The sequence below is a fragment of the Arthrobacter sp. 05T47 genome (assembly GCF_056395825.1).
The window spans coordinates 1-81,621 of sequence record NZ_JBFTKG010000020.1 but is presented as its reverse complement, the minus strand read 5'-3'; the positions used below and the strand labels follow the sequence as shown (position 1 = coordinate 81,621).

Annotated in this window: 73 protein-coding genes and 1 riboswitch; of the genes, 39 read left to right on the top strand and 34 right to left on the bottom strand. The window is 67.3% G+C overall.

Annotated features, from left to right (window positions below; translation table 11 throughout):
* The 15 genes from AC1DEY_RS14740 to AC1DEY_RS14670 all read right to left on the bottom strand — a co-directional run.
* On the bottom strand, nt 1-395 hold a 395-nt coding region (locus AC1DEY_RS14740), incomplete at its 3' end, for a MazG nucleotide pyrophosphohydrolase domain-containing protein (RefSeq protein WP_476868588.1).
* A gap of 67 nt (nt 396-462) precedes the next feature.
* Nucleotides 463-1,623, bottom strand: a complete 1,161-nt coding sequence (locus AC1DEY_RS14735) for an adenosine deaminase (RefSeq protein WP_476868584.1) — start codon at nt 1,621-1,623, stop codon at nt 463-465.
* A 32-nt stretch (nt 1,624-1,655) separates the two neighbouring features.
* The gene (locus AC1DEY_RS14730) at nt 1,656-2,411 is read right to left on the bottom strand and encodes a DedA family protein (protein ID WP_476868583.1); all 756 of its coding nucleotides are present in this window, start codon (nt 2,409-2,411) and stop codon (nt 1,656-1,658) included.
* 144 nt (nt 2,412-2,555) lie between these two features.
* Entirely contained in the window at nt 2,556-3,191 is a 636-nt protein-coding gene (locus AC1DEY_RS14725) for a DedA family protein (RefSeq protein ID WP_441410265.1), read from the bottom strand.
* Nucleotides 3,192-3,420: 229 nt separating this feature from the next.
* Nucleotides 3,421-4,752, bottom strand: coding sequence for a thymidine phosphorylase (locus AC1DEY_RS14720; protein ID WP_476868582.1), 1,332 nt, complete (start codon nt 4,750-4,752; stop codon nt 3,421-3,423).
* A complete protein-coding gene (locus AC1DEY_RS14715; protein ID WP_476868581.1) occupies nt 4,749-5,153 on the bottom strand; it encodes a cytidine deaminase in 405 nt (134 codons plus the stop codon). The genes AC1DEY_RS14720 and AC1DEY_RS14715 overlap by 4 nt, the downstream gene beginning before the upstream one ends.
* Nucleotides 5,154-5,155: 2 nt before the next feature.
* Entirely contained in the window at nt 5,156-6,472 is a 1,317-nt protein-coding gene (locus AC1DEY_RS14710; protein WP_476868580.1) for an ABC transporter permease, read from the bottom strand.
* Nucleotides 6,469-7,869, bottom strand: coding sequence for an ABC transporter permease (locus tag AC1DEY_RS14705; protein WP_476868579.1), 1,401 nt, complete (start codon nt 7,867-7,869; stop codon nt 6,469-6,471). The genes AC1DEY_RS14710 and AC1DEY_RS14705 overlap by 4 nt, the downstream gene beginning before the upstream one ends.
* Nucleotides 7,862-9,526 carry an ABC transporter ATP-binding protein gene (locus tag AC1DEY_RS14700; protein WP_476868578.1) on the bottom strand — a complete coding sequence of 555 codons (1,665 nt, stop codon included), beginning with the start codon at nt 9,524-9,526 and terminating at the stop codon, nt 7,862-7,864. The genes AC1DEY_RS14705 and AC1DEY_RS14700 overlap by 8 nt, the downstream gene beginning before the upstream one ends.
* A 164-nt stretch (nt 9,527-9,690) precedes the next feature.
* Nucleotides 9,691-10,797 carry a BMP family lipoprotein gene (locus AC1DEY_RS14695; RefSeq protein ID WP_441410259.1) on the bottom strand — a complete coding sequence of 369 codons (1,107 nt, stop codon included), beginning with the start codon at nt 10,795-10,797 and terminating at the stop codon, nt 9,691-9,693.
* A 321-nt stretch (nt 10,798-11,118) separates the two neighbouring features.
* Nucleotides 11,119-12,144, bottom strand: coding sequence for an NADP-dependent oxidoreductase (locus tag AC1DEY_RS14690; RefSeq protein WP_476868577.1), 1,026 nt, complete (start codon nt 12,142-12,144; stop codon nt 11,119-11,121).
* Nucleotides 12,141-12,572, bottom strand: a complete 432-nt coding sequence (locus tag AC1DEY_RS14685) for an organic hydroperoxide resistance protein (protein WP_476868576.1) — start codon at nt 12,570-12,572, stop codon at nt 12,141-12,143. The genes AC1DEY_RS14690 and AC1DEY_RS14685 overlap by 4 nt, the downstream gene beginning before the upstream one ends.
* A 73-nt stretch (nt 12,573-12,645) precedes the next feature.
* Complete coding sequence (locus tag AC1DEY_RS14680) at nt 12,646-13,110, bottom strand: MarR family winged helix-turn-helix transcriptional regulator (RefSeq protein WP_476868575.1); 465 nt, start codon at nt 13,108-13,110, stop codon at nt 12,646-12,648.
* Between the two features lie 249 nt (nt 13,111-13,359).
* Nucleotides 13,360-14,559: an amidohydrolase gene (locus AC1DEY_RS14675; protein WP_441410255.1), complete on the bottom strand. Its 1,200-nt coding sequence runs from the start codon at nt 14,557-14,559 to the stop codon at nt 13,360-13,362.
* Between the two features lie 95 nt (nt 14,560-14,654).
* On the bottom strand, nt 14,655-15,788 hold the full coding sequence (locus AC1DEY_RS14670; protein ID WP_476868574.1) for a mannose-1-phosphate guanylyltransferase: 1,134 nt from the start codon (nt 15,786-15,788) through the stop codon (nt 14,655-14,657).
* Between the two features lie 267 nt (nt 15,789-16,055).
* Here AC1DEY_RS14670 and sdhC point away from each other — a divergent pair, with 267 nt between their 5' ends.
* The 5 genes from sdhC (at nt 16,056) to AC1DEY_RS14645 (ending at nt 20,613) form a co-directional block, all read left to right on the top strand.
* Complete coding sequence (gene sdhC, locus AC1DEY_RS14665; protein ID WP_079553238.1) at nt 16,056-16,436, top strand: succinate dehydrogenase, cytochrome b556 subunit; 381 nt, start codon at nt 16,056-16,058, stop codon at nt 16,434-16,436.
* 3 nt (nt 16,437-16,439) lie between these two features.
* The gene (locus AC1DEY_RS14660; RefSeq protein ID WP_476868573.1) at nt 16,440-16,934 is read left to right on the top strand and encodes a succinate dehydrogenase hydrophobic membrane anchor subunit; all 495 of its coding nucleotides are present in this window, start codon (nt 16,440-16,442) and stop codon (nt 16,932-16,934) included.
* A 210-nt stretch (nt 16,935-17,144) separates the two neighbouring features.
* The gene (sdhA, locus tag AC1DEY_RS14655) at nt 17,145-18,944 is read left to right on the top strand and encodes a succinate dehydrogenase flavoprotein subunit (RefSeq protein ID WP_476868572.1); all 1,800 of its coding nucleotides are present in this window, start codon (nt 17,145-17,147) and stop codon (nt 18,942-18,944) included.
* A gap of 1 nt (nt 18,945) precedes the next feature.
* Complete coding sequence (locus AC1DEY_RS14650; protein WP_441410251.1) at nt 18,946-19,728, top strand: succinate dehydrogenase iron-sulfur subunit; 783 nt, start codon at nt 18,946-18,948, stop codon at nt 19,726-19,728.
* Between the two features lie 120 nt (nt 19,729-19,848).
* Nucleotides 19,849-20,613 carry an alpha/beta hydrolase family protein gene (locus AC1DEY_RS14645; protein WP_476868571.1) on the top strand — a complete coding sequence of 255 codons (765 nt, stop codon included), beginning with the start codon at nt 19,849-19,851 and terminating at the stop codon, nt 20,611-20,613.
* On the opposite strand, the gene AC1DEY_RS14640 is transcribed toward AC1DEY_RS14645, so the two are convergent.
* From AC1DEY_RS14640 to glyA, 11 genes are all read right to left on the bottom strand, one after another.
* The gene (locus tag AC1DEY_RS14640; protein WP_476868587.1) at nt 20,576-21,742 is read right to left on the bottom strand and encodes a YihY/virulence factor BrkB family protein; all 1,167 of its coding nucleotides are present in this window, start codon (nt 21,740-21,742) and stop codon (nt 20,576-20,578) included. The two genes, AC1DEY_RS14645 and AC1DEY_RS14640, sit on opposite strands and share 38 nt — an antisense overlap.
* The gene (locus AC1DEY_RS14635) at nt 21,687-22,301 is read right to left on the bottom strand and encodes a 2'-5' RNA ligase family protein (protein ID WP_476868570.1); all 615 of its coding nucleotides are present in this window, start codon (nt 22,299-22,301) and stop codon (nt 21,687-21,689) included. The genes AC1DEY_RS14640 and AC1DEY_RS14635 overlap by 56 nt, the downstream gene beginning before the upstream one ends.
* Nucleotides 22,302-22,305: 4 nt before the next feature.
* Nucleotides 22,306-23,427: a tryptophan--tRNA ligase gene (trpS, locus tag AC1DEY_RS14630; RefSeq protein ID WP_476868569.1), complete on the bottom strand. Its 1,122-nt coding sequence runs from the start codon at nt 23,425-23,427 to the stop codon at nt 22,306-22,308.
* A 17-nt stretch (nt 23,428-23,444) separates the two neighbouring features.
* The gene (locus AC1DEY_RS14625) at nt 23,445-24,278 is read right to left on the bottom strand and encodes an exodeoxyribonuclease III (protein ID WP_441410247.1); all 834 of its coding nucleotides are present in this window, start codon (nt 24,276-24,278) and stop codon (nt 23,445-23,447) included.
* A 10-nt stretch (nt 24,279-24,288) separates the two neighbouring features.
* Entirely contained in the window at nt 24,289-24,858 is a 570-nt protein-coding gene (locus AC1DEY_RS14620; protein WP_476868568.1) for a hypothetical protein, read from the bottom strand.
* Nucleotides 24,859-24,961: 103 nt separating this feature from the next.
* Entirely contained in the window at nt 24,962-25,318 is a 357-nt protein-coding gene (locus tag AC1DEY_RS14615) for a VOC family protein (RefSeq protein ID WP_476868567.1), read from the bottom strand.
* A 38-nt stretch (nt 25,319-25,356) separates the two neighbouring features.
* A complete protein-coding gene (locus tag AC1DEY_RS14610; protein WP_476868566.1) occupies nt 25,357-26,205 on the bottom strand; it encodes an ABC transporter permease in 849 nt (282 codons plus the stop codon).
* Nucleotides 26,202-27,074, bottom strand: a complete 873-nt coding sequence (locus tag AC1DEY_RS14605) for an ABC transporter permease (protein ID WP_476868565.1) — start codon at nt 27,072-27,074, stop codon at nt 26,202-26,204. Before AC1DEY_RS14605 ends, AC1DEY_RS14610 begins: the two co-directional genes overlap by 4 nt.
* The gene (locus tag AC1DEY_RS14600) at nt 27,067-28,014 is read right to left on the bottom strand and encodes an ABC transporter ATP-binding protein (protein WP_441410243.1); all 948 of its coding nucleotides are present in this window, start codon (nt 28,012-28,014) and stop codon (nt 27,067-27,069) included. Before AC1DEY_RS14600 ends, AC1DEY_RS14605 begins: the two co-directional genes overlap by 8 nt.
* 170 nt (nt 28,015-28,184) lie before the next feature.
* Entirely contained in the window at nt 28,185-29,129 is a 945-nt protein-coding gene (locus AC1DEY_RS14595; protein WP_476868564.1) for a bifunctional methylenetetrahydrofolate dehydrogenase/methenyltetrahydrofolate cyclohydrolase, read from the bottom strand.
* Nucleotides 29,130-29,132: 3 nt separating this feature from the next.
* Nucleotides 29,133-30,431, bottom strand: coding sequence for a serine hydroxymethyltransferase (gene glyA / locus AC1DEY_RS14590; RefSeq protein ID WP_476868563.1), 1,299 nt, complete (start codon nt 30,429-30,431; stop codon nt 29,133-29,135).
* A 186-nt stretch (nt 30,432-30,617) separates the two neighbouring features.
* Nucleotides 30,618-30,704, bottom strand: a riboswitch (ZMP/ZTP riboswitch).
* A gap of 53 nt (nt 30,705-30,757) precedes the next feature.
* Here glyA and purU point away from each other — a divergent pair.
* The 14 genes from purU to AC1DEY_RS14520 all read left to right on the top strand — a co-directional run bounded on the left by purU (nt 30,758) and on the right by AC1DEY_RS14520 (nt 46,289).
* The gene (gene purU / locus AC1DEY_RS14585; protein WP_476868562.1) at nt 30,758-31,618 is read left to right on the top strand and encodes a formyltetrahydrofolate deformylase; all 861 of its coding nucleotides are present in this window, start codon (nt 30,758-30,760) and stop codon (nt 31,616-31,618) included.
* 21 nt (nt 31,619-31,639) lie between these two features.
* Complete coding sequence (locus AC1DEY_RS14580) at nt 31,640-32,065, top strand: class I SAM-dependent methyltransferase (protein WP_476868561.1); 426 nt, start codon at nt 31,640-31,642, stop codon at nt 32,063-32,065.
* A 115-nt stretch (nt 32,066-32,180) separates the two neighbouring features.
* Nucleotides 32,181-32,702, top strand: a complete 522-nt coding sequence (locus tag AC1DEY_RS14575) for a gamma carbonic anhydrase family protein (protein WP_476868560.1) — start codon at nt 32,181-32,183, stop codon at nt 32,700-32,702.
* Between the two features lie 79 nt (nt 32,703-32,781).
* Complete coding sequence (locus AC1DEY_RS14570; RefSeq protein ID WP_441410237.1) at nt 32,782-33,972, top strand: ROK family transcriptional regulator; 1,191 nt, start codon at nt 32,782-32,784, stop codon at nt 33,970-33,972.
* A 130-nt stretch (nt 33,973-34,102) separates the two neighbouring features.
* Nucleotides 34,103-35,683, top strand: coding sequence for a multiple monosaccharide ABC transporter ATP-binding protein (gene mmsA, locus AC1DEY_RS14565; protein WP_476868559.1), 1,581 nt, complete (start codon nt 34,103-34,105; stop codon nt 35,681-35,683).
* Nucleotides 35,684-35,713: 30 nt separating this feature from the next.
* Nucleotides 35,714-36,982: a multiple monosaccharide ABC transporter permease gene (mmsB, locus tag AC1DEY_RS14560; protein WP_441410235.1), complete on the top strand. Its 1,269-nt coding sequence runs from the start codon at nt 35,714-35,716 to the stop codon at nt 36,980-36,982.
* Nucleotides 36,983-37,047: 65 nt separating this feature from the next.
* Entirely contained in the window at nt 37,048-38,151 is a 1,104-nt protein-coding gene (locus tag AC1DEY_RS14555) for a substrate-binding domain-containing protein (RefSeq protein ID WP_476868558.1), read from the top strand.
* 211 nt (nt 38,152-38,362) lie between these two features.
* Entirely contained in the window at nt 38,363-39,808 is a 1,446-nt protein-coding gene (locus tag AC1DEY_RS14550) for an ABC transporter permease (protein WP_476868557.1), read from the top strand.
* Between the two features lie 2 nt (nt 39,809-39,810).
* Nucleotides 39,811-40,518, top strand: coding sequence for an ABC transporter ATP-binding protein (locus tag AC1DEY_RS14545; RefSeq protein WP_476868556.1), 708 nt, complete (start codon nt 39,811-39,813; stop codon nt 40,516-40,518).
* A gap of 244 nt (nt 40,519-40,762) precedes the next feature.
* Nucleotides 40,763-41,833: a Gfo/Idh/MocA family protein gene (locus tag AC1DEY_RS14540; protein ID WP_476868555.1), complete on the top strand. Its 1,071-nt coding sequence runs from the start codon at nt 40,763-40,765 to the stop codon at nt 41,831-41,833.
* Between the two features lie 141 nt (nt 41,834-41,974).
* On the top strand, nt 41,975-43,273 hold the full coding sequence (locus tag AC1DEY_RS14535) for a hypothetical protein (RefSeq protein WP_476868554.1): 1,299 nt from the start codon (nt 41,975-41,977) through the stop codon (nt 43,271-43,273).
* Between the two features lie 537 nt (nt 43,274-43,810).
* On the top strand, nt 43,811-45,040 hold the full coding sequence (locus AC1DEY_RS14530; protein WP_476868586.1) for a serine/threonine-protein kinase: 1,230 nt from the start codon (nt 43,811-43,813) through the stop codon (nt 45,038-45,040).
* Nucleotides 45,037-45,573, top strand: a complete 537-nt coding sequence (locus tag AC1DEY_RS14525; protein ID WP_476868553.1) for a mucin-associated surface protein — start codon at nt 45,037-45,039, stop codon at nt 45,571-45,573. The genes AC1DEY_RS14530 and AC1DEY_RS14525 overlap by 4 nt, the downstream gene beginning before the upstream one ends.
* 131 nt (nt 45,574-45,704) lie before the next feature.
* On the top strand, nt 45,705-46,289 hold the full coding sequence (locus tag AC1DEY_RS14520; RefSeq protein ID WP_476868552.1) for an SRPBCC family protein: 585 nt from the start codon (nt 45,705-45,707) through the stop codon (nt 46,287-46,289).
* A 154-nt stretch (nt 46,290-46,443) separates the two neighbouring features.
* Here AC1DEY_RS14520 and AC1DEY_RS14515 read toward each other — a convergent pair whose 3' ends face one another.
* Nucleotides 46,444-48,666, bottom strand: a complete 2,223-nt coding sequence (locus AC1DEY_RS14515) for an NADP-dependent isocitrate dehydrogenase (RefSeq protein WP_476868551.1) — start codon at nt 48,664-48,666, stop codon at nt 46,444-46,446.
* Nucleotides 48,667-48,912: 246 nt separating this feature from the next.
* On the opposite strand from AC1DEY_RS14515, the gene AC1DEY_RS14510 reads away from it, so the two are divergent.
* The gene (locus tag AC1DEY_RS14510; RefSeq protein WP_476868550.1) at nt 48,913-49,932 is read left to right on the top strand and encodes a trypsin-like serine peptidase; all 1,020 of its coding nucleotides are present in this window, start codon (nt 48,913-48,915) and stop codon (nt 49,930-49,932) included.
* A 643-nt stretch (nt 49,933-50,575) separates the two neighbouring features.
* On the opposite strand, the gene purH is transcribed toward AC1DEY_RS14510, so the two are convergent.
* Nucleotides 50,576-52,261, bottom strand: a complete 1,686-nt coding sequence (gene purH / locus AC1DEY_RS14505) for a bifunctional phosphoribosylaminoimidazolecarboxamide formyltransferase/IMP cyclohydrolase (RefSeq protein WP_476868549.1) — start codon at nt 52,259-52,261, stop codon at nt 50,576-50,578.
* A gap of 161 nt (nt 52,262-52,422) precedes the next feature.
* Between purH and AC1DEY_RS14500 the strand changes: the two genes are divergently transcribed.
* A complete protein-coding gene (locus tag AC1DEY_RS14500; protein WP_476868585.1) occupies nt 52,423-53,775 on the top strand; it encodes an MFS transporter in 1,353 nt (450 codons plus the stop codon).
* A 92-nt stretch (nt 53,776-53,867) separates the two neighbouring features.
* Here the strand turns inward: AC1DEY_RS14500 and AC1DEY_RS14495 are convergent, their stop codons facing one another.
* A complete protein-coding gene (locus AC1DEY_RS14495; protein ID WP_476868548.1) occupies nt 53,868-54,788 on the bottom strand; it encodes a hypothetical protein in 921 nt (306 codons plus the stop codon).
* A 136-nt stretch (nt 54,789-54,924) separates the two neighbouring features.
* A complete protein-coding gene (gene purN / locus AC1DEY_RS14490; RefSeq protein ID WP_476868547.1) occupies nt 54,925-55,503 on the bottom strand; it encodes a phosphoribosylglycinamide formyltransferase in 579 nt (192 codons plus the stop codon).
* A 39-nt stretch (nt 55,504-55,542) separates the two neighbouring features.
* Here purN and AC1DEY_RS14485 point away from each other — a divergent pair, with 39 nt between their 5' ends.
* Nucleotides 55,543-55,974 (top strand): hypothetical protein, encoded by a 432-nt coding sequence (locus AC1DEY_RS14485; RefSeq protein WP_476868546.1) that lies wholly within the window; start codon nt 55,543-55,545, stop codon nt 55,972-55,974.
* Between the two features lie 42 nt (nt 55,975-56,016).
* Here AC1DEY_RS14485 and AC1DEY_RS14480 read toward each other — a convergent pair whose 3' ends face one another.
* Nucleotides 56,017-57,336, bottom strand: coding sequence for a cell division protein PerM (locus AC1DEY_RS14480; protein ID WP_476868545.1), 1,320 nt, complete (start codon nt 57,334-57,336; stop codon nt 56,017-56,019).
* 241 nt (nt 57,337-57,577) lie between these two features.
* On the opposite strand from AC1DEY_RS14480, the gene AC1DEY_RS14475 reads away from it, so the two are divergent.
* Nucleotides 57,578-57,997, top strand: a complete 420-nt coding sequence (locus AC1DEY_RS14475) for a DUF4383 domain-containing protein (protein ID WP_441410221.1) — start codon at nt 57,578-57,580, stop codon at nt 57,995-57,997.
* 308 nt (nt 57,998-58,305) lie between these two features.
* Here the strand turns inward: AC1DEY_RS14475 and AC1DEY_RS14470 are convergent, their stop codons facing one another.
* Nucleotides 58,306-58,761 carry a cytidine/deoxycytidylate deaminase family protein gene (locus AC1DEY_RS14470; RefSeq protein ID WP_476868544.1) on the bottom strand — a complete coding sequence of 152 codons (456 nt, stop codon included), beginning with the start codon at nt 58,759-58,761 and terminating at the stop codon, nt 58,306-58,308.
* 126 nt (nt 58,762-58,887) lie between these two features.
* Nucleotides 58,888-60,192 (bottom strand): MFS transporter, encoded by a 1,305-nt coding sequence (locus tag AC1DEY_RS14465; RefSeq protein ID WP_441410219.1) that lies wholly within the window; start codon nt 60,190-60,192, stop codon nt 58,888-58,890.
* Nucleotides 60,193-60,876: 684 nt separating this feature from the next.
* Between AC1DEY_RS14465 and AC1DEY_RS14460 the strand changes: the two genes are divergently transcribed.
* The 10 genes from AC1DEY_RS14460 (at nt 60,877) to AC1DEY_RS14415 (ending at nt 71,333) form a co-directional block, all read left to right on the top strand.
* Nucleotides 60,877-61,485, top strand: coding sequence for a helix-turn-helix domain-containing protein (locus tag AC1DEY_RS14460; protein WP_476868543.1), 609 nt, complete (start codon nt 60,877-60,879; stop codon nt 61,483-61,485).
* Between the two features lie 265 nt (nt 61,486-61,750).
* On the top strand, nt 61,751-63,133 hold the full coding sequence (locus AC1DEY_RS14455; protein ID WP_476868542.1) for an FAD-dependent oxidoreductase: 1,383 nt from the start codon (nt 61,751-61,753) through the stop codon (nt 63,131-63,133).
* Nucleotides 63,130-64,395, top strand: a complete 1,266-nt coding sequence (locus AC1DEY_RS14450) for a CaiB/BaiF CoA transferase family protein (protein WP_476868541.1) — start codon at nt 63,130-63,132, stop codon at nt 64,393-64,395. The genes AC1DEY_RS14455 and AC1DEY_RS14450 overlap by 4 nt, the downstream gene beginning before the upstream one ends.
* Nucleotides 64,392-65,216, top strand: coding sequence for an enoyl-CoA hydratase-related protein (locus AC1DEY_RS14445; RefSeq protein ID WP_476868540.1), 825 nt, complete (start codon nt 64,392-64,394; stop codon nt 65,214-65,216). The genes AC1DEY_RS14450 and AC1DEY_RS14445 overlap by 4 nt, the downstream gene beginning before the upstream one ends.
* 81 nt (nt 65,217-65,297) lie before the next feature.
* Nucleotides 65,298-66,236, top strand: a complete 939-nt coding sequence (locus tag AC1DEY_RS14440) for a dihydrodipicolinate synthase family protein (protein ID WP_476868539.1) — start codon at nt 65,298-65,300, stop codon at nt 66,234-66,236.
* The gene (locus tag AC1DEY_RS14435; protein ID WP_476868538.1) at nt 66,236-67,024 is read left to right on the top strand and encodes an SDR family oxidoreductase; all 789 of its coding nucleotides are present in this window, start codon (nt 66,236-66,238) and stop codon (nt 67,022-67,024) included. The genes AC1DEY_RS14440 and AC1DEY_RS14435 overlap by 1 nt, the downstream gene beginning before the upstream one ends.
* 65 nt (nt 67,025-67,089) lie before the next feature.
* Entirely contained in the window at nt 67,090-68,565 is a 1,476-nt protein-coding gene (locus tag AC1DEY_RS14430; RefSeq protein ID WP_476868537.1) for an aldehyde dehydrogenase family protein, read from the top strand.
* Between the two features lie 6 nt (nt 68,566-68,571).
* Nucleotides 68,572-68,901, top strand: a complete 330-nt coding sequence (gene fdxA, locus AC1DEY_RS14425) for a ferredoxin (protein ID WP_476868536.1) — start codon at nt 68,572-68,574, stop codon at nt 68,899-68,901.
* A gap of 150 nt (nt 68,902-69,051) precedes the next feature.
* Complete coding sequence (locus AC1DEY_RS14420) at nt 69,052-70,272, top strand: serine hydrolase domain-containing protein (protein WP_476868535.1); 1,221 nt, start codon at nt 69,052-69,054, stop codon at nt 70,270-70,272.
* A gap of 77 nt (nt 70,273-70,349) precedes the next feature.
* Nucleotides 70,350-71,333: an HNH endonuclease gene (locus tag AC1DEY_RS14415; protein ID WP_476868534.1), complete on the top strand. Its 984-nt coding sequence runs from the start codon at nt 70,350-70,352 to the stop codon at nt 71,331-71,333.
* Nucleotides 71,334-71,382: 49 nt separating this feature from the next.
* Here AC1DEY_RS14415 and AC1DEY_RS14410 read toward each other — a convergent pair whose 3' ends face one another.
* Nucleotides 71,383-72,840 (bottom strand): phenylacetate--CoA ligase family protein, encoded by a 1,458-nt coding sequence (locus AC1DEY_RS14410; RefSeq protein WP_476868533.1) that lies wholly within the window; start codon nt 72,838-72,840, stop codon nt 71,383-71,385.
* Nucleotides 72,841-73,144: 304 nt separating this feature from the next.
* Between AC1DEY_RS14410 and AC1DEY_RS14405 the strand changes: the two genes are divergently transcribed.
* From AC1DEY_RS14405 to AC1DEY_RS14380, 6 genes are all read left to right on the top strand, one after another.
* On the top strand, nt 73,145-74,590 hold the full coding sequence (locus AC1DEY_RS14405; protein ID WP_476868532.1) for a flotillin family protein: 1,446 nt from the start codon (nt 73,145-73,147) through the stop codon (nt 74,588-74,590).
* 33 nt (nt 74,591-74,623) lie between these two features.
* Nucleotides 74,624-74,863, top strand: coding sequence for a hypothetical protein (locus tag AC1DEY_RS14400; protein WP_476868531.1), 240 nt, complete (start codon nt 74,624-74,626; stop codon nt 74,861-74,863).
* A 318-nt stretch (nt 74,864-75,181) separates the two neighbouring features.
* Nucleotides 75,182-76,363, top strand: a complete 1,182-nt coding sequence (locus AC1DEY_RS14395; RefSeq protein WP_476868530.1) for a glycosyltransferase family 4 protein — start codon at nt 75,182-75,184, stop codon at nt 76,361-76,363.
* A 158-nt stretch (nt 76,364-76,521) separates the two neighbouring features.
* On the top strand, nt 76,522-78,819 hold the full coding sequence (locus AC1DEY_RS14390; protein ID WP_476868529.1) for an EAL domain-containing protein: 2,298 nt from the start codon (nt 76,522-76,524) through the stop codon (nt 78,817-78,819).
* 136 nt (nt 78,820-78,955) lie between these two features.
* Nucleotides 78,956-81,058 carry a putative bifunctional diguanylate cyclase/phosphodiesterase gene (locus AC1DEY_RS14385; RefSeq protein WP_476868528.1) on the top strand — a complete coding sequence of 701 codons (2,103 nt, stop codon included), beginning with the start codon at nt 78,956-78,958 and terminating at the stop codon, nt 81,056-81,058.
* Between the two features lie 166 nt (nt 81,059-81,224).
* Nucleotides 81,225-81,621 (top strand): PAS domain S-box protein (locus tag AC1DEY_RS14380; RefSeq protein WP_476868527.1); only part of this gene is annotated, 397 nt, incomplete at its 3' end.

Below are 81,621 nucleotides of genomic sequence, written 5' to 3'. Positions count from 1 at the left end.
GCCCGCGCCAGTGCCGGAAGAGCGGCCGGGACACCGTCCAGCGCCTCTCCGGGGTGGGACTTCTCCGTGTGCAGCTTTTCGGAACGCTTGACGGCATCCCACTTCAGGACGATCTCCTCCACCGTTGCCGGGAAGGTTTCCTGCARCGAGCCGTCKGGCCGGAACACGTGAGGGTTGCGGCGGATCATCTTGGCRGYGAGGCCGCGGGCGACGYCGTCGAGGTCAAAGGCGCCCCGTTCTTCGGCCAACCGGGCGTGCAGGACCACCTGGAGCAGCACATCACCSAGTTCGGACTTCAGTTCGGCATCGCCGCCGGCGGTCTCGATGGTTTCGGCGACCTCGTGGGCCTCCTCGAGGAGGTACTCCACGAGGGACTCGTGGGTGAGKGCACCCATCCAGGGGCAGTGCTCGCGCAGCGCCGCAATCACAGCGACAAGCCCCTGGACGGGTGAWGKKTCYTCGTTAGCCAAGGTCGGCRTAGGCCTCGTTGATGTATTCCACCARTGCTTCCTTCTCCTCGAGCGGGAGGAARGCGGCCTCGGCCGCGTTGAGCGTCAGTTCCAGCAGGTCGTCRAGGTCGTAGTCGAATGTCTCGACCAGGAGCTCGAACTCGTCCGTGAGGGTCACGCCGCTCATGAGGCGGTTGTCGGTGTTGATGGTGACGTTGAAGCCYAGCTGGTAGAGCATGTCCAGCGGGTGGCTTTCGATGCCCTCRCCGAAGCCGGCRATCGCACCGGTCTGCAGGTTCGACGACGGGCAGATCTCCAGCGCGATGCCGCGGTCGCGCACCCAGCTGGCAAGCTCGCCCAGGGTCACCATCCCGATGGTGTCRTCGACTTCGTCCTCGGAGCCGTCYCCGGCGTCGTCGGCGTCTTCGAATTCGATCGTGACGTCCTCGGCGATCCGCACACCGTGGCCCAGGCGCAGGGCCCGGCCATCCACGAGGGCCGACTGGATGCTTTCCAGGCCCGCGGCCTCGCCGGCGTGGACCGTGGCCGGGAAGTTGTGCTGGGCGAGGTAGGTGAAGGCGTCTTTGAAGCGGGAGGGCAGGAAGCCGTCCTCGGCTCCGGCGATGTCGAAGCCCACGGCACCGTTGTTGCGGTGACGGACCGCCAGTTCGGCGATCTCCTGCCCGCGGTCGGCGTGGCGCATGGCGGTGATGAGCTGGCCCACCTGGATGTCGCGGCCGGTTTCGGCGACGGCGTCCACGCCGGCTTCCAGCCCGGCCTGCACGGCCTCCACCACTTCGTCCAGGTTCAGGCCCTTCTGCAGGTGCTGTTCCGGGGCCCAGCGCACTTCGCCGTATACGACGCCGTCGTCGGCCAGGTCTTCGACGAATTCCTTCGCGACGCGGAACAGGCCTTCCTTGGTCTGCATCACGGCGATGGTGTGGTCAAACGTTTCCAGGTAGCGGACCAGGGAGCCGGAATCGGCGGACTCGCGGAACCACTCCCCCAGSGCTACGGGATCCGTGGACGGCAGCGTGTGGCCCACAGCCTCCGCAAGTTCAATGATGGTGGCCGGCCGGAGCCCGCCGTCCAGGTGGTCGTGAAGGGAAACCTTGGGAAGGGCCTTCAGGTCGAATTCGAGGTCAGGGGCAGCGTCAGGAATAGTCTCAGTCACGTTCCAACCATAGGGTCGCGGGGCGCCGGATGCTACTTTCTGGATGCTCCGGCCTCGGTGGACGGACCGGCCAGGATGGTGCCGTGCATCCCGGAAGCCTGTTCCCGGGGAGCGTGCTCATGGCTGGGCCCGGCGTCGGCGGGGACGGGCTGGGCGTCGCCGTGGCTGGGCCCWGCGTCGTTGCGGCCGAGGCGCTTGTGCCACCAGCGCAGGAGGTGGTCGATCAGGACCCCGAGCACGATCGCGAATACCACCGCGATCCCCGCGCTGAGCAGCGGGTTGTGGTGCAGCCACGGGAAKGAACTGGCCAGGACGCCGATGCCGATCGAGTAGGCGACCCATGTGAGGCACGCGAAGGCGTCCAGGAAGAAGAACCTCCGGTGCGGGAACGCCGTCGTGCCCGCCACGTAGTTGACGGCGACCCKGCCCCACGGGATGTACCGGGCGGTGAAGATCAGGACGGCGCCGCGCTTCTCGAGTTCATAGTGGGCCCACCCAAAGACCTTTTGGACCTTCGGTTTGCGCATCCAGCGGAACCGTTCGAGGCCAATCTTCCGGCCGAGCATGTAGGCCATGTTGTCGCCCGCCATGGCTCCGACGAGCGCCGTGAGGCCCAGGATCCACAGGTTGGGCTGGCCGCTGTGCAGCGAGTACGCCGCAAGGGCAACGATCAGGGTCTCGCTGGGGACCACCATCGCGAAGCCRTCCACGAAGAAGAAAACCAGCAASAGGGGGTAGATCCACCACTGGCCAGCGGCATGGAGCACGGCCTCGTTAATGAACTCCATGCGGGTGGTGCTCCTTGATGACTGGAAACGGACAACTAAGCCGTAACGGACAAGCGATGACGGTGGGTGGTGCCTCGGACGAAATGCGGCCAACGAACGTGACCCAAATCGCTCCTAAGTGTCCCATGGGCGGGCCCAATCCGCCTAGGACTCGGCGGGCGGAACGGATTGGGTCGATTCCTCGGGGACGCGGCCCCGCACCTTGCCGATCACGAAGTCCACGGCGACGCCCAGGACGACTGCGCAGACGATCGCAATGGCCGCGCCCAGCACATGGTTTTTCTCAAACCACGGCCCAACAAACAGCCCGATCCCCACCGAGTAGCCGGCCCACARCAGCGCCGAAAGCACCGTCAGGCTCATGAAACGGGGCCGCGGGTAGTGCGTGGCMCCGGCAGTCAGGTTGACAGCCACCCGTCCGATCGGGACGAAGCGCGCCACGAGGATCAGGGACGCAGGCCGTTTCCGCAGTTCCCGTCCGGCCCAACGGAAGGCCGCCTGCATCTTGACGCCGCGCTGCCAGGCCCAGCGCCGCGTCCCGGTCCTGCGGCCGATCAGGTAGGCGAGGTTGTCGCCCACCCAGGCCCCGGCAGCGGCGGTGGCGATCAGGAGGAAGGGATTGGGAACACCCGCGGTGGCGGCGACGGCGGCCAGGCCCACCACCACGGATTCGCTGGGGATCGGMGGGAAGAAGCCGTCGATCACGCAGCACGCGAAAACGAGRACCAGAACCCAGGGTTGCCCTGCGGCGGCGAGGATGAAGTCGTTGATTGCCTGCACAGCTTCCTAACGCGCGGCGGGGCCAGATAGGTCCTTCAAAGCAGAGATACTTCAAACGCAGGCTCGGCCGGAGCCGKGCCTGCGYTTGAAGTGTACTGCTGTGGGGTTAGTGTACCGCCGGCCCCGCTCGCGCCGCCGAWAYGCCGCGGACACGCCCGTTGCCCTATCACTTATGGCGGCTAAACCAGGGGTTTGGGGACCATAGGTGATAGGGCAACCGGGGTGGGGCTTAGGCGATGCGGTCGATGATGAGCTTCTGGGCGGGCCGGGAGCCCTCCGGCGCGATCACCGCGGCGCGCTCCAGGGCTTCCTTGGCGCGCTCGAACTTCTCCGGGGTGTCCGTCAGGAGGGTCATGAGCGGTTCGCCCGCCTTGACCGTGGCGCCCGGCTTGGCGTGCATCCGCACCCCGGCGCCGGCCTGGACCTGGTCCTCCTTGCGGGCACGTCCGGCRCCGAGCCGCCAGGCCGCRACGCCGACGGCCATCGCGTCGAGTTCCACCAGGACGCCGTCGGCCGCGGCGTAGATGACCTCGGATTCCTTGGCGACCGGGAGCTTGGCTCGCGGGTCGCCGCCCTGCGCCTCAATCATTCGGTTCCACACATCCATGGCCCGGCCGTCCCGGAGGGCGGCCCGGGGRTCGGCGTCRCGGACGCCGGCGCAYGCCAGCATTTCCTCCGCGAGCCGRACGGTGAGTTCGACGACGTCTTCCGGGCCGCCGCCGGCGAGGACCTCSACGGATTCCTCRACCTCRATCGCGTTGCCGGCGGTGAGGCCCAGGGGCGTGTTCATGTTGGTCAGCAGGGCCACGGTGTTGACGCCGGCGTCCTTGCCCAGGGCCACCATGGTTTCGGCCAGTTCGCGGGCCCGGGCCTCGTCCTTCATGAAGGCGCCGCTGCCCACCTTGACATCGAGAACGAGCGAGCCGGTGCCTTCGGCGATCTTCTTGCTCATGATCGAGGACGCGATCAGCGGGATGGCYTCSACGGTYCCGGTGACRTCRCGCAGCGCGTAMAGCTTCTTGTCCGCCGGGGCCAGTCCCGCGCCGGCAGCGCAAATGACCGCGCCGACGTCCTGGAGCTGGGCCATCATTTCCTCRTTGCTCAGCKCYGCACGCCAGCCCGGGATGGCCTCGAGCTTGTCCAGGGTGCCGCCGGTGTGGCCGAGGCCGCGGCCTGAGAGCTGCGGCACGGCCACGCCGAASACCGCCACCAGGGGCGCCAGCGGGAGGGTGATCTTGTCCCCAACGCCGCCGGTTGAGTGCTTGTCCGACGTCGCCTTCATGCCGCCGTCGGGCCGGCGCAGGCCGGAGAAGTCCATCCGTTCGCCGGAGGCGATCATGGCCGCCGTCCAGCGGGAGATCTCGGCCCGGTCCATGCCGTTGAGCAGGATGGCCATGTTCAGGGCAGCCATCTGCTCATCGGCGATGGCGCCGCGGGTGTACGCGTCGATCGTCCAGTCGATCTGGGCCGGGCTGAGCACGCCCTTGTCCCGCTTGACGCGGATGATGTCGACGGCGTCGAACGCTTCGGTGTTGCCTGTTGTCTGTGTCGGAAGTGTCACCGGGGTTCCTCCAGGTGTTGGGGGCCAAAGGCATCGGGAAGGACCTGGTCCATGGTCTTGATTCCCTGCGTGGTCATGAGCTCCATGTCGGGAGCCCGGAATTCATAGAGCAGCTGGCGGCAGCGCCCGCACGGCATGAGGACGTTCCCGCCGGCGTCGACGCAGTAGAAGGCCCGGAGCAGTCCCCCGCCGGTCATMTGCAGGTTGCCCACCAGGGCGCACTCGGCGCACAGGGTCAGCCCGTAGCTTGCGTTCTCCACGTTGCAGCCGCTGACGATCCGRCCGTCCCCGGTGAGGGCRGCTGCCCCCACCGGAAACTTCGAATACGGCGCGTAGGCGTTCTTCATGGCGGACACTGCCGCGGCTTCGAGCGCCGCCCAGTCCACCGCGATGTCCACCACGGTCAGCCCTTGACGTAAGGAATGCCGTCGGCWGCCGGCGGCCGGGAACGGCCAACCAGTCCGGCCACGGCAAACACGGTCACGACGTACGGCAGCATGGCCATGAACTGGCTCGGCACGGGGGTGCCGATGATGGTCACGATGCTCTGCAGGTTGTCGGCGAAGCCAAACAGCAGCGCGGCGAAGAACGCCCCGATCGGGTTCCAGCGGCCCAGGATCATGGCGGCAAGGGCGATGAAGCCGCGGCCGCCGGAGATTTCCTTGGTGAAGCTGTCGATCGCCACGAGGGTGAAGAACGATCCGCCGACTCCGGCGACGGCCCCGCCGATCGTTACGTTCCAGAAGCGGGTCGCGTTAACCTTGATGCCCAGGGTGTCGGCCGCCTGCGGGTGCTCGCCGACGGCGCGGACGCGCAGGCCCCACTTGGTCTTGAACAGCCCGATCCAGATCACAATCACGGCCACATACATCAGGTAGCCCACCACGGACTGCTTGAACAGGATGGGCCCGATCACCGGGATGCTGGACAGAACCGGGATATCGATGATGGGCAGCTCGGCGGGCGAGTTGTACTTCTCCGGGTCCGACTGCATCACGGTGGTGAACAGGAATCCGGTGAGCCCGGAGACCAGGACGTTGAGCACGACGCCGACGATGATTTGGTTGACCACGTACTTGATGCTGAACACCGCCAGCACCATGGAGACCAGGGCGCCCGCCACGGCGGCCGCAAGCAGGCCCAGATAGGGGTTGTGCGTCAGGCTGGCGACGAGCGCGGCCGTGAAGGCACCGCCCAGGAGCTGGCCTTCGATGGCGATGTTCACGACGCCGGCGCGTTCGCACAGCACACCTGAGAGGGAGCCGAAGACGATCGGCACGGCGAGTGTCACGGATCCGGCGATGAGGCCGGCGAGCGAAATGCTGGGGGTCCGGGCGCCGCCCACCACCCAGATCAGGAACGCGACCACGAACACGACGGTGAACACGGCCGGCACCCAGCTCGGGGGCCGGGCGTTCCTCTTCGCCTTCAGGACCAAGGCGTAGCCTGCGAGGACCAGCAGGACCAGGGAGAGCACCATGCCGGACAGGAATGCGGGGACTTCGATCGCGGGGATCTGGAAGAAATCTCCGCCGGAGGAAACGCCGAACTTGGCGTTCGCCTGCGGGCCCAGGAGGCCGAAGAAGATGAAGGCGATGGTGGCAAGCACCGACAGGGTTACCGGCAGCTTCCAGGTTACGGGCTTCGCGGAGACAGCGGGCTTGTGGCCCTTGTCCGGCTGGGATTCCCCCTGAACGGGTGAGGTTGCTGTTGTGCTCATGCGGCACCTCCGGTGGTTGCGGCCTGTTTGGTTTTGCCGGCGGTCGCGGCCTTCTTCTTGCGCGGGTTCAGTCCGAAGATCGCCCGGACCAGGGGCGGCGCCGCGATGAACAGCACAATGAGCGACTGGACCACGAGCACGATGTCGATCGGCGTTCCGGTCTGGATCTGCATCTGGACGGCACCGGCGCGGAAGGCGCCGAACAGCAGGCCGGCGGCAAACGTGCCCCACGGCGACGAGCGTCCCAGCAGCGCTACCGTGATCGCGTCAAAGCCGTAGGTTGCCGCGACACCATCGGTCAGGACCTTTTCGGTGCCTGCCACCTGCGCCACRCCGGCCAGKCCGGCCARGCCACCGGCAATGGTCATCACCAGGATCGTGGCCCGGGAGACGTTAATGCCGGCAGTCAGGGCAGCCTTGGGGTTGGCCCCGACGGCCCGGAACTCGAAGCCCAGCGTGGAGCGGTTCAGCAGCCACGAAACAAACACCGTGGCCGCAATGGCCAGCAGGAAGCCCAGGTGCAGCCGGTACTGGCCGCCGAAGAGCAGCGGGTATACCGCGCTGGGGTCCAGGATCGGCGAGATCGGGGTGTCCGCCCCCGGACGCTGGAACAAGTCGGTGTCGAGCAGGTAGCGCAGGAAATAGAGCGCGATGTAGTTGAACATGATGGTCACGATGACTTCGTGGGCGCCCGTCCTGGCTTTGAGCACGCCGACGATGCCGCCCCARACGGCGCCGCCGAYGACGCCKGCCACGAGGACCAGCAGCAGGTGCAGSCCMAGCGGCAGGTGCAGCGCGAAGCCGACCCACGAAGCCAGGATGCCGGCCATGATGATYTGGCCCTGCGCACCGATGTTGAACAGGCCTGCCCGGAAGGCCAGKGCGACGCCCAGGCCGGCTGTGATCAGCGGRGTGGCGATGGTCARYGTCTCCATGAGGGGCGCGAACTGTCCGGCCRCTCCGGYCCCRYGGGGGTTGAAGACCGCGCCCTGGAAGAGGGCGACGTASGARYCGGTGGCGGCGGACCAGACGGCGGTGAGGAAGTCGCTGGGCCGGGCAAAGAGATAGCCGGCSGTGGTGCCGACAACCTTGTCCGTCATGGCGATGAGCAGGCCGCCCAGGATCAGTGCCAGCAGCACCGCCAGGATGGTCACTATCCCGTTGCCGGTGAAGATCTTGCGCAGCAGCGACTCGTCTTCCGGGGCRCCGGGAAGGGTTCCGCTCTGGGCCGAGACCGGAACGGCTGATGGCTGGTGGGCACCTCCGGCGGTGTCCAGCGAGGTGACGAACTCGGCGTCGTCCTCCAGCGGTTCAGGCTCCACCTCGGTGGTTATGGCTGCCGGAATCCGGTCCGGGTCCGGTGCGGCCGCGGGCCGCGGCTCGGTGTTCTCACTCATGGTGGTCTCCTACGGCGCCGGAGCGGGGCTCCTGCACGGACGGGGCGGCGGGCGCCGGGTTCGTTGCTGGGGTGTCGGCAGTGTTTTCGGCAGCGTTCGCCGTGCTGTCTTCGACGGATTGCGCCGGTTGTTTCTCCGCGGCTTCGGCCTGGGCCTCGTCCGGGGAAACACCGGCCATCATCAGGCCCAGGACRTCGCGKCCGGTGCCGGCCGGGACGATCCCGACCAGCCGGCCCTTGTAGAGCACGGCGATGCGGTCGGCGAGTTCAATGACTTCGTCCAGTTCCGTGGAGACGATCATSACSGGCGTGCCGTGGTCCCGTTCCGCGACGATGCGCTTGTGCAGGAAYTCGATGGAGCCGACGTCCACGCCGCGCGTGGGCTGGGAGGCGATGAAGAGCCGCAGCGGCCGGGAGAGCTCMCGCGCCATGACGACTTTCTGCTGGTTGCCGCCGGACAGGGTGCCCGCGGCAAGCATGCCGGACGGGGTSCGGACGTCGAATTCCTCAATCCGGGTCTTGGCGTTCTCCAGGACCTTGGCCGGGCTCATGCTGATGCCCTTGGCGAACGGTGCCTGGTCGTAGCGGTCCAGGATCAGGTTCTCGGCGATGGAGAASGTGCCGATCAGCCCGTCGAGCGAACGGTCCTCCGGGACGAATCCGACGCCGGAGTTGAGGACGTCCTTGACGCTTTTGCCCAAGAGTTCCTCGCCGTCGAGGGTGATCGAGCCGTGGGCCCTCTCGTGCAGGCCCAGGATGGCCTCGGTCAGTTCGGTCTGGCCGTTGCCCTGGACGCCRGCGACGGCGAGAATCTCKCCGCGGGCGATCCCGAAGCTGATGCCGTCCACGACGTGCTGGCCGCTGGGCGCGATCACGGTGAGRTCCTTGACCTCGAACGTGGTTTCCTGGGGCTGGGCGGGAGCCTTGTCCAGGGTCAGGCTCACGGCGCGGCCCACCATCATGGACGCCAGCTCGGTGGTGGAGGCGCCGGGATCGGCCGAGCCCACTACTTTGCCGCGCCGGATGACGGTGATGGTGTCCGAAACGGCCTTGACCTCACGGAGCTTGTGGGAAATGAAGACGATGGAGGTTCCGTGGCTCTTGAGCTGGCGCATGATGTCCAGCAGCTCATCGGTGTCCTGCGGCGTCAGGACGGCCGTGGGCTCATCGAGGATGAGCACCTTGGCGTCGCGGACGAGCGCCTTGATGATTTCGACGCGCTGCTGCACGCCCACGGGGAGGTCTTCGATCAGTGCGTCGGGGTCGACGTCGAAGCCGTAGCGGTCGGARATCTCCCGGATCTTCCGGCGGGTGTCCTCCAGGTCCAGGAATCCACCAGTTTTGGTGGTCTCCGCTCCCAGTGCGACGTTCTCGGCGACGGTAAAGACGGGGACMAGCATGAAGTGCTGGTGCACCATGCCGATGCCGGCCGCCATCGCGTCGCCGGGGCCGCGGAAGGTGACAGGTTTGTCGTCGATCAGGATTTCGCCCTCTGTGGGCTCGTACAGTCCGTAGAGGACGTTCATCAGCGTGGACTTGCCAGCGCCGTTCTCGCCGAGCAGACAGTGGATCTGCCCGGGTTCAACAACCACATCGATGTGATCGTTTGCTACCAGGGAGCCGAAGCGTTTTGTAATGCCCTTGAGTTCAAGTTTCAAAACTCTGACCAATCTCGAGATGTCCGGAAGGCTTGATCCRGACGCGTAGTGGGGGCTGCAGCACCAGCTTAGTGCCTGCGGTGTGAGGCGCGGCGGGCCGCAACGAAAAGCGCCACAGCCCGTGCGGTGGTGACCGGACGGGCCGTGGCGCTTAGCGGAGGAAGTTAGGCCTTCGGGCTGGCTGCGGATTCAACCTTCAGCTTGCCGTCGGCGATGTCCTTCTTGATCTGGTCCAGCTCGGTCTTCAGTTCGGCCGGAACCTGGGCATCCATGTCGTGGAACGGAGCCAGCTGGACGCCGTCGTTCGCGAGGGTGCCGATGTACGGCGCGTTGGTGAACTGGCCGTCCTTGTCCTGCTTGACGACCGCCTCGACGGCCTGGCCCATCTGCTTCATGACGGAGGAGAGCATGATGTCCTTGTAATCCGGTGCCGTGAGGAAGCCGTCCGAGTCAACCCAGATGAGCTTGACGTCCTTGCCGGCTGCCTTGGCTTCCTGCAGGGCCGCGCCCGCACCCTTGCCRACCGGACCGGCGACGGGCATGACGATGTCTGCSCCCTGGTCCAGGAAGTTCTGGGTGAACTGCTTGCCCTTGTCCTGCTTTTCGAAGTCGCCGGTGAAGGAGCCGTCCTGCTTGGCCTTGTCCCAGCCAAGGAGCTTGACGTCCTTGCCCTTCTTTTCGTTGTAGTACTTCACGCCGTCGGCGAAGCCGTCCATGAAGATGGTGACCGTGGGGATCTTGATGCCGCCGAAGGTGGCAACCGTTCCGGTCTTGGTGGTGCCTGCTGCGAGGTAGCCGGCCAGGAACGCGGCCTGGGCGGTGTCGTAGATGATCGGCTTGACGTTGGCGACCGGGGTGTCGTAGCCGAAGTCGATGATGGCGAAGTGCTTGTCCGGGTTCGCGGTGGCCTGGGACTTGGTGGCGTCGCCGAGCAGGAAGCCGACCGTGATGGTCAGGTTGCAGCCGGCGGAGACCATGGCGCGCAGGTTGGGCTCGAAGTCGTTGTTGGTCTTGGACTCGGCCTGGTTCATCTTAAGGCCCAGCTCCGACGTGACCTTCTTCAGCCCCTCGTAGGAGGACTGGTTGAACGACTGGTCATCGAACCCACCCGAGTCGGACACGATGCAGCCCTGGTAGTTGCTGGCGGTGTTGGTGGCGGTGCTGGCCTCCGGGGCAGCGCCGCAGCCGGTCAGCAGGAGTGCRGCCGCGCCYGCGGTGGCAACCCCGGCCATTGATCCGCGCTTAAAGGTGGCACGCAGAGAGTTCTTCAATTTTCCTCCAGGAAGAAAGAGTAGGCGCTACGACGGGAGCTCAATGAGTGTCTGTCTGCGGTGTTCCGCTGAATTCTGTTTTCACTGATGGATTCGCAGCACTGCGCCAAGGCGCACTGATGGATGCTACTTTAGTGGCCTGCGACACGTCCACATAGCGGACTTCACAGCAATTCCCCAGATCGTTGAGAACTTGTTACCTAGTGGTAGCTGGGCCCTCCTGCCAGCGWCCGGCGCACAGACGCCTCCGGCGCCAGTTCCTGCRGGAACTGGCGCCGGAGGCGTCTGTGTTTTAGGCGATGCAGTGTTGCGCCGCTGCGGCTACAGCCGGACCAGCATCTTGCCGGTGTTGGCGCCGTCGAGCAGGTCCATGAAGGCCTGCGGGGCGTTCTCCAGGCCRTCCACCACGGTCTCGTCGTAGCGGACGGTTCCGTCGGCCAGCCAGGCGGACATGGTCTCGACGAAYTCGGCCATGTGCTGCCAGTAGCCGCCGACCAGGAAGCCCTTGAGYGTCAGCTGCTTGCCGATTGCCAGCATGAGGTTCCGCGGCGCCGGGGTRGGCTCGGTCGAGTTGTAYTGGGCGATGGCCCCGCACATGGCCACGCGRCCGCCRACGGTGAGYACGGACAACGCGGCTTCGAGGTGCTCGCCGCCGACGTTGTCGAAGTAGACGTCGATCCCGCGCTCACCGGCGGCCGCGGCGAGCTGTTCCGCGACCGGGCCGTCGTGGTAGTTGAAGGCGGCGTCGAAGCCGAGTTCGAGCAGCCGTGCCACCTTTTCCGGTGAGCCYGCGCTGCCGATGACCCGGGAYGCRCCCATGGCCTTGGCGATCTGCCCSACGAGTGAGCCGACAGCACCTGCGGCGCCGGAGACGAAAACGGCGTCGCCGGCCTTGAATTCAGCGACTTTCAGCAGTCCCGCGTAGGCGGTGAGGCCGGTCATGCCGAGGGCGCCGAGGAATGCCGGGGCAGGGGCCAGATCGGTGCGCGCCGGGGCGGTGGCTGCGGCATCGACGACGGCGTATTCGCGCCAGCCGAGGCTGTGCACGACCGTATCGCCGACGGCGCGCCCTTCGGCCCGGGASGCGATGACTTCGCCGACGGCGCCGCCCTCCATCGCCGCGTCCAGCGCAAACGGCGCSGAGTAGGACTTGACGTCATTCATGCGGCCCCGCATGTACGGGTCTACCGAAATGAAGAGGTTGCGGACCAGGACCTGGCCGTCCTGCAGCTCGGGCAGCGGCGACTCGGCGAGGCGGAAGTTCGCCGGAACCGGGCGGCCGTGCGGGCGGGAGGCAAGCTGGATCTCGCGGGTGGTGACGGGAAGGGTTTCGGTGCTGGCGCTCATGCGGCTACCTCCAGGATTGTGATGTCGACGGTGATGTTGCCRCGGGTGGCGTTGGAGTACGGGCAGACCTGATGGGCTTTGGCCACGAGTGCCTCGGCGGTTTCCCGGTCCAGGGCRGGCAASGCGATCTCGAGYTCGGCGGCGATGCCGAAGCCGGCGCCGTCWTCGAGTGCGCCAAGGTGGACCTTCGCGGCGACCGCGGAGTCCGTCAGGTCGGCGCGCTCCTTGCGTCCGACGAGGCGCAGCGCGGAGTGGAARCACGCGGCATAGCCGGCGGCGAACAGCTGCTCGGGGTTGGTTCCCGCGCCGTCGCCGCCAAGCTCCACCGGGCTGGCCAGGGTGACGCTGAGCTTGCCGTCGTTGCTGACGGCKGTGCCGTCGCGGCCTTCGCCSGAGGCCAGGGCCTCGGCTGTGTAAAGGGTTTTCATGGGTTTCCGTTCTGTCGGCGGGAAGTCTTGGCGGGAAAGTSTTAYGTGGGAGAAAGGTKCGGCGGGGAAAAGCTCAGTGGGAGGCGTGAAGGGCGTTCGTCAGCCGGCMAAGGGTTTCGCGGAGCTGGTCSAGYTCSGCGGCSGWGAGKCCGGCGGCGTCCGCSAGYCKCTGCGGGATGCCGCTGGCTTTCGCGCTCAGGGCGGCCCCGGCGTCGGTCAGGAAAATTTCCACGCGGCGCTCGTCCTCGGCGGACCGGCGGCGCTGGACGAGTCCGAGCGCTTCGAGCCGCTTGAGCAGCGGCGAGAGCGTGCCGGAGTCGAGTCCGAGCTCCTCCCCCAGTTCACGGACACTGCGCGGCTCCGCTTCCCACAGCACCAGCATGRCAAGGTACTGCGGGTAGGTCAGGCCAAGCTCCTCCAGCATGGGCCGGTAGACGGCTGTGGCTGCGCGCGAAGCCGAGTACATCGCAAAGCAGACCTGACGATTCAGGCGGAGGGCTTCCGGGCCGGTCGTCGGGGCCGCTTCTGGCGTGGTCATGGTTCCACCGTACGACATTATTCGATTGTGCACAACTCGATTGTGCACAACTGAATTGTCGATGCCGGATCCCCCGTTGCTTTGCACAGTGACCAACGCCGCGCGCCCGCCGGATTTCCCCATGTTTGGCAGACGCCGACGGCGTGTCGGCAGGCACCGCCGGTGTGTCCCGGCGTCGTGCCGTCAAAGGTGGGGAAAACCCGCGCGCGGCGGCACACGGGACGCTAGCGCCGCGGGTGGCTGCGGCGCCTAGAGGTCGCGGATGGTGCGCAGGGCCGCCGCCGTGAGGACCTGGATGCCCAGGCCAAGCGCCCGCTCGTCAACGATGTAGTCGCCGCGGTGGAGGTCGTACTCTTCCCCGCCGGGMGTCTTGGTGCCGAGGCGCATCATGGCGCCGGGGGTGTCRGCCAGGAACCAGGCGAAGTCTTCCCCGCCCATTGACTGCGGGGTCAGRACCACGGCRCCCTCGCCGATTTCGGCGCGGGCCGCGGCCTCGATCAGCGCGGTCTCATGTTCGGAGTTGACCACCGGCGGCACGCCGCGGGTGTGTTCCAGRTGGACATCGACGCCGTAGGGCTCCGCGATCTGCCGGATGATGTCATCGAGCAGCTCRCCGGCGTCGTGCCAGGCCTCGCGGTCYAGGCACCGCATGGTGCCGGCCATGTAGCCGCTGCCGGGGATGGCGTTCGGKGCCGAGCCTGCGGAGATCTGGCCCCAGACCACCGAGACGCCGCTGCGGACGTCGACGCGGCGSGASAGCACKGCGGGGACGTTGATCGCGATCTGCGCCAGGGCGAAAACCAGTTCTTCGGTCAGGTGGGGGCGTGAAGTGTGCCCGCCGCGGCCGGAGAGCTCGATCTTGATGGTGTCCGAGGCGGAAGTGATGGCCCCGATCCGGGTGCCGACCTTGCCGATCTCGATCCGGGGGTCGCAGTGCAGCGCCAGGATGCGCGGCACGCCTTCCAGGACGCCCTGCTCGATGCAGGAGGTGGCGCCGCCGGGCATGGTTTCCTCGGCCGGCTGGAAGATGATCCGGACCGTCCCCCGCAGYGGGGACACCTCGTTCATGCGCTGSAGGACCAGSGCGATGCCGAGCATGGTGGTGGTGTGGACRTCGTGGCCGCAGGCGTGGGTCACACCGTGGTTCTTCGAGGCGAACTCAAGGCCGGTTTCCTCGATGATGGGCAGRGCGTCGATGTCSCCCCGCAGYGCGGTGGCGATGGGACCCTGTCCGACGTCGACCGTCAGGCCTGTGCCCTCGAGCCGGCGGGGCTTGAGTCCGGCTTCCTCGAGCCGTTTCGCCAGCTTGTCAGTGGTCCTGAACTCCTTGAACGAGAGCTCCGGATGCGCATGGAGGTCGCGGCGGAAAGCGATCAGCTCCGGCAGGAGGGGCTCCAGCCACGGCCCCACGAGAGTCGTGGGCTCAGCTTCAGTCGAGTAGTTGCGCACAGAATCACTCTATCTAGCGGACAAAGAATAGCGGCATCGGGTACGGCGCGTTACGGATTGCTGAACAATTCACAAGCCCTGGTCCGCCCCATTCCCTACAGAACGTCCGTGTCGCCCTTGGCCTTGATGGCRTCCACGGCCTGCTTGACCCGCTGCGAGTGTTCCTTYGTGGTGACCAGCAGGGCATCSGGGGTGTCCACGATCACGACCTCCTTGATGCCGATCAGGGCAATCACCCGCTTGGTGTCCGAGACCACCACGCCGCTGGCGTTCTCGGTGAAGACGCGTGCGCCTTCGCCCAGGACGGTGACCTCGTCGACTTCCTTTGCGCTGTTGAGCCGGCCCACGGAGGCGAAGTCYCCGACGTCGTCCCAGCGGAAGGTGCCGGGAACGACGGCKACGTCGCCGGCGGCCGCCGCGGGTTCTGCCACGGCATAGTCAATGGCGATCTTGGGCAGCGTGGGCCACACCCGGGCCGTGACGGCGTCGCGCTCCGGGGTGTCCCAGGCCTTGGCGATTTCCTGGAGTCCGGCGAAGAGCTCGGGCTGGTTGGCTTCGAGGTGCTTGAGCATCAGCGAGACCGGCGCCACGAACATGCCCGCGTTCCAGACGTAGTCCCCGCTGTCGATGTACTGCTGGGCCACTTCCTCGCTGGGCTTTTCGACGAACTCCACCACGGACTGCGCGCTGGGGGCGTCGGGGATGTTCAGGTTCGCGCCGGAGCGGATGTAGCCGAATCCGGTGGAGGGATGGGTGGGCTTGATRCCGATGGTGACGATCTTCCCGGCGGCCGCGGTGTAGACGGCCTCCCGGACGGCGTCCTGGAAGAGCCCGTCCGGGCTGATGACCTGGTCCGCGGCGAACGAGCCCATGATGGTGTCCGGATCCCGCTCGTGGAGGATGGCCGCGGCGAGGCCGATMGCCGCRCCGGAGTCCTTGGGCTCACTTTCCAGGACGAGGTCCGATTCCAGGACCTCAGGCAGCTGCCGGCAGACGGCGTCACGGTGGGCGGCGCCGGTCACCACCAGCACGTGCGTGCCCGCGACGGGCTGGAGGCGGTCATAGGTCGCSCGCAGYAGCGTGCTGCCCGATCCGGTGAGGTCGTGAAGGAATTTCGGGGCTGCTGCCCGCGACAGGGGCCAAAGGCGGGTCCCCACCCCGCCCGCCGGAATGACCGCCATAAAACGGTCCAGCGGTGAATCCTGGCTTGTCACTTTGTCTGTAGTCATCACCGCTACTTTAGCCGACGGCGGCCGAATCACCCCTGACTTCGCCGGGATCACGCCCTTCAAGCCCCCGCAGGGACGGCCGAATGTGGCGTTCGTCTCAAATCAGACGCAAATCCGCGCCGGCGCCTGTCAACAAGGGGTTCCTAAATTGAATAAGCTGWGAGCGAAGCCTAGATTTAGGCTTGAGCTTACGAGTGCTCTCGCAGCAGGCGTTCCCCCCGCGTGGATCCCATGCCAGCGCCGCTGTGTTGCAGGGAGGTTTATTCAGTGCCGACAAAACCAGCTGGCACCTTGTACCGCGGCCGTGAAGGCATGTGGTCTTGGGTTGGACACCGCATTACCGGTGTAGTGATTTTCTTCTTCTTGTTGGTCCACGTGCTGGACACCTCATTGGTGCGTGTGTCCCCCGAGGCCTACACCGCCGTGATTGGTGCCTACAAGAACCCCCTCATGGCCCTGGGTGAAACGGGCCTTGTCGCAGCGATCGTGTTCCACGCCTTCAACGGCCTGCGGATCATCGCCGTCGACTTCTGGAAGAAGGGCGCCAAGTACCAGCGCCAGATGCTCTGGACGGTCCTGGGTCTCTGGGTCGTCGTCATGGTCGGCTTCTCCATCCGCCACCTGTCCCTCGCACTTGGAGGTCACTAAGCCATGACTGCAACTATTGAATCCCCACGTAGTGGAAAACCCGGTAGCGGAAAACCCGGCAGCGGCAAGATCCAGCCGAAGTACCGCCGCAGCGGTTCCTCGAGGGGCAACTTCGAGATGCTCGCCTGGCTCTTCATGCGCCTCTCCGGYGTKGTGCTGGTTGTGCTGATCTTCGGCCACCTCACCGTTAACCTGCTGGTCGGCGAGGGCATCCACGCGATCGACTTCGGCTTCGTGGCCGGCAAGTGGGCCGACCCGTTCTGGCAGTTCTGGGACYTGGCCATGCTGTGGCTGGCCATGYTGCACGGCACCAACGGCGTCCGCACGATCATCAATGACTAYGCCGAGARGGACGCSACGCGTCTCTGGCTCAAGATTGTGCTCTACGCGGCCACCACGGTCATCATCATCCTGGGCACCCTGGTCATCTTCACGTTCAACCCGTGCCCCGTGGCCAACGGCGTCCAGCTTCCCGGCGGCTTCTGCCCGGCGCCTTAGGGGCACTGGCCGTTAGGCAATGGCCTTAACGGCCMAGGCCGTAACGGCGGAGCCGCCGCGGACCGCTGCCCCCAACGGGCAAGAACCGGCGGTCCGTCACGGCAACTGATCTTGCCTGCCGAGCGCAGGCGCAGATTGCACGAGAATTCACCGGGCAGGCACGTACCTGCCGGTGGGTTATAGCGAATTTTGAGAGAAAGAGCGTCTGGTATGCAGGTCCATAAGTACGACGTCGTGATCGTCGGTGCCGGTGGCGCCGGGATGCGCGCGGCGATCGAATCAGGTCAGCGCGCCCGAACAGCAGTATTGACCAAGCTCTACCCCACCCGGTCCCACACCGGCGCGGCGCAGGGCGGCATGTGTGCGGCCCTGGCCAACGTCGAGGAAGACAACTGGGAGTGGCACACCTTCGACACCATCAAGGGCGGCGACTACCTGGTTGACCAGGACGCTGCAGAGGTCATGGCCAAGGAAGCGATCGACGCCGTCCTGGACCTTGAGAAGATGGGCCTGCCGTTCAACCGCACGCCCGARGGCCGCATTGACCAGCGCCGTTTCGGTGGCCACACCCGCGACCACGGCAAGGCGCCGGTYCGCCGMGCCTGCTACGCCGCGGACCGYACCGGCCACATGATCCTGCAGACCCTGTACCAGAACTGCGTCAAGCACAACGTCGAGTTCTACAACGAGTACTACGTCCTGGACCTGCTGACCGTCGAGGAAGACGCTGTCCGCGAGGAYGGYACSCCGTACAAGCAGAAGCGTGTTGCCGGCGTCGTSTCCTACGACCTCGCCTCCGGYGAGCTGCACGTCTTCCAGGCCAAGTCCGTGGTGTTCGCCTCCGGCGGYGCCGGCAAGGTSTTCAAGACCACCTCCAAYGCSCACACCCTCACCGGTGACGGAATGGGCATCGCGTTCCGTCGCGGCATCCCGCTGGAGGACATGGAGTTCTTCCAGTTCCACCCGACAGGCCTCGCCGGCCTGGGCATCCTGCTCTCCGAGGCMGCCCGCGGCGAAGGAGCCATCCTGCGCAACTCCGAGGGTGAGCGCTTCATGGAGCGCTACGCCCCCACCATCAAGGACCTCGCCCCGCGCGACATCGTGGCCCGCTCCATGGCCAACGAAGTCCGTGAGGGCCGCGGCTGCGGTCCGAACAAGGAYTACGTCCTGTTGGACCTGACGCACCTTGAGCCCGCRCACATCGACGCCAAGCTGCCGGACATCACCGAGTTCGCCCGCACCTACCTGGGTGTGGAGCCGTACACGGAGCCGGTTCCGGTGTTCCCGACGGCGCACTACGCCATGGGCGGCATCCCCACGAACATCAGCGCCGAGGTCCTCCAGGACAACGACACCGTTGTCCCGGGCCTGTACGCCGCCGGCGAGGTCGCCTGCGTCTCCGTCCACGGCTCCAACCGTCTGGGCACCAACTCGCTGCTGGACATCAACGTGTTCGGCAAGCGCGCCGGCATCGCCGCCGCCGAATACGCCAAGACCGCGGACTTCGTGGAGCTCCCGGCGGATCCGGAGGCGTACACGCTGAACCTGCTGGACCACGTCCGCACCTCCGACGGCACCGAGAAGGTCGCTGCGATCCGCAAGGAACTGCAGGACACCATGGACGCTAACATGCAGGTGTTCCGCACGGCAGAGACGCTGAACCAGGTCCTGAMGGACATCGCGTCCTTCGAGGAGCGGTACCAGCGCATCAGCGTCCAGGACAAGGGCAAGCGCTTCAACCTGGACCTGCTCGAGGCCGTGGARCTGGGCTTCCTGCTGGAACTGGCCAAGGTCATGACCGTGGCGGCCCTGCACCGCGAGGAATCCCGCGGCGGMCACTTCCGCGAGGACTTCCCCGAGCGCGACGACGAGAAATTCATGAAGCACTCCATGGCGTACAAGGATGAGCATGCTCCGGCGGATGGTTCTGCCGAGGCCATTGCCGGCATCCGGCTTGCCACCAAACCGGTGGTCTTTACGCGCTACGAGCCGATGGTGAGGAAGTACTAAGATGAGCGCTGAACTCGCTGAGCCAGCATCCAAGATCGAACTGCCCGCCGGCGTCGGCGGGGGCGGGGAAATCCCGTCCTTCGACGTCACGCTGCGCGTGCGCCGCTACAACCCYGAGGTCTCCGAGGAYGCCACGTGGGATGACTTCAARGTCACCATGTACGGCACCGACCGCGTCCTGGACGCCCTGCACAAGATCAAGTGGGAGATGGACGGCAGCGTCTCCTTCCGCCGCTCCTGCGCCCACGGCGTCTGCGGCTCCGATGCCATGCGCATCAACGGCCGCAACCGCCTCGCCTGCAAGACCCTGCTGAAGGACCTGGACACCTCCAAGCCCATCACGGTCGAGCCGATCAAGGGCCTGCCGGTCGAGAAGGACCTGATCGTGGATATGGAGCCGTTCTTCCAGTCCTTCCGCGARGTCATGCCCTTCCTGATCAACCGCGGCCACGAGCCCACYAAGGAACGCCTGCAGTCCGCCGAGGACCGCGAACGCTTCGATGACACCACCAAGTGCATCCTGTGCGCCGCGTGCACCTCCTCCTGCCCGGTGTTCTGGACCGACGGGCAGTACTTCGGCCCGGCGGCGATCGTCAACGCGCACCGCTTCATCTTCGATTCCCGCGATGAYGCSGGCGACATGCGCCTGGAGATCCTCAACGACAAGGAAGGCGTGTGGCGYTGCCGYACCACCTTCAACTGCTCCGAAGCATGCCCGCGCGGCATCCAGGTCACKCAGGCAATCGCCGAGGTCAAGCAGGCGATCCTCGCCCGCAAGATCTAGCGACGGTTCCACGGGCCTTCAGGTCCGGAAATACCTTCTGTAATTTACGACGACGGCGCCTCTCACCTCACGGGTGGGGGCGCCGTCGTCGTCTTCCCGCCCAACACGAAAGGGGACACCGTGTCCCGCTCAGAAAAAGTGACTTTCMAGGGTTCCACCGGSGAACTCCTCTCCGGCATTGTGGACGTGCCGGAGGGCCCGGTGAAGGGCTGGGGYGTGTTCTCCCACGGCTTCACGCTCGGCAAGGACAGCCCGTCGGCGTCACGGATGTGCAAGGCCCTGGCGGACAACGGCGTGGGCATGCTCCGGTTCGACAACCTGGGSCTCGGCGAGTCCGCGGGGCTGTGGTCGGAGGGGTCCTTCAGCCACAAGGTGGCCGACACCGTCAAGGCCGCCGGGTTCATGCGGGACTCGCAGCGGCGGGTGTCCTTGCTGGTGGGCCACTCRTTCGGCGGCGCSGCSGTCCTGTCCGCGGCACGGCAGATCCCTGAGCTCAAGGCCGTGGCCACGGTGGGTGCCCCSTTCTCCCCCAAGCACGTCGCCCACGTCTTTGACGCGGCGCTGGACCGGATCCTGAGCGAGGGAAGCGCCGAGGTGGACCTGGGCGGGAAGAGGGTGGAGATCCGGCGSCACTTCGTCGAGGACCTCGARAACGCGGACCTGACGGACTGCATCCACCGGCTCCACAAGCCGCTCATGGTGCTGCACTCCCCCACCGACAACACGGTGGGCATCGAAAATGCCAGCACCATCTTCCAGACCGCACGCCATCCCCGCAGCTTCGTCTCGCTCGAGGGCAGCGACCACCTCCTGACGGGCAAGGGCCAGGCGGCCCGTGCCGCGAAGATTATTTCGGCGTGGGCCGACCAGTACCTCGACGCCTGAACGCGGCCGACAGCGGCCGCCGGCGGGCCCTGTGCTCCACCGGTGTCTTGCCCGGCTGGACCCGCCGGGCGCCCCAGCCGGTGGTCGCGGTGGCGGGTCCGGCCTTGAGGTCCTCTTCCCGGATCGCCACCCACGCGGCGCAGATCACGTAGACCTGGCTGACCAGGTTGAACCAGATCAGCAGGCCAATGATGATGGCGAAGGGCGCCAGGATGGGGTTCTTGCCCGCACTGGCCAGCAGCTGGGTGCTGAAGATCTGCAGGATGGTGGTGCCCACTGCGGCGAGGGTTGTCCCTTCCAGCAGGGAGCGCCGGGCMGGTTTCAGGCCCGCGGCCACCCGGTACATGATCAGGGCGGTACCCCAGCCGAGCAGCAGCGGCACGAGGATAGTGATCGAGGTCGTCATCGGCCCGGCCAGCACGGGATCGAGTTCCAGCTGCTSGGTCACCCATCCCGCGGCCGTACCGAATATCAGCGAGGCCGCGGCGCTGACCACCAGGGCCACCCCCATYAGCAGCAGCGTGCCGACGTCCTTGAGTATCTGCAGGATCGGATTCATCACCAGGGGGCCGAGCTGCATCATGCCCCGCATACCGTCGCGAATGCCRCTGATCCAGCCCAGGGACGTAAAGACCGTCACCACGGCCGCGATCCCGGCGGCCCAGCCCAGGCTGGCTGGGTTCAGGAGCTGATAGGGGTCAACCAGKCCYTCGCTGCCGTCGACCTGCAGCAGCCCGGGCGCGGCGGCGTCCACGCTCTTGATAATCGTCTCCAGCAGGGCCGGATGTCCGCTGAGGACGAGSCCGGCMAGGGAGAGTCCGGTGGCCAGGAGGCCCGTGATGGAGAAAAACATCCTGAACCCGATKCCCGCGCTCAGCAGCGGGCCGCGCTGGCGCAGGTAGTGCAGGTACGCGCGCATCGGCAGCAGGGCGTTGACCCGGGCCAGCAGCCACGCCACCATGGCCATCAGCGAGGCGATCCATCCGCCCCCGGAGCGCCGGGTCCTGCCCCACTCGACCCGCTTGCGGATGACTTCCAGTTTCAGCCCGGCCAGATCGGTGGGGAGCGGCGGCTCAGCGGGCGTTTGCGGTGCCGTCCGGGCCTCTGTCGTGGTCAGGTTTGGTCCCAAAGTCAAGCTCTTCCCGTAGCTGCCAGATGCCGTTGTCATCGTGCTCGTAAAGTCCCATGCTAGCCACAGGGAACGTGGCCCTGTAGTCCTTGAGGGCCGTTTCGGCCTCATCGAGGCTTTCCGGGGCGACRTCGTGGGCCACGGTGACGTGCGGATGGTAGGCGAAGGGCAACTCCCGCTCCAGCGGGCCGGACTGCAGCTGGCGGTGCAGGTTCACGCAGTCCCCGAARCCGTCCTCGACGTTCAGGAACACCACCGGGGACACGGGCCGGAATGACCCGGTCCCCGCGATGGTGATCGTGAACGGCTGCTGKCCGCGTGCCACGTCCCKGACATGGTTACAGGTCGCCTCCCAGTCCTGCGTCATCGTCGTGGTCACCAGCGTGATGTGGGCCGGRACGACGGCGGCCATGGGGTCACCGAAGGATGCCCGCCAKCGCTGGAGCTCCTCAGCGATGTCCGCCGGGAAGCTCAGGATCACACCGATGCTGATGCCTTCGCTGCGTGCCTGCCCGTTCGACGCGGCGACTTTGGCGGTGACTTTGCTGACGGAGGACATTGACCTAGCGGACTCCCTGGGCGCCGGCGTAGGGCAGGAAACCCACCTTGGCGTAGACGTCGCGCAGAGTGAGCGAGGCAATCTCCCGGGCCTTGTCCGCGCCSAGGGCCAGGAGCCGGTCCAGCTCCGCGGGGTCGTTCAGCAGCTCGTTGGCCCGGTTCCGGATCGGAGTCAGGTGCTCGGTGACYACCTCGGCCAGGTYCACCTTGAGGTGGCCGTACATCTTGCCCTCATACGCGGTGACCAGGGCGTCAACGCTTTGCCCGGTAATGGCCGAGTARATGGTCAGCAGGTTGGAGACGCCCGGCTTGGTTTCGCGGTCRAACCGGATTTCCGTYTCGGCATCCGTCACGGCCGACTTGATCCGCTTGGCSGTGACCTTGGGATCGTCCAGCAGGTTGATCAGGCCTGCCGGGGATTCCGCGGACTTGGACATCTTCGCGGTGGGATGCTGCAGGTCGTAGATCTTGGCGGATTCCTTCTGGATGAAGGGCTGCGGGACCGTGAAGGTGTGGCCGAAGCGGGTGTTGAACCGCTGGGCCAGGTCGCGGCTGAGTTCCACGTGCTGGCGCTGGTCCTCGCCCACRGGKACGCCGTGCGGCTGGTACAGGAGGATGTCCGCGGCCTGCAGGATGGGGTAGGTGAACAGYCCCACGCTGGCGTGGTCTGAGCCCTGTTTGTGGGCCTTGTCCTTGAACTGGGTCATCCGCGATGCCTCGCCGAATCCGGTGATGCAGTTCAGCACCCAGGCCAGCTGGGCGTGCTCGGGCACCTGGGACTGGACGAACAGCGTGCACTTGTCCACGTCCACGCCGCCGGCAATGTACTGMGCRGCCGTGACCCGGGTGCGGTGGGCCAGYTCGGCGGGATCCTGCGGAACGGTGATCGCGTGCAGGTCCGGGATGAAGAAGACGGCGTCGTACTCGTCCTGCATCCGGACCCAGTTCACGAGCGCSCCGAGGTAGTTGCCCAGGTGCAGGGAGTCGGCGGAGGGCTGCATGCCGGAGAGGATGCGGTGCCGGGCGGCGGTGGCCGTGCCGGYCGTGGGGGCGGCCGCGAGGACGGCGTCMGGGACGGTGCCGGCGTCGGCGGCCGCGCCTGTGGTCGCGGTGGAAGGAGAGGTCATTCGTGGAAGCCTTACAACTAGAGCCGGTAGTCCACTACCAGCGGGGCGTGGTCGGAGAAGCGGGTGTCCCAGGACGCTGCCCGGTCAACAACGGCKGACACTGCGGCYGCAGCGAGAGCGGGCGTGGCCATGTGGTAATCGATRCGCCAGCCGGTGTCRTTGTCGAAGGCCTGGCCCCGTTGCGACCACCAAGTGTAGGGGCCGTCGACGTTACCCGCCAGGCCCCTGTGAACATCCTTCCAGCCGATTTCCTCGCCGAAGAAGCGGTCGAAATAGGCCCTCTCCTCCGGCAGGAACCCGGCACGTTTGACGTTGCCCTTCCAGTTCCTGATGTCCAGTTCCGTGTGGCCGACGTTGAGGTCGCCCACCACCAGGGCGTGGTCACTGTGCTTGGCGAGTTCAGGCAGGCGCGTGGTCATGACATCCAGGAAACGGAACTTGTCGTCCTGTTTGGGGGTGCCGGCCTCGCCCGAGTGCACATAGGCGCTGACAACGGACAGCTGCGAGGCCTGCCCGGCAGCRTCCCGGACGATGTARTCGGCCTCGACCCAGCGACCGGCTGTRGCGAAGAAGTCATCCCCGATCCCCACCCGGGTGGCAAGGGGCTCTTCGCGGGAGGCGATGGCGACGCCGGCCCGGCCCTTGGCCTCGGCCTCTGCGTGCAGGATRTACCAGCCCTCGCCGAGCAGTTCCTCGACGATCGCGTCAGGCGCGCGCACCTCCTGGAGGCACAGGATGTCCACCTCGCGGGGCTCAAGCCACTCCGCCATGCCCTTCTTGTAGGCGGCACGCAGGCCGTTGACGTTGACTGAYGCGATGCGAAGGTGGTCCTTCTTCAATGCCGAGCTCACCCGATCCACTCTAGTCGATGATGGTTCCGCTAACGGGTGCGTCGTCGCCGCCCGAGGATTTGATCATGTCCCGCGCATTGGTGGCGGTGATCTCAATGGTTTCCAGGGCGCGGCGGATCGTGTCGGGATCCGCGGCGTCRCCCTTYTCGCGCTCCTGCTCGACGACGCGGACCTGGACCTGGACGATCTTGAAGGARTGGTCCAGCTTCATGTCCCGGACGCCGTCCGATTCGCGGCGTTCGCTGACCASGCGGGTGCCGCCGTGGTCAGCGCTGCCGGCGGCCGGCGGCCGGCCGGTGGCGGCGTTGAAGGCGTTCTGGGCCTCGTTGAGCCTGGCGCCGGCTTTTTTGGCGGCCTTCTGGATGCTGAACACGACRAAGGAYGCCAGSACCAGCCAGAAGCCGGCGATGATCGCCACGATCCAGCCCACGACCTCGTTCTGGTTGGCCGCGAAGATGACGGCCACCACGAACGCGATGATCAAGACCAGCAACCCCGGCCCGCTGATGCGGAACATGGAGAACCGGCCCCTGGCCGTGGAGTCGTTGGACATTGACGCGGAGTYACCCAGAGATTGCATGAGCCCATTATCGCAAACGGGGCCGGCCGCCCGGTGCGCTTCCACCCCGGGCGAACGCCGCCCCASCTTGGGACAGACCCGGCAAGCCAGGTCACAACCGCGTCTAGGTAAGAACCAGGCAGAAGGGGTGGCCGCTGGGGTCCGTGTAGACCCGGAAGGTCTTCGAACCGGCATTCAGGCGTGCCGCGCCGAGGCGGARCACCTCGGCTTCGGCGGCCTCGAGGTCCTCGACGAGTACATCCACGTGCATCTGCTGCGGGTGCTCGGCGTCGGGCCACTGCGGACGGACCAGCCGTTCGACGCGCTGGAAGTCCACGCCSGGCCGGCCGGTGGCGTCGCCGATCGAWATCCAGTCCTCGTGCTCCTGGATCCGGTCCAAGCCCAGCAGCTCCTGRTAGAAGGCCGCCAGGRTGTCCGGGTCCTCACAGTCGATGACGAGGGATTGCCATTTGCCGATCATGGGTTCTCCTTTTGTCGAAGGATSGCYTGGAAGGATCCCTACTTGAGGAACAGTTTGCGCAGCCGGCTCGTGGTGAGCAGGACGCCGAGGGCGATCATCACGAGGTAGTAGCCGATGTGCACGGCCGTGGCCGGGGTGAARACGCCCACRCTGATCTGGCGCAGCAGTTCCACGCCGTGCCAYAGGGGCATGGCCTGGATGAGCCACTGGATGGACTGCGGGTAGACGCTGAGCGGGTAGAACGTGGCGCTGAAGAGGAACATCGGCAGCATCACGAAGTTGATCCAGTCCATCTGCTGGAAGGTCTTCATGAAGCTCGTGATCCCCATGCCGAAGCTCGCGAAGCCGAAGGCAATGAGCACCGAGGCCGGGATCATCAGGATGGCCCACGGCGTGGTGATCAGCCCCATCACGCCCATGACGGCCGTGAAGCCGGTCGCGTACATGGCCCCGCGCAGCAGGGCCAGGAAGATCTCCCCCATGGCGACATCCAGCGGCCCCAGCGAGGTGTAGAGCATGCCCTGGTAGAGCTTGGCGAAGTTCATCTTGAAGAAGACGTTCCAGGTGGAGTCATAGACGGCGCCGTTCATGGCGGAAACGGCCAGCAGCGCCGGAGCGATGTAYGCGGCGTAGCTGATCTCCTGCCCGCCCGGGCCCTGGACGGAACCGACGATGGCGCCCAGGCCCACGCCCATGGAGATCAGGTACAGCACSGGTTCGAAAAACCCGGAGACCATGACCATCCAGTTGCTGCTCTTGGTCGCCATGAGCCCGCGGGCCACGACGGCGCGGACGTTGCGGGAGTAGATGGGCCCGAAGCGCCGGCGGCGCGCCGCGTCGGTGACGCTGTGGTCGCCCGCGTTGAAACTTCCGGTCAGYACGCTCATGAGGCCATCCTTTTGGCGAACTGGCGCTTGGTCAGGATCCAGCCGACGGCCGCCWGGCCCAGCAGGAACAGGAGGTGGACGATGGTGAGCCACGGCGGTTCCTCGTAGCCGTAGCTGACCACGCGGCCCAGTTCCGTGCCGTGCCAGATCGGTGAGATCCAGCCGATCCAGCGGACGCCGAGCGGGAGCGTGTCCAGGGGGAAGAACGTGCCGGAGAAGAGGAACAGCGGCATGACAATGAACCGCATGACCATGGCGAACTGGCCCTTGTCCTCCTTGATGGTGGCCGCGTAGGCCATGAGCGGCAGGCCGAAGGACAGGCCGGCGAGGGTGGCGATGAGGATCGATACCCAGCCCCAGGCGCCGGGCGAGGCCCCGAACAGCGCGACGACGGCGAAGTAGATGGCCGACTGCAGCAGGAARCGGACGGTCACGGCGATGACCTGGCCGCCTGCGATCTGTTCCGGCGTCAGCGGCGAGGCRTGCGGGCCGTAGTAGACGCGCCGCCATTTGAAGCCGTCCATGACGGGAAACGTGAACTCGTTGGCGGCYGTCATGACGGCGGCCGAGATCAGCAGGGCCGGCGCKATGAACGTCAGGTAGCTGACCCCGCCGAACACGCCGGCGCCGTTGGCCTGGACCAGCGTGGCCAGGCCAACGCCCATCGCGAACAGGTAGGCCACCGGCTGTCCCACGCCRTACATGACGATGGTCCAGCCGTAGCCCTTCATGACGCGCAGGACCTGTTCGGCGTAGTAGAAGGCACCCCACTTCCGGGCCCGTGCCGCCGAGATTTCCGGCGAGTGCGCGCGCAGKGCMGGCGCCGCCGTCGTGCCTGCCGCCTGCGGTGCMGGMGTTACGTTAGTCAACGAGGCTCCTGCCGGTCAGGCGCAGGAAGACGTCTTCGAGCGAGGAGCGGCGGACCAGGGACGTGACCGGCCGCAGGCCGCGGGCGGTGACCTGCTCCAGGGCGGCCTCGCCGTCGTGGGCGTAGATGAGCACCCGGTCCGGCAGGGTCTCCAGGCGTTCGCCGATGCCCTCGAGCTCCGCGCCCACGCTGGCGTTGCGCTCCGAGCCGAAGCGCAGTTCAAGGACCTCCCGGGTGGAGTATTCGCGGATCAGGCTGGCCGGAGACCCCTCGGCCATGATCTTGCCCTTGTCCACCACGATCAGGCGGTCGCAGAGCTGTTCGGCCTCGTCCATGTAGTGCGTGGTGAGGATCAGGGTGACGCCCTGTTCCTTGAGCCGGAACAGCCGGTCCCAGAGGATGTGCCGTGCCTGCGGGTCCAGGCCCGTCGTCGGCTCGTCCAGCAGCAGGATCCGGGGCTCGTTGATCAGCGAGCGGGCGATTGTCAGGCGGCGCTTCATGCCCCCGGACAGGGCGTCGACCTTGGACTTGGCTTTGTCGGTGAGCTGGGCGAATTCCAGCAGCTCGTCGGCCTTGGGCTTGAGGTAGCTCATGGGCAGGCCGAAGTAGCGGCCGTAGACCAGCAGGTTGTCCCGGACCTTCAGTTCCTCGTCCAGGTTGTCCTGCTGCGGCACCACGCCCAGGTGGGCGCGGACTTCCGGACCGTGCTGTTCGGGATCCAGGCCCATGATGCTCAGGCTGCCGGAGGTGCGCTGSGAGACCCCGCCGATCATCTTCATCGTGGTKGACTTGCCGGCGCCATTGGGRCCCAGCAGGCCGAAGGCTTCCCCGGCAGGGACGCGGAAGGAGATGCCGTCCACGGCGGTGACATCGCCGTAGCGTTTGGTGAGGTTCTCGGCGGTGATGACGTACTGCGGAGGGGCATCTGAKGGGCCGCTCACGCGCGATTCTTTCGAGACAAGTTCGGACACCCGCACCACGGTAGTGGATACCCGCAAACTATGAAAGAGTCTTTTCGTAAAATCTCCGGATGTATCCGYTCCGTTATGCCTTTAACGGCACAGGGCACCTGCTTCGCGGGAAGCAGGTGCCCTGTCATCAGGCGGGATCCTCAGGCGATCCCCGGGTGGCTTTCCGCCGCCAGGTGGCGCTCCGCGGTTTCCACCACGTTGGCCAGCAGCATGGCGCGGGTCATCGGACCCACTCCCCCGGGGTTCGGCGAAAGCCAGGCGGCGACGTCGGCCGCGGCGGGCTCAACGTCTCCGGTGACCACGGCCTTGCCGTTGCCGTCGTCAACCCGGCTGACGCCGACGTCGAGGACAATGGCGCCCGGCTTCAGGTCTGCCGCCTTGATCATGTGCGGCTGGCCGGCCGCGGCGATCACGACGTCGGCCTGCCGCAGTTCCGCCGGCAGGTCCRCCGTTCCGGTGTGGGCCAGGATGACCGTGGCGTTGACGTCCTTGCGGGTCAGCAGCAGGCCCACCGGCCGGCCGATGGTGACGCCGCGGCCGACCACGAGGACGCGYTTGCCCTTCAGGTCGATCCCGTGCCGGGTCAGCAGCTCCACGCAGCCCTTGGGCGTGCARGGCARCGGGGACTTCATGGGTCCGCTGACGTTGGCCACGAGCCGGCCSAGGTTCATCGGGTGCAGRCCGTCGGCRTCCTTCTCGGGATCCATGGCCTCCAGGACGACGTCCTGGTCGATGTGCTTGGGCAGCGGCAGCTGGACGATGTAGCCGGTGCACTCCGGGTTGGCGTTGAGCTCGCGKACCACGGYCAGGAGCTCCTCCTGGCTGGTCTCTTCCGGCAGGTCGCGGCGGATGGACGTGATGCCCACCTCGGCGCAGTCCTTGTGCTTGCCGGCCACRTACCAGGTRCTGCCGGGATCGGAGCCCACCAGGATGGTGCCCAGYCCGGGGGTGATGCCCTTGGCCTTSAGTGCGGCCACGCGCTGGGTCAGTTCGGCCTTGATGGTTGCGGCGGTAGCCTTCCCGTCAAGGATTTGTGCAGTGTCAGCCGTTTTTGCAGCTGCTYTTGCGGTGTCAGCAGAAGTCATGGMCTACCACTGCTCGTGCTGCGGGTACAGCGGGAAGTCGGCAGCGAGCTTGTCCACGCGYGCCTGCAGGGCCTCGATRTCGGTGGCCGCGCCGGACTTCAGCGCCGTGGCGATGATGTCCGCAACCTCGGTGAATTCCTCGGCGCCGAAGCCGCGGGTGGCCAGGGCCGGGGTGCCGATGCGCAGGCCGGAGGTGACCATCGGCGGGCGGGGGTCGAACGGCACGGCGTTGCGGTTGACGGTGATGCCCACCGAGTGCAGGAGGTCCTCGGCCTGCTGGCCGTCCAGCTGGGAGTTGCGCAGGTCCACCAGGACCAGGTGCACGTCSGTGCCGCCGGTCAGGACCGAGACGCCGGCGCCGGCGACRTCGGCCTGGCCGAGGCGTTCGGCGATGAYCTTGGCGCCTTCGAGCACGCGCTCCTGGCGTTCCTTGAATTCCTCGGTGCCGGCGATCTTGAAGGCCACGGCCTTCGCGGCGATCACGTGCATGAGCGGGCCGCCCTGCTGGCCGGGGAAGACTGCGGAGTTAAGCTTCTTGGCCCATTCCTGCTTGGCCAGGATCACGCCGGAGCGCGGACCGGACAGCGTCTTGTGCACTGTGGAGGTCACGACGTCGGAGTGCGGGACCGGGCTCGGGTGCAGCCCGGCGGCGACGAGGCCGGCGAAGTGCGCCATGTCGGTCCAGAGCAGGGCGCCGACCTCGTCGGCGATCGAGCGGAAGGCGGCGAAGTCGAGGTGCCGCGGGTAGGCGGACCAGCCGGCGATGATGACCTGGGGCTTTTCGGCGATGGCCTGCTCGCGCAGCTTGTCCATGTCGATCCGGAAGTTGTCTTCCTCGACCTGGTAGGCGGCTACGTTGTAGAGCTTGCCGGAGAAGTTCAGCTTCATGCCGTGGGTGAGGTGACCGCCGTGGGCAAGGGAGAGGCCCAGGATCTTGTCACCCGGGGTGATCATGGCGGCGAGCGCTGCTGCGTTGGCCTGCGCGCCGGAGTGCGGCTGCACGTTGGCGTATTCGGCGCCGAAGAGATCCTTGACGCGGTCGATCGCGAGCTGCTCGGCGACGTCGACGTACTCACAGCCGCCGTAGTAGCGGCGTCCCGGGTAGCCTTCGGCGTACTTGTTGGTCAGGACGGAACCCTGGGCTTCCATGACGGCGCGCGGGGCAAAGTTCTCGGAGGCGATCATTTCCAGGGTGCCGCGCTGGCGGCCAAGCTCCTGGGCCAGTACGGCGGCGATTTCAGGGTCGAGTTCGGCCAGCGGCTGGTTGCTCACGGCGGCTGAGGTGGCGGTAGTAGTAGTCACGAGGAACTCCTGGTAGGCAACGGGTACGGCTATTGGTCAGGCTACCGGCTGGCCCGTTGCACCGCTCTTTGATTACGGGCCCGTGGACAGCAAGACTGACAGCGGGCCGCGACAGCGGCGGATGGCACCCGCATGGGAGCCAGCAACGGCCGTGGCAGCACTGGTGCTGCCGACCGGTAAAACATGACCCTCGGCCCAGGCGTACGATCCGTGGTCTTCGTGAGTGCCGCTCCCTGATGGTTAGCCCATCCAACGCCAGTTGCGACGGGTTAACACTACCAAAACCCTTTCAAAACTGCCCCTGAAGCGCAGGTAGGCTGTTCTTCGTGACTGACCAGAACCTCACTGCCTCCTATATCCTCACCCTCTCCTGCCCCGACCGGCCCGGAATCGTGCACGCCGTCGCCGGGGCCCTCCTGGTGGCGGGCTGCAATATTACAGACTCCCAGCAGTACGGCAGCCAGGGCACAGGCACCTTCTTCATGCGGGTGGAGGCGACCACGGCGGCGACCCTGGCGGAGCTGCAGGCGGCGCTCGAACCCGTGGCGCAGGCCTTCGGAATGCAGTGGAGCCTCAACCCGGCCGGCCGGAAGGTCCGCACCCTGCTGATGGCCAGCACGTCCGCGCACTGCCTGAACGATCTGCTGTTCCTGCAGCGCTCCGGCACCCTGCCGATTGAGATTCCGGCCATCGTSTCCAACCACCGCGACCTTGAGGGKCTGGCGGACTTCTACGGCATCCCGTTCCACCACATCCCCGTCACCCCGGACACCAAGGTCCAGGCAGAAGACGCCCTCCGGGTCCTGATGAAAGAGCACGACATCGAGCTCACCGTGCTGGCCCGGTACATGCAGATCATCTCCGACGARCTGTGCGCCGACCTCACGGGCAAGGCCATCAACATCCACCACTCGTTCCTGCCCTCCTTCAAGGGGGCCAAGCCCTACCACCAGGCGCACGCCCGCGGCGTGAAGCTCATCGGCGCCACGGCACACTACGTCACGGCCGCCCTGGATGAGGGCCCCATCATCGAGCAGGAAGTCATCCGCGTGGACCACCGGCGYACCGCYGAGCAGTTCGTCCAGATGGGCCGCGACGTGGAGGGCCGCACSCTCGCCCAGGCCGTGCAGTGGCACGCCGAGCACCGCGTCCTGCTCGACGGCAACCGGACGGTTGTCTTTAACTGAAACCGGTCCTTCACTAGGACTATGGGATCCACCCGGCGGGACCGGCTCGAATCGTTTGTGGCGCTGTTGAAGWCCGAGGGACGGCACGGMGTGCTGGGGCTGGACTGCGGCCGGGGCGCCGACGGGCTGCRTTTTGTACAGTCCGGCATCCATTTCACMGGYGTGGACCCSTCCGAGGAGAACATCCATGTCGCCCGGGCGCACGGGCTGGAGGCCTCKGTGGCCAGCCCGGTATCGCTGCCGTTCGCCGACGCCGCGTTTTCCTCGGTGTGGGCGGTGGACGCCCTGGCGGGYCTGGCCCCCGGGGAGTGGGACGACGTCGTCCGCGARCTRGGGCGGGTGGCGGAACCSGGCGCGCCGATCGCCGTCGTCCTCCCCGTYCCCGACCCGCGCAGCGAGGGCCRCAACCGCGGCCCGGGCTTCACGGTTCTCCGCGGCCCGGCCTGACCCATCCTTCCCGTTGCGCTATCACTTGTGGTGCTCAAACAGCGCCGATGGGGACCACAACTGATAGCTCAACGGCATTGGGGGGTGGCAGCGGGAGGTGTTCTAGGCTGGTGGCATGGCTCCCCTCTACGCATTCGCCGGCACCGCCCCGGCCGTCCATGACTCCGCCTTCATCGCACCCACGGCCTCCGTGATCGGCAACGCCACCCTGGCCGAGAACTCCAGCGCCTTCTACGGTGTCTCCGTCCGGGCCGACACCGCCGCGATCACCGTGGGCGCGGGCAGCAACCTGCAGGACAACGTGGTCCTGCACGCCGATCCCGGCTTCCCCTGCACGGTCGGGGCCAGGGTCAGCGTCGGCCACAGCGCCGTGGTCCACGGCTGCACTGTCGAGGACGACTGCCTGATCGGCATGAGCGCCACCATCCTCAACGGGGCCGTGATTGGCGCGGGGTCCCTCATCGCCGCCGGGGCCGTGGTGCTGGAGGGCACTGTCATCCCGCCCCGATCGCTGGTGGCAGGAGTTCCGGCCAAAGTCCGGCGCGAACTCAGCGACGAAGAGTTCGCCGGCGTCCAGCACAACGCGGCGCACTACCAGGAACTGGCCCGGGCGCACCGCGAACTCCACGGCGCCTGAGGTCCGCGGCGGCTGAGGCGGCCGTTACCGTTGCGTTAACTTCTTGACTACAAGCCGCGGATACGGCACGCTTCATAGCATGCCCTCACCAACGCGCTCAACGAGGAGCCGAACCAAGAACCCGGGATCGCAGTCCGCCCTCCGGCACCTGAACCAGCAGCGGATCATCGAATGCCTCCTCGCGGGACCGTCCACGCAGGCAGAACTGGCCCGGCAGACAGGCCTCTCCACCGCTACGGTCTCGAACATCGTCAAGATCATGCAGGACGCCGGTCTCGCCTCGACCGAGCCCATCACCAGCTCCGGGCGGCGGGCCCTGAACGTCCGGCTCAACAGCAACGGAGCGGTCGCCGTCGGGATCGATTTTGGCCGGCGCCACCTGCGCGTGGTGTTGGCCTCGCTCAGCTATCACGTGATCGCCGAGGAGTCGGTCCTGCTGCCCCTGGGCCACCACGCCGAGGAAGGCATCCAGGCCGCCGTCGGAGTGCTGGACCGGCTGCTCGCGGACAGCGGCGTGGAGCGCAGCGCCCTGGTGGGTGCCGGCGTCGGAATCCCCGGCCCCATCGACCGCCGCACCGGCACCGTGGCACAGGGGGCGATCCTGCCCGAATGGGTGGGCATCAACATCCTCAAACGCCTAGAAGAAGCGTTGCAACTGTCCGTATTCGTGGACAATGACTCCAACTTGGGCGCCCTTTCCGAGGTCACGTGGGGGCCGCACAGCGGCATCAGCAACCTGATGTTCCTCAAGATCGGCTCGGGTATTGGCGCGGGCCTGATCCTCAACGGCGCCCCCTACTACGGCAACGTCGGCATCACCGGCGAAATAGGCCATGCCACCATCCACGAACACGGGCTGATCTGCCGCTGCGGGAACCGCGGCTGCCTGGAAACCATCGCCTCCACCACCACCATGATCGAGCTCCTGAGCCGCGGCGAGGACCGGCCCCTGACGCCCGGGGACATCGTCCGCAAGGCCCTGGAACGGGACTCCGCGACGCTCCGCGTGGTGGACGACGCCGGTCTCGCCGTCGGACGCGCCCTGGGCAACGTGGCGAACCTGATCAACCCCGAAGTCATTGTGGTCGGCGGCCCGCTGGCGGGGCTTGGCGAGCTGCTCCTGGACCCCATCCGGCGCGGCTTGATCCGCCACGCCGTGCCGGTGATCGGCGAGACCACCACCCTCACGATGTCGTCCCTGGGCGACCGCGCGGAGGCCCTCGGAGCCACGGCTTTGGTGTTCCAACACGCGGGAATCCGGCGCAACTAATCATTTTGTTATCCGCCCGTTGCGTTAAAGACTTGACGACAAGGGCGTGATCCAGTTTACTTTTCCATCAGACGGCCCTGCGGTTTGCAGGGGCGGACAACGAAGTCATGCATTGGAGGCGTAAGGGCAGATGACGTCCCTCAACACGCACAGTGAGCCGCTAATCCTCGAGATGCGCTCCATCACCAAGGAGTTCCCCGGCGTTAAAGCTTTGGCCGATGTGAGCCTGCGGGTGAAGGCAGGCGAGATCCACGCCATCTGCGGTGAGAACGGCGCCGGCAAATCGACCCTCATGAAGGTCCTGTCGGGGGTCTACCCCTTCGGCACGTACACCGGCGACATCGTTTACCAGAACGAGGTCCAGGAGTTCAAGGACATCCGCGCCAGCGAGCACGCCGGGATCGTGATCATCCACCAGGAACTCGCGCTCATCCCCGAACTGTCCATCATGGAGAACATCTTCCTCGGCAACGAGCCGACCAAGCGCGGGGTGATCGACTGGGCCGAGGCCCGGCTGCGGTCCACCGAACTGCTGGCCCGGGTGGGGCTGCGGGAGGACCCGGACACCCCCATCAAGGAGATCGGCGTCGGCAAGCAGCAGCTCGTGGATATCGCGAAGGCGCTGAACAAGTCCGTGAAGCTCCTGATCCTGGACGAGCCCACCGCCGCGCTGAACGAATCCGATTCCCAGCACCTGCTGGACCTCATGCTGGGCCTGAAGGGCCGGGGCATCACCTCGATCATCATTTCCCACAAGCTCAACGAGATCGAACAGATCGCCGATGAGATCACGATCATCCGCGACGGCAAGTCGATCGAGACGCTGAACGTCAAGGCCGACGGTGTCGACGAGGACCGCATCATCAAGGGCATGGTGGGCCGGACGCTGGAATCCCGGTTCCCGGACCACGAGCCGAAGATCGGCGAGGTGCTATTCGAAGTGAAGGACTGGAACGTCGGGCATCCGCAGGTCCAGGACCGCCTGGTCTGCAAGAACTCCAGCTTCTTCGTCCGCCGGGGCGAGATCGTCGGCTTCGCAGGCCTGATGGGGGCCGGCCGCACCGAGCTGGCCCGGTCCGTGTTCGGCCGCTCCTACGGCCGCTTCATCTCCGGCCATGTCTTCAAAGACGGCAAGGAACTGCAGCTCAAGAACGTCCGCCAGGCGATCGACGCCGGGCTGGGATACGTCACGGAGGACCGCAAGTCCTTGGGCCTGAACCTGCTGGATGACATCAAGGCCACCACCGTCTCGGCGAACCTGCGCAAGATCAGCAAGCACTTCGTGGTGGACAAGAACAAGGAATACGCCGTCGCGGAGGAATACCGGAAGTCGCTGCGGACCAAGACCCCTTCGGTGGAGGAAGGCGTCGCGAAGCTCTCCGGCGGCAACCAGCAGAAGGTAGTGCTGGCGAAGTGGATGTTCACCGACCCGGACGTGCTGATCCTGGACGAGCCCACCCGAGGAATCGACGTCGGCGCCAAGTACGAGATCTACGGCATCATCCAGAGGCTGGCCAACGAGGGCAAAGCCGTGATCGTCATTTCCTCGGAACTGCCCGAGTTGCTGGGCCTCTCAGACCGGATCTACACGATTTTCGAAGGCGCCATCACCGGCGTGCTGACCAAGGACGAAGCCAGCCAGGAAAACCTCATGAAGCTCATGACGTCCGCCCGCAAGACTGCATCGCCCACTGGGACCATCCAGAACTAGCCGAACTACCCGGAAACAAGGACTGAAACAATGAACGCGCTCAAGAAGCTCTTTGGCGGCAACACCCGCCAATTCGGCATGATCTTCGCCCTGGTTGCGCTGATCGTGTTCTTCGAGATTTTCACGGAGGGCCGCACGCTCACGTCGGGCAACGTCATCAACCTCTTCAACGGCAACTCCTACATCCTGATCCTCGCCATCGGCATGGTGCTGGTCATCATCGCCGGCCACATCGACCTCTCCGTCGGCTCCGTCGCGGCCTTCGTGGGCGTCTGCGTTGCCCTCTTCATCCGCGACTGGGGCATGCCCTGGTACATCGGCATCCTGATGGGGCTGGGGCTGGGCGTCCTGATCGGAGCCTGGCACGGATTCTGGGTCGCCTACGTCGGCATTCCCGCGTTCATCGTCACGCTCTCCGGCATGCTGATCTTCCGCGGCGCCAACCAGTTCGTCGGCAAGTCGAACACCATCCCGGTCCCCGGCGACTTCCAGTACATCGGCTCCGGCTACCTGCCTGAGATCGGCCCGAAAACCGGATACAACAACCTCACCCTGCTGATCGGCCTGCTGGCCGTCGCGTACGTGATCTTCAGCGAGATCCGCTCCCGCCGCGCCGCCAAGGAACTCGGCGCCGATGTTCCCGAAGCCTGGATCAGCATCCTCAAGCTGGTCCTGGTCTGCGGCGCCATCCTCTACGCCACGTACCTCTTCGCCACCGGCCGGCCCGGCACCTCGTTCCCGATCCCGGGCCTGATCCTCGCCGTCCTGATCCTCATCTACGGCTTCATCTCCTCCAAGACCGTCATCGGCCGCCACATCTACGCCGTCGGCGGCAACCGGCACGCCGCCGAGCTCTCCGGCGTCCAGTCCAAGAAGGTCAACTTCCTGGTCATGATGAACATGTCCATCCTCGCCGGCCTCGCCGGCATGATCTTCGTCGGCCGCTCCACCGCATCGGGGCCGTTCGACGGCGTCGGCTGGGAACTGGACGCCATCGCTGCTGTGTTTATCGGCGGCGCCGCGGTTACCGGCGGCGTGGGCACCGTGATCGGCTCGATCATCGGTGGCCTGGTCATGGCCGTGCTGAACAACGGCCTGCAGCTCCTGGGCGTCGGCGCCGACCTCACCCAGATGATCAAGGGCCTGGTCCTGCTGATCGCCGTCGCGTTCGACGTCTACAACAAGACCCAGAGCAAGAAGTCGGTCATCGGCATGCTGATGAAGAACTTCGGCCGCAGCAGCGAGATCAAGGCCGACGAAACCACCCAGACCAAAGAGGTCATCTCCCGGGGGATCTGATTCACTCCCCCGGCCCCGAATTCCCATAGTTCTCCGCACACCACCAAAAGAAAGTGAACCAAGCAATGCGAATGATTGGTAAAGCAGGAAAGGCAGCAGCAATCGCTGCTATTGCGGCACTGGCGCTGACAGCCTGCGGCCGTTCGGACACCGGGACTACCGGCGGTTCAACCACCGGAGGCGAGGCGTTCCCGAAGGGCTCCGCGATCGGCGTCGCACTCCCCCAGAAGACCTCGGAAAACTGGGTCCTGGCGGAGCAGCTGTTCAACGACGGCCTCACCAAGGCCGGCTACAAGCCGGATGTTCAGTTCGCCAATGGCGGCGTTTCGGAGCAGCAGAACCAGATCAGTGCCATGATCACCAAGGGCGACAAGGTCATCATCGTCGGCGCCATCGACGGTGCGCAGCTGGGCACCCAGCTCCAGCAGGCCAAGGACGCCGGCGCCACGATCATCGCGTATGACCGTCTGCTGCTGAACACCCCGAACGTGGACTACTACGTGGCCTACGACAACTTCAAGGTCGGTGTACTCCAGGGCCAGGCGCTGCTGGACGGAATGAAGGCCAAGAAGCCGGACGGCCCGTACAACATCGAGCTGTTCGCAGGGTCCCCTGATGACGCCAACGCGAAGGTCTTCTTCGACGGCGCCATGAGCGTCCTGAAGCCGAAGATCGACGACGGCACGCTGAAGGTCCTCTCCGGCCAGTCGACCTTCGAGCAGGCAGTTACCCAGGGCTGGAAGGCAGAGAACGCCCAGAAGCGCATGGACACCCTGCTCGCCGGAACCTACGGCACTGCAGCGCTGGACGGCGTACTGTCCCCGAACGACACCCTGGCCCGCGCCATCATCACCTCGGTCAAGGCCGCCGGCAAGCCGATCCCGGTTGTCACGGGCCAGGACTCCGAGGTTGAGTCCGTCAAGTCCATCATGGCGGGCGAGCAGTACTCCACCATCAACAAGGACACCCGCGCGCTCGTTGAGCACTCGATCGTCATGGTCAACGACATCCAGGCAGGCAAGAAGCCGGAGATCAACGACGACAAGTCCTACAACAACACGGTCAAGGTTGTTCCGGCCTACCTGCTGGAGCCGGTCATCGTGACACAGGCCAACGTCCACACGGCCTACGCCAACGATCCGGTACTCGGACCGATCACCAAGCAGTAATTCCTTATCCAGGTGCCCCTTCCACGGGCGCCGGACAGGCACAAGAGCCCCGGCTCTCCCGCAAGGGAGGGCCGGGGCTCTTGCGTTGACTGCGCTTCACAGCGGATCCATAGCTTCGCCGGGAGGTTCGCACAGCGGCCCGTACCACTGTGGGACCAGCGCCGGGCATTGGGTCCGGCAAGTGGCACCACCCAAGAAAATTAGGAGTACCGTGAGCGTTCTTGCCCGGAGTGTAGGCAACGCCTTTCGAAACAAGGTCAGGACCGCCGCCGTGGTGGCCGTGCTGGCCGTAGCCATCGGCCTTGCCCTTGCCATGCTCGTGGCCAACCAGGCCGTCACCGGCAAGGTCGCCGAGCTGAACGCCTCGGTGGGCACGGTCCTGACCGTGAATCCGGCCGGCGGCCAGGGCTTCGAGGGCGGCGGCGAACCGCTGACCTCGGCGCAGGCGGCCACCGCCGCCGCGGTCCCGAACGTCAGCAGCGTGGTCGGCACCAAGGCGCTGCGCCTGCGCAACGCCGCCGAAATTGCGGCCGAGGCCGCGTCCGGGCGCACAGGCCAGGGCGGCCCCGGCGGGCAGTCGGCCACATCAGTCACCACGAGCCTCACGGCCGCCGTCGACGCCGGTACGCTCGGCAACCGTAACCAAGCCAGTACCGGCACCTCGGGAACCTCCGGAACGGGCACAACCGGCAGCGGCACAGCCGCGGCGCCCACGTTCTCGCTGCCCGTCACGGCCACGGGCATCGGCGCCGAGGTCGACTCCACCGGCAAGGCCCTGCAGCTGACCCAGGGTACCGGCCTGGGCGACTACACCGCCGCGTCCACCGGCGCCCTGCTGGGCACCACGCTGGCCACCAAGAACGGCCTTAGCGTCGGCTCGACCTTCACCATCGGCGATCAGACGTTCACCGTCAGGGGACTGTTCGACGCCGGGACCGCCTTCGGCAACAACGCCCTCTACGTGACGCTTCCGACCGCCCAGACCCTCGCCGCGCTGCCGGACGAACTCTCCACGATGATCGTCACGGTCAACAGCATGGAAAACGTCGACGCCGCCAAGACCGCCCTGCAGGCGGCCCTGGGCTCGGACAAGGCCGACGTCACCCAGGGCCAGCGGAACCTTGAGACCGCCGTCAGCTCGCTGGACAGCGTCAAGAACATTTCCTTCATCGCCTTCGTCGCCGCCCTTGGCACCGCCGGCCTGATCATCCTGCTGATCATGGTCATGCTGGTCCGCGAACGCCGCCGCGAGATCGGTGTCCTGAAGGCCATCGGCGCCCCCAACCGCACCATCGGCCTGCAGTTTGTGCTCGAGGCACTGGTCCTGGTGGCCCTGGGCAGCGTGGTGGGCGCGGCCGTCGCCTCCTTTGCCAGCGGCGGCATCGCCAGCGCCCTCATCAGCTCAAGCAGCTCCAGCACGAGCGCGGCGACCGGCCAGCGCGGCGGCCCGGGCGGGTTCGCCGGCGGGTTCCCCGGCGGCCAGGGCGGACCCCTGGGCGGCGCGAGCCAGCTGCTGACCTCCGTGACGGCGAGCGCCTCCCCCGGCGTCATCGCCGCCGGCATCGCCGCGGTGTTCGGCGTCGCCATCATCGGGGCCCTCGTCCCGGCCCTGCTCACCGCACGCATCCGTCCCATCGAAGTCCTCCGAGGAGAGTAGCCATGATCGAAGTCAAGAACCTGGTCCGCACATTCAAGTCCGGCGACCGGACCATCAAGCCGGTGAACGACGTCAGCTTCGAGCTCGAACAGGGCACGCTGGCCTCGATCGTGGGCAAGAGCGGCAGCGGCAAAAGCACCCTGCTCTCCCTGCTCGGAGCCCTGGACAAGCCCACCAGCGGCGATGTGGTGGTCAACGGCGTGAGCCTGGCCAGCCTGCCGGACGGGAAGCTGACCAACTACCGCCGCCGGGATATCGGATTCGTGTTCCAGCAGTTCAACCTGATTCCGAACCTCTCGGCCGTGGACAACGTGATGCTGCCGATGGAGTTTGCCGGGGTGCGCAAGTCCGTCCGGGCCGAACGCGCCCGGGCGCTGCTCGAACAGGTCCAGCTCGATCCGGACAAGCACGTGCGGCGCATCTACCGGCTCTCCGGCGGCGAGCAGCAGCGGGTGGCGATCGCGCGGGCGCTGGCCAACGAACCCAAGCTGATCCTGGCCGATGAGCCCACGGGCAACCTGGACGAGCAGACCGGTGAGCACATCATCGAGCTGCTCAGCACGCTCAGCCGGGACCACAACACCACCATCCTGGTGGTCACCCACGACCGCGCCCTGGCCAACAAGACGGACCGGCGCTTCCGGCTCCAGCAGGGCCGGCTCACGGAGGAAACGGCCCGGCCCCGCGCGACGGTGGCCGTCACCGGCTGAGGTCCGCCCGGCGCCTCTCCGGCGCCGGGGCTGCGGCGCCGTTCCGGCGTCGGAGCGGCGGGCGGGCCTTGGGGGTCCGCCCGCAGCTCCGGCGTCGAACGGCCCGAACTACACCTCCTGAACTGAACTCCTTACCTGAACCCCTGAACTGAAAGCCCGGCGTCGAGCCTCCGGCGTTTATCCTCCGGCGTGCCAGGGCCGGCGACACCGCGGACCTTCCGCCCCCGGGTGAGAAGATGGCACCATGTCTGCCCTCATCGCGAAGCCGTGGCTGTTCAGCCAGCCGGACCAGGATCCCCGCACAGCCACCGGCGCTAGGCTGCGCTGGGGCATCATCGCAACCGGCGGGATCGCCGCCGCCGTCACCCGCGACCTTGAATTGCTCTCCGATGCGGAACTCTACGCCGTCAGCTCCCGCAGCCAGGCGGCGGCCGATGCCTTCGCAACCGACTACGGCTTTGTCCGCGCCTACGGTGACCGGGACGGCGTGAGCGGCTATGACCGCCTGCTGGCGGACGACGGCGTCGACGTCGTCTACGTCGCCACGCCGCACGCCCACCACCACCGGATCGCCCTTGCAGCCCTCAACGCCGGCAAGCATGTGCTGTGCGAGAAGGCCCTCACCGTCAACGCCCGGGAGGCCGCCGAGCTGATCGCTGTGGCCCGGGCAAAGGGCCTGTTCCTGATGGAGGCGGTGTGGAGCCGGTTCCTGCCCAGCATGCAGCGGGCCTTCGAGATCGCTGCCTCGGGCGAGATCGGCGAGATCAAATGGGTCGGCGCCGACCTCGGTTTCCCGGCGCCCTACTCCCCCGCGTCCCGGCTCTGGTCGCCCAAGGACGGCGGCGGCGCCCTGCTGGACCTGACGGTGTATCCGCTGCTCTGGGCTCTGGGCACCTTGGGSTTCCCGCARACSGTCAGCGCCACYGGCTGGGTCAACGACGACGGCGTGGACGCCCAGAACGCCTTGACSCTSGGCTACCACCATGGCGCCCAGGCCCAACTGACGTCCTCGTTGCTGGCGCATGGACCCCGCACGGCCACGGTCGCCGGCAGCCAGGGCTACCTGCAGGCCTCCGGCTCCATTAACAACCCCAAGGAATTGCTCATCAGGATCGGCTTCGACGATCCCCGCACCGAGCAGTTCTCGGTGGTCGGGCGGGGCTACACCTACGAGCTCCGCGAGGTCACCCGGTGCATCCAGCAGGGACTCACTGAGAGCCCGGTCATGCCGCTGGAGGACTCCCTGAACACGATGCGGCTTTTCGACGGTGTCCGCGCGCAACTTGGAGTGAGCTATCCGAACGACGCCCACTGACCCGGGCCCGCGGGCGGTCGGAACCGGCTGCATGCCAAGTGTCTCAGTCTGCGCACAGTTTCGGCTCTACTCTGGACTCTCCTTGGGGGCCGACTTACCCTGTAGGCAATTGTCCAGTCTTCCGGGAGCGGGGGTGCGCGCATGGAACCTGCAGCTGCGTCCTTCCGCGCGGGCCGCATCCTGCGCCCCTCGGGCCACTTGCGCCCCGTGCGCCGCGTGCTCCTGGCCGCCGTCGCCGGCGCCGCATGGCTGACGCTCTCCGCCGCCGCCGCGCAGGCGGATGACGCCTGCACGTTCTCCGGACCGGCCGAGGACGCCGGTTCTACAGCGGCCGCCGCCGGCTGCGCTGACGCGGACGACCTCCCCGTTCCGGCCCTAGAGGGCCTGGTCTCCCTGGACATCGCCCCGGCCCCGGCGCGCACGTGGTCGGCGGGCGCCGTTCCCGGCCTGCAGGTTGCCGCCGCGGCCGAGACCGCCGCTGCCGACGCCGCAGCCACAGACGCGCCGCCGCCCGCGACCCAACCGGGCGACGTGGATCCGGCCGGCACGGACCCGGCCAACACAGATCCGGCCAACACAGATCCGACGACGCCGGCCCCCGCGCTCCCCGGACCAGCAGCCACCCCGCCGGCAACCGTGCCGGTGGTGGACCCCGGTGTCCCGGCGGTTCCTGCCGTCCCGGACCCCGGAATCGTCCCCCCGGTCGTTGACCCCTCGGCCCCGTCTCCCGTCGTCGATCCGCCGGTGGCGGACCCCGCGGTCCCCATTCCCGATCCGGTCCCTCTGCCCGGAGACCCGGCGGCGACACCGGCAGGGACACCGGCGGGGACTCCTGCAGCTGTCGACGGCGCATCGCCGTCGGCGGGCAACCCCACCGCCGGGCCCTCAAACGCGGGCACACCCAACGCGGGCACCGCAAACCCAGGCACGTCCACCCCAGGCACCGGAAACCCAGACACAGTAAAGGCGGCCACGGCAAAGGCAGCCGCCGGAAAGACGGGTCCGGGCGAGGCAACATCGCCGGCACCTTCGGCGTCTGTTGGCCCCGGGACGGCCGCTCTACCTGCGGCCTACCGTGCCCCGGTGGCGTATTCTGCCTGGCTGGTCCCTGAACGACACCCCGCGGCGGCACCGGTTGCGGCAGGCGCAGCCCCTCCGGCGGAGCCTCCCACCGGAACGGGCGAGCCACCGGCTCCCGCCGGCAACCCGGGTCCGAGCCCGTGGCATGGCGGTACGGGCCTGCCTGTGCCTGACGCACTCCCGCCTGCTCCGGGCTCCGGATCCGGCAGCGGGCACACGGCCAACGGGCCAACAGGAACGGCGGCGTGGATGCCCAGCCTGTTCTTCAGCCTGCCCACGACAGGTGCCGACCCCATCAGCGGTCCGCTCCAGCACGAGTACTCAGCCGTTTGCGCTGATCCGGGTTCTTCTCCCGACTAATCGGGCCGTCTCTGCCTCCACAGAGCACGGCCCGTCGGGCTGCCTTGGCCGCCCGCTAACAGTCACCCAGGAGAACTCCCCATGGACTCCACCGTCCACCGCCGGGTTTCCGGCACCCCAAATGCTTCCGGCCTGATCCCGTCAGCGCCTTCACTGACCACCGCGTCCATGCCCGCATCCGGGCCGTTCCGGGATGGACTGCACTCCCCCGCGCACCAGGAACGCTCTGGTCAGCGTCCGCGTCCCGGGTGCAGACCGCGGCCGCCGTAACGCATGCCCCGCTCCCGTTGAGGTCTTGTAACCGCCGGAGCGAGGTCGTTGGGTCCGCTGGGGGACCCAACGGCAAGCACTGGCTCCGGCGGTAAGGCCCTGCAGATGAGCGGACCGGCAGAATTACGCCATGCAATACCTCTAGCACTGCGCTTCCATGCCGGGACCGGCGCGGCCGGTCGGCCTCCGGTCGGCACAGAAGCGGAATCCGTCCCCGTATCATTCTCTAAGTGCGCCGACGGTGCGCACACGGAAGGTACGGGGGACATCGTGGACGGATCGCCCAACAGCATCGCGGCGGAGCCATTGGGCGGGCGCTATCAGCTGGGCGAGGTGATTGGCCGGGGCGGGATGGCCTCGGTCTACACGGCCAAGGACCTCAACCTTGGCCGGGACGTGGCCCTGAAACTCTTCGCACCACAGTCGGCCGATCCAGACGAGCTTCGCCGCCAGGAAGCAGAGATCAAGCTCTTGGCGACCCTGAACCATCCGAGCCTGGTGACGCTGTTCGACGCCGGGACGGACACTAGGATTCCCGACGAGCCCCGGCCCTTCCTGACCATGGAGCTCTTGGACGGCCAGGACCTGCGGACCCGTGTCCGTCACAGTCCCCTGCCGCTGGAGGAGTTGGCCGTGATCGGCGCAGGGACGGCGGACGCCCTCGCGTATGTTCACGGCCTCGGCATCATTCACCGGGACATTAAGCCCGCCAACATCCTCCTGGTGCCGGTCCGGCCGGGCGAGCCGCTTCGGCCCAAGCTCACAGACTTCGGAATCGCCCGGATCGTCGACGGGACCCGGCTGACGGCCACGGGAACCATGGTGGGAACCGCTGCCTATCTCAGTCCGGAACAGGCCCGCGGCGCCGACCTCGGACCGGCAAGTGACATCTACTCCCTGGGCCTGGTCCTGCTCGAATGCCTCAAGGGCGAAGTGGAGTACCCGGGCAGTGCCGTCGAATCCGCGGTGGCCCGTCTGCACCGCGCCCCCGCCATTCCGGACGCCGTGCCCGCCGAGTGGGCCCGGATTATCCGGGCCATGACCGACCTCGACCCGCTGGCGCGCCCCTCTGCTGCCGATCTCGAGTCAGCCTTCCGCTTCGCCCTCGTTTCCCCCGGGTCCGTGCCGGGGCCCGTCAAGACGGAACCCACACGGGTCCTCCCCGCCCCGCCGGCGAGGCCGCCCCGCCCACCCCGACGCGCAGCCTGGGCTGCTGGCCGAACACGTCCCCTGTACGTGCTGGACACTGGATCAATATCGGCCCGGCCACGCCACCGCTTCAATCGCCCCGCTTCCCGTGGGGCCGCATGGTTCCTCGGTGCCGGGCGCCGCACCCGGCTGGCCGTTGTGCTCGCCGCGCTGGCCGTGCTAGCCGTTGGGGCAGCGATTGCGATCCCCATCTCTACCCCTACTGCCCCCGACGTCGTCCCCTACCCCACTGTCACGGGGTCGCTCGGCGATCATCTGAAGGATCTCCAGAAGAGCGTGGAACCATGAGCCAATCGCGCATCGCTGGGCGGAACCGCCACAGGTCGCCGTACAGATGGCCCGCAGGCCTGCTCGCCGGGCTGTTGCTGGCGGGGGCACTGGCAGGCTGCGGCTCCCCGGCCCCCGAGCTGGGCCGCGACGCGGCGAGGCAGCTGCAGTCCCAGGTCCTGGCGGTCAGCGAAGCTGCAGCCTCCAACGACCCCGCGAGCTCCCTGAAAAGGCTTGATGAGCTGCTGGCCGGGCTGGATGCTGCAGCCGCGAGCGGCGAAGTGTCTTTCAAACGCCACCAGAGCATCAAGTCATCCATCGACGCCGTCCGGGCCGACCTTGCCGCGCAACAGGCTGCGGCCGAGGCAGCCCGCCTGGCGGCCGAGAAAGAAGCCGCAGCCCAGGCCGCCGCGGCTGCTGCGGCAGCTGCTGCGGCAGCTGCTGCGGCAGCTGCTGCGGCCGCGGCGCCGGCACCGGCCGCCGTCGTTCCTGCCCCCGCCCCGGCGAACAGCGGCAAGGCCAAGGGAAAGGAAAAAGGGAAGGGCAACGGCTGATTCGTCGTCACTGTCGTCAGCCTGCTTACTATTTTGGCCAAACCCCGCTAGCGTAAGGGAACGCGGCTTTATGCCGGTCAACGACCAAGAATCGCGGGCTGCCGCCCGCCAATCGAAGGAGTGACCCCTGCATGGCAACTGTTCAGGAATCCATTGAAGTCAATGTTCCGCTGAGCCAGGCCTATAACCAGTGGACGCAATTCGAGGAATTTCCGCTCTTCATGAGCGGTGTGGAATCCGTTCAGCAACTCGACGACACCACTGTCCACTTCAAGACCAGCATCGGTGGAGTCCGGCGCGAATATGACGCGCGGATCACCACACAGGAACCCGACCAGCGCGTGTCGTGGGAAAGCCTTGATGAACCACGGAACGCCGGCACCGTCTGGTTCGAGGACCTCGGCGACGCCGAAACGAAGGTTAACGTAGAGCTGAGGTGGGAGCCGGACTCGGCAGCGGAAAAGATCGGCGCGGCGATCGGCCTCGATTCCCGCCAGGTTGCTGCCGACCTGAAGAAATTCAAGCTCTTTATTGAAGGGCGCGGCGCCGAGACGGGCGGATGGCGCGGACGCGTGGACGGCGTCGCTCCGGGCGCCACCACCGCCGTGCCGCTCCAAGAAGAAGTGGGCTACAGCGCGGAGCCTGCCTTCGAACGCGTGGACGCCGACCCGGACATTGCTCCCGAGCCGCCCTTCGACCAGGACCAGCAACGCTGACCAGAGTTCGCATTGACCTGACGTGTGGCTGCGCCTCCGGACGGGCAGCAGAAACGCCCCGCCTCCCTTGTGGGGGACGGGGCGTTCTGCGTGGCGGTGAGCCGGGGACTGCCGGGCGCTGGCTGAGTGCTCCTTTGTCTGGGCAGTGGGGCCGCTATTTTGTCAGCGTGGCAAGCACTTCGCTGAAAGTGGCCGAGGGGCGCATGACCGCGGAGGCCTTTGCCGCGTCCGGACGGTAGTATCCGCCGATGTCCACCGGGGAGCCCTGCACTGCCAGGAGTTCACCGGTGATGGCGTCCTCATTGGAGTCCAGTGCGCCGGAAACGGCGGCGAAGGCCGCGGCGAGCTCGGCGTCGTCGTCCTGGCGGGCCAGTTCCTGGGCCCAGAACTTGGCCAGGAAGAAGTGGCTGCCGCGGTTGTCCAGCTCGCCGGCCTTGCGCTTGGGGGACTTGTCCTCGAGCAGGAAGGTGCCGGTGGCGCGGTCCAGGGTGTCGGCCAGGACCTGGGCGCGGGCGTTGCCCGTGCTCGTGGCGAGGTGCTCGAAGCTCACGGCCAGCGCGAGGAATTCGCCCAGGCTGTCCCAGCGCAGGTGGTTTTCCTTCAGCAGCTGCTGGACGTGCTTCGGGGCGGATCCGCCGGCGCCGGTCTCGAACAGGCCGCCGCCGTTGATGAGCGGCACAACGGAGAGCATCTTGGCGCTGGTGCCCAGTTCCAGGATCGGGAAGAGGTCCGTGAGGTAGTCGCGGAGCACGTTGCCGGTCACCGAGATGGTGTCCTCGCCCTTGCGGATGCGTTCGATGGTGAAGGCGGTGGCCTTCTCCGGGGACATGATGGCGATCTCCAGGCCCTCGGTGTCGTGGTCCTTGAGGTATTCCTCCACCTTGGCGATCATCCGGGCGTCGTGTGCGCGGCCCTTGTCCAGCCAGAAGATGGCCGGCGTAGCGGAGGCGCGGGCACGGGTGACGGCCAGCTTGACCCAGTCACGGATCGGCACGTCCTTGGTCTGGCAGGCGCGCCAGATGTCGCCGGGGGCGACCTGGTGCTCGATCAGCACGGTGCCGGCGTCGTCGACGATCTGCACGGTGCCGGCGGACTGGATCTCGAAGGTCTTGTCGTGGCTGCCGTATTCCTCGGCGGCCTGGGCCATGAGGCCAACGTTCGGGACGGTGCCCATGGTGGTGGGGTCGAAGGCGCCGTGGGCGCGGCAGTCGTCGACGACGACCTGGTAGATGCCGGCGTAGCTGCTGTCCGGGAGGACAGCCAGGGTGTCGGCTTCCTGTCCGTCGCGGCCCCACATGTGGCCGGAGCTGCGGATCATGGCCGGCATCGAGGCGTCGACGATCACGTCGGAGGGAACGTGCAGGTTGGTGATGCCCTTGTCGGAATCGACCATGGCGAGTTCGGGGCCGTCGTTGAGGCCCTTTTCGATCGCTGCCTGGACGTCGCCGCGGATTTCCTCGGGCAGGTCCTCGAGGCCGTTGAGGATGGAGGCGAGGCCGTTGTTCGGGCTCAGTCCGGCGGCGGCGATCTGCTCGCCGTAGGTGGCGAAGAGGTCCGCGAAGTAGGCCTTGACGACGTGGCCGAAGATGATGGGGTCCGAGACCTTCATCATGGTGGCCTTCAGGTGGGCGGAGAAGAGCACGCCCTCTTTCTTGGCCCGGGCAACCTGTGCGGCCAGGAACGTGTCCAGGGCGGCGGCGCGCATCACGGTGCCGTCGATGACCTCGCCGGCCAGGACCGGGAAGGCACGCTTGAGGACCTTGACCGTGCCGTCTTCCTTGACGAGCTGGATCTTGATGTTGGTGTCCGCGTCGATGACCACGGACTTCTCGTTGGCGCGGAAGTCGTCGGCCTCCATGTGGGCCACGTTGGTCTTCGATTCCGGGGTCCAGGCACCCATGCTGTGCGGGTTCTGGCGGGCGTAATTCTTGACCGAGAGCGGGGCGCGGCGGTCCGAGTTGCCTTCGCGCAGGACCGGGTTCACGGCGGAGCCCTTGATCTTGTCGTAGCGGGACCGGATGTCCGTTTCCTCGTCCGAGGAGGGGTTGTCCGGGTAGTCCGGCAGCGCGTAGCCGTGGCCCTGGAGTTCGGCGATTGCCGCCTTCAGCTGCGGCACGGAGGCGCTGATGTTGGGCAGCTTGATGATGTTGGCTTCGGGCGTCTTGGCAAGGGCACCAAGCTCGGCCAGGGCGTCACTGACGCGCTGCTCTTCGGTGAGGTAGTCGCCGAATGCGGCGATGATGCGGCCGGCCAGCGAGATGTCGCGGGTCTCCACTTCCACACCGGCCGTCGAGGCGAACGCCTCAATGATCGGCAAGAACGAATAGGTGGCCAGCATCGGCGCTTCGTCGGTGTGGGTATAGATAATCTTTGCCATTGCTCGGGCGTCTCCCTGAAGGTCTGGGTATTTCCGGAATCTTGTGTTATCTCAACACCCCTAACTTACCCGAGGTGCCCCCGTTGACGCCTACCGGCGTCGTGCGCGGACGGATGCGTGACACCCCACATGCGGATTAACAAGAATTGACAATCGACTTTACAGATTAGTCAAATTGCCGTAGTTTCGTTCCATCCAGCGGCCGCCACCAGCTGTCGCCCCATATTTCCACCGGTTAGGACACCCATGAGAACACCCAAGACTCTGGCCACCAGCCTGCTGACTCTTTCGGCCGCGGCGCTGCTGGCCCTGAGTGCCGCGGGGGCGGCCACCGCCTCCCCAGCCCCGGCCAAGGCACCGGTTTCCACATCCGATGTCACAAGCCACACCGTCACAGAGACCGGCGCGGCCGACTACTGGACCGCGGACCGCATGCGCAACGCCGTCCCCGGCGACGTCCTGGCGGACAAGGCCATGAAACGGAACGGCAAGGCCGCGGCCAAGCCCGCGGCGGCACTGCTGGAGGGTGCCGCCCCGAGTACCGTCGAGGCGACCGCACCGAAGCAGCAGTCCCAGCCGGCGCTGACGCAGACGCCGCAGACCAAGGCCAATGCGAGCGAATCCCCCGTCCCGCACATCGGCAAGGTCTTCTTCACCCTCGGCGGGACCAACTACGTCTGCTCCGGCAACGCAGTGTCCTCCGGCAACAAGAGCACCGTCTCCACGGCCGGGCACTGCGTGAATGAGGGCCCGGGCGCCTTCGCCACCAAGTTCACGTTCGTCCCGGCGTACCTCAACGGCGCCTCGCCCTACGGCAAGTGGACGGCCAAGGCCCTCTACGCCCCCACCCAGTGGAGCTCCTCCGGCGACATGACCTACGACACCGGCTTCGCCGTCATGTCCACGCTGAACGGCCAGTACCTGAGCGACGTCGTCGGCGCCTCCGGACTGCAGTTCAACGCCGCCCGCGGCCTGAGCTACAAGTCGTTCGGCTACCCCGCCGCGGCCCCGTTCAACGGTGAATCCCTCAAGAGCTGCTCCGGCACGGCCACCAACGATCCCTACAACCCGCAGTTCAACACCCAGGGGATTCCCTGCAACATGACCGGCGGGTCTTCGGGCGGACCGTGGTTCATCGGCAGCAGCGCTTCGGGCTACCAGAACTCGATCAACAGCTACGGCTACGGCACCAACTCCACCACCATGTATGGCCCGTACTGGGGCAGCGTGATCCAGCAGGCCTACACCACGGCCGCCGCTTCCTAGCCTCCGGGTGCACGGGCCCGGTTCGCGCCGGGCCCGTGCAGTCCGGGGACGTGGGTGCCCGGCCTTGGTACCCCTAGTGTTACTCCAGGTCCGGGCATCCAAAGCTTTGTTGCCCAAGCCTGATTAGCCCACCTTGTTACCCCAGCTTGATGCTCCAGCGCGGGGTCACTTGCGGCCCATCTTCAGCAGTGAGGAAGCCGCAGTGGCCCCGCGCTGGTTTTCTTGGTTCACGACGGCGGGTCTCCACGGGACATGCCCTCCCCACCCGCCGAGGCCTGGACATATCCCCCATATGCCCACTCCTTGCCCCGAAAAATGAGCATGTCCCGCGGAAAGAATGGGCATGTTCCCGGGTTGGACCTGCCCATGCCAGATTTAGCAGGACATGCCCTCCCCACCCGCCGAGGCCTGGACATATCCCCCTTATGCCCTCTCCTTGCCGCGAAAAATGACCATGTCCCGCGGAAAGAATGGGCATGTTCCGCGGGCAGGCCACCAACCCACTCTTGGGCACAAAAAATGGACATGTCCTCCGGATGAGGGAGGGCATGTCCATTCTTTGTGCGGCCCCGCGGAACCAGGCCCCGCGGATGCGGCCCGGCGGAATCAGGCCCSGCCGGACCGGACCCGGCAGGATCTAGGCCTAGTGGAAGAAGTGGCGGGCTCCCGTGAAGTACATCGTGATGCCGGCGGCGTTGGCCGCGGCGATGACTTCCTCGTCCCGGACGGATCCGCCGGGCTGGACCACGGCGCGCACACCGGCGTCGATCAGGATCTGCAGCCCGTCGGCGAACGGGAAGAACGCATCGGACGCCGCGACGGCGCCGCGGGCMCGCTCCGGCGAACCGGCTGCGTCGGCATTCGAAGCGCCGCCRGCACCSTCGACGTCGGACGCCACGGTGACGCCCAGGGTGTTGGCGCGCTCGACSGCGAGCTTGCACGAATCGAGCCGGTTGACCTGGCCCATGCCGATGCCGACGGCGGCACCGTTGTCCGCGAGCAGGATGGCGTTGGACTTGGCTGCGCGGCAGGCGGTCCAGGCRAACGCGAGGTCGGCCAGGGTGGCGGCATCGGCGGCGTCGCCCGCGGCGAGGGTCCAGTTGGCGGGGTTGTCGCCGTCGGCGTCGACCTTGTCCGTGGCCTGCACCAGCATGCCGCCGGAGACCTGGCGGAACTCGGTCGGGTAGCGGCCGTAGCCGTCRGGGAGGGCCAGGAGGCGGATGTTTTTCTTCTTGGACAGGATCTCSACRGCCTCGTCCTCGAAGTCCGGCGCRATGACGACCTCCGTGAAGATCCCGGCGACKGTGCGCGCCATTTCGGCGGTGACYGTGCGGTTCGCGGCGATGACGCCGCCGAACGCGGACACCGGATCRCAGGCGTGGGCCTTGGCGTGGGCGTCGGCGATGGGGTCCGCCGCGGACGCKGAACCCACGGCCACGCCGCAGGGGTTGGCGTGCTTGATGATCGCGACGGCGGGCTCGGCGAAGTCGAASGCGGCGCGCAGGGCGGCGTCGGCGTCGACGAAGTTGTTGTAGCTCATGGCCTTGCCRTGCAGCTGGTCGGCCTGCGCGATGCCGGCCGGGGCGGCCTTGTCCACATACAGTGCGGCCTGCTGGTGCGGGTTTTCGCCGTAGCGCAGCACCTCGGAGCGTTCCAGKGCCAGGCCGGCGTAGGCGGGCCAGTCGATCACGCCGTCGCCGTCCTCGTCGCGGAACTGGCTGGCGGTCCARGTGGCCACSGCGGTGTCGTAGGCCGCGGTGTGCGCGAACGCCTTGGCGGCGAGCCGGCGTCGGGTCTTCAGGTCAAAGCCGCCYGAGGCGGCCGCCTCCACCACGGCRCCGTAGGAGGCCGGGTCCACCACGATGGCGACGGCGGCGTGGTTCTTCGCGGCGGAGCGCACCATCGCGGGRCCWCCGATGTCGATCTGCTCGACGACGTCGTCCGGCGCGGCACCGGACTTCACGGTCTCCACGAACGGGTAGAGGTTGACYACGACGAGGTCGAACGGCTCGATCTCCATGTCCGCGAGCGTCTGCATGTGGGCCGGGACGCGGCGGTCCGCGAGGATGCCGCCGTGCACGCGCGGGTGCAGGGTCTTGACGCGGCCATCCAGCATTTCCGGTGAGCCGGTGACTTCCTCGACCTCCTGCACGGGGATGCCCGCGGCGGCGATCTTCTTGGCCGTGGAGCCCGTGGAGACGATCTTGACGCCGGCTGCGTGCAGGCCCCGAGCGAGCTCCTCCAGACCGGTCTTGTCGTAGACCGAAATCAGTGCCCGGTGGATGGGCACTCGGTCGATGGATACACGGTCAAGCTGCGTGAAGCTCACAAAAGTCTCCGTCTTATATCGCGGCGGGCCGCGGGTGGTGGGGATGCGGCCAGTTTATCGCGTCCCGGCCCTCCGCCTTCCCTCGGGGCTGCCCGCGCGCCGGAGTGTGAAGCACGCCCGGGCCGCGGCCGGGCGACGTAGGGTTAAAGCAGGAGGCCAAGATGAACACGTACACCACTGTGCCCAGCGGCGAACAGGTGGTCCAGGAACTGCCGTGGCGGTGGAAGGTCCAAGGCCGGATCTTCCTGATCGGCGGACTGGGCTTCATGTTCGATGCCTGGGACGTCACYCTCAACGGCATCCTCATTCCGTTGCTGTCCAAGCACTGGTCCCTGAGCCCGGGCGATGCCGCGTGGATCGGGACGGCAAACCTGATYGGCATGGCCCTGGGCGCCTTCGTCTGGGGCACCATCGCGGACACCATCGGGCGCAAGAAGGCCTTCACCGCGACCCTGCTGATCTTCTCCATCTTCACKGTGCTCGGCGCGTTCTCCCCCGACTTCATGTGGTTTGTCCTGTTCCGTTTCCTGGCCGGGTTCGGCCTGGGCGGCTGCATCCCGGTGGACTATGCGCTGGTGGGCGAGTTCACACCSCGCAAGAATCGCGGCCGGGTCCTCACCGCGATGGATGGCTGGTGGCCGATCGGAGCCGCCCTCTGCGGGTTCGTCTCCGCGGGGCTGGTCGCGGYGTTCGCGGACTGGCGGCTGACCATGCTGGTCATGGTGCTGCCGGCRCTGCTGGTGTTCTGGGTCCGCCGCAGCGTGCCSGAATCCCCGTTGTTCCTGATCCGCAAGGGCCGCCGCGAYGAGGCCGCGAAGGTGATCGACAGCCTGGTCGAGGCCACCGGCGCCGAGCCCCGGGTCTACAGCCTGCCYGCCSCGCAGGACGCGCCGCGCCTCTCKGCGGGYAGCGCCTGGACGCAATTGCGCKCGCTCTGGCAGTTCAACTGGAAGATCACGACGGCGGCATGGGCGCTGTTCTTCAGCATCCTGCTGGTCTACTACYTGTCGCTGACGTGGATGCCGCGGATCCTGATCGGCGCCGGGTTCGAGGAGTACAAGGCCTTCCTGACGACGGCGTCGATGGCCGCTGTCGGGCTCCTCGGCGTGGTGGTGGCCGCCCTGCTGGTGGAGCGGGTGGGCCGCAAGTGGATCCTCGCCATCACGGGCCCKCTSTCCGCKCTGACGCTGGTGATTGTGGCGATCGTGGTGGACATCCCGACGGCGGCCGTGTTCTGGCTGCTGGTGTTCGGCTTTGTGGTCCAGGTGGCCATCCCGGTGCTCTACGCGTATGTCTCCGAGCTGTACCCCACGGAACTGCGCGGCTCGGGCTTCGGCTGGGCCTCGACGTTCTCCCGGCTGGGCGCCGGGTTCGGGCCGCTGATCTTCGCGGCCATCCTGTGGCCGGAACTGGGGCTCGCGACGTCGTTCGCGCTGGCCGGCGGACTGGTGCTGCTCTCCGTGCTGTGGATGGCGTTCTTCGCCCCCGAAACCAAGCAGCGCCGGCTCGAATARCGCGCCCCCACCCATTGTCTCAACCCAACTGACTCGCAGCAGGGGCCGTTTTGAGCGTCTATAACGGCCCCTGCTGCCAGCTAGTTGGGCTGTCAACCATGGCGGGCGAGCGCGGCGCGGACCTTGGCGACTGCGGCCCGCGCGTCGTACTCCATGTGCCGCTTCGAGATCCGGACCAAGGTCCAGCCAGCGCCGCTGAAGTCCTCTTCCTTGGCGATGTCACGGATGATCTGGGCAGGTTCGGAGTGCCCGTCCCCCTCGTACTCCACGGCAACCCGGTGCTCCGGATAGGCAAGATCGGGTTGACGCGCGACGCCGGATCGCAGGACTGTGGTCACGTTCAGTACCGGTTCCGGCAGTCCCGCACGGCATAGCGCAAGCCGGAGCCTCGTCTCGGGCGCCGAATCTGCACCGATCCGGGCCTGTTCCAAGGCAAGCCGCGCCTTGCGGATGCCGGGCGTACCCTTGTGCCGGTCCAGCATCGCGGTGAGTTCCCCCGGGCTGGCATAGGGCTCCGTCCGGCTTTCCAACGCGTGGCGCGGGTGGCGCAACAAGTGGTCCGCCACCACGGTCAGCTCATCGATGCTCATCTTCCGAGCGCAGTCCAGCCAAGTCCTGGTCCGCGTGGTTACAAACACGCCGTCGACCGTGGTGATCTCGTCCGCGAAGAATTGCCCGACGTGGCCGATCACGCCCCTGCGCCGCGGTATTGCCATCGTGTCCGGACGGGAAATGTGGATGCCCGGGGTATGAGAGCCCGGTAGGAAGCCAGGAAACTCCCAGAGCAGGAAGGCGGTCGCGTGGGAGACCGCAGAGAATCGCGTAATAAGGGCGAGGGGCCGGGCATGGAGCTTCAGTTCAGCAGGGTGTCCTGATGGCAAGCGGATCCCGCGGCTCGGAATGCACAGGGACTGATGCTTGAGCCTGCGCCGGCTGACCCCGGCGTCGGCTGCCTCCTGGACGGTAAACGGCGCCGAGCCGAGCGGAGCCGGGATTGGCCGAGGTGTCTTCATCGACCTATCGTCGCAAAGCCGAGGACTTCGTCATGGAGTTATCCACAGGCCGTTACCTGTCTAACCAACTAGCTAGCAGCAGGGGCCGTTTTGGCCGCTCAAAACGGCCCCTGCTGCGAGTCAGTTGGGGGAAAAATCAGGCCGGGGCGTGCTGCGCCGCGGCCAGGGATGCCAAGGTGGAGACCAGGAGCCGGCGCTCGACGACTTTGATGCGCTCGTGCAGGGATTCCTCGGATTCGCCGTCCCCGATCGCCACGGCTTCCTGCGCAATGATGGGTCCCGTGTCCACGCCGGCATCGGCCCAGTGCACCGTGCAGCCGGTGACCTTCACGCCGTAGGCCAGGGCGTCGCGGACACCGTGGGCGCCGGGGAAGGCCGGCAGTAGCGCCGGGTGCGTGTTGAGGTATTTGCCGCCAAAGGCGTCGATGAAGTCCGCGCTGACAATCCGCATGAAGCCCGAGGACACCACCACGTCCGGGGCGAAGCCGGCGACGGYGTCGGTCAGGGCMGCGTTCCASGCMGCCCGGTCCGGGTASGCCTTGAAGTCCACCACGAACGTCGGGATTCCGGCYGCGGCGGAGCGCTCCATCCCGCAKGTCCCCGGCCGGTCGGCGCCCACGGCGGCGATCTCGACGTCGAGCGCTCCGGACTTCACGGCGTCGATAACTGCCTGGAGATTGGAGCCGGTGCCGGAAACGAGGACAACTATGCGCATGGTCCTAGCTTATGGGGCCGCTCGCGTAGGCTGGAAAACATGAATTCCCCCTCGGACTCCGGCGGCGGCGAGCCGGGCCGGGATCCGCGCAGTCACGCGGCCACAGAAACCCCGCGGCTGACCCACACGCTGTTCCGCCTGTTCATCGTCGCGGTTCTGGGCTCGTTCTTCGTTTTCCAGCTCGACGTGGCGTACCTGTGGCTGACGGCACTGCTCACGGTGGCCGGGATCGTGCTGGGCATCGTGGTGCTGGTCCGGGCGGTGAAGGACAAGGAATCGCGGCTGGTCCTGTTCGGCACCATCTCCGGGCTGGTGGTCACCGCGGTGATGCTGCTGATCGTCTTGGCCTCGACGCTGTTCTTCAGCCAGATCCGCGACTACCAGCAGTGCGTCCGCCACGCCCTGACGGAGCAGGCAACCTCTGCCTGCCGGACGCAGCTGGAGCACTCCATGCCCACGCAGTTGCGCTAACCAACTCCCCCAGCCCGCGCTAGCCCGCGCAACACGTCAGCGTCAGCGGTTGCTGACCGTTTCCAGGTCGGCCTCGCGCAGCTTCTGCTGGCGTTCCAGCCAGGGTCCGGCCGCGTAGCCGATCACGACGCCGATCCCCACCTCCGCGGCCATGAACACTGCCGTGCGGAGCGGGTCGGGCCCGATCTCCGTCAGCCTCCCGATGCCGGCCGAGCCGCGGGCCAGCCAGGCCAGGCCCGCCGCGAGCAGCCCTGCGACGGAGCCGATCACGGCGCCCAGGACCAGGGTGGAGGCCGCGGCGGTAAACCAGCGGGCCCGGATCTTGATGGRGAGCCACTCGTCGAAGTGGTTCTCGCCTTCGCGCAGGAACCACCAGCCCGCCAGCGTCCCGGCCAGCGCCGGCACCACCAGGGCCACGAAACCGAAGTCGAGCGAGCCGGCCGGCAGCGCGGCGAACACGGGAACGGACGGCAGCGGCCCCACGGCCGTCCCCAGCGGGCCGGCCAGGGAGCCGACGCCCAGTGCGAACCCCGAGCCGCAGATCCACGCCAGCGCAAACACCACGAGGTTGGGCAGGAAGCCCAGCTGCACGATGGTGAGGACAGAGCCGCCCATGGCACCGGCGTCGAGCCCTTCATACACGGCCACCACGAGGTTCCAGTGGATGAAGAGGTCGACGGCGAGCAGCGCCGCCGCCATCGCCAGGCTCGCCATCAGCGCCACCGATCCTGCCTTGATGGCCGAGCCCAGGTAGGAGCCGGCCCAGCGGGAGTGCTGGCTGGTTCGCGAGAGCCAGGCCACGGCGTCGACGCCGATCAGCCGGCTCCACGAGCCTGCCTCCCGGCGGGCGCCGACCACCATGCCGAGGCCGAACGGGATGAGCGGAATGAGTGCGGCAGCCCAAAGGCTGATGCCGACGTCGGCCGTGCGGCAGACGAAGCCCGTGGCGAGGCCGAACCCGGCGTACATCAGCCAGGAGCCGAGCAACGCCTGCCAGAGCTGGTCGGTGTAGGAGGCGCGGGCGAGCCGGCGGCCGGCGCGCCAGGCGAGCAGGAACGGGATGAGGGTCAGGCCCAGCGGGATGAGCGAGAGCGTGCCGGATTCCGGTTGCGCCGCGGCCCCGGCGCCGGGGGTGTCCAGCAGCAGCGGAACGCCGTGGATCAGCAGCCAGGCCTGGCCGGCGAGGCGTGCCAGGACGTCGAACCCGCCGTGCTGGAATCCGGCCGTGGCCCAGACCATGACGATCGGCGCCACCACCACGAGGGCGGATATGACGGCGGCCTGGGCGGACTCTAGGGCACCCTGCAGCCCCAGGGGCATGGGGAGGCCACGTTGTCCGGTCTGATCAGCGCGCAGTTTCATCGAGATCCATGGTGCCACGGGCCCGGCATCCGCCCGGTTTCCGACAGGCACAACGCCCGAATCCGTGCTAATTGCCGAGCGCGGCCTCTCGGTTGCCGCACCCGCCCTCCCGGCGCTTTTTCCAGACCCCGGTCGTAAAATTGTAAATGTCCGCAATCAGTGGTTGGAGGCAATAATGACTACCGCATCTCCTCATGCACACGGCGTTCATTTTGGTCGGACAGATGTACAGAACGTTGGCATGGGTGTGGGTATCGTCCTGATCGTCGTGGGCATCTTGGGGTTCATCCCCGGCATCACTACGAATTACAGCGAACTGAGGTTCTTCGGGCCCGATTCCAAGGCCCTGTTCCTGAACCTGTTCCAGGTGTCGATGTTGCTGAACATCGTTCAGCTCGCGATCGGCGCCACCGGCGTGAGCATGTCCCGGACTGCCCTGGGCGCCCGGAATTTCCTCATGGGCTCCGGTCTGCTGTACATCGTCCTTAGCATTTACGGTTTCATCGTCGGCGTGAATTCGGCGGCCAACTTCCTGTCGCTGAACACCATGGACAATTGGGCCTTCATGGTAATGGGCGTGGCAATGGCCGGCGCAGGCTGGCTGATGACGAGGCACCTTGAAGAAGACGTAAAGACCCGGTCATCAACCCCCGGGACCTAGGGAGCCGCGAATGAGTAACGTTTCATAGTATTCAGAAAATTCGTACTACCTGCTGGTGCAGTGGCTTAGCGGAAACGCGGCGGCTGCACCAGCTTCCTTATGTCCGGGAATTTTCCGGCGACGGCGGCGTCCCGGCGCGGACGACGACGGCGGCGCGCCGGGCACGCAAGAAGGCCGGGACCTTGTGGGTCCCGGCCTTCCGTGGGCCAAGCAGGTTGCACCGGCGGCCCATGCTCCCATCCAACTGGCAGCAGAGGCCGTTCTGAGGGCTCAAAACGGCCTCTGCTGCGAGTCAGTTGGGCCCAGCGCTAGGTGGTGCCGACCTCCACACGGGGCGGGAGGGTGTCCCACTCCGTTTCGGCGGCCCGCATCCACGGGAAAGGCAGCAGGTCCTTGATCCGGATCTTGCCCACCTCGCCCTCGGCATCGACCAGGACGGATGTCTCGGTTCCGTAGGATCGCAGCAGTTCCCGGCAGAGGCCGCAGGGGTTGGTGACCTGGGGCTCCCCGTGCCCGTCCATGCTGACCGCCACCACGGAGTGGATCGAGCTCTCCTGTGCCATGCGTGCATTGGCCAGAGCGCTGGATTCGGCGCACACATTCAGTCGCTTGGCGCCAATGTGCAGTCCGAGGTAGATGGCCCCCGACTCACCGCGCATGGCCGCTGCCACCCGGTGGTTCTCACTGTGATGGGCGGTCAGCAACATCCTGCGGGCTGCCTCATAGAGCTCCACGTCCGACGCGTCGAGTTCAAAGGAGATCACGCTTGCCTCCTTGCTGCTTTGGTCCGGGCGACTGGCGTCCATGAGCGTTCCCACTCTCCATTCCTGCTTCCTGTGTTCCAACGTGTCGGGTTTTCTGCCCTGGGTTCCTACCGGCCGACGAACTGCCTACCGGCCGACGAAGATGCCGTTCTTCTTCCGGGCCAGCAGGTAGAACACAATGCTGAGCGCCGACAGGACGGCGACGTAGACCGGGAAGATCCAGGACGCGTTCATGGACTGGAGCCAGACCAGGAGGTAGGACGCCGTGCCGCCGAAGAGCGCGACGCCGAGGCCGTAGCCGAGGGCGGTTCCGGCGCCGCGGCATCCCTTCGGCATGAGCGAGCTGGTGATCACGTTGTACAGGGTCATGTTCAGGACCAGCACAACAGAACCGCCAAGAAGCACCGCAGCGAAGCCGGCGATGCCGGGCTTGACGTACATCAGCATCAGGAAGACCGACGGAATGGCAAGCGCGCGGGTGATCAGGAACCACTTGGACATCGACTTGCCGTCGGCGACCTTGCTGATGATGAGGCTTCCGACCACCAGCACGACGCCGAGGACGGTGGTCAGTGCGAAGACAGCCGTGGCGTCTTCCTTGAAGCCGCTGCGGGCCGCCGTCGGGAGGCCCGTGTTCCAGGCGTAGTTGTAGGCCTGCGCCGCACCGACGACGAACGTGATGGCCAGAACGCTGAGCCAGTGCTTGCGCACGCCGCCCCAGACCGTCTTGGCTGAGTTCTCCGCGAGCTCCTCGGGCTTCATGGTTTCCGGAAGGGTCCGGCGAAGGTAGACCACGACGAAGCCGAAGGCCGCACCGACGATGAAGGGCACACGCCAGCCCCAGTCGGCCATGACGGCTCCGCCGAGCATCAGGGACGACAACCAGCTGACCAGCGAGGCGAGCAGGATCCCTGCGTTGACGTAGAAGGAGATGATGCCGGCAACAAAGCCCTCGCGTCCTTCGGGGACCAGTTCGACGGCGTGGGCGGTGGACAGCGGAGCTTCGACGCCAGTGGAGATACCCTGGACGATGCGGCAGACCAGCAGGATGACGCCGGCTGCGGGGCCAATCTGGTCATAGGTGGGCGACACGGCAATGATCAGCGTGGTGACCGCCATCATCATGATGGACCAGAGCATTACCCGGCGTCGTCCGATCCTGTCGGCGAAGGTGCCGAGCAGGACGCCGCCCAGTGGACGGAACGCGAAGCCGACGGCGAAAACGGCCAGTGCACTCAGGGTCGCGGCAACGGGGTCCTGGGACGGGAAGAACTTTGGCCCGATGAAGGCCGACAGGAGGCCAAAGACCATCCAGTCGTACCATTCCAGGGTGTTTCCGAGCCCGAGGCCCAGAAGCCCGCGGCGTACTTCCGGCGACAGCCGGGACTTCCGGCCGCCCTCTACGTCAATCTTGACGACAGTGTCAGTCATGATACTTTTCCTTCCCCCGGCCCTTCGGGGCGCGGGAGGGTACGGATTACCGGCGGACGCCCTGTTGGGGTCGGGGTAATCGAAACTATCGTTTGGCTTGGTCCGCAGGGAGGGACCGGGCTCACCACATGGGAGGTGAGTTAGCCCAGATAGCTACGCGTGCCTCTTCGTAGCGATTGAATGCAAACGGGCCATCCAGCCCGGCAACCAGGGACGGACCGCTCAGGAACGCGTACCTAGTTTACCGACCAGCATCAGGTGCTGCGGATGGCCTGGAAGATGCCACTGCATCAGTACATAGGAAGCGATCACGAACGCGGGCCGGGCGCACCTTCCGCCAGAAGGCTGCTGCGTCCAATCCCTGTTCGTTCAGCGTTGATCCCATAGTGTTGCGGCTCACACAACTATATTGAAGATCTTCACAGAGTCAATGGTTTTCTGGAAAGAATGGCCTCACCTCGGACGATGCCGCCGGGCGACCTGCAGCCCTAGCGGCAGCAGGCCCGGATCGGCCCCACAGCAGGCCCACAGCAGGCCCCCGGAGGGCCCCAAGGCCGGCGCCGAACCCCGCTCCGGCCAACCGCAGAGCTGCGCATGATCTGCAAGAAATTTACGAAAACCATTGATTCGCTAAAAGTTTTCACTATAGTTATGTGTGTCAGCTCACCAAACGAAAGACGGACCATGGCTAACGAAAGCGTCGCGGGATCCTCCCCAGCCGGCACGAGCGTCCTTCTTGCCACCGTAGGCAACAAGGTCCGCAACATGCGCAAAGACAAAGGGATGACCCTGGCGAAGCTCTCCGAAGTCACCGGCCTCAGCCCGGCGATCGTAAGCCAGATCGAACGTGGCCTGGCCAATCCGTCTTTCACCACCCTGGCGCAGCTGGCGCACGGCCTGGACATCCCCGTAGGGAAGTTCTTCCTCGGACAGGAAGAAACCAGGTCGCCCGTGGTCCGCAGGGCCGAGCGGCGAAACCTCAAAGGCGTGACCAAGAAGTCTGTGGGTGAGGCGGTCTATGAACTGCTCACTCCGGACCTCAACGGCGCGCTGGAGGCTCAATGGATCGTGAGTCCGCCAGGCCACGACACCAGCGCCACACCTTTCCGGCACAGCGGCGAGGAGTTCGGCATTATTCTCTCCGGCCGGAAAGACATCTTCCTGGACGGCGAGTGCTACACCCTGGAAGAAGGAGATTCGATCACCTTCTCCTCGGAGACACCGCATTGGTACAAGAACAGCTACGAAGAGGTCTGCGTAGCGATCTGGGTTAACGCACCTCACGCGTGGTGATGGGCTGGCCCTAGCCGCCGTCGCCGTTCTCCGGCCCGGGCACATCAGTGTCCGCCGGAACCCTTCCCATACCCTGCAGCCAGGTCCGCAACGGGCCGCGCTGTGTCATACCCTCTGCCGGGTGGATTTCGCGGTCAGCGCCGCCGCTCACTCCTCCTGCACACCGTCTACCTCACCGGCCGCCGAGCAAGGCATTCCGCCAGACGGCATGCCCCCAACGGCACGCCTCTACCGGCACTTCGGCCGAAACAAGTAAGGATCCCCCATGAACCCGTCTTCAGCCATGTCGTCGCTGGAACTCAGCACCACCACGGCGGACCTCACCGCCCCCGTCATCTCCCGCTCCGACGTCCTGGTGGTCGGCGGTGGCCCCGCCGGTGTGGCCGCCGCCGTCACGGCAGCCCGCTCGGGCGCTTCCGTCACGCTGCTGGAGCGCTACTCCTCCCTGGGCGGCCTCGCCTCCGGCGGCATGGTCCTGGTGCTCGATGACATGATCAACGGCCAGGAAATCACCGTCACGGGCATCGTCTCCGAATACGTCGAGCGACTGCAGAAGCTCGGCCTGGCGATCGTCCCGCCGGCCGATGACCGCAAGACTTCCGAGGAACTCTGGAACAAGTGGGGCCGCTACGGCACCTTCGACTTCCACTCCCACACCACCCCCAAGCCGGTCTGCTACGCCGCCGCCTTCGACCCGGACGGCTGGAAGCGCGTCTCCAACGACCTCGTCCGCGAGGCCGGCGTCAACCTCCGCCTGCACTCCTGGTTCTCCCGCCCCATCGTGGACAACGGCGTGATGAAGGGCGTTATCTGCGAGACCAAGTCCGGCCCGCAGGCCTTCATGGCGGACATCGTCATCGACACCACCGGCGACATCGACGTCGCCTCCCGGGCCGGCGCCAGCTACGTCAAGGACAGCTACCTCACCACGCTCGTCTTCCGCCTGGGCAACGTCGACACCAACGCCGCGGAGGCCTTCGAACAGGCCAACCCGAAGGAAGCCCGCGCCATCAACCGCAAGATCAAGCGCCTCCTCGGCGGCGCCTGGGAACTGTGGTGGCTCAAGACCCCGATCGAGGGCGTCGTCTGGTGCAACGCACCCCACATGACAGGCTTCGACGGCGTCGACCCGGCAGACATGACCGCCGCCGAATTCGCCGCCCGCGACCGCATCACCGAGGCCGTGGACTACGTCCGCGCCAACCTGCCCGGCTTCGAGAACTGCTACATGCTCGACGTCGCATCCCAGATGGGCGTCCGCCAGACCCGCCTGCTCGAGGGCGAGTACGTCATGACCAAGGACGATGTCACCTCCCGTCGCCACTTCGCGGACACCGTTGCCCGCGGCCGCGACTACTACTACCCCTTCCGCTCGCTGCTGCCCAAGGAAGTCGACCAGCTCCTGGTTGCCGGCCGCCACTACTCCGCCACCCCCGAGGCGCAGAAGATGTCCCGCGAGATCCCGCCCTGCATGGCCATGGGCCAGGCCGTCGGCGTCGCCGCCGCGCTGGCGATCCAGAACGGTACCCTCGTCCGCGACGTCTCCGCGCTGGACATCCAGCAGGGCATGCGCCGGCACGGCGCTGACCCGGGCGACGTCCCGTCGTCGAACGCCACCCTCGACGTAGACGCGGTGGTAGGGGCATGAGCACCGTCATCGACGACCTGCTGTCAGGCACAACAACTGCCACGACGGCGGCGCCCGCCGCCGCCGGTGAATCTGCTGGCACCCCGCTGCCGCTCGATGGAATCAAGATCGTGGACTTCACCCAGGTGTTCATGGGCCCGTCCTGCACCCAGCTGCTGGGCGACTACGGCGCGGACATCATCAAGGTGGAGCGCCCGGGCGCCGGGGACATCTCCCGCAACTCCTTCCCGGACAAGGACGGCCAGGACAATCCGATCTTCCTGTCCATCAACCGGAACAAGCGCAGCATCTCCGTGGACACCCGCACCGAGGACGGCAAGGACGTGCTCCGCCGCCTGCTCGCCGACGCCGACGTGGTGGTCAGCAACTTCCGCTCCGGCGTGATGGAGCGGATGGGCTTCGGCTACGAGGACCTCAAGGAGCAGAACCCGGGCATCATCTGGGCCTCGGGTACGGGCTTCGGCCCCGAGGGCCCCTACTCGCACAAGGGCGGCCAGGACGCGATCGCGCAGGCCTACTCCGGTGTCATGTGGCGGCGCGAGTCGGACGACATGAAGCCCTCGATCTACCCCACCACGCTGTGCGACTACATCACGGGCATGCACCTCATGCAGGGCATCCTGCTGGCGCTGCGCACCCGGGAGTCCGCCGGCGTCGGGCAGAAGGTGGAGGTGACAATGTACGACTCCATGCTGCACCTGCAGATGCAGGAGGCCTGCATGCAGCTCAACCGCGGCTACGAGGTCAACTGGGGCGCCATGCCGCTCAGCGGCGTCTTTGAAACCACCGACGGCGCCGTCTGCATGGTGGGCGGCTTCACCCCGGACCCGCTGGCCCGGATCTCGGAGGCCCTGGGCCTGGACGAGGACCTCACGCAGCGGCCGGAGTTCGCCAACCTGGAGCAGCAGTTCGAGAACAAGCCGGCACTGCAGGCGATCTTCCGCGAGCGCATCGCCACCAACACCACCGAGTACTGGACCGGCCAGCTGGAGGACAAGGGACTGCTCAACGCCCCCGTGCACACCCTGGAGCAGACCCTCGCCGACGCGCAGACCCACGCCAACGGCATGATCGTCGAGGCCGAACACCCCGGCGTCGGCACCGTGAAAATGCTCAACGCACCCATCCGGCTCTCCGCCACCCCGCCCACCATCCGGCGGGTGGCCCCGCGGCTGGGCGAGCACAACGTCGAGGTGCTGCTCGAGAACGGGTTCGACGCCGAGACCATCGAGCGCCTGCAGCAGCTGGGGGTGCTCCGGTGACCGCCGTGTCAGAGGCCGCCCAGGCAGCTCCCGCGGCGGTGGACCAGGTCACCCTGACCATCGAGAACCACGTCGCCACCGTGGTCATCGACCGCCAGCACGTGCTCAACGCCGTCGACGGCGGCGCCCAGGCCCGGCTCAACGAGATCTGGGACCAGCTCGAGGCCGATCCGGACGTCCGCGCCGTCGTCATCACCGGCGCCGGCACCCGCGCGTTCTGCGTCGGGGCTGACATGTCGGCCTCCGCCGTGGACAAGACCGGACTCGAATACTGGGCCGGCCTGGACCCGAACGGTTTCGGCGGCCTCAGCCTGCGCACCAGCCTGGACATCCCGGTGATCGCCCGGGTCAACGGCTACGCCCTGGGCGGCGGCATGGAGATCGTGCTCGGCGCGGACATCGTGGTCGCCGCGGACACGGCCCGGTTCGGGCTGACGGAACCGCGGGTGGGGCGTCTGGCGCTCGACGGCGGCATCCACCAGCTGGTGCGCCGGATCCCGTACACCCAGGCGATGGGCATGCTCCTCACCGGGCGGAAGGCCGAGGCCGCCGAGATGCAGTCCATGGGCCTGGTCAACGAGGTGGTCCCCGCGGAGGAGCTCGACGCCGCGGTGCAGCGCTGGGTGGACCAGATCCTCGCCTGCGCGCCCACCTCCGTCCGGGCAGTGAAGCAGATGGTCACGCAGACCGCGCACCTGACCGCGACCGAGGCCCGCGGGCTCCGGCTCCCGGCCCTCATGGCGGCGCTGGACAGCGCGGACTCCGCCGAGGGCGTCCGCGCCTTCCAGGAAAAGCGTCCGCCGGTCTGGCCCGGACATTAGAGAAAGGGACGCTAGCCGTTCCCGCCTGATACTCATATTCAGCCGCTCGAAGAGCAAACAAGAGCTTAGAAGGAGAAACCAATGCGGGAGTCACTGACACCCGGAGTGTGGGGCGTCGTCGCCACACCATTCCAAGGCAGCAGCCTGGACGTGGACCTGGACAGCCTGGCCGGACTCGTGGAACGCTACGAGGCCATCGGCGCCACCGGCCTGACGGTCCTGGGCGTCTTCGGCGAAGCCGCCGCGCTCACCTCCGGAGAACGCGCACAGGTCCTGGAAACCGCCGTCGAATGCACGGGACTGCCGCTGGTAGTGGGCGTGACGGCACTGGCCACCCGGCCGGCCATCGAGGAAATCCTCGCCGCCCAGGCCATCGCCGGCGAGCGCCTGGCCGCCGTGATGGTCCAGGCCAACTCGCCGCGGGCAGACACGGTGATCCGGCATCTGGACGCCATCCACCGGGCCACCGGCGCCAACGTCGTCCTGCAGGACTACCCGCTCGCCAGCGGCGTCAGCATCACCGCCCAGTCCCTCATCACCGTGGTCCAGGCCTGCAGCTTCGTCATCGCGGTCAAGGCCGAGGCACCGCCCACGTCCGTGTCGATCGGACAACTGACCGCCGCCCTCGACGTCTCCGTGTTCGGCGGCCTCGGCGGCCAGGGGCTGTTGGACGAGCTCATGGCCGGCGCCGCCGGTGCAATGACCGGTTTCTCCTACCCCGAAGCGCTCATCGCCTGCGTGCGGGCCTGGCAGAAGGACGGCTACGAGGCCGCCCGCGATGCCCTGCTGCCCTACCTGCCGCTCATCAACTTCGAACAGCAGGCACGGATCGCACTGGCAATCCGCAAGGAATGCCTGCACCGGCGCGGACTCATCGCCGACCCCGGAGTCCGGACCCCGGCCTCGCCGTTCCCGGAAGTCCTCCGGCCGGCCCTGCTGGCCCACCTCGCCGAGGCGGCCCAGGCCCTGGAATCCGGCGCGACAACGACGCCGGCACTCACGACAGCTGTGAGCAACTGATGGATCTCGGAATCAGCGGGAAGACCGCCTTCGTGGCCGCCTCCACCGGCGGACTCGGCCTCGCCATCGCCCGGGCCCTCGCCGCCGAAGGCGTCCGGGTGGCCATCACCGGCCGGCGCCAGGTGCGCGCCAAGGAGATCGTCGCCGAACTGACGGACGCCTACGGGCCGGGCGCCGTCGCCATCGAGGCCGACCTCAGCACGGCGGAAGGCGTGGCCGCCGCCGTCGAACAGACAGTCGCGGAACTCGGACCCATCGACATCCTGGTCCTCAACGGTCCCGGCCCGAAGCCCGGCGCGGCCGCCACGCTTGGCGCCGATGACATCGCCGCGGCGTTCGAACAACTGGTCAAGCCGCACCACGCCCTGGTCTCGCACATCCTGCCCGGCATGCGGGAGCGGCGCTGGGGACGGATCCTGGCCGTCGGCTCGAGCGGCGTCGTGGCACCCCTGCCCAACCTGGCCGTCTCCAACACCGGCCGCGCGGCACTGGCCGGCTACCTCAAGACCCTCGCCGCCGAGGTGGCCCTGGACGCCGTCACGGTCAACATGCTCCTGCCCGGACGCATCGCGACAGACAGGGTGGCGGAGCTGGACCAGGCCGCGGCCAAGCGGCGCGGCACCACGCCCGAGGAAATCCAGCTCGAATCCCGCAAGACCATCCCCGCCCGCCGCTACGGCGAACCCGAGGAATTCGGCGCCGCCGCCGCGTTCCTCTGCAGCGCCCCGGCGTCCTACATCACCGGCGTGGCACTGCGCTGCGACGGCGGCCTGATCCGCGGGCTCTAACCGCCCTCTCTGAACAGCGGCCACCACCGCACACACCCTGCTCCGACTCCCCGAAGGAACGCCCCATGACTTCCACCGCCACAGACCTCTCCACTGCAACTGAGCGCGACCTCATCACCGCCCGGCACCTCATCAACGGCCAATGGCTCGGCGAAGGGGACACGGAGCGGATGAACCCGGCCCGCCCCGGCGAGCTCGCCGCCCTCTCCCCCAGCGGCACCGCCGAGGACGTCGACGCCGCGATCAGCGCCGCCACCGCTGCCCAGCCGGCCTGGGCCGCCATGCCCGCCCCGGCACGCGGCGCCATCCTCATGGCCGCCGGCGACCTCCTCCTGGACCGCCAGGCCGCCATCGCCGGGGACCTCGTCCGCGAAGAGGGCAAGACCCTGGCTGAGGCCAAGGGCGAGGTCAAGCGCGCCTCCGACGTGCTGCGCTTCTTCGGCTCCCTCGGCTGGGCCGCCACCGGCGAGGTGCTGCCCAGCGGCCTGCCGGACACCACCATCACCACCCGCCGCGAGCCGCTCGGCGTCGTCGCACTCATCACGCCCTGGAATTTCCCCATCGCCATCCCGGCCTGGAAGTCCGCCCCGGCGCTGATCAGCGGCAACGCCGTGGTCATCAAGCCGGCCGAGCTCACCCCGCTCTCCGCAACGCACCTGGCCCGCGCCCTGCAGGACGCCGGTCTGCCCGCCGGCGTGTTCAACGTGGTCCACGGCAAGGGCCGCGTGGTGGGCGACGCCCTGGCCCGCGATCCGCGCATCGCCGGCCTTTCCTTCACCGGCTCCACCAAGGTGGGCCTCGGCCTGCAGGAGATCCTCAACGCCCGCCGCGCCCGGGTCCAGCTGGAAATGGGCGGCAAGAACGGCGTCCTGGTCCTGGACGACGCCGATCCCCGCAAGGCCGCGCAGGTGGTCGCCGCCGGCGCGTTCGGCCTGACCGGCCAGGCCTGCACCGCCACGTCCCGCGTCTACGTCACGCCGGGCGTCCGCGAGGAATTCCTGGCCGCCCTCACCGAGGAAGCCGCGCAGTACACCGCCGGCGACGGCCTCGAGGGTGCAAAGATGGGCGCCGTCGTGAGCAGCCAGCAGTTCGAACAGAACCAGGCCGCGGTGCGCACCGCCGTCGAACGCGGCGCCACGCTGCTGCACGRTGAGCACGACGGCGGCACGGACGCCGGGTTCCGCTTCCCGGCCGCCATCCTCACCGACCTGCCCTTCGACGACGCCGCCGTGACCGAAGAGATCTTCGGACCCGTGGTGGCCGTCCTCGAGGTCCCGGACTATGAGGCCGGGCTCGCCGCGATCAACGATTCCCGCTACGGCCTCACCGCCGGGATCTGCACCGACTCGCTGGCCTTTGCCACGGACTTCGCGGCCCGCGCCCAGGCCGGGGTCATCAAGGTCAACCGTCCGACGGCGGGCCTGGACCTGAACGTGCCGTTCGGCGGCGTCAAGGACTCTTCCACCAACACGTTCCGCGAACAGGGGAAGTCCGCGCTGGACTTCTTCACGTGGGGCAAGACCGTCTACACGGGCGTGTAGCCAGCCATGACGTACGTGATCGCGCAGCCCTGTGTGGATGTGAAGGACAAGGCCTGCATCGACGAGTGCCCGGTGGACTGCATCTATGAGGGCGAGCGCTCGCTCTACATCCACCCGTCCGAATGCGTGGACTGCGGCGCCTGCGATCCCGTGTGCCCGGTCGAGGCGATCTACTACTCGGACGATGTCCCGGATGAGTGGGCCGATTACGTGCGTGCCAATGTGGAGTTCTTCGAGGAGCTGGGGTCGCCGCTTGGCGCCTCAGCCCTCGGGAACCTGCACCGCGACCACCCTGTGGTCGCGGGCGCGCCGGCAGCCGCCGGCGCCGCCGGCTGATCCTGCCGGCTGACCCCGTCCTCTGACCCTGTGACTTATGGCTCTAGTCACCGGCCGCCTGCCTGAGGAGCATCGCAAGGGTCAGGATTGTGCCCGGCCAGGGGCATCCTCCTCCCCCGATCACAGACCCGACCTGCAAGAAGGACTGCCATGTCGGTGGCTTGGATTCGCTCTTCATCCGGCCGGCTCACGGCCGCGGTCGCCGTCGTCGCGCTCATCATGGCGCTGAGCGGCTGCAGCCCCGGGCCCGAACCTCCGGCGCAGCAGGTCTCGCCGGATTCCGGCTACCGGAGCATGCTCGAAGACTTCAGTAAGAGATTGCTCGACGACGGTGCCCCGGCCGTGCTCGTCCAGATCCGGGTGGGCGCGGACGAGTGGTCCGCGGCATACGGCGTGCGAAACCTGGAGGACCGTCCCCTGGCCGAGATCACGGACCCCGTCCACATTGGCGGCATCACCAAATCCATGGTGGCGGTCTGCGTGCTGAAACTGGTCGAAGAAGGCCGGCTGCAGCTCGAGGCACCGGTCAGCACGTACCTGCCGGAGTTCGACAGGGTAATGCACCCGCCGGGACCTGTCACCGTCCGCCAGCTGCTGCAGCACCGCTCCGGCATGCCGTCCGTGGACGGGCCCCTGTTCGATCCCGCCACGGTCCGGGAGGCCCTCACCACCAAGGTGAGCCTGCCAGACCTGCTGGCCATGGCAGGCCGGATTTCCTGGCAGGCCAAGCTGGCCCAGGGATTTGAGTACTCCAACTCGAACTACATTGCCCTGGCCCTGATCGTCGAGCGCCTGAGCGGCCGGCGGATCGGCGAGGTCATCAGCACCGACATCATCGAGCCGCTCGGGTTGACCGGAACCAAAATGACGGCGGAGGGGCCCGCACCGGCGACCATGGTCCACGGCTACATCGCACTGGATTCCAAGCAACTCGACGTCACCTACCCGGCCGCCCAGATCGACAACGCCGCCGGGGGCATGGTGTCCTCCGTGGCGGACGTCAATACGTTCTACCGCGCCCTGATGCAGAACCGGCTGCTCAAGCCGGAGACCATCACCGAGATGGAAAGCCCGCTGTACGCCCGGTACGGACTCGGCGTGGTCCGGTGGAACGATCTGTGCACGAACAACTTCTACTACGGCCATCCCGGTGACGTGCCCGGCTACGGCACCATCACCATGACCAGCGCGGACGGAACCCGGCAGCTCACCATGGCCGTGGCCTACCCGCCCCATCCGCTCCAGCCCGGAGACACCCGCATCCTGCACCAAATGGAGTCCGTCGCGGAGGACACCCTCAACGCCACCTGCCAGACCGGGCCGACAGGACCCCTGAACCATGCCGCGGGCAGTCCGGGCAGTTTGGGCTGACGCCGCGGCGGGCTCGACCACAATCTCCGCAACACTCTCCGTGACACTTTGGCAAAAGTCACTGCGACAATGAGCAGATGACAGCCATCATCCTCGTCTGGAACCCCGACGAATGGAACGATTGGACCTACCCGGCCGTCCTGGAAGAGGTCGCCGAGACCGGCCGGTTCCTGACCGACTGGGAGGTCGGGACCGGGTTCGGAATCGGTACTGAATTGCGCGACGGCGTGGCCGGTGGCGGCGACGGCATTGCGGATGCCTGGGTCCCTGCGGACGTCGGGGCCGAGTCCGCCGTCTGCGGCGCGGAGGCGTGGCTCGTGCTCCAGGGCCGCCACGGGCAGGGCCTGATCGGCCACGGCGTGATCGTCTCGGAGCGGCCGGCGCCCCGTCTGCAACCACCGCAGAACGCGCAACCACCGCAGACCGCGAGCGCCGCGCCGGCCGGTTCCCCGCTCTGCGTCCGTGTGGCCTTTGACGCCCTGCTGCCGGCCGGGGACCAGATCCAGCCCGGGATCCTCGAGGAGTTAGTGCCCGGCCTCGACTGGGAAGCGCTGCACGGGTCCGCCCTCGCCGTCGGCCCCTCTGCCGAGCCCCTGCTGCGGTCCCTTTGGAGCGAATTCGGCCCGCAGCCGGGTACCGATCCCACCCAGCCCGTGCCCGGCACCGTCCCGGCGGCGGCGGTCAGCCGCGTCGAGGTGAACCGGTATGAGCACAGCCCGGACGCGCGCCGGGCCTGCGTCGCCCATCACGGGACCAGCTGCGCCGCGTGCGGGTTCTCCTTTGAAATCGCCTACGGGGACATCGGCAAGGACTTCATTCCGGTCCATCACCTGGTCCCGGTGTCACAACTTGGCGGCGCCTATGAACTGGATCCAGTCACCGACCTCGTGCCGCTGTGTGCCAACTGCCATGCCATGGCGCATTTCGGGGTGACCACCCCGCGCACGGTCGCGGAGCTGCGCCGGGCCATGGCCGCCGCCGGGTACCTTACCGGGCAGACGCTGACCTCCAAGGAGCTCCAGGCCCAGCGGGACGCGCGGCGGATCCTCAACCAGCACTAACAGCGGCGCCAGCACTAACACGGCGCCGGCACCACCAGCAGGTGCATTCTCAGGCAGACCACACCTCGCGGAACTTGCCGCTGCGGTCCGGCCGGGGCGGCTCGTCGGCAAACTGGACGTCGACGCCGTCGGCGCCCTGGGCCGCGAAGAACGCCCCCAGGCGCTCCCCCACCGCCGCCCGCACGTCGCCCGTCCCGGCATCCGGCCAGAGCTCCAGCCGCACGGTGAGCGACCTCGGCCCGGTGCGGATCGCCTGGAACCGGCGGACGCCGGCGGTCTCCTCGATCACCGTACCCAACGCCAACGGCAGCACCGTCACCACTGCCCCGGCCGTCGCGGCCCCGTCCAAAACCGTTGCGTCCAAATCTGCCCCGTCTTTCGCTGCCCCATCCACCACGGCCCCGCAGGCGGCCGCGAACGTCAGCACGTCGCCGCTGCGGCCTTCGACACGGAGCGCGGGAAACGGGCTGCCGCAAGCACACGGGCCCGGAACAACCTGCACGCGGTCGCCGAGGTTGTACCGGATCAGCGGCTGGACCCGGTTGGCCAGGTTGGTGACCAGCACCGTCTGAGAGAGTTCCCCGTCCGGAACGGGCTGGTACTCCGCGTCCACCGGCTCCACGATGTGCCAGTCGGCGTTGACATGGAACAGCCCCTGCCGGCAACGGCTGGTCAGGGCCGGCACTTCTGAGGCGAGGTATCTCAGGCTGACACGGCAACCAAGGGCCGCTTCGATGCCTGCCGCGGCATCGGCCGGCAGAGCCTCGCCGGATGCGATTGCCAGGATCGGATGGATTCTGAGCCGTCCAGCCCTTGCCTCTGCCGCCAACTGCACCATGGCGCTGGGATACCCGTAGAGCATGGTCGGCTGGAAGTCATTGAGCTCGGCCACGAGTTCCGGGAGCGGCCGGAGCACGGAGAACACGCGGACCCTGCGGGCGATGCGCTGGCTGCGACGCCGCGCGGTTTCCGTCAGGACCACGCCGGCAAAGTGGTCCCCGTCCGCAATCATCGCCGCGGCGCGCAACCCGCGGCGCAGGAAGGCACGGGCCTCCGCAGCGCTCAGCAGGGTACGCCTTTCGCGGATCCGGGCGAGGAAGTTCGCCACCTGCAACGAGTTCCGGTCATGGACCAGGACCGCGGGTTCCCCGGTGGACCCGGAGGTCGTCATGACGAGGTACTGACCGCGGTAGAAGCCGCCGACGCGCGAGGCGTCGCCAAGGAGGTCTGCTTTTAGGCCGGCGAGGGTGATGTGCGGGTCGGTCACCCAGTCGTCGAAGTTGTCCATGAGCTCGCGCTTGCCCACCGGCGGCAGCTCCCCTAAGTGCGTGGCCAGATCCGTGACCGTCCCCGGCACGTCCCGGTACAGGCGGCGGTAGAACGGCGAGGCGGACCGGGCGTAGTCAATCAGCGCGCCGAGCCGGTCCCGTTGCCGGCGGGCAATGGCGTCCTGGCTGGCCCGCTCGGCCCGCCAGATATCCAACGCGATTCCAGGGGTCCGTGTCATCCCGAGAGGAGAGCCGCCCATCCCGCATCACCCTTTCGCGGGTGCGCACGCCAGACGCACCCGATCCCCACGCTGGCACGCCGTCGGCCGCCCCAACAGGGGCTTTAGGCACCCGGCGGCACATGGGCGCATCCACGGACACCGTCGAATTGCTGGACTTCCCGGCATGCAGCACCACAGACTGTGTACAACAGCTGGCTGGGCGGCGTGGGAATTCCTGCCTCCGGGCCGGCCGTGGACTACCAGCAGCATCGTTTGGGGCTTTGCTTAATACCTTTTTCCACCGCCGTGAAAGGACCTGGTTATGCCGGACTTGTCATTTTTGTATCCGCTCATTTCGATCATTCTGGGGGCGGTCGCCGTCGTCGGCGTCATCTGGGTGGCAACAAAACTGATGTGGAAGGTGGCGGAACCGAACGAGGCCCTCATCATCTCCGGGTTGACGCGCGGCACGCTGGAAACCCGGGAGGGGATGGATTTCAAGATTGTCACGGGCAAGGGGGCCCTGGTGCTGCCGGGTCTCCAGACGGTGCGGCCGCTGTCCCTGACGCTGAATGAGACCGAGCTCAAGGTCTCCTGCGTGACCTCCCAGGGCATCCAGGTGATTGTCGACGGCGTGGTCATCTACAAGATCGGGGATGCCCCGCCGTTCATTGCCAACGCCGCGCGGCGCTTCCTGGGCCAGCAGCCCAAGATGGAAAGCCAGGTGTACAACGTCTTCGAAGGCCACCTGCGCTCGATCATCGGCAGCATGACGGTCGAGGAAATCATCCGCGAGCGGGACAAGCTGGCCTCCCAGGTCCGCAGCGCCAGCGGCGTCGAAATGGAGAAGCTGGGCCTGGTGGTCGACTCGTTGCAGATCAAGGACCTCCAGGACCCCACGGGCTATATCCAGAACATCGCCAAGCCCCACATTGCCATGGTCAAGATGGAGGCGCGCATCGCCGAGGCCACCCGGAACCGCGAGGCCGCGGAAAAGGAAGCGGAGGCCGAGGCCCTGATTGCCGACGCCCGGAGCGTGTCCGCGATTCGGCAGTCCGTGGCGCTTGCCAATGCCGAGCGCGCCAAGGCGAACGCGGCCCAGGCCGGTCCGCTGGCGGACGCGACGGCGCGCCAGCAGGTGGTGGTCCAGGAAACCGAAGTGGCCAAGCTCGAGGCCGACCGGGAAGAGCAGAAGCTGCAGACCAGCGTCCGCAAGCCTGCGGACGCGAGGGCCTACGCCAAGCGCACCGACGCCGAGGGCCAGAAATCGGCGGATATCAGCGCGGCCGAGGCGCTGGCCCGGCGTACAGAGCTCGAGGCCACGGCCAACGCCCGGCGCACGGAGGTGCAGGCCCAGGCGAACGCGACGGCGGCAGCGGCAGCAGCCGGCGCCACCAAGGTCACCGGCGAGGCCGAGGCAGCCGCCACGAAGGCCCGCGGCGATGCCGCCGCCTCGGCCATCAAGGCCAAGGCCCTGGCCGAGGCAGAGGGCATCAGGGCCCGCGCCGAGGCCCTCGGAACCAACCAGGACGCCGTCATCGCCCAGCAGCTCGCCGAGAACATGCCGGCAATCGTGGCGGCGGCCGCCGAGCCGTTTGCGCACGTCGGCCAGATGACCGTCCTGAACGGCGGCGACGGGGTCAACCGGATGATCGGCGGGGTTTTGGCACAGGTGGGCGATTACCTTCCGGCGCTCTCCACCGCGCTCAAGAACACCCGGAGCACCGCCAAACGCGATCCCAAAACTCAGGAAACTCCGGGGGCCTAGGGCGGGGATGCGTGCGGGGGTACAGGGAATCTGATGCACAAGGATGTTGACCGGAGCCTGACCGGAAAGATTGGACGCGTGACGGGACGGATCGGCCCGGGAACCATCGGCGAGGTCATGCTGCCCGTCCGCGGCGGAACCAGCGCTTTCCATGCACACCCCTTCGACAAGAGCAGCGTCTTTGCCGTGGGCGAGCAGGTCCTGGTGATCTATTTTGAGCCGCCGCAGACCGTGTATGTCGACGAACTACCGGACGTCCTCAGGCCCGGCTGACCTCTGGACGCTGGGAGGCGACGGGCGTATTCTGAAGTTCCGTAGCCTCTGGAGGTATTTTCAGATGGAAGGCAATATGCGCGAGCGCGGCATGGCCCGCCTCCCGGTCGGCAACTGGCCCGACCCGCTGTAAGTCCTCCTTTCGTCATGCCGTCCGGCACCGCTGCTTCGTCGGGTGCGCACTGTGGACCCATGGCCTTAGCCTTCTACGCCCTCACATCAGTTCCCGCCTGACCGCGCCTACCTGTTAACCCACTCTTCCCCTGCCGGTCACGCCTGCTCCCCCGCGCCGCAAGCCGCCGCCCGCACCGTGGAGGTGTGAGGATCGCAATCGTCGCCGAATCATTCCTGCCGCTCATGAACGGGGTCACCCACTCCATCCTGCGCGTGCTGGAGCATCTGCAGGAGCGCGGGGACGAGGTGCTGGTGATCGCGCCGTCCACGCAGGTCACTGACGCCCCGGACGAGGTCTACGGGGCCCACGTCCACAGGCTCCCCTCCGTCCCGCTGGCCGGCTATGCGAACGTGCGCGTGGCGATGGGCGGTGTGTATCGGGTCAAGCGAATCCTTGCCGATTACGCGCCCGACGTCGTCCACCTCGCGTCCCCGTTCGTGCTCGGCTGGCGGGCAGCACAGGCCGCCCACCAGCTCGGAATCCCCACCGTGGCCATCTACCAGACCGAGGTCCCCGGCTACGCGGGGCGCTACGGCGTCCCCTTCCTGGAGAACTGGGCCTGGAACCGGGTGGACCAGATCCACCTGCTGGCTTCCCGCACCCTGGTCCCCTCCACTTTCGCGCTCAACCAGCTCCGCGGCCGCGGCATTCCGCGCGTGGACATGTGGCGGCGCGGCGTGGACACGCGGCGGTTCAACCCCGCAAAGCGCGACGCCGGGTGGCGCGCTTCCGTGGCGCCCGGCGGCGAGCGCCTCATCGGCTACGTGGGCCGGCTGGCGGCCGAGAAGCAGGTGGAGGACCTGGCGGTGCTGGCCGACGTCCCCGGCACGCGGTTGGTGATCGTGGGCGACGGGCCCCAGCGGGCCGCCCTGGAGGCTGCCCTGCCGCAGGCGGTCTTTACCGGGKTCCTTGGCGGCGATGACCTCGCCCGGGTGGTGGCCTCCTTCGATCTCTTCGTCCATCCCGGCGAGTTCGAGACCTTTTGCCAGACCATCCAGGAGGCCATGGCATCCGGCGTTCCGGTGGTTGCCACGGGCCGCGGCGGGCCTCTGGACCTCGTGGAGAATTCCCGGACCGGCTGGCTGTACGAGCCCGGCGACCTCGCCGCGCTGCGTGCCCGGGTGATGGACCTGATGGGCGACGACGCCAAGCGCCGCGCGTTCGCCGCAGCYGCGCACGCCTCGGTCCAGGGCAGGACGTGGTCCGCCCTCGGCACCGAACTCGTTGCCCACTACCAGGCCGTGATCAGTGACCCCGCTGTCGGCCCCTCTCCCCTCGTTGCCCTGTCACTTACGGCTGCCAAACAGGGGTTTTGGGCACCCTAGGTGACAGAGCAACGGGGCTCTTAGTCCTTCCCGCGGCSCCGGACCCGGAACCGCCCCCGTGTTTGGCACCGCGGATACCCTCAGGGCGCTTATGATTTCGGGATGGGAGGGTCCTAAATGTCTTGTTGGTGGTCTCAAGTTCGCACGGCGGTAGCCGGGTGAGCGCGCCGTCGTACCCCGAGGAAGCCTCCGGAACGGTCTCAGGCACGGTCCCAGGCACGGTCCCAGGCACGGTCTCAGGCGCGGTCTCAGGCACAGCCCCGGGCTACGCGGACCTGGTGGAATCCAGCCCCGACGCCCTCCTGGTGGTGGCCGAGGACGGCACCATCCGGATGGTCAACGCCGCCACGGAGCGCATGTTCGGGTACTCCCGCGGGGAGCTCGTGGGCTCGGACCACCGCATCCTCCTGGCCGAGGGCTACCGGAACGGGGTCCAGCGGCTGTTCTTCAACCTCCGCCGCGACGCGCACCTCCACCAAGCGCCCGACGCCGACGCTGACGCCGGTGACGCTGACACCGCCCCCGTGGAGGCCTACGGGCTGCGGCGGGACGGCACGGAATTCCGGGCCGAAGTGGCCGGATCCATTTTCATCACCGGCGCCGTCACCGGCGCGGTCAACGGTGCAGGCACCAGTGACGGCACCGGTCATGGCGCTGTGAGCATGATCGCCGCGGTGCGGGACACCTCGCACCGGCCCGAGAACGATGACAGCCTCCGCGAGGCCATGTCGCTGCTGAGCGCGACACTCGAATCCACTGCCGACGGCATCCTGGTGGTCAGCAGCGCGGGCGAGATCGCCGGCGTGAACAACCAGTTCCTCACCATGTGGGGCATYCCGCGAGAAATGCTCGCCACCGGGGACGATGAGGCCGTCATGGGCTTCGTCCTGGACCAGYTGCGGGATCCGGCGAAGTTCGTCGAGAAGGTGGAGGCCCTCTACGCCGATCCCGCCGCGGAGAGCCACGACAACCTCGAATTCCGCGACGGCCGGACCTTTGAACGCTATTCGCGCCCSCAGAAGGTCGCGGAGCAGGTGGTCGGRCGGGTGTGGAGCTTCCGCGACGTGACCGCGGCCAAGGTTGCGCAGGACCGGATCACCCGGGCCATGGCAGACCTTGCCGAACAATCCGCCCAGCTCACGTCGCTGGCGTTCCGGGATGGCTTGACCGGGCTGTCCAACCGCCAGCTGTTCAACGACCGCCTCGCCGGCGCCCTCGCGGGCGCGCGCGGCACCACCGTGGATGTSCTGCTSCTGGACCTGGACGACTTCAAGGAAGTCAACGACCTCCGSGGCCACCACGCCGGGGACCAGATGCTSATCGAGGTCGGGCGGCGGCTGCGCGCTTGTGTCCGGCCGAACGACGTCGTGGCCCGGCTGGGCGGCGAYGAATTCGTGGTGCTCCTGGTCAACTCGCCGGAGCCCGAGACGGTTGCCGCCCGGATCGTCGATTCGCTGCGCGTCCCGGTGTGGATTGATGGCACGATGCTGCGGCCGAGCCTCAGCCTGGGCGTTGCGTCGATCAGCGGCGAAGACGTGGACGCCTCCGAGCTCCTGCGCCGYGCCGACGTCGCGATGTATGCCGCCAAGGCCGCCGGCAAGAACCGGTACATGCGCTTCCGGCCCGAGATGATGAAGGCCCTCGTGGACCGCAACGACCTCGAGGCCGGCCTGCGGCTCGCCGTGGACAACGGGCAGATCGCSGTGCACTACCAGCCGATCGTCTCCGCCGGCCGCGGGACYGTGACCGAGGTCGAGGCCCTGGCCCGCTGGGTCCGCGACGGTGTCCTGGTCCCGCCCCAGCACTTCATTCCGGCGGCSGAACGCAGCGGCCTCATTGTCGAGATCGGCACCGAGGTGCTGCTGCGCGGCTGCACCGAGCTCAAGCCCTGGCTGGAAGAGGACGCCTCCCGGTCCCTGGCCGTGAACGTCTCCGGKGTSCAGCTGCAGCACRRGGACTTCGCCGAGCTGGTCCTGGCGGTGACGGAATCCTGCGGTGTGGACCCGGGCCAGCTGGTCCTGGAAGTCACCGAGAGCGTCTTTTTCGACGACGACTGCCACGTGATCCAGCAACTGACGAGCCTGCGCACGGCCGGCGTCCGCGTGGCGCTGGACGACTTCGGCACCGGCTTCTCCTCTCTGGGGCGCCTGCAGGGGCTGCCCGTGGACACGCTGAAGATCGATCAGTCGTTCGTGGCCATGATCAACACCGGCACGGAACACCTGCCCATCCTGAACGCCATGATCGCCATGGCCCACGGGCTGGGGCTGACTGTCACGGCCGAGGGCGTGGAAACGGCCGCCCAGGCCGGCTACCTGATGAACCTGGACTGCGACTCCCTCCAGGGCTTCCTCTTTTCCGGCCCCCAGCCGGAGACCGCGCTCCCGCCGGCGCTGGACCGGGCGGCCCGGGCCATCGCCGCGCTGCGGGGCGATCGGGTGCCTGGCAACCGGTGACCCGCAAAGTTCCGTAGCCGATGTGCTGGACACCGGGCCGAAGGACCCTATGATTCAGGAAACGCATTGATCCGGGCGTCTGAGCCGGGACCATCATCGCTCTATGAACTTCCGTTGCTTGGGGGCCGGTATCGTCGTGGGAACTGGATTTGGTGAAGACCTGCTGGAACAGGGTCCGGATGCGTTTCTGCTGCTGACCGCGGACGGGACCATCGCCTTCGTGAATTCGGCGGCGGAACGGCTCTTCGGCTATCCCCGCCAGGATCTCCTCGGCGTCCCGCACACCATCCTGCTCACCGAGGAATCCCGCGGCGGCTTCCTCCGTGTCTTTGGCCGCCTGGGCCGCAAGAGCCGGGCCGGAAGCCGGCCGTTTGCCGCCGTCGCACTGCACCGGGACGGCTCCGAACTCGCCGTCGAGATTACCTGCTCACTGGTGAGCGTCGACGGCGGCACCGCCATGGCGGTAGCCGTCCGCGACGCCGAGCACCGCAACGACGCCGACTCCGGCCGGCGGCTGGCCGTCTCACTCCTGGACGCCACGCTGGAATCGACGTCGGACGGAATCGTGGTGGTCTCCAGCGAGGGCCTGATCACCGGGATCAACGACCAGTACCTGAAGCTGTGGGGCATGCCGCCGGAACTCGTCGCGGCCGAGGACCCCAACGCCCTGGTGCGGTTCATCGCGGACCAGCTGGTGGACCCCGACTACTTCCTGGAAAAAGTCTCAGCGCTCTACGCGGACAGCCTGATGCAGAGCCACGACGTCCTGGAGTTCACCGACGGCCGCACCGTGGAGCTGTACTCGCGCCCGCAGAAGGTGGCGGACACCATCGTGGGACGGATCTGGAACTTCCGCGACATCACCTCGCGCCGGCGCGCCCAGGACCAGGCCCGCCGCGCCATGGAGGAACTGGCCGAGCAGGCCGGCAAGCTCAAGGAACTGGCCTTCCAGGACCCGCTCACGGGACTGGCCAACCGGATGCTCTTCAACGAACGGGCCGCCGCGGCACTGCTCACCCCGGACCCRGTGCACGTGCTGCTCCTGGACCTGGACGACTTCAAGGAAGTCAACGACGTCCTGGGCCATCACGCCGGCGACGAGATGCTGGTGGAGATCTCCCGCCGGCTCCAGAACTGCGTGGGCCCGCACGGCACCGTCGCCCGGCTGGGCGGGGACGAGTTCGTGGTCCTGCTGGTCGGCTGCCGGGATGCCGACACCGTGGCCCAGCGCGTGGTCAGCACCCTGAACGCCCCGGTCTCCATCGAGGGAACGCTCATGCGGCCCGGCCTGAGCCTGGGCGTGGCATCGCGCGACGCCGGAACGGAGACGTCCTCGGAGCTGCTGCGGCAGGCGGACCTGGCCATGTACGCGGCCAAGGAGGCCGGCAAGAACTGCTACGTGCACTTCCAGCCCGAGATGCTGGCCGCGCTGCTGGAGCGCACCCAGCTAACGGCAGGGCTGCGGCGGGCGGTGGAGCTGGGGCAGATCAAGGTCCACTACCAGCCCGTCATCTCCAGCGACCGGCTCGGGGTGGTGCAGTTCGAGGCCCTGGCACGCTGGGAATGGGAAGGGGCGCTGGTCCCGCCGGACGATTTCATCCAGACCGCCGAACGCAGCGGCCTGATCCGGGAGATCGGGGCCGAAGTGCTGCGGCGCAGCTGCACGGAGCTGGCCCCATGGCTGGCCGAGGACCCGTTCCGGAGCCTGGCCGTCAACGTCTCCGGCGTGCAGCTGCAGCACCGTGACTTCGCCGAGCGCGTCCTGGACATCGCGGCATGGAGCGGCGTGGACCCGCGCCAGCTGGTCCTGGAGGTGACCGAGAGCGTGTTCTTCGACGCCCACTCGCACGTCATCGGCCAGCTCGAGACCCTGCGCGAGGCCGGCATCCGGGTGGCCCTGGACGACTTCGGGACAGGCTATTCCTCGTTGGGCCGCCTGCAGGACCTGCCCGTGGACGTGGTGAAGATCGACAAGTCCTTCGTGTCCATGCTGCAGACCGGCATCGAAAAGCTGCCCATCCTGACTTCCATGATCCATATGGCCCACAGCCTGGGCCTGAAGGTCACGGCCGAGGGCATCGAGACGCCCGCCCAGGCACGCTACCTCATGGACCACGGCTGCGACGCCCTGCAGGGCTTCCTCTTCTCCCGCGCGGAACCCGCGGCCGCCAGGGAGCAGTCCGTCCGGAATTCGGATGCCGCCATCGCCGAGCTCGAGGGCGTCCCAATGCCCGGGTAGCAGGGCGTCCGGGGGCGGCCGGCTGGTGCCGACACATTCAGTCCCGGCATGCTGCCCATCACGGTCGGGGAGGCCGCACCGACTATGATTCAGTCAGCGCAGCGCGCCTTGTTCTCCGCAAGGCGCCCGCTATCCGTATTCATTGCCTGGGGGGCTGTCAAAAATCGTGGAAGCTGGATTAGCACAACAACTGCTGGAGTACAGCCCGGACGCGCTCCTGCTGGTCGGTCCGGACGGATCCATTTCCTTCCTCAACGCGGCCGCGGAACGGCTCTTCGGCTACTCCCGGGCACAGCTCCTGGGGGCGGACCACAGCATGCTCCTGGCTGAGGCCTCGCGGGAGGATTTCCACGGCGTCCTGGCCGGGCTTGGCAAGACCGCAAACCCCGGCGCCGCAAGCCCCGGCGCGCCGTGCCCCGGCGCCCCTTTTACCGGTTCGGGCCGCCGTGCCAACGGCACCGAACTCCCGGTCGAAATCACCTGCCGCGCCGTGCCCCGGCGCCCCTATTACCGGTTCGGGCCGCCGTGCCAACGGCACCGAACTCCCGGTCGAAATCACCTGC

Coding starts and splice junctions, on each gene's coding strand:
- AC1DEY_RS14495 (WP_476868548.1), bottom strand. CDS start 54,788: ATGAAGACACCTCGGCCAATCCCGGCTCCGCTCGGCTCGGCGCCGTTT.
- AC1DEY_RS14575 (WP_476868560.1), top strand. CDS start 32,181: ATGGCTCCCCTCTACGCATTCGCCGGCACCGCCCCGGCCGTCCATGAC.
- AC1DEY_RS14555 (WP_476868558.1), top strand. CDS start 37,048: ATGCGAATGATTGGTAAAGCAGGAAAGGCAGCAGCAATCGCTGCTATT.
- AC1DEY_RS14520 (WP_476868552.1), top strand. CDS start 45,705: ATGGCAACTGTTCAGGAATCCATTGAAGTCAATGTTCCGCTGAGCCAG.
- AC1DEY_RS14465 (WP_441410219.1), bottom strand. CDS start 60,192: ATGACTGACACTGTCGTCAAGATTGACGTAGAGGGCGGCCGGAAGTCC.
- AC1DEY_RS14570 (WP_441410237.1), top strand. CDS start 32,782: ATGCCCTCACCAACGCGCTCAACGAGGAGCCGAACCAAGAACCCGGGA.
- AC1DEY_RS14410 (WP_476868533.1), bottom strand. CDS start 72,840: ATGACACGGACCCCTGGAATCGCGTTGGATATCTGGCGGGCCGAGCGG.
- AC1DEY_RS14545 (WP_476868556.1), top strand. CDS start 39,811: ATGATCGAAGTCAAGAACCTGGTCCGCACATTCAAGTCCGGCGACCGG.
- AC1DEY_RS14475 (WP_441410221.1), top strand. CDS start 57,578: ATGGGTGTGGGTATCGTCCTGATCGTCGTGGGCATCTTGGGGTTCATC.
- AC1DEY_RS14515 (WP_476868551.1), bottom strand. CDS start 48,666: ATGGCAAAGATTATCTATACCCACACCGACGAAGCGCCGATGCTGGCC.
- AC1DEY_RS14440 (WP_476868539.1), top strand. CDS start 65,298: ATGCGGGAGTCACTGACACCCGGAGTGTGGGGCGTCGTCGCCACACCA.
- AC1DEY_RS14450 (WP_476868541.1), top strand. CDS start 63,130: ATGAGCACCGTCATCGACGACCTGCTGTCAGGCACAACAACTGCCACG.
- AC1DEY_RS14485 (WP_476868546.1), top strand. CDS start 55,543: ATGAATTCCCCCTCGGACTCCGGCGGCGGCGAGCCGGGCCGGGATCCG.
- AC1DEY_RS14405 (WP_476868532.1), top strand. CDS start 73,145: ATGCCGGACTTGTCATTTTTGTATCCGCTCATTTCGATCATTCTGGGG.
- mmsA (WP_476868559.1), top strand. CDS start 34,103: ATGACGTCCCTCAACACGCACAGTGAGCCGCTAATCCTCGAGATGCGC.
- AC1DEY_RS14400 (WP_476868531.1), top strand. CDS start 74,624: ATGCACAAGGATGTTGACCGGAGCCTGACCGGAAAGATTGGACGCGTG.
- AC1DEY_RS14460 (WP_476868543.1), top strand. CDS start 60,877: ATGGCTAACGAAAGCGTCGCGGGATCCTCCCCAGCCGGCACGAGCGTC.
- AC1DEY_RS14415 (WP_476868534.1), top strand. CDS start 70,350: ATGACAGCCATCATCCTCGTCTGGAACCCCGACGAATGGAACGATTGG.
- mmsB (WP_441410235.1), top strand. CDS start 35,714: ATGAACGCGCTCAAGAAGCTCTTTGGCGGCAACACCCGCCAATTCGGC.
- AC1DEY_RS14510 (WP_476868550.1), top strand. CDS start 48,913: ATGAGAACACCCAAGACTCTGGCCACCAGCCTGCTGACTCTTTCGGCC.
- AC1DEY_RS14535 (WP_476868554.1), top strand. CDS start 41,975: ATGGAACCTGCAGCTGCGTCCTTCCGCGCGGGCCGCATCCTGCGCCCC.
- AC1DEY_RS14455 (WP_476868542.1), top strand. CDS start 61,751: ATGAACCCGTCTTCAGCCATGTCGTCGCTGGAACTCAGCACCACCACG.
- AC1DEY_RS14435 (WP_476868538.1), top strand. CDS start 66,236: ATGGATCTCGGAATCAGCGGGAAGACCGCCTTCGTGGCCGCCTCCACC.
- fdxA (WP_476868536.1), top strand. CDS start 68,572: ATGACGTACGTGATCGCGCAGCCCTGTGTGGATGTGAAGGACAAGGCC.
- AC1DEY_RS14525 (WP_476868553.1), top strand. CDS start 45,037: ATGAGCCAATCGCGCATCGCTGGGCGGAACCGCCACAGGTCGCCGTAC.
- AC1DEY_RS14420 (WP_476868535.1), top strand. CDS start 69,052: ATGTCGGTGGCTTGGATTCGCTCTTCATCCGGCCGGCTCACGGCCGCG.